General features: G+C 72.6%; 99 protein-coding genes and 4 tRNA genes (1 of these 103 cut by a window edge). 50 read left to right on the top strand and 53 right to left on the bottom strand.

From position 1 onward, the window contains the following. Positions 1-1,017, bottom strand: partial view of an MFS transporter gene (locus K7854_RS02785; protein ID WP_226024731.1) — the 5' portion only. It extends 426 nt beyond the left edge of the window; only the first 1,017 of its 1,443 coding nucleotides appear in the window; it begins with the start codon at positions 1,015-1,017; its stop codon lies off the left edge, out of view. 123 nt (positions 1,018-1,140) lie between these two features. Between K7854_RS02785 and K7854_RS02780 the strand changes: the two genes are divergently transcribed. The 5 genes from K7854_RS02780 to K7854_RS02760 all read left to right on the top strand — a co-directional run bounded on the left by K7854_RS02780 (position 1,141) and on the right by K7854_RS02760 (position 6,710). Further along, complete coding sequence (locus tag K7854_RS02780) at positions 1,141-1,692, top strand: winged helix-turn-helix transcriptional regulator (protein WP_226024730.1); 552 nt, start codon at positions 1,141-1,143, stop codon at positions 1,690-1,692. A 122-nt stretch (positions 1,693-1,814) separates the two neighbouring features. After that, positions 1,815-2,126, top strand: a complete 312-nt coding sequence (locus K7854_RS02775) for a DUF6412 domain-containing protein (RefSeq protein WP_226024729.1) — start codon at positions 1,815-1,817, stop codon at positions 2,124-2,126. A gap of 98 nt (positions 2,127-2,224) precedes the next feature. Continuing rightward, positions 2,225-2,938: a YidC/Oxa1 family membrane protein insertase gene (locus K7854_RS02770; RefSeq protein ID WP_226024728.1), complete on the top strand. Its 714-nt coding sequence runs from the start codon at positions 2,225-2,227 to the stop codon at positions 2,936-2,938. A gap of 179 nt (positions 2,939-3,117) precedes the next feature. Next, complete coding sequence (locus K7854_RS02765; RefSeq protein WP_226024727.1) at positions 3,118-3,975, top strand: fumarylacetoacetate hydrolase family protein; 858 nt, start codon at positions 3,118-3,120, stop codon at positions 3,973-3,975. A 134-nt stretch (positions 3,976-4,109) separates the two neighbouring features. Further along, positions 4,110-6,710, top strand: a complete 2,601-nt coding sequence (locus K7854_RS02760; protein WP_226024726.1) for a SpaA isopeptide-forming pilin-related protein — start codon at positions 4,110-4,112, stop codon at positions 6,708-6,710. A gap of 79 nt (positions 6,711-6,789) precedes the next feature. Here the strand turns inward: K7854_RS02760 and K7854_RS02755 are convergent, their stop codons facing one another. From K7854_RS02755 to K7854_RS02745, 3 genes are all read right to left on the bottom strand, one after another. After that, positions 6,790-7,662: an LLM class F420-dependent oxidoreductase gene (locus K7854_RS02755; RefSeq protein ID WP_226024725.1), complete on the bottom strand. Its 873-nt coding sequence runs from the start codon at positions 7,660-7,662 to the stop codon at positions 6,790-6,792. Between the two features lie 105 nt (positions 7,663-7,767). After that, positions 7,768-8,244: a heme-degrading domain-containing protein gene (locus K7854_RS02750; RefSeq protein WP_226024724.1), complete on the bottom strand. Its 477-nt coding sequence runs from the start codon at positions 8,242-8,244 to the stop codon at positions 7,768-7,770. Beyond that, positions 8,241-9,323 carry a Gfo/Idh/MocA family oxidoreductase gene (locus K7854_RS02745; protein ID WP_226024723.1) on the bottom strand — a complete coding sequence of 361 codons (1,083 nt, stop codon included), beginning with the start codon at positions 9,321-9,323 and terminating at the stop codon, positions 8,241-8,243. Before K7854_RS02745 ends, K7854_RS02750 begins: the two co-directional genes overlap by 4 nt. Before the next feature lie 56 nt (positions 9,324-9,379). On the opposite strand from K7854_RS02745, the gene K7854_RS02740 reads away from it, so the two are divergent. From K7854_RS02740 to K7854_RS02685, 12 genes are all read left to right on the top strand, one after another. Beyond that, on the top strand, positions 9,380-10,582 hold the full coding sequence (locus K7854_RS02740) for an ROK family transcriptional regulator (RefSeq protein WP_372480986.1): 1,203 nt from the start codon (positions 9,380-9,382) through the stop codon (positions 10,580-10,582). Between the two features lie 52 nt (positions 10,583-10,634). After that, the gene (locus tag K7854_RS02735; protein ID WP_226024722.1) at positions 10,635-11,390 is read left to right on the top strand and encodes a GntR family transcriptional regulator; all 756 of its coding nucleotides are present in this window, start codon (positions 10,635-10,637) and stop codon (positions 11,388-11,390) included. A gap of 111 nt (positions 11,391-11,501) precedes the next feature. Next, a complete protein-coding gene (locus K7854_RS02730) occupies positions 11,502-12,647 on the top strand; it encodes a TIGR03364 family FAD-dependent oxidoreductase (RefSeq protein ID WP_226024721.1) in 1,146 nt (381 codons plus the stop codon). An 8-nt stretch (positions 12,648-12,655) separates the two neighbouring features. Further along, positions 12,656-13,354 carry an HAD family hydrolase gene (locus K7854_RS02725; RefSeq protein ID WP_226024720.1) on the top strand — a complete coding sequence of 233 codons (699 nt, stop codon included), beginning with the start codon at positions 12,656-12,658 and terminating at the stop codon, positions 13,352-13,354. Then, positions 13,354-14,424 carry an ABC transporter ATP-binding protein gene (locus K7854_RS02720; RefSeq protein WP_226024719.1) on the top strand — a complete coding sequence of 357 codons (1,071 nt, stop codon included), beginning with the start codon at positions 13,354-13,356 and terminating at the stop codon, positions 14,422-14,424. The genes K7854_RS02725 and K7854_RS02720 overlap by 1 nt, the downstream gene beginning before the upstream one ends. Then, complete coding sequence (locus K7854_RS02715) at positions 14,414-15,238, top strand: 2-aminoethylphosphonate ABC transporter permease subunit (RefSeq protein ID WP_226024718.1); 825 nt, start codon at positions 14,414-14,416, stop codon at positions 15,236-15,238. The genes K7854_RS02720 and K7854_RS02715 overlap by 11 nt, the downstream gene beginning before the upstream one ends. Beyond that, the gene (locus tag K7854_RS02710) at positions 15,225-16,022 is read left to right on the top strand and encodes an ABC transporter permease (protein WP_226024717.1); all 798 of its coding nucleotides are present in this window, start codon (positions 15,225-15,227) and stop codon (positions 16,020-16,022) included. Before K7854_RS02715 ends, K7854_RS02710 begins: the two co-directional genes overlap by 14 nt. 45 nt (positions 16,023-16,067) lie before the next feature. After that, the gene (locus tag K7854_RS02705; protein ID WP_226024716.1) at positions 16,068-17,120 is read left to right on the top strand and encodes a 2-aminoethylphosphonate ABC transporter substrate-binding protein; all 1,053 of its coding nucleotides are present in this window, start codon (positions 16,068-16,070) and stop codon (positions 17,118-17,120) included. Between the two features lie 94 nt (positions 17,121-17,214). Then, positions 17,215-17,994 carry an HAD-IIA family hydrolase gene (locus K7854_RS02700; protein ID WP_226024715.1) on the top strand — a complete coding sequence of 260 codons (780 nt, stop codon included), beginning with the start codon at positions 17,215-17,217 and terminating at the stop codon, positions 17,992-17,994. Positions 17,995-18,097: 103 nt separating this feature from the next. Further along, entirely contained in the window at positions 18,098-18,664 is a 567-nt protein-coding gene (locus K7854_RS02695; RefSeq protein ID WP_226024714.1) for a hypothetical protein, read from the top strand. Positions 18,665-18,666: 2 nt separating this feature from the next. Beyond that, a complete protein-coding gene (locus K7854_RS02690) occupies positions 18,667-19,362 on the top strand; it encodes a class F sortase (protein WP_226024713.1) in 696 nt (231 codons plus the stop codon). A gap of 92 nt (positions 19,363-19,454) precedes the next feature. Further along, positions 19,455-20,483 carry a glycoside hydrolase family 6 protein gene (locus K7854_RS02685; RefSeq protein ID WP_226024712.1) on the top strand — a complete coding sequence of 343 codons (1,029 nt, stop codon included), beginning with the start codon at positions 19,455-19,457 and terminating at the stop codon, positions 20,481-20,483. A 99-nt stretch (positions 20,484-20,582) separates the two neighbouring features. Here K7854_RS02685 and glxA read toward each other — a convergent pair whose 3' ends face one another. From glxA to K7854_RS02670, 3 genes are all read right to left on the bottom strand, one after another. Continuing rightward, entirely contained in the window at positions 20,583-22,520 is a 1,938-nt protein-coding gene (gene glxA, locus K7854_RS02680; RefSeq protein WP_226024711.1) for a radical copper oxidase GlxA, read from the bottom strand. Then, positions 22,517-24,520: a glycosyltransferase family 2 protein gene (locus K7854_RS02675; RefSeq protein WP_226024710.1), complete on the bottom strand. Its 2,004-nt coding sequence runs from the start codon at positions 24,518-24,520 to the stop codon at positions 22,517-22,519. Before K7854_RS02675 ends, glxA begins: the two co-directional genes overlap by 4 nt. Before the next feature lie 292 nt (positions 24,521-24,812). Beyond that, positions 24,813-24,886 (bottom strand) — tRNA-Lys (locus K7854_RS02670). A 220-nt stretch (positions 24,887-25,106) separates the two neighbouring features. Between K7854_RS02670 and K7854_RS02665 the strand changes: the two genes are divergently transcribed. From K7854_RS02665 to K7854_RS02655, 3 genes are all read left to right on the top strand, one after another. Then, complete coding sequence (locus K7854_RS02665; protein ID WP_226024709.1) at positions 25,107-26,159, top strand: peptidoglycan-binding protein; 1,053 nt, start codon at positions 25,107-25,109, stop codon at positions 26,157-26,159. Positions 26,160-26,215: 56 nt separating this feature from the next. Next, positions 26,216-27,367 (top strand): SPFH domain-containing protein, encoded by a 1,152-nt coding sequence (locus K7854_RS02660; protein ID WP_226024708.1) that lies wholly within the window; start codon positions 26,216-26,218, stop codon positions 27,365-27,367. Positions 27,368-27,515: 148 nt separating this feature from the next. Continuing rightward, positions 27,516-28,121, top strand: a complete 606-nt coding sequence (locus tag K7854_RS02655; RefSeq protein WP_226024707.1) for a lytic polysaccharide monooxygenase auxiliary activity family 9 protein — start codon at positions 27,516-27,518, stop codon at positions 28,119-28,121. Positions 28,122-28,166: 45 nt separating this feature from the next. On the opposite strand, the gene K7854_RS02650 is transcribed toward K7854_RS02655, so the two are convergent. From K7854_RS02650 to ehuB, 6 genes are all read right to left on the bottom strand, one after another. After that, positions 28,167-28,240, bottom strand: a tRNA-Lys gene (locus K7854_RS02650). A 101-nt stretch (positions 28,241-28,341) separates the two neighbouring features. Further along, positions 28,342-29,100 (bottom strand): IclR family transcriptional regulator, encoded by a 759-nt coding sequence (locus K7854_RS02645; RefSeq protein WP_226024706.1) that lies wholly within the window; start codon positions 29,098-29,100, stop codon positions 28,342-28,344. A 181-nt stretch (positions 29,101-29,281) separates the two neighbouring features. Beyond that, the gene (gene ehuA, locus K7854_RS02640; protein WP_226024705.1) at positions 29,282-30,067 is read right to left on the bottom strand and encodes an ectoine/hydroxyectoine ABC transporter ATP-binding protein EhuA; all 786 of its coding nucleotides are present in this window, start codon (positions 30,065-30,067) and stop codon (positions 29,282-29,284) included. Further along, positions 30,057-30,707, bottom strand: a complete 651-nt coding sequence (ehuD, locus tag K7854_RS02635; RefSeq protein WP_226024704.1) for an ectoine/hydroxyectoine ABC transporter permease subunit EhuD — start codon at positions 30,705-30,707, stop codon at positions 30,057-30,059. The genes ehuA and ehuD overlap by 11 nt, the downstream gene beginning before the upstream one ends. Beyond that, complete coding sequence (gene ehuC, locus K7854_RS02630; RefSeq protein ID WP_226024703.1) at positions 30,704-31,405, bottom strand: ectoine/hydroxyectoine ABC transporter permease subunit EhuC; 702 nt, start codon at positions 31,403-31,405, stop codon at positions 30,704-30,706. The genes ehuD and ehuC overlap by 4 nt, the downstream gene beginning before the upstream one ends. Further along, complete coding sequence (gene ehuB / locus K7854_RS02625; protein WP_226024702.1) at positions 31,402-32,331, bottom strand: ectoine/hydroxyectoine ABC transporter substrate-binding protein EhuB; 930 nt, start codon at positions 32,329-32,331, stop codon at positions 31,402-31,404. The genes ehuC and ehuB overlap by 4 nt, the downstream gene beginning before the upstream one ends. Before the next feature lie 106 nt (positions 32,332-32,437). On the opposite strand from ehuB, the gene K7854_RS02620 reads away from it, so the two are divergent. Next, a complete protein-coding gene (locus K7854_RS02620; RefSeq protein ID WP_226024701.1) occupies positions 32,438-32,932 on the top strand; it encodes a DUF3830 family protein in 495 nt (164 codons plus the stop codon). Positions 32,933-33,053: 121 nt separating this feature from the next. Here the strand turns inward: K7854_RS02620 and K7854_RS02615 are convergent, their stop codons facing one another. Together K7854_RS02615 and K7854_RS02610 are read right to left on the bottom strand one after the other, a co-directional pair. Beyond that, positions 33,054-34,433: an amidase gene (locus K7854_RS02615; RefSeq protein WP_226024700.1), complete on the bottom strand. Its 1,380-nt coding sequence runs from the start codon at positions 34,431-34,433 to the stop codon at positions 33,054-33,056. Positions 34,434-34,469: 36 nt separating this feature from the next. Next, positions 34,470-35,465, bottom strand: a complete 996-nt coding sequence (locus K7854_RS02610; RefSeq protein ID WP_226024699.1) for a D-2-hydroxyacid dehydrogenase — start codon at positions 35,463-35,465, stop codon at positions 34,470-34,472. A 187-nt stretch (positions 35,466-35,652) separates the two neighbouring features. Between K7854_RS02610 and K7854_RS02605 the strand changes: the two genes are divergently transcribed. The 6 genes from K7854_RS02605 (at position 35,653) to K7854_RS02580 (ending at position 40,564) form a co-directional block, all read left to right on the top strand. Beyond that, positions 35,653-36,555 carry a maleate cis-trans isomerase family protein gene (locus tag K7854_RS02605; RefSeq protein ID WP_226024698.1) on the top strand — a complete coding sequence of 301 codons (903 nt, stop codon included), beginning with the start codon at positions 35,653-35,655 and terminating at the stop codon, positions 36,553-36,555. Beyond that, positions 36,552-37,283: a maleate cis-trans isomerase family protein gene (locus K7854_RS02600; RefSeq protein WP_226024697.1), complete on the top strand. Its 732-nt coding sequence runs from the start codon at positions 36,552-36,554 to the stop codon at positions 37,281-37,283. Before K7854_RS02605 ends, K7854_RS02600 begins: the two co-directional genes overlap by 4 nt. A 392-nt stretch (positions 37,284-37,675) precedes the next feature. Then, positions 37,676-39,241 carry a pectate lyase family protein gene (locus K7854_RS02595; protein WP_226024696.1) on the top strand — a complete coding sequence of 522 codons (1,566 nt, stop codon included), beginning with the start codon at positions 37,676-37,678 and terminating at the stop codon, positions 39,239-39,241. Between the two features lie 150 nt (positions 39,242-39,391). Then, positions 39,392-39,739: a DUF8844 domain-containing protein gene (locus tag K7854_RS02590; RefSeq protein WP_226024695.1), complete on the top strand. Its 348-nt coding sequence runs from the start codon at positions 39,392-39,394 to the stop codon at positions 39,737-39,739. A 164-nt stretch (positions 39,740-39,903) separates the two neighbouring features. After that, entirely contained in the window at positions 39,904-40,500 is a 597-nt protein-coding gene (locus K7854_RS02585) for a bifunctional DNA primase/polymerase (protein ID WP_226024694.1), read from the top strand. Further along, positions 40,491-40,564: transfer RNA gene (locus K7854_RS02580), tRNA-Lys, on the top strand. The genes K7854_RS02585 and K7854_RS02580 overlap by 10 nt, the downstream gene beginning before the upstream one ends. Positions 40,565-40,763: 199 nt before the next feature. On the opposite strand, the gene K7854_RS02575 is transcribed toward K7854_RS02580, so the two are convergent. After that, on the bottom strand, positions 40,764-42,074 hold the full coding sequence (locus K7854_RS02575; RefSeq protein WP_226024693.1) for a M6 family metalloprotease domain-containing protein: 1,311 nt from the start codon (positions 42,072-42,074) through the stop codon (positions 40,764-40,766). 284 nt (positions 42,075-42,358) lie between these two features. Between K7854_RS02575 and K7854_RS02570 the strand changes: the two genes are divergently transcribed. After that, complete coding sequence (locus K7854_RS02570; protein WP_226024692.1) at positions 42,359-44,260, top strand: putative bifunctional diguanylate cyclase/phosphodiesterase; 1,902 nt, start codon at positions 42,359-42,361, stop codon at positions 44,258-44,260. Here the strand turns inward: K7854_RS02570 and K7854_RS02565 are convergent. From K7854_RS02565 to K7854_RS02550, 4 genes are all read right to left on the bottom strand, one after another. Further along, positions 44,236-45,336, bottom strand: coding sequence for an LLM class flavin-dependent oxidoreductase (locus K7854_RS02565; RefSeq protein ID WP_226024691.1), 1,101 nt, complete (start codon positions 45,334-45,336; stop codon positions 44,236-44,238). The two genes, K7854_RS02570 and K7854_RS02565, sit on opposite strands and share 25 nt — an antisense overlap. 72 nt (positions 45,337-45,408) lie before the next feature. Continuing rightward, positions 45,409-45,981 carry a dihydrofolate reductase family protein gene (locus K7854_RS02560; RefSeq protein ID WP_226024690.1) on the bottom strand — a complete coding sequence of 191 codons (573 nt, stop codon included), beginning with the start codon at positions 45,979-45,981 and terminating at the stop codon, positions 45,409-45,411. A 61-nt stretch (positions 45,982-46,042) separates the two neighbouring features. Then, on the bottom strand, positions 46,043-46,576 hold the full coding sequence (locus tag K7854_RS02555; protein WP_226024689.1) for a hypothetical protein: 534 nt from the start codon (positions 46,574-46,576) through the stop codon (positions 46,043-46,045). A gap of 157 nt (positions 46,577-46,733) precedes the next feature. Then, positions 46,734-47,588: an NAD(P)H-binding protein gene (locus K7854_RS02550; RefSeq protein ID WP_226024863.1), complete on the bottom strand. Its 855-nt coding sequence runs from the start codon at positions 47,586-47,588 to the stop codon at positions 46,734-46,736. Positions 47,589-47,711: 123 nt separating this feature from the next. Between K7854_RS02550 and K7854_RS02545 the strand changes: the two genes are divergently transcribed. Further along, positions 47,712-48,305: a TetR/AcrR family transcriptional regulator gene (locus tag K7854_RS02545; protein WP_264086839.1), complete on the top strand. Its 594-nt coding sequence runs from the start codon at positions 47,712-47,714 to the stop codon at positions 48,303-48,305. Between the two features lie 21 nt (positions 48,306-48,326). Here the strand turns inward: K7854_RS02545 and K7854_RS02540 are convergent, their stop codons facing one another. Then, positions 48,327-48,692: a VOC family protein gene (locus K7854_RS02540; protein WP_226024687.1), complete on the bottom strand. Its 366-nt coding sequence runs from the start codon at positions 48,690-48,692 to the stop codon at positions 48,327-48,329. Between the two features lie 98 nt (positions 48,693-48,790). Between K7854_RS02540 and K7854_RS02535 the strand changes: the two genes are divergently transcribed. Then, on the top strand, positions 48,791-49,756 hold the full coding sequence (locus K7854_RS02535; RefSeq protein ID WP_226024686.1) for a helix-turn-helix transcriptional regulator: 966 nt from the start codon (positions 48,791-48,793) through the stop codon (positions 49,754-49,756). A 70-nt stretch (positions 49,757-49,826) separates the two neighbouring features. On the opposite strand, the gene K7854_RS02530 is transcribed toward K7854_RS02535, so the two are convergent. The 4 genes from K7854_RS02530 to K7854_RS02515 are packed head-to-tail and all read right to left on the bottom strand — an operon-like array spanning position 49,827 to position 55,024. After that, a complete protein-coding gene (locus tag K7854_RS02530; RefSeq protein ID WP_226024685.1) occupies positions 49,827-51,182 on the bottom strand; it encodes an AAA domain-containing protein in 1,356 nt (451 codons plus the stop codon). Then, positions 51,179-52,864, bottom strand: a complete 1,686-nt coding sequence (locus tag K7854_RS02525; protein ID WP_226024684.1) for an amino acid adenylation domain-containing protein — start codon at positions 52,862-52,864, stop codon at positions 51,179-51,181. The genes K7854_RS02530 and K7854_RS02525 overlap by 4 nt, the downstream gene beginning before the upstream one ends. Further along, positions 52,855-54,117 carry a hypothetical protein gene (locus tag K7854_RS02520; protein WP_372480985.1) on the bottom strand — a complete coding sequence of 421 codons (1,263 nt, stop codon included), beginning with the start codon at positions 54,115-54,117 and terminating at the stop codon, positions 52,855-52,857. Before K7854_RS02520 ends, K7854_RS02525 begins: the two co-directional genes overlap by 10 nt. Continuing rightward, positions 54,014-55,024, bottom strand: coding sequence for a phosphatase PAP2 family protein (locus K7854_RS02515; RefSeq protein WP_226024683.1), 1,011 nt, complete (start codon positions 55,022-55,024; stop codon positions 54,014-54,016). Before K7854_RS02515 ends, K7854_RS02520 begins: the two co-directional genes overlap by 104 nt. A gap of 213 nt (positions 55,025-55,237) precedes the next feature. Between K7854_RS02515 and K7854_RS02510 the strand changes: the two genes are divergently transcribed. Further along, the gene (locus tag K7854_RS02510) at positions 55,238-55,834 is read left to right on the top strand and encodes a histidine phosphatase family protein (RefSeq protein ID WP_226024682.1); all 597 of its coding nucleotides are present in this window, start codon (positions 55,238-55,240) and stop codon (positions 55,832-55,834) included. A gap of 75 nt (positions 55,835-55,909) precedes the next feature. Here K7854_RS02510 and K7854_RS02505 read toward each other — a convergent pair whose 3' ends face one another. After that, entirely contained in the window at positions 55,910-57,376 is a 1,467-nt protein-coding gene (locus K7854_RS02505; protein ID WP_226024681.1) for an NsdA family TPR-like regulatory protein, read from the bottom strand. Positions 57,377-57,660: 284 nt separating this feature from the next. Between K7854_RS02505 and K7854_RS02500 the strand changes: the two genes are divergently transcribed. Then, positions 57,661-58,041, top strand: coding sequence for a hypothetical protein (locus K7854_RS02500; RefSeq protein ID WP_226024680.1), 381 nt, complete (start codon positions 57,661-57,663; stop codon positions 58,039-58,041). Positions 58,042-58,083: 42 nt separating this feature from the next. Continuing rightward, positions 58,084-58,953 (top strand): spermidine synthase, encoded by an 870-nt coding sequence (locus K7854_RS02495; protein WP_226024679.1) that lies wholly within the window; start codon positions 58,084-58,086, stop codon positions 58,951-58,953. A 40-nt stretch (positions 58,954-58,993) separates the two neighbouring features. On the opposite strand, the gene K7854_RS02490 is transcribed toward K7854_RS02495, so the two are convergent. Beyond that, positions 58,994-59,557 (bottom strand): hypothetical protein, encoded by a 564-nt coding sequence (locus K7854_RS02490; RefSeq protein ID WP_226024678.1) that lies wholly within the window; start codon positions 59,555-59,557, stop codon positions 58,994-58,996. 119 nt (positions 59,558-59,676) lie between these two features. Between K7854_RS02490 and K7854_RS02485 the strand changes: the two genes are divergently transcribed. From K7854_RS02485 to K7854_RS02475, 3 genes are all read left to right on the top strand, one after another. After that, a complete protein-coding gene (locus tag K7854_RS02485) occupies positions 59,677-60,381 on the top strand; it encodes a response regulator transcription factor (RefSeq protein ID WP_226024677.1) in 705 nt (234 codons plus the stop codon). Further along, on the top strand, positions 60,378-61,817 hold the full coding sequence (locus tag K7854_RS02480) for a sensor histidine kinase (RefSeq protein ID WP_226024676.1): 1,440 nt from the start codon (positions 60,378-60,380) through the stop codon (positions 61,815-61,817). The genes K7854_RS02485 and K7854_RS02480 overlap by 4 nt, the downstream gene beginning before the upstream one ends. A gap of 192 nt (positions 61,818-62,009) precedes the next feature. After that, entirely contained in the window at positions 62,010-63,476 is a 1,467-nt protein-coding gene (locus tag K7854_RS02475; RefSeq protein ID WP_226024675.1) for a glycoside hydrolase family 18 protein, read from the top strand. A gap of 137 nt (positions 63,477-63,613) precedes the next feature. Here the strand turns inward: K7854_RS02475 and K7854_RS02470 are convergent, their stop codons facing one another. From K7854_RS02470 to K7854_RS02455, 4 genes are all read right to left on the bottom strand, one after another. Further along, on the bottom strand, positions 63,614-65,053 hold the full coding sequence (locus tag K7854_RS02470) for a GH1 family beta-glucosidase (protein WP_226024674.1): 1,440 nt from the start codon (positions 65,051-65,053) through the stop codon (positions 63,614-63,616). 114 nt (positions 65,054-65,167) lie between these two features. Beyond that, positions 65,168-66,079: a carbohydrate ABC transporter permease gene (locus K7854_RS02465; protein WP_226024673.1), complete on the bottom strand. Its 912-nt coding sequence runs from the start codon at positions 66,077-66,079 to the stop codon at positions 65,168-65,170. A gap of 12 nt (positions 66,080-66,091) precedes the next feature. Further along, positions 66,092-67,105 carry a carbohydrate ABC transporter permease gene (locus K7854_RS02460; protein WP_226024861.1) on the bottom strand — a complete coding sequence of 338 codons (1,014 nt, stop codon included), beginning with the start codon at positions 67,103-67,105 and terminating at the stop codon, positions 66,092-66,094. Positions 67,106-67,110: 5 nt separating this feature from the next. Further along, complete coding sequence (locus K7854_RS02455; protein WP_226024672.1) at positions 67,111-68,436, bottom strand: ABC transporter substrate-binding protein; 1,326 nt, start codon at positions 68,434-68,436, stop codon at positions 67,111-67,113. A 364-nt stretch (positions 68,437-68,800) separates the two neighbouring features. On the opposite strand from K7854_RS02455, the gene K7854_RS02450 reads away from it, so the two are divergent. After that, entirely contained in the window at positions 68,801-69,856 is a 1,056-nt protein-coding gene (locus K7854_RS02450; RefSeq protein ID WP_226024671.1) for a LacI family DNA-binding transcriptional regulator, read from the top strand. Between the two features lie 142 nt (positions 69,857-69,998). On the opposite strand, the gene K7854_RS02445 is transcribed toward K7854_RS02450, so the two are convergent. The 4 genes from K7854_RS02445 to K7854_RS02430 all read right to left on the bottom strand — a co-directional run bounded on the left by K7854_RS02445 (position 69,999) and on the right by K7854_RS02430 (position 72,917). Next, positions 69,999-70,071: transfer RNA gene (locus K7854_RS02445), tRNA-His, on the bottom strand. A gap of 122 nt (positions 70,072-70,193) precedes the next feature. Beyond that, positions 70,194-70,796 carry an oligoribonuclease gene (gene orn / locus K7854_RS02440; protein ID WP_059300531.1) on the bottom strand — a complete coding sequence of 201 codons (603 nt, stop codon included), beginning with the start codon at positions 70,794-70,796 and terminating at the stop codon, positions 70,194-70,196. 244 nt (positions 70,797-71,040) lie between these two features. Beyond that, on the bottom strand, positions 71,041-72,231 hold the full coding sequence (locus K7854_RS02435) for a helix-turn-helix domain-containing protein (protein ID WP_104632157.1): 1,191 nt from the start codon (positions 72,229-72,231) through the stop codon (positions 71,041-71,043). A 386-nt stretch (positions 72,232-72,617) separates the two neighbouring features. After that, positions 72,618-72,917 (bottom strand): hypothetical protein, encoded by a 300-nt coding sequence (locus K7854_RS02430; protein ID WP_226024670.1) that lies wholly within the window; start codon positions 72,915-72,917, stop codon positions 72,618-72,620. 305 nt (positions 72,918-73,222) lie between these two features. Here K7854_RS02430 and K7854_RS02425 point away from each other — a divergent pair, with 305 nt between their 5' ends. After that, entirely contained in the window at positions 73,223-73,750 is a 528-nt protein-coding gene (locus K7854_RS02425; RefSeq protein ID WP_052838015.1) for a universal stress protein, read from the top strand. Positions 73,751-73,795: 45 nt separating this feature from the next. Here the strand turns inward: K7854_RS02425 and glmS are convergent, their stop codons facing one another. After that, on the bottom strand, positions 73,796-75,613 hold the full coding sequence (gene glmS / locus K7854_RS02420) for a glutamine--fructose-6-phosphate transaminase (isomerizing) (protein ID WP_226024669.1): 1,818 nt from the start codon (positions 75,611-75,613) through the stop codon (positions 73,796-73,798). Positions 75,614-75,664: 51 nt separating this feature from the next. Further along, on the bottom strand, positions 75,665-75,922 hold the full coding sequence (locus K7854_RS02415) for a hypothetical protein (protein ID WP_003976012.1): 258 nt from the start codon (positions 75,920-75,922) through the stop codon (positions 75,665-75,667). A gap of 165 nt (positions 75,923-76,087) precedes the next feature. On the opposite strand from K7854_RS02415, the gene K7854_RS02410 reads away from it, so the two are divergent. After that, a complete protein-coding gene (locus tag K7854_RS02410; protein WP_226024668.1) occupies positions 76,088-77,650 on the top strand; it encodes a purple acid phosphatase family protein in 1,563 nt (520 codons plus the stop codon). A 92-nt stretch (positions 77,651-77,742) separates the two neighbouring features. Here K7854_RS02410 and K7854_RS02405 read toward each other — a convergent pair whose 3' ends face one another. Continuing rightward, the gene (locus K7854_RS02405) at positions 77,743-78,636 is read right to left on the bottom strand and encodes a DUF4429 domain-containing protein (RefSeq protein WP_226024667.1); all 894 of its coding nucleotides are present in this window, start codon (positions 78,634-78,636) and stop codon (positions 77,743-77,745) included. Between the two features lie 114 nt (positions 78,637-78,750). Between K7854_RS02405 and K7854_RS02400 the strand changes: the two genes are divergently transcribed. Further along, on the top strand, positions 78,751-80,358 hold the full coding sequence (locus K7854_RS02400) for a beta-N-acetylhexosaminidase (protein WP_226024666.1): 1,608 nt from the start codon (positions 78,751-78,753) through the stop codon (positions 80,356-80,358). 66 nt (positions 80,359-80,424) lie between these two features. On the opposite strand, the gene desD is transcribed toward K7854_RS02400, so the two are convergent. The 10 genes from desD to K7854_RS02350 all read right to left on the bottom strand — a co-directional run bounded on the left by desD (position 80,425) and on the right by K7854_RS02350 (position 93,361). Further along, positions 80,425-82,197: an IucA/IucC family protein gene (gene desD / locus K7854_RS02395; protein WP_226024665.1), complete on the bottom strand. Its 1,773-nt coding sequence runs from the start codon at positions 82,195-82,197 to the stop codon at positions 80,425-80,427. Further along, positions 82,194-82,724: a GNAT family N-acetyltransferase gene (locus tag K7854_RS02390; protein ID WP_226024664.1), complete on the bottom strand. Its 531-nt coding sequence runs from the start codon at positions 82,722-82,724 to the stop codon at positions 82,194-82,196. The genes desD and K7854_RS02390 overlap by 4 nt, the downstream gene beginning before the upstream one ends. Then, entirely contained in the window at positions 82,721-84,001 is a 1,281-nt protein-coding gene (locus tag K7854_RS02385) for a lysine N(6)-hydroxylase/L-ornithine N(5)-oxygenase family protein (protein WP_226024663.1), read from the bottom strand. Before K7854_RS02385 ends, K7854_RS02390 begins: the two co-directional genes overlap by 4 nt. Next, the gene (gene desA / locus K7854_RS02380; protein ID WP_226024662.1) at positions 83,985-85,427 is read right to left on the bottom strand and encodes a lysine decarboxylase DesA; all 1,443 of its coding nucleotides are present in this window, start codon (positions 85,425-85,427) and stop codon (positions 83,985-83,987) included. Before desA ends, K7854_RS02385 begins: the two co-directional genes overlap by 17 nt. Before the next feature lie 145 nt (positions 85,428-85,572). Further along, positions 85,573-86,424: a siderophore-interacting protein gene (locus K7854_RS02375; RefSeq protein WP_226024661.1), complete on the bottom strand. Its 852-nt coding sequence runs from the start codon at positions 86,422-86,424 to the stop codon at positions 85,573-85,575. Positions 86,425-86,462: 38 nt separating this feature from the next. Beyond that, positions 86,463-87,512 carry a siderophore-binding protein DesE gene (desE, locus tag K7854_RS02370; RefSeq protein ID WP_226024660.1) on the bottom strand — a complete coding sequence of 350 codons (1,050 nt, stop codon included), beginning with the start codon at positions 87,510-87,512 and terminating at the stop codon, positions 86,463-86,465. Positions 87,513-87,640: 128 nt separating this feature from the next. Further along, entirely contained in the window at positions 87,641-88,801 is a 1,161-nt protein-coding gene (locus K7854_RS02365; RefSeq protein WP_226024860.1) for an acyl-CoA dehydrogenase family protein, read from the bottom strand. Between the two features lie 5 nt (positions 88,802-88,806). Then, positions 88,807-89,754: a hydroxymethylglutaryl-CoA lyase gene (locus K7854_RS02360; protein ID WP_226024659.1), complete on the bottom strand. Its 948-nt coding sequence runs from the start codon at positions 89,752-89,754 to the stop codon at positions 88,807-88,809. Continuing rightward, complete coding sequence (locus tag K7854_RS02355) at positions 89,751-91,706, bottom strand: acetyl-CoA carboxylase biotin carboxylase subunit (RefSeq protein ID WP_226024859.1); 1,956 nt, start codon at positions 91,704-91,706, stop codon at positions 89,751-89,753. The genes K7854_RS02360 and K7854_RS02355 overlap by 4 nt, the downstream gene beginning before the upstream one ends. A 38-nt stretch (positions 91,707-91,744) precedes the next feature. Next, a complete protein-coding gene (locus K7854_RS02350) occupies positions 91,745-93,361 on the bottom strand; it encodes a carboxyl transferase domain-containing protein (RefSeq protein WP_226024658.1) in 1,617 nt (538 codons plus the stop codon). Between the two features lie 97 nt (positions 93,362-93,458). Between K7854_RS02350 and K7854_RS02345 the strand changes: the two genes are divergently transcribed. The 4 genes from K7854_RS02345 (at position 93,459) to K7854_RS02330 (ending at position 97,239) form a co-directional block, all read left to right on the top strand. Beyond that, complete coding sequence (locus K7854_RS02345) at positions 93,459-94,073, top strand: SACE_7040 family transcriptional regulator (protein ID WP_226024657.1); 615 nt, start codon at positions 93,459-93,461, stop codon at positions 94,071-94,073. Positions 94,074-94,218: 145 nt separating this feature from the next. Next, positions 94,219-95,376, top strand: coding sequence for an acyl-CoA dehydrogenase family protein (locus tag K7854_RS02340; RefSeq protein WP_226024656.1), 1,158 nt, complete (start codon positions 94,219-94,221; stop codon positions 95,374-95,376). Between the two features lie 10 nt (positions 95,377-95,386). Continuing rightward, a complete protein-coding gene (locus K7854_RS02335; RefSeq protein ID WP_226024655.1) occupies positions 95,387-96,259 on the top strand; it encodes an acyl-CoA thioesterase in 873 nt (290 codons plus the stop codon). A 5-nt stretch (positions 96,260-96,264) separates the two neighbouring features. Further along, positions 96,265-97,239, top strand: coding sequence for a cation diffusion facilitator family transporter (locus tag K7854_RS02330; RefSeq protein WP_226024654.1), 975 nt, complete (start codon positions 96,265-96,267; stop codon positions 97,237-97,239). Positions 97,240-97,259: 20 nt separating this feature from the next. Here K7854_RS02330 and K7854_RS02325 read toward each other — a convergent pair whose 3' ends face one another. Next, positions 97,260-98,048, bottom strand: a complete 789-nt coding sequence (locus K7854_RS02325; protein ID WP_226024653.1) for a phosphatase — start codon at positions 98,046-98,048, stop codon at positions 97,260-97,262. Positions 98,049-98,257: 209 nt separating this feature from the next. Here K7854_RS02325 and speB point away from each other — a divergent pair, with 209 nt between their 5' ends. Together speB and K7854_RS02315 are read left to right on the top strand one after the other, a co-directional pair. Further along, on the top strand, positions 98,258-99,226 hold the full coding sequence (gene speB, locus K7854_RS02320; RefSeq protein ID WP_076974450.1) for an agmatinase: 969 nt from the start codon (positions 98,258-98,260) through the stop codon (positions 99,224-99,226). Next, positions 99,223-100,911, top strand: coding sequence for a thiamine pyrophosphate-binding protein (locus K7854_RS02315; RefSeq protein ID WP_226024652.1), 1,689 nt, complete (start codon positions 99,223-99,225; stop codon positions 100,909-100,911). The genes speB and K7854_RS02315 overlap by 4 nt, the downstream gene beginning before the upstream one ends. Positions 100,912-100,927: 16 nt before the next feature. Here K7854_RS02315 and K7854_RS02310 read toward each other — a convergent pair whose 3' ends face one another. Together K7854_RS02310 and K7854_RS02305 are read right to left on the bottom strand one after the other, a co-directional pair. Continuing rightward, positions 100,928-101,749: an endonuclease I family protein gene (locus K7854_RS02310; RefSeq protein WP_226024651.1), complete on the bottom strand. Its 822-nt coding sequence runs from the start codon at positions 101,747-101,749 to the stop codon at positions 100,928-100,930. A 115-nt stretch (positions 101,750-101,864) separates the two neighbouring features. Then, a complete protein-coding gene (locus K7854_RS02305) occupies positions 101,865-104,045 on the bottom strand; it encodes an ArnT family glycosyltransferase (RefSeq protein WP_372480984.1) in 2,181 nt (726 codons plus the stop codon). A gap of 135 nt (positions 104,046-104,180) precedes the next feature. On the opposite strand from K7854_RS02305, the gene K7854_RS02300 reads away from it, so the two are divergent. From K7854_RS02300 to K7854_RS02285, 4 genes are all read left to right on the top strand, one after another. After that, positions 104,181-105,179: an esterase-like activity of phytase family protein gene (locus K7854_RS02300; protein ID WP_226024650.1), complete on the top strand. Its 999-nt coding sequence runs from the start codon at positions 104,181-104,183 to the stop codon at positions 105,177-105,179. Between the two features lie 100 nt (positions 105,180-105,279). Beyond that, the gene (locus K7854_RS02295; protein ID WP_226024649.1) at positions 105,280-109,017 is read left to right on the top strand and encodes an ABC transporter ATP-binding protein; all 3,738 of its coding nucleotides are present in this window, start codon (positions 105,280-105,282) and stop codon (positions 109,015-109,017) included. A gap of 82 nt (positions 109,018-109,099) precedes the next feature. Further along, positions 109,100-109,492, top strand: a complete 393-nt coding sequence (locus K7854_RS02290) for a hypothetical protein (protein ID WP_226024857.1) — start codon at positions 109,100-109,102, stop codon at positions 109,490-109,492. Between the two features lie 63 nt (positions 109,493-109,555). Continuing rightward, positions 109,556-110,980 carry a S28 family serine protease gene (locus K7854_RS02285; protein ID WP_226024648.1) on the top strand — a complete coding sequence of 475 codons (1,425 nt, stop codon included), beginning with the start codon at positions 109,556-109,558 and terminating at the stop codon, positions 110,978-110,980. A 40-nt stretch (positions 110,981-111,020) separates the two neighbouring features. On the opposite strand, the gene K7854_RS02280 is transcribed toward K7854_RS02285, so the two are convergent. Then, a complete protein-coding gene (locus K7854_RS02280; protein WP_226024647.1) occupies positions 111,021-111,671 on the bottom strand; it encodes a hypothetical protein in 651 nt (216 codons plus the stop codon). Positions 111,672-111,821: 150 nt separating this feature from the next. Then, positions 111,822-113,173 (bottom strand): glycoside hydrolase family 3 protein (locus tag K7854_RS02275; protein WP_226024646.1); only part of this gene is annotated, 1,352 nt, incomplete at its 5' end.

Here is a 113,173-nt window from a genome sequence, read left to right as displayed (position 1 = left end):
GGCCCAGAGCAGGGAGAGCAGGGCCGTGTCCATGGGGGACAGGCCGAGCGCCCGCTGCAGCACCGTCGGCAGGAAGCTGAACAGGCCGATCACCGACAGGCCGGTGAACAGCCCGCCCGCCGAGGAGGCCAGGAAGAGCGGGCGGCGCAGCAGCGCCAGGTCGATCATCGGGGTGGCCGCGCGGCGCTCCAGTACGACGAACAGGGCGCCGAGGAGCACGGCCGCCGCCAGCAGCAGGCCCACCGGTGCGCGCAGCCACCCGTCCCGGCCCAGCGTCAGCGCCGCCACCAGCGCGACCAGCGCCGGTCCGAACGTCAACGCCCCGGCGAGGTCCGGCCGGCCCGCTCGCGGTGAGCGCGACTCCGACAGGGACCGCGCGCCCAGCCCCGCCACCACCAGCGCGGCGGCGCCCAGGACGGCGTGCGCCAGCCGCCAGTCGGGGAACGCCCCGACGAGCACCGGGCCGACGGCTATCCCGCCGCTCACGAAGGCGCCCCACACGCCGGTCGCGCGCAGCCGCCCGGCCGGGGTCGGGAAGGCGTGCACGAGCAGGCCGAGACTGCTGGCCAGCAGCGCCGCGCTGGCCCCGCCCTGCGCGATCCGGGCCAGCGTGAACAGCCAGGTCGTGGCCGCGAAGGCACCCAGGACGGTGGTGACGCCGAGGGCCAGCGTGCCGGAGACGAACAGCCGGCGGCGCCCGTAGTCGTCGGCCAGGCTGCCGGCCACCAGCAGCAGCGCGGCCAGGCCCAGCGGGGTGCCGTTCAGCAGCCAGGCCTGGGCGGACAGCGAGGTGTGCAGGTCGGCGGCCGTCTCGGGGAGCGTGACCATCGGCGCGGTGAACGCCATCAGGGCCACGGCGGTCGCGGCGCTGGTCAGCGCGAGGGTGCGGCCGGGGTGCGGGGGCGGCGAGGCCCGTTCCGCGGGGGCGGGCGGGGATGCCGGTGTCGTGGCGGTTGCCGGTGTGGCGGTGGTTGCCAGTGCGTCGGTGGTCGGGGAGTCCGTGCCGGGGTCGGTCATGGCTGGCGGTCCGTCCGTTCTCGTCTATCGGTTCGGTCAATGAACTGACTCGGCGCGGGACCAACCTAACATCATCGGTTCGGTGAATGAACCGAGAAGCGGAAAGTGGCTACAGTGGAGCCCATGGCACTGGGCAAGGACTACGCGACGCAGGAGTGCTCGATCGCCCGCGCGCTGGAGGTCGTCGGCGAGCGCTGGACGCTGCTGGTGATCCGCGACGCGCTCTACGGCGTCCGGCGGTACAACGACTTCCTCGTCCACCTCGGCATCCCGCGCGCCGTCCTGGCCAACCGCCTCCAGGCGCTCACCGCCGAGGGGATCCTGGAGAAGCGCCGGTACCAGGAGTCGCCGCCCCGGGACGAGTACGTCCTCACCGAGCGCGGCATCGCCCTGTGGCCCGCGCTGCGGGCACTCGGCATCTGGGGACGCGAGCAGCTCGGCGGCGAGCCGATGCGCACCTTCTGGCACGCCGACTGCGGCACCGAACTCAGCCCCTACGGTGCCTGCCCCGCCTGCGGGACCCTCGTCGCCGTCCGCGACGTCGACATGCGGCCGGGCCCCGGACTCGACCCCGACCCGGCGGACCCGGTCAGCCGGGCGCTGCTCGGTCCCCGGCGGCTGCTCCAGCCGATCGAGACCGAGCAGCAGGGCCCCGCACGACGTCGTCCCGCATGAGCGGTCGTCCTGGGTAAGTCGTCCCGTACCAGCCGTCCGTACCAGCCGCCCCGTACCAGCCGTCCCGCACAAGTCGTCCTGTATAACTGGGGCAAACGCGCGTACGAGAGGGGGAGCAGCCGATGATCCGGGAACGGGCCGTCCCGCGCCCCCTCCTCGTCCTGCTGCTGGTCCTCCTGCCCGTCGCGCTCGTCGACGTCGGCAGCCTCTCCGCCACCGTCGCGTTCGCCGCGACCGCCGCGGTCGGTTCCGCGCTCGCTGTGTGCGCCGTCATCGCCGCACGCTGCGTGCCCGCCGTGCCGCCCACCCGGGTGCGCACGGCCATCAGGGACCGGGACCTGCGTACGGCCTTCCTGCCGCAACGCGACCCGGACGCCCCCGGCCGCCGCCGGCCCCGAGCACCCGGACACGCCCTCCCGGCGACCACCGCGTAGGGCACCCGCTTCCACCGCACCTGGCCCCGCGCCGGTCGTGTCGTCATGCCGCCTCACCTCATCCGGCACGACGAGACCCCCGGAGGGCTCACCCGCTCATGTCCGTTTTCGCCAGCCTGGTCGGGCACCTCGCCGACCTGCTCCAGCCGCTGTTCGGCGCCTCGGCCGCGGCCGCCGCCATCGTCCTGTTCACCGCCCTCGTACGGCTCCTCGTGCACCCGCTCTCCCGGGCCGCCGCCCGCGGGCAGAAGGCGCGCACCGAACTCCAGCCGCGGATCGCCGAACTGCGCCGCAAGCACGCCAAGAACCCCGAGAAGCTCCAGCGGGCCGTGCTCGAACTGCACGCCGAGGAGAAGGTGTCCCCGCTGTCGGGCTGCCTGCCCAGCCTGTGCCAGCTCCCCGCGTTCTTCCTGCTCTACCACCTCTTCTCCAGCTCGGAGATCGGCGGCGAGGCCAACGAACTCCTTTCCCACCGGCTGCTGTCCGCCCCGCTCGGCGGGCGGTGGGCCGACGCCCTCGGGGACGGCGGGGCCCTCGGCGGGGCCGGGCTGGTGTACGTGGCGCTGTTCGCGGTCGTCGCCGGGGTCGCCACCTTCAGCTACCGGCTGACCCGGCGGACCATGGCCGACCGGCCGGTGCTGCCCGCCGGGGACGGGGAGGCCGTGCCGGGGGTCGGCGCGCTCACCAGGGTCATGCCGTTCATGTCCTTCTTCACCCTCGTCACCGTGGCCGTGGTGCCGCTGGCCGCCGCGCTGTACGTCGTCACCAGCACGGCGTGGAGCGCCGTCGAGCGGGCCGTGCTCTACCGCTGAACACGCGTGGACGGGCGCGGGGGGCGGGCGCGTGGCTACGGTCCAGTACGTGAACGGGGTATTGCGGAGTGGAACCGGGCCTTGGAGGATCGACCAGCCCTCCGACGGCTGTCGCGTCCCTGCCGCACCCAGGTCGCGCAGCGTCGGGCGGGCTGCCCGCGATCGAGGAGTTGGGGATCATGAAGCTGTTGCGAGTCGGTACGGCGGGGTCCGAGCGGCCCGCGCTGCTCGACGCCGACGGAACCCTGCGAGACCTGTCGGGCGTCGTGGCGGACATCGACGGCGACCTGCTCGCCGACGAGGGCGCGCTCGACCGGGTACGGTCCGCCGCCGCGGCCGGTGGGCTGCCCGCCCTGGACGGCACCGGCCTGCGGGTCGGACCGCCGGTGGGACGCATCGGCAAGATCGTGTGCATCGGGCTGAACTACCACGACCACGCCCGCGAGACCGGCGCCGAGCCGCCCGCCGAGCCCGTCGTCTTCCTCAAGGCGCCGGACACGGTCGTCGGACCGCACGACACGGTGCTCGTGCCGCGCGGTTCCGCCAGGACCGACTGGGAGGTGGAGCTGGCGGTCGTCATCGGGCGCACGGCCCGCTACCTGGAGTCGGCCGAGGAGGGGCTCGCGTGTGTCGCCGGGTACACGGTCGCGCACGACGTGTCCGAGCGGGAGTTCCAGATCGAGCGCGGCGGGACCTGGGACAAGGGCAAGAACTGCGAGACCTTCAACCCGCTCGGCCCGTGGCTGGTGACCGCCGACGAGGTGCCCGACCCGCAGCGGCTGTCCCTGCGGCTGTGGGTCAACGGGGAGCTGAAGCAGGACGGGACGACGGCCGACCAGATCTTCCCGGTGGGCGAGGTCGTGCGGTACATCAGCCGGTTCATGGTGCTGCACCCCGGTGACGTCATCAACACCGGGACGCCGGCGGGCGTGGCGATGGGGCAGCCCGAGCCGAAGCCCTACCTGCGGGCGGGGGACGTCGTCGAGCTGGAGGTCGAGGGGCTGGGGCGGCAGCGGCAGGAACTCAAGGACGCCTGAGCGCGGGCCCGTCGGCACGGCCGGCGCCCGCGCGAGCCAGGTGGGTGCCCCTGCCGGGTCCGATCGTGTGACGGTCGTCCGGCACCGGAATGTTGTCCGGGGGGCGCGGGCAGCCCGCGTGAAGCCTGTGGACCATGCACTCCATCAGACAACGCATGGCCGCCCTCCGGCCCCGGCTGGGCCGGACCGGGCTGGCCTGCGCCCTCGTGGCGGGCCTCGCGCCCGCCCTCGTCGTCGGGGCCGGGGCCTCGCAGGCGCAGGCCGCCCCGCTGCCGGGCGGACTCGGGCCGTGTGCCGGGCCGCAGTGCCCGGACGAGTTCCCCGAGATCAACAACGGCCCGTTCGCCGGGCGCGACAACGCCATCAACGTCTTCGCGGGCGACGACTTCCGCGTCCGGGGGCGGGCCGCCGAGGCCGAGGGCCGGGTCGTCGTCCTCGACGACTTCGACATGAACAAGAGCGAGGGCGGCAGCGCCGTCTACGACATCGGCATCGCGGGCGTCGGCTCGCGCGTGCCGCCGCCGGCCGGGGCGGACTTCCTGACCACCGGGAACGACATCACGGTCGCCCCGGGGCAGCGGCTGCTCGCCGACGGCGGGGTCGTCCGCTACGGCGGGACGCTGACCGGCACCGTGACCGGCGACCTCGAACACGACCCGGACGCCGCCGATCCCTACCTCGGTCTGCGCGACCAGCTCACCGTGGCCAGCCAGTGCTACGCCCGGGTGGACGGCGAGCTGCGGACCGCTACGGGAACGGCCGTCAACCAGGGCTACCAGACGGTGTTCACGGGTGACGGCACCTCCGCGATCCAGGTGTTCAACGTGGACTTCGACCTCGCCAGTGCCTCCGGCGGGCAGCAGGGGATCGTCTTCCAGAACATCCCCGACGACGCGACCGTCCTGGTGAACATGCTCGGCACCGAGCGCACCATCAACACCTACAGCGGCGGCATCACCGACGACACCGACCCGCTCAACGCCTACCGCGAGCGTCTGCTGTGGAACTTCCCCGACGCCACCACGGCGAACTTCGTCGGCACGGGCCAGTTCCAGGGCAGCGTGCTGGTCGGACCGCAGAACTCCATGTCCACGGTGTCGCTGCCCGGCATCAACGGGCGCTTCTTCAGCGGCGGTTCCATCACCCACACCAGCGAGCAGGCGGGCGTCGAGTTCCACGCCTACCCGTTCGACGGTGACCTCCCGGACTGCGGTGACACTCCGCCCGGACCCGGTCCCAACCCGGTGACGGGCGAGGTGCGGGTCGAGAAGACGGACGCGGAGACCGGGGACGCGCTGGCCGGGGCCGAGTTCGAGCTGTGGCAGGAGACCAACGGCGTCGACGGCCTGCAGACCGACGGGGCCAACCCGGACACGCAGGTGGGCGACGTCTGCACGACGGACGCCGACGGCGTGTGCGCGCAGACCGTGACGACCGGCACGTACTACTGGCGGGAGACGGCCGCGCCCGACGGCTACGAGCTGCCCGACCCCAACGTCTTCGGCCCGCTGGAGCTGACGGACGAGAACGTCGCGGACGGGGTGCAGATCGAGGCGGAGAACGCCGCCGAGGACGAGCCCGGCCCGGTGACGGGCGAGGTGCGGGTCGAGAAGACCGACGCGGAGACCGGCGAGGCGCTGGCCGGGGCCGAGTTCGAGCTGTGGCAGGAGACCAACGGGGTCGACGGCCTGCAGACGGCCGGGGCCGATCCGGACACGCAGGTCGGTGACGTCTGCACGACGGACGCCGACGGTCTGTGCGCGCGGACGGTGGAGACCGGCACGTACTACTGGCGGGAGACGGCCGCGCCCGACGGCTACGAGCTGCCCGACCCGAACGTCTTCGGCCCGGTGGTGCTGACGGAGGACAACGCCGGGGCCGGGGTGCAGGTCGAGGCCGGCAACACCGTCGGTGGGGAGACCGGCCCCAAGACCGGGCAGGTGGTGGTCAGGAAGACCGACGCCGAGACCGGCGAGGTGCTGCGGGGTGCGGTCTTCGAGCTGTGGGAGGAGACCAACGGCGTCGAGGGCCTGCAGACCGAGGGTGCCGACCCCGACACCCAGATCGGCGGCGACTGCGTGACCGGCGCCCCCGGGCGGTGCGCGCGGTCGGTCGAGGCCGGCACGTACTACTGGCGGGAGACGGCCGCGCCCGACGGCTACGAGCTGCCCGACCCCAACGTCTTCGGCCCGCTGGTGCTGACCGAGGGGAACCTCGAGGACGGCGTGCAGATCGAGGCGGAGAACACCGCCGACGACGAGCCCGGTCCGCCCGGACCCGACGACGAGGGCTCCATCGAGGTGGAGAAGACCGACGCCGGCAACGGTGAGCCGCTCCCCGGCGCGGAGTTCGAGCTGTGGGAGGAGACCAACGGGCTGGCCGGTCTCCAGACCTCCGGCGACAACGCCGACACCCTGACCGGGGACTGCACCACCGACGCCGCCGGCGGCTGCGTCTTCGAGGACCTGGAGCCGGGGTCGTACTACCTGCGGGAGACCGCCGTGCCCGAGGGCTACGAGCTGCCCGCGGACCCGGTGACCGGCCCGATCAGGGTGACCGAGGCGAACGCCGAGGACGGCGTCACCGTGCGGATCGACAACGAGCGCGAGGACGGCGACGGCGGCGGCGACGACGGCCACGGCGGCTACGGCGACGGCGGCTACGGCGACGACGGCGGCCACAAGGGTGACGACGGGCACGACGGCGGCTACGGCTCCGACTACGGAACCGAGTAGCGGCGGCGCCACCCGGACGCACAGCGCGCCGGCCGCGGGGTGAGGTCCCCGCGGCCGGCGTTCGTGCGTCCGCCCGAGGTCAGTCCAGGAGCCCGGCGAGCCGGCGCCAGCCCTCCCGCGGGAGACGGGTCATGTCGTCCTCCACCAGCTGGAGGGCGACGTGGTCGGCGCCCGCGTCGAGGAACGCGTCGATGCGGGCGCGGACCGCGGACTCGTCGCCCCAGGCGAAGACCGCGTCGATGAGGCGGTCGCTGCCGCCGCCGCTGACGTCCGCGTCGGTGAAGCCGAGGCTGAGGAAGTTCTTCGTGTAGTTCGGCAGCTTCAGGTACATGGCGAGATAGGCACGGGCCGTCGCACGGGCGCGGGACGGGTCCGGGTCGAGGACGACCTTGAACTCCGGGGCCAGCAGCGGGCCCTCGCCGAGCCGCTCGCGGGCCTGCGCGGTGTGCTCGGGCGTGACCAGGTACGGGATGGCACCCGCCGCCCGGTCCCGGGCCAGGTCCAGCATCTTCGGGCCGAGCGCGGCCAGCACCCGGTGACCGGAGCGCATCCCGGCCCGGTCCAGCTCGTCCAGGTAGCCGACCATCGTCGAGTACGGGCGGCGGTACCCCTGCGCGATCGGGGCGTGGCTCACGCCGAGGCCGAGCACGAAGCGGCCCGGGTGGGACACCTCCAGCTCGGCGAAGCCCGCCGCCGCCTCGGGCGCCTTGTGCTCCCAGATGCTCTGGATGCTGGTGCCGACCACGATCCGCTCGGTCGCCCCGATCAGCGGCGCGGCATCCCGGGCGGCGGTGTTGCCGCCGAGCCACAGGGCGCCGTACCCGAGCCGCTCCAACTCGGCGGCGGCTTCGGCGCGTTCCGCCGCGCCCGCCGGGTCGTCGGAGCGGAGCTGCCCGCTCCAGACGCCGTACCGTCCGACCGATTCCTTCAGGGAAGCCGTCGCCTCGTTCATCGCTTGCGATCCCTCCGGTGGCACCGTGATCGTCGTGGGTGTCTGCCTGACAACCACGGGTACCCACCGCTGATTCCCGGACCACATCCGCCGGGGCCGGTCGGGCTACTCGCCCAGGAACCGCTCCAGGGCCTCGACGACCAGCCGGTGGTCCTCCAGCTGCGGCAGCCCGGAGACCGTCACCGCGCCGACGACGCCGACACCGGCGACGGTGACGGGGAAGGAGCCGCCGTGCGCCGCATAGGTGTCGGGGTCGAGCCGCGAGGACTCCTCGAAGGTCGTGCCCTTGGCCCGGAACCGGGAGCCGACCAGGTACGACGCCGAGCCGTACCGCTCCACGACACGGCGCTTGCGGGCGATCCAGGCGTCGTTGTCCGGCGTCGAGCCGGGCAGCGCGGCGTGGAAGAGCTGCTGTCCCGCGCGGTGGATGTCGACGGCGACCGGCGCCTCGCGCTCGCGGGCCAGCTCGACGAGCAGGGAGCCCAGCGCCCAGGCGTCGTCGTGGGTGAACCGGCGGAAGACCAGCCGGCGTTCCTGCTCCTCCAGCTCCGCCACGGTGGGGGTCGTCGGTGCCGTGCTCACTGGGACACCACCACTCCGTCGCGGGCGGACCGGCGGGCCGCCTCCAGCACGTCCAGGGCGGCGGCCGCCTCCAGCGCGTCCACCGGGTTCGGGCCGCCCTCGCGCAGGGCCCTGGCCACCGCCGCGTAGTACGCGGGGTAGTCGCCCGCGACGGTCGGCGCCACCTGGCCGCCGCCGGTCAGCGGTGACTCCCCGGAGCCGACCCGGCCCCACAGCGACTCGTCCTCCTCGCCCCAGCCGGGGCCCGGCCGCTTGCCCTCGCGCAGCGCCGCCTCCTGCGGGTCGAGGCCGTGCTTGACGTAGCCGGCCGTCGAGCCGAGCACCCGGAAGCGGGGGCCGAGCTGGGCGGCGGTGGAGGAGACGTAGAGGTGGGAGCGGACGCCGTTCGCGTGGGTGAGCGCGAGGAACGTGTCGTCGTCCGCCTCCGCGCCCGCGCGCCGGACCACGGACTCCGCGTACACCTGCGTGACCGGGCCGAACAGGACCAGGGCCTGGTCGACGACGTGGCTGCCGAGGTCGTACAGGAGCCCGCCGATCTCCGCCGGGTCGCCGGACTCGCGCCAGCCGCCCTTCGGCTTCGGCCGCCAGCGCTCGAAGCGGGACTCGAAGCGCCACACCTCGCCCAGCGCGTCCTCGGCGAGGAGCCGGCGCAGGGTGAGGAAGTCGTTGTCCCAGCGGCGGTTCTGGAAGACGGAGAGCAGCAGGCCGCGCTCCTCGGCCAGCGCCGCCAGCGTGCGGGCCTCGGCCGCCGTGCCCGCCACCGGCTTGTCCACCACGACCGGCAGACCGGCCTCCAGGGCCCGCGTCGCGAGCGGTACGTGCGTCTTGTTGGGGGACGCGACGACGACCAGGTCCAGCTCGCCGGCCCGGTCGAACAGCTCGTCGGGCGTGGCGACGGTGCGCACGTCCGGGAACTCGGTGCGGGCCTGCTGCTGCCGCTCCGGGTTCGAGGTGACGACCGTGTCCAGGGCCAGGCCCTCGGTGGCGGCGATCAGCGGGGCGTGGAAGACGGAACCCGCGAGGCCGTAGCCGACGAGACCGACGCGCAGCGGGGGATTGCCGGGAGGAGTACCAGTCATGGTTCCTACTTTCGCAACGCTGTTGCCAAAGTGCAAGCGCCGGGGACAATGGGGGAGTGAACAGGAGCAACGGCCAAGGCGCGCGGATCGGCGGCGGGGGCGCGGGCACGGGGACGGGTGGCGCGAACCTGCTCGCCCTGCGCAGTCACAACACCGCCCTGGTGCTCGACCTGCTGCGCACCGCCGGTGCCGAGGGCATCAGCCGGCTGGAACTGGCCGAGCGCACCGGGCTCACCCCGCAGGCGGTCAGCAAGATCACCGCCCGGCTCCGGGACGAGGGCCTGGCCGCCGAGGCCGGACGCCGCGCGTCCACCGGCGGCAAGCCGCGCACGGTACTGCGTCTGGTGCCCGGGGCGGGCCACGCCCTCGGCGTCCACCTGGACCGCGACGAGCTGCGGGCGGTGCTGGTCGACCTCGACGGCACGGTGGTGGCGGAGCGGTGCGCTCCGCTGGACCTCGGCGCGGGGGCGGAGACCGTGCTGGAGGGGGTGGCGCGGGCCGCGGCGGAACTCGCGGCGGAGGGGCTGGGGCATCTCGTCGCGGAGGCCGCCCGGGTGCCGGGCGCCGCACTCGCCGCCGCTCCCACCCTGCTCGGGCTCGGCGTCGCCCTGCCGGGGCCGCTGGACCACGTCCGCGGGGTGCTGCACCGGATCACCGGCTTCCCGGGGTGGGACGGCTACCCGCTGCGGGAGGCGCTGGAGCGGCGGCTGGGCGTGCCGGTCGTCGTCGACAAGGACACCAACGCGGCGGCGCTCGGCCTCGCGGTCGGCGGCGCGGGCGCCGGGGACGGCACCTTCGCGTATCTGCACCTCGGCACCGGACTCGGCGCCGGTCTCGTCTTCGGCGGCGGCGTGCACCGGGGCGCCCGGACCGGCGCCGGGGAGTTCGGGCACCAGGTCGTCCAGCTCGACGGGCCGCCCTGCACCTGCGGCGCCCGGGGCTGCATAGAGGCCCTGTGCCTCGCCGCCGTCGCCCGCGGGGACCTGGCGGAGGCGGCGAGGGTGCTCGGCACGGGCGCCGCGAACCTCGCCGGGCTGCTCGACATCGACCTGGTGCTGCTGGGCGGCCGTACCGTCGCCGCCGCGCCCGGGGCCTTCGTGCACGGCGTCGGCGCGGTCCTCGACGCCCGCGCCCGCCGCGAGGGCGGCCACGACGGCGCCGTACCGGTACGGCTCGCCCCGGGCGGCCCCCGCGCGGTCGCGGAGGGCGCCGCCCAACTCCTCCTCGCCCCGCTCTTCGGCCGGGGCGAGACCGGCTGAGGAGGCGCCGGTGGGTACTCGGCTCGTCACCCGCGTCTGCGAACATCCCTGCGTGGACTATCCGAACGACCAGGCCCCGGGTGCCCCCGTTCGCTCCGGGATTCCCGAGCACGGGCGGGTGCCGAAGTACTACGCCGTCAAGGCGCGGATCGACCGGCTCGTCGGCGAGCTGGGGGAGGGCAGCGCCATCCCCACCGAGCGGGACCTGTCCGAGCGCTACGAGGTCGCCCGCGAGACCGTGCGGCAGGCCCTGCGCGAACTCGTGCTGGAGGGCAAGCTGCGCCGGCAGGGGCGCGGCACCGTGGTCGCGGGGCCGAAGCTGGCGCAGCCGCTGTCCCTGGCCAGCTACACCGAGGGCGTCCGGCGCCAGGGCCGTACCCCCGGCCGTGCGCTCGTCACCCTCGACCGCTTCCCGTGCCCCGACGCGCTCGCCGCCGAGACCGGTCTCACGCGCGGGGAGCCCGTCTGGCACCTGGAACGCGTGCTGCTCGCCGACGACGAGCGGGTCGGCCTGGAGAGCACCTACGTCGCCGTGGCCCGAGTCCCCGACCTGGACACCGCCTTCGACCCGGACTCGTCCTTCTACGCCCACCTCGCCGAGCAGGGCATCGCCTTCGGGGACGCCGACGAACGCATCGAGACCGTGCTCGCCACCCCGCGCGAGGCCCTGCTCATCGGCACCCCGCCGGCCCTGCCGATGCTGCTCATCCACCGCGTGTCGCGGGACACCCAGGGGCGCCCGCTGGAGCGGGTGCGCACCCTCTACCGGGGTGACCGCTTCTCCTTCACCACCCATCTGCGCGGCTGAAAAGCACCGCCTCCCCCGAGCCCACAGGAGTAACGAAAAGATAACGGGTCTAGCCCAAACGTGATGACCAGTTCACGCTCTCGTTGTCAGCCGGATTCCTCCGGTTCCCCGATGCCAAGGAGCGTGGCGGTCGTGAGAGTGATAGTCGTCGGAGCCGGCGTGGTGGGAACCATGCACGCCTGGCACGCAGTGAACCGCGGCCACGAGGTCGTACAGATCGAGCGCGAGACCGAGGCCCGCGGCGCCTCCCTGCGCAATTTCGGCCAGATCTGGGTCAGTGGCCGCGCGGGCGGCGAGGAGCTGGAGACCGCGCTGCGGGCCCGGGAGCTGTGGGAGGAGATCGGCGCCCGGATCCCGGCGCTGGGCTTCCGCCCGAACGGCTCCCTGACCCCCCTGCGCGGCGGCCTGGAGCTGGCCGTCGCCGAGGCGGCCGTGGCCCGCCCGGACGCCGCCGCCCGCGGCCACAAGCTGCTCACCGCCGGCGAGGCCCGCGCCCTGAACCCCGCCCTGCGCGGTGACTTCGACGCGGCCCTGCACTGCGAGCGCGACGCCGCCGTCGAACCGCGCACCGCACAGCTCGCCCTGCGCGCCGAACTGCTGAAGTCCCCGCGCTACACCTTCCTGCCCGGCCGCGAGGTCCGCGACGTCGTCGGCGAACACGCCGTCCGCGACGACCACGGCGACACGCACACCGGCGACGCCGTCGTCCTCGCCACCGGCGCCTGGCTCGGCGGCCTGGTGCGCGAACTGGCAGGCCCCGACCTGCCGGTGCGCCGGGTGCGGCTCCAGATGATGCAGACCGACCCCCTCGGCGAACCGCTCACCACCTCGGTCGCCGACGCCGACAGCTTCCGCTACTACCCCGCGTACGGCTCGCCCGCCCTGGACGAGCTGAACGCCCGGCAGCCGCAGCCCGCCACCGCCGCCGAGCACCGGATGCAGCTGCTGATGGTCCAGCGCGCCGACGGCGGCCTGACCATCGGCGACACCCACGAGTACGAGCACCCCTTCGCCTTCGACACCGTCGAGGACCCCTACGAGCACCTCACCGGTGTCGTCGAGTCCCTCCTCGGCCGCCCGCTGCCCAGGGTCCGCCGCCGCTGGGCCGGGGTGTACGCGCAGTGCACCGACCCGGGCCGCGTCGTGCACCGGCAGCGGGTGCGCGACGGCGTGTGGCTGGTCACCGGGCCCGGCGGGCGCGGCATGACCTGCTCACCCGCGATAGCCGAGACCACCGCGAACGAACTGGGCTGGTGAACCCCCTGATGACCACGACCACCCCCGACATCCGCCTCGTCGTCCTCGACATGGCCGGCACCACCGTCGCCGACGGCGGCCTCGTCGAGCGTGCCTTCGACGCCGCCGCCCGTGAGCTGGGCGTCGAACCCGGCACCCCGGACCACGCCGAGAAGCTCGCCTACGTGCGCGCCACCATGGGCGAGTCCAAGATCTCCGTCTTCCGCCACCTGTTCGGCGACGAGGACCGCGCCCAGCACGCCAACACCGCCTTCGAGAAGGCGTACGGCGAACTCGTCGACGGCGGCCTCGTCGCCCCGGTCCCCGGCGCCCGCGAGGCCGTCGAGGAGCTGGCCGCCGACGGCCGCACCGTCGTCCTCACCACCGGCTTCGCCCGCGTCACCCAGGACGCCGTCCTCGCCGCCCTCGGCTGGCAGGACCTGGTGCCACTCACCCTGTGCCCCGCCGACGCGGGCGGCCGCGGACGGCCGTACCCGGACATGGTGCTGGAGGCGTTCCTGCGCACCAAGGCGGCCGACGGCGTCCACCAGGTCGCCGTCGTCGGCGACACCTCCTACGACGTGCTCAGCGGTGTCCGGGCCGGCGCCGGCCTGGTCGCCGGGGTGCGCACCGGGGCGCACGGCGACGACGCCTTCCGCGAGGCGGGCGCCACCCACGTGCTCGACTCCGTCGCCGGTCTGCCCGCCCTCCTGCGCGGAGCCGGCTGATGGCCCCGCGTCCGGCCGGCGGCATCCGCTTCGACCACGTCACCGTCGCCTACGACGGCAACGTCGTCCTGGACGCCCTGGACCTCACCGTCGAACCCGGCGAGGTCATGGCGCTGCTCGGGCCGTCCGGATCCGGCAAGACCACCGCGCTGCGGGCGGTCGCCGGGTTCGTACGGCCCGCCTCCGGGCGGGTGTTCCTCGGCGACCGCGACGTCACCGCCCTGCCCCCGCACCGGCGCGGCATCGGCATGGTCGTCCAGCAGTACGCCCTGTTCCCGCACATGCGGGTGGCGGACAACGTCGCCTTCGGACTGAAGGCCCGCAAGGTCGCCAGGGCCGAGATCCGGACCCGGGTGGCCGAGGCGCTGGAGATGACCGGCATGGGCGCCTACGCCCGCCGCCACCCCCGCGAGCTGTCCGGCGGCCAGCAGCAGCGCGTCGCCATCGCCCGCGCGCTCGCCGTCCGGCCGGACGTCCTGCTCCTCGACGAGCCGCTGTCCGCCCTCGACGCCCAGCTGCGCTCCGGCATGCTCGCCGAACTGGCCCGGCTGCACCGCGAGCTGCCCGACGTGACGATCCTCTACGTCACCCACGACCAGGTCGAGGCGCTCACCCTCGCCGACCGGATCGCGGTGATGGACCAGGCGAGACTGCGCGCGTGCGGGACGCCGAGGGAGCTGTACCGGGCGCCGGCCGACGCGTTCACGGCGTCCTTCGTGGGCGGCGCGAACCTGCTGCCGGTGACGGTCGGGTCCGGGGGAGTGTCCCTCGGGGACGCGGAGATCGAGGTCGACACGACGGGGGCCGCCCGGGGCGCGTCGGCGACCCTGTGCGTACGGCCGCACCTGGTCGGGCTCGGCGACGGGCCCAACCGGCTCACCGGGACGGTGGGGGAGATCCAGTGGCGGGGGGCCACGCACCGGCTGTACGTCGACGTGGCCGGGCACCGGGTCATGGCCGACGTGCGCGAGCTGAAGGCGCCGCCGGTGCACGGGGAGCCGGTGACCCTGCACTTCGCGCCCGAGGACGCGGTGCTGCTGCCCGCGGGGGTGAGCACCGGTGAGGAGTAGAACGGCGCCCCTGTGGGCCCTTCCCCCGGTGGCTGTGCTCGCCCTCGTCTTCCTCTACCCGCTCGCCCTCGTCGTCCGGCAGTCGTTCCAGCCCGACACCGGCGGGACCTCACTGGAGCCGTACACCGACGTCTTCGCCTCGTCGGCGTTCCGCGAGGCGCTGTGGACCACCGTGTGGCTCGCGGTGGCGGCCACCGCCGGCTGCCTGGTGCTCGGGTTCGTGCTCGCCCTGGTCATCGCCTTCGTGCCGTTCCCCGGGGCCCGCGCCGTCTCCCGTTTCATCGACGTCTTCCTCTCCTTCCCGTCCTTCCTGATCACGCTCGCCCTGCTGTTCATCTACGGCACGGTCGGCATGGCCAACGGCGCGTGGACCGACCTGACCGGGGCGGACCAGGGGCCGTTCCAGTTCCTCACCACGCCCTGGGGCGTGCTGCTCGCGGAGATCACGTACTTCACGCCCTTCGTGATGCGTCCGCTGCTCGCCGCCTTCTCGCAGCTCGACCCCGGGCAGCTGGAGGCCGCCAGTTCGCTGGGCGCCCGCGCGCCGCGCATCGTCCGGCGGATCATCCTGCCGGAGGCGCTGCCCGCCCTCGCGGCCGGCGGCAGCCTGGTCCTCGTCCTGTGCCTGAACGAGTTCGGCATCGTCCTGTTCACCGGCGCCAAGGGCGTCACGACCCTGCCGACCCTCGTCTACGGCAAGGCGATCCTGGAGTCCGACTACCCGGGCGCCTGCGTGGTCGCCGTCGTCAACGTCCTGATCTCCGTGGGCCTCTACGGCCTCTACCGGGTGGTGAGCCGCCGTGCTGGTGCATAGCCGTGGCGCCAGGTGGGCCGTGTGGGCGGTCTTCCTCGTCCTCTTCCTGCCCCTGTTCGCCCTCCCGCTCCTCGTGGTCCTGGGCGCCTCCTTCGCCACCCACTGGTCCAGCGTCCTGCCCTCCGGCCTCACCACCGCCCACTACGAGGCGGCCACCCGCGGCGAGGCCCTCCAGGCGCTCACCACCAGCCTGGTCACGGCCACCACCGCCAGCCTGCTCGCCCTCGCGACCGGCACCTGGGCGGCGCTCGCCGCGGCGGCGTTGAAGCGGCGGCACCGCAAGGCGCTCGACGCCCTGTTCGTGCTGCCCCTGGCCGTGCCCTCGGTCGTCGTGGGCCTCGCCACCCTGGTCGCCTTCTCCCAGCCGCCGATGCTGCTCAACGGCACCCGCTGGATCGTGATCATCGCCCACTCCGTGCTGGTCACCGCCTTCGCCCACCAGTCCGTGTCCGCCGCCCTCGCCCGCCTCGACCCGGCCTACGAGCAGGCCGCCGCGTCCCTGGGAGCCACACCGGCGTACGTCCTGTGGCGGGTGAAGCTGCCCCTGCTGCTGCCGTCCCTGACCGCCGCCGCCGGGCTCTGCTTCGCCCTGTCCATGGGCGAGCTGAGCGCCACGATGATGCTGTACCCGCCCGACTGGACCCCGCTGCCCGTCCTGATCTACGCGGCCACCGACCGCGGCGCCCTGTTCACCGGCTCCGCCGTCGCCGTGGTCCTCATGACCGCCACCCTGCTGGTGCTGCTCGCCGTCTCCCGGATCCGCACCAGAGCCTCGTACCGCTGAACGCCGAAGCACCACCGCCCCGACACGCAAGGAGTTCACCTCGCCATGCCCAGGAACGCCCTCAAGCCGCTCGCCGCCCTCGCCGTCCTGGCGATCCCGCTGACCGCCTGCTCCGGCACCTCCGCCGCCTCCGACGAGAACGTCGTCACCGTCTACAGCGCCGACGGCCTCAAGGGCGAGAACGGCGACGGCTGGTACGACCAGGTGTTCAAGGACTTCGAGAAGGAGACCGGCATCAAGGTCGAGTACGTCGAAGGCGGCTCCGGCGAGATGGTGCAGCGCACCGTCCGCGAGAAGCGCAACCCGCAGGCCGACGTCCTCGTCACCCTCCCGCCCTTCATCCAGCAGGCCGACACCAAGGGCCTGCTGCAGAAGTACGCCCCGAAGGGCGCCGACCAGGTCAGCGGCGCCGACAAGGCCGCGAACGGCACCTGGACCGCCGTCGTCAACAACTACTTCGGCTTCGTCCACAACACGAAGGAGCTGAAGCAGGCCCCGGCCACCTGGGAGGACCTGCTCGATGCGAAGTACAAGAACAAGCTCCAGTACTCCACCCCCGGCGTGGCCGGCGACGGCACCGCCGTCCTCATCAAGGCCATGCACGACTTCGGCGGCGAGCAGCCCGCCATGGAGTACCTGAAGAAGCTCCAGGCCAACAACGTCGGCCCGTCCGCCTCCACCGGCAAGCTCGCCGCCAAGGTCGACAAGGGCGAACTCCTCGTCGCCAACGGCGACGTCCAGATGAACTACGCCCAGTCCAAGTCCATGCCCAACCTCGGCATCTGGTTCCCGGCCCGGGAGGGCGGAAAGCCCACCACCTTCGCCCTGCCCTACGCGGCCGGGCTCGTGACCGACGCCCCGCACACCGAGAACGGCCGCAAGCTCCTCGACTACCTGCTCGGCCGGCAGGCACAGCGGCAGGTCAGCGAGATCGGCGGCGGCTTCGCGGCCCGCCAGGACGTCAAGGCCACCGACGCCAACGCCATCGCCCTGACCAAGCTGATGGACGGCGTGGAGGTCTTCGAACCGGACTGGAACGACATCGAGGAGAACCTCACCTCCTACATCGACGCCTGGAAGGAAGCCACCGGAAGCTGAGCGGCCTTCCGGAAGCCGAGACGGCCGTTCCCTCAAGATCCGGCACTGTCTAGGCTGGAGCGCACGCAGGACCGCGCAGGCAGGAGACCCGCACATGGCAGACCGCAAGCCCATCGAGTCGTGGCTCACCGACATGGACGGGGTCCTCATCCACGAAGGCGTGCCGATCCCCGGCGCCGACGCCTTCATCAAGAGGCTCCGCGAATCCGGCAAGCCCTTCCTGGTCCTCACCAACAACTCGATCTACACCCCGCGCGACCTGCACGCCCGGCTGCGCCGCATGGGCCTGGAGGTGCCGATCGAGTCCATCTGGACCTCGGCGCTGGCCACCGCCCAGTTCCTGGACGACCAGCGGCCCGGCGGCTCGGCGTACGTCATCGGCGAGGCCGGTCTGACCACCGCCCTGCACGACATCGGCTACATCCTCACCGACCACGACCCCGACTACGTGGTCCTCGGCGAGACCCGCACCTACTCCTTCGAGGCCATGACGAAGGCGGTGCGCCTGATCAACGCGGGCGCCCGCTTCATCTGCACCAACCCCGACGAGACCGGCCCCTCCACCGAGGGGCCGCTCCCGGCGACCGGCGCGGTGGCCGCGCTGATCACCAAGGCGACCGGCAAGCAGCCGTACTTCGCCGGCAAGCCCAACCCGCTGATGATGCGCACCGGGCTGAACGCGATCGGCGCCCACTCCGAGACCAGCGCGATGATCGGCGACCGCATGGACACCGACGTGCTGGCCGGCATGGAGGCCGGGATGCAGACCTTCCTCGTCCTCACCGGCCTCACCCAGCCCGAGCAGGTCGAGAACTTCCCGTACCGCCCCTCCCAGGTGGTCGACTCCATCGCGGACCTCGTCGAGCGGATCTGAAACGCCGGCCGTCCCCGGATGACCCGAACGGAGCAAACCGGCCCCCGCGCGGGATGCGGGGGCCGGTCACGCGGGGGAGCCTCCAGGTAACTGGAGGTACACGATGGGCTCACTGAAGGTCACACTCTGTGCCGGAGCCGCGCTGGCCTGCGCGCTGTGCGCACCGGCCGCCCAGGCCCAGGCGGCGGACGGCGGCGGTGTCTCGGTGACACCGTCCTCGCCCGCCCCCGGCACCGACGTCACGCTGCGCGTGCCCGACTGCACGGAGAAGACTGCCGTCGCCGTGTCGGCGGCCTTCGAGTCGGACGTACGGCTCGGCCTGGCCGCGGGCGACGGCGTCCTCGTCGGCTCCAGCCGGGTCCGCACCAGCGTGCAGGCCGGTGCCTACGCCGTACAGGTCACCTGCGGCGACCAGGCCCGCAAGGGCACCATCACCGTCGCCGGGGACCGGCGCCCGGACACCCGGCCGACCGCGCCCGCCTCACCCGTCGCCCCCGTCGACGCGGGCGGCGGCGGCACCGCCCGGCTGGCCGCCGCCGACAGCGGGGAGCAGGCCCGCTCCGAGCCGCCCGGCACGGCGCACACCGTGACCGGCCTGGTGCTCGCCGGCATCGCCGCCGTCGCCGTCGCGCTGCGCAGCGTCCGCAGCCGGAGCCGCGGGACGGACTGACCATGTCCGGACAGGACGAGCAGGACACCGCACCGAAGACCGCCGCCCCCGGCGGCCGCCTGGTGACCGGCATCGCCTGGGCGGTGCTGCTCCTCGGGCTGTGGCTGTGGGGCCGCGAGGCCACCGATGTGCGCGAGGGCATATCCCGGCCCGCCACCGGCGACATGGCGGCGGCCGGCCGGCCCCCCGACGTCCCCCTGCCGCCGGCCCACGCACCGCTCGACGAGGCCCGCCCGCAGCGGCTCGACGTCCCCGGACTCGGCATCGACGCCCCCGTCGTGGCCCGCGGCCTCGACGGCAAGGGCGCCATCGAACCCCCGCCCTTCGACCGGCCCGGCTCCGTCGGCTGGTACGCGGCCGGCGTCACCCCCGGAGCGGCCGGCACCGCCCTGATGGTCGGCCACGTCGACACCGAGACCCGGCCCGCCGTCTTCTACGAGCTGAGCACCCTGGAACCCGGCGAGACGATCCGGGTGGTCCGCGAGGACACCGAGGTCGCCGAGTTCACCGTCGACGACGTCCAGGTCCTCACCCGCGACGGCTTCGACGCCCAGCAGGCCTACGGGCCGCGGGACACGGAGCGCTCCGAACTGCGCCTCATCACCTGCGGCGGCACCTTCGACCGGACGACCGACACCTACACGGCCAACGTCGTCGTCTCCGCCTACCTGACCGGAACCGCTTCCGGCACGCCCTAGCACAGGACCCGGGGACCGCACCCGGGAACCGCGTGGGCGCAGGCGGCGTATGTCAGGATTGAGCCTCGTAACAGTGCACCCAGGGGGGTTGGATGTACGGCAGCAAGCCGGCCGGAAACATGTCCAGGAGGCGGGCTGCGTCGGCCGCGGCACTGGGGGCGGCGGCCCTGCTGCTCGCGGGCTGCTCCTCGTCCGGTGACGGCGGGGACGACAAGGGCGCGGGCGCCGGGATCACGCAACAGCCCAAGGAGACCGACCCGTTCTGGGTCAACCCCGACGGCACCGCGGCACGGCAGGTCGCGTCGCTCACCGAGGCGGGCAAGAAGGACCAGGCCGAACAGATCCGCAAGATCGCCCAGCAGCCGACCGGCGAGTGGATCAGCCCGGAGAACCCCGAGGAGCAGGCCCGCGGCTTCACCGAGGCCGCCGACGAGGCCGGCCGCACCGCACTGCTCGTCCTCTACAACATCCCGCACCGCGACTGCGGCCAGTACTCGGGCGGCGGCGCCGCCGACGGCGACGCCTACCGCGCCTTCGTCGACGGGGTGGCCAAGGGCATCGGCGACCGCGCCGCCACCGTCGTCCTGGAACCGGACGCGGTGCTGCACCTGGTCGACGGCTGCACCCCGCAGGAGTTCCACGAGGAGCGCTACGACCTCCTCAAGGGCGCGGTCGCCAAGCTCGGCGCCCTGAAGAACACCAAGGTCTACCTGGACGCGGGCAACGCCGGCTGGGGCCACCCCGACCAGATCTTCGACCCCCTGAAGCGGGCCGGCATCGACCAGGCCGACGGCTTCGCGGTCAACGTGTCGAACTTCTACACCACCGAGGACTCCCTCGCCTACGGCAAGCAGCTCTCCGCCAAGGTGGGCGGCAAGCACTTCGTCATCGACACCAGCCGCAACGGCAACGGCCCCTACACCGAGGGCGCCCCGGACGAACGCTGGTGCAACCCCCCGGGCCGGGCCCTGGGCGAAACCCCGACGACCAAGACGGCCGACCCCCTGGTCGACGCCTACCTGTGGGTCAAGCGCCCCGGCGAGTCCGACGGCGAGTGCAAGGGCGGCCCGAAGGCGGGTCAGTGGTACCCCGAGTACGCCCTGAAACTGGCGCAAGGATAAACGCCCCAGGGACGCGGGGCCGTGACATGTGCGGCTACCGCCGCGTGCGCGCGACAAGCCACGACGCTCCCGCACCCCTGGTCACAACCCGCGGGAGCGCTACGGCACCCGCACCCACTCCGCCTTGCTCGGCGTCCCCTCCCCGTCCGTCACGAACATCATGTACCACCCCGACTGCACCAGGTTCTTGTTGCCCGGCACCGTCACCGTCAGCTTGTCCCCGTCCGCCTTGAAGTCCAGCGCGATGGACCGCTGATCCACGTCCGTGACGTGCGTGGACGCGCTCGGCCGGATCAACCGCACCTTCTTGACGGTCGACGCCGCCCGCGAGGTGAACGTGCCCGACTCGCCGCGCGCGATGGTCTGCGGGCCGCCGGACAGGTCCGGCCGCGAGTCCCGGTACAGGTACGGCGGCGTGTAGATCTCGATCCGCTGCTCGAACTTGCCCGGCTTGGTGTTGGCCTTGTCGGCGTAGAGCGAGTCCGAGCCGAAGAACATCAGCCGCCCGTCGGGCAGCAGGATCGAGCCGGAGTGGTAGTTGCGGCCCACCAGCGGGTCGGCGACCTGCTCGAACTCGTTCGTCTCCGGGTGGTACAGCCGGGCCTGGAGGATGTTGGAGTCGCTGCGGCCCCGGTAGTCCTCGGAGCCGCCGGAGACCAGCACGCTGTCGTCGGGCAGGATCGAGGCCTGCGGATAGCGCGTGCCCTTCTCCAGTGACGGCCCGTCCACGAACTTGGGGTCGGCCGCCTTGAGGTCGGCGATCCGGGTCTTCTCGCTGGACAGCTTGGACTCGCCGACCCCGCCGCCGCCGATCACCATGTACTTCTCGTCCTGCGCCGGCGGCAGCAGCACCGTGTTCGCCGTCTCCAGCATGTTCGCGTCGCTCATGCCGGGGACCTCGGTGAACTTGTTGGTCTCCACGTCCCAGATGCCCGGGGTGCGGCCCACGTCGTCGGGGCCGTACCCGGCGTTCGCGCCCGAGTAGAAGACCTTGCCGTTCTGCATCAGGAACAGCGCCGGGTAGGTCGGGAACTGGCGGACCTTGTCGGTGTAGGTCCACTCCTTGGTCTTCGGGTCGTAGATCTCGTTCTTGCCCGGGACCAGCTGGCCGATGTCGTCGAGGCCGGAGACGCTGAGGATCTTGCCGTCGCCGAGCGTGGTGAGCGTCGGGTACCAGCGGGCCTCGTGCATCGGGTCGACCTTGATGTACTTCTCGGCGACCGGGTCGAACTCGAAGGCGTCCCGGATGCCCTGGAAGTCCTTCTTGTCGAGGGCGAGCTTCTGCGCGATGCCGTACGTGTTGCGGGCGTCGGCGCCGGACAGGCCCTGGACGCGGTAGTTGTCCTCGGTGCCCGTCTCGTACTCGCTGCCGGTCTTCTCCGCCTCGACGTAGATGCGGCCCAGCCCCGGGTCGTTGCGCAGGAACTTCCCGGTCGCCTCGTCGAAGACCTTCTCGGCCCGGGGCACCAGCACCGGGTCCTTGGAGACGAAGGTCTTGCCGTTCTCCTTGCCGGTGAACCTGGTGCCCGCCGGCAGGGTGATCGGCTTGTCCGGGTTCTCGTTGTGGACGACCATCAGGCCGCCGGCCTTGGTGACGTCGCCCTTGAGCTTCTCGTACCGCTTGGTGCCGCCCGCGATCAGCAGATTGCCGTTGGCGAGCTGCGTGTGCCCGGTGCAGAACAGGTCGGTGGGCGTCGGCACCTTCTTGATGGTGCCCTTGACGGGGTCCCAGATCCGGGTGTCGTACTGCTTGTCGTCGGAGTTGTCCTGGTTGTTGCCGGACCCGGCGACCATCAGCACCTTGCCGGTGCGCAGCAGTGCCGCGTGGATGGTGTTCTGCCGGTACTTCTCGGGAAACTCGATGATCTCCCACTTGCCGTTGGCGGCCTTGTACTCCGGCTGGTTGATCTTGTACTGGTGGTATTTCTCGGTTCCGAAGCGGTAGAGCCACGGTCCGTTCATCCCGGCCAGCGCGACTACCACCGCCGTACCTATCGCGAAGCGACGGGCGCGGCGGCGGCCGGCACGGTCTTTCATTCCTTACGTCCCCCAAGTCCACCAAGGGCGATCTGCATGGTCTGGTCGTCGCCCCCGTCGGCGGAGGCGGCCCAGCTGGGCTTCGGCTGCGGCGCGTGCGGTCCGTACGGCGCCTGCTGCTGTCCGTAGGGCGGGTACGCCTGTCCGGGCACGGGCTGCTGCGGCGGGACCCGTGGCGCGGGCTCCGCCGCCGCGACCGGCGGTTGCTTCTTCGCCTTCCGCAGCTCGTGTCGCCAGGCGAACATCGGCGACGCGGTGATCAGCAGCGCGAAGGTCGCCCAGATGATCATCGCGGGGTGCGAGTGGCCGTACACGAAGCCGGCGGCGATCGAGCCGCCGAAGACGACGATGAAGTACCAGTGGTAGCGGAAGGTGCCGAACAGGGTGTCCGGGCTGGCCGAGTCGCCCTTCGGGGTCACCACGAACTTGCTCTTGCGGCGCAGCACGGAGTCGATGAGCGCCTTCGCGTACAGCGGCGCCGACAGCGCGGACATGATCATGCCGGCCACACCGCCGGAGCCCTCCGGCTCGTGCGGCGAGACGTTGTGCCGGCGGTTCCAGACGTACAGGCCGATCTGGAGCGCGGAGGCGTTGCCGTAGAGCATCAGCCAGACCGCCGGGTCGATGTTGACGCCGGAGGCGCCCAGGCCCAGGAACAGGCAGCAGCTCAGCGCCGCCAGGATCCAGTTCAGGGCCGACATCGGATAGAAGATGATCATCATCGTGTAGTTGAAGAGCTTGCTCGGCGGCAGCGAGTACCAGCCCTTCCAGTACTGCTTGAGGATCGTCTCGTACGTCCCCCGCGACCAGCGCATCTGCTGGGTGAAGAAGTCCGTCCAGGCGTTCGGGCCCTCGCCGACCGCGAGCACGTCCGGGGTGTAGACCGAGCGCCACTTGCGGCCCGTGGCCGGGTTCTTGTGGCGGTGCATCTCGAACCCGGTCGCCATGTCCTCGGTGATCGAGTCGTACAGGCCGCCGATCTGCTTGAGCGCCCTGATGCGCACCGCGTTGGAGGTGCCCACGAACATCGGCCCGCCGTAGCGGTTGCCGGCGCGCTGGATCAGCGCGTGGAAGAGGAACTGCTGCGACTCGGCGGCCTTGGTGATCGGGTTGTCGTAGTTGCCGTAGACCTGCGGGCCGATGACGAAGCCGACGTCGGGGTCGCGGAAGAAGCCGAGCATCCGCTCCAGGTAGTTGGGCAGCGGCACGTGGTCGGTGTCGACGGAGGCGAAGAAGTCGTAGTCGTCGCCGTGCGCGTCCAGCCAGGCGTTGTAGTTGCCGTGCTTGGTCTTGGCGCGGTGCGGGCCCTTCTTCCGGTTCCACTTGGCGACGCCCTTGCGGGAGAAGTGGTGCACGCCCAGGCGCGCGCAGACCTCCTTCACCTCCGGGTCGTCGCCCTCGTCGAGGAGCCAGACGTGCAGCAGACCGCGGTGGCGGATCTTGACGGCCGCCTCCAGGGTCTTCGTCACCATCTCCAGCGGCTCCTTGCCGGGCACGAAGGAGGTGAGGAAGGCGACCTTGGTGCCGGTCTCGGGCACCACCGGGACCGGGTCGCGGGCGACCAGGGTGGCGTGCGCGTTCGACAGCACGTTCAGGCAGCGGAACAGCTCGATCAGACCGATCGCGACGAGCATCACGATGTCGAGCGCGGGCAGCCACGAGAAGGCGGGGTAGTCGCGCTCCGTCCAGTGCTCGGGCTGGAGCAGCCAGACCAGCAGCACCACCGACAGCAGCGGGGCCGCGGCCAGCATCAGGGCGACCCGGATGCGGTGCGGCTCCTGCGAGATCAGCGAGCGGTACTGCACCCGGTACGGCTTGTTCGGGTCGGGCTGGGTGAGGGGGCCCGCGAGGCGGCTGTAGTGCTCGTAGTCGTACTTCGGCAGCGTCTTCTTTATCCGGCGGAACGAACCGGTGTTCCAGTTCCGGTGCCCGGGCACCCTGAGCTGGGTGGTCTGGGACGGGTCGTGGTCCTGCCCGGCGCCCGTCGGCGTCGACGTCATGAATCATCCCCCCACACGCGGGTCATGCGTGTTTCGTCGCTTCCTTCGCCTGCTCCGGTCCCCCTCGACCGTCACGGACGTGTCAGTGGTGGGTCATGGTCACCACGGCATGCACACCTTATATAGACATGGAATGGCGACCCCCGGTTGCATGATGCCCCCCTCGGCATCCCCTCGGCACCCGGCCCCCAACCGGACCAGGGTTCTACGGCGTTCGTCATGATCGCAAGACGTCCCGGAACCGGGTACGCCGAAGGCCCCCCGTGTGATACGGAGGGCCTTCGACTGTCGGTGCGCCGCCAGGGACTCGAACCCCGGACCCGCTGATTAAGAGTCAGCTGCTCTAACCAACTGAGCTAGCGGCGCCTGCTGACCTGCACAACTCTACCCGATGCGGAACGGTGCCCCGGACCACCGCCGACGGCCGGTGGCCCGGGCGGCCCGCGGCCCCGGCCACCGGCCGCCCGGGCCGCGTACATCATTCGGACCGTCAACATGCGCGTCCTGAAGACAGTTGCGAAACTGACCGACATGTACCGAAGTGCACCGCCGCGGACCCGTCCAGCGGGAGTGTGAGGGGAATCGCATGGAGACTCCCGTATTCGAGGAGATCGAGCCCGCGAGCGACTGCGACTGCGCCGGCTGCCGGCACTGGCGGCGGGTGCTGCCGCACGCGCCTTCGGGCCGGGCGCTCGCCCATCCGGCGGCGTACCGCACGCTGGTCGTGGCCACCGCCGCCGCTTCCGCCACCGCCGTGTCCGCCCTCGCCGCGGGACCGGCGGCGGCCCCCCCGGCGGCCGCCCACGCACCCCCCCGGCCGGGCGTCGGCGCCGCTGACGAGCCCGGCACCCCCCAGGGGGCGCGGGCCCCGCTGCACGGTGCGACCGGCCGGCCCGCCGCGCCCCCGGCCGGTGCGGAGCTGGCCGGCATCACCCGAGCGGAGATCATCGACCGGGCCGGCACCTGGGTGGCCGCGAAGGTCCCGTACAGCACGACCGCCTACTGGTCCGACGGCTACCGGCAGGACTGCTCGGGCTTCGTGTCGATGGCCTGGAAGCTGCCCGCCAACGAGTGGACCGGAAGCCTCGGCACCGTCGCCGACCGCATCACCAAGGAGGAGCTCCAGCCCGGCGACATCCTGCTCTTCCACAACGCCTCCGACCCCCAGTCGGGCTCCCACGTGGTGATCTTCGGCGGCTGGACGGACGGCACGCACACCGCCTACACGGCGTACGAGCAGACCCCGCCGCACACCCGCAAGCTGGACACGCCCTACGCCTACTGGAGCAACTCCGCCAAGTACCTGCCGTACCGCTACAAGGGGGTCACGGCGGGCAAGGCGAGCACGGCGGACGCCGGACAGGCGCCGCCCGGGGCCGCGGGCCCGGCCTCCCACGGGGTGGCCGGATACCCCGGACGGGCGATGTTCGGGCCGGGCGCGGACAACCCTTACGTCACCCGGCTCGGCAGGCAGCTGGTGCGCAAGGGGTTCGGCACGCACTACACGAAGGGGCCGGGTCCGCGCTGGGGCGAGGCGGACCGGCGGGGCGTCCAGGCCTTCCAGCGCGCCCAGGGCTGGCGCGGCGGGGCGGCGGACGGCCACCCGGGCCCGGAGACCTGGCGGCGGCTCTTCTCCTGAGCACGCCGGGGTGATCATCCGTTCATGACGCGTCTGGCGCGGAGGCTGGAGCACGCATGAGTACGACATCGTCAACGAACCCGGAGGCCGCGGCGACGGCACCGGAGGAGCCCGCGGCGGCGACCGGTCAGCGGACCGCCCGGCTCATCCACAACGAGGCCACCACCGAGATCCCGGTCCACCTGCTCTTCCGCGACGACCCCGACCCGGCGCCGGTGCCGCTGCGGCCCGCGGTCGTCGCGCGGCGGCAGGGGCCGGGGGAGCGGTCGGCCGGGCGACCCGGCGCCCGGCGCCCGGTCGCCGCGCGACCGCGGCCCGCGCCCCGGATCGACCCGGAGCTGACGGAGCGTCCGGCCCGGGTGCTGCCCGGCGCCGCGGGCGTGGCCGCCGGTCTGTGCGGGGCGGCCGGGTGCGCGGCCACCTCCTGGTGGGCCGGTCTCGTACCGCCGCTCGCGGCCCAGGCGCTGGGGCTGCCGGTGTCCCCGGGGGCCGGGCTCGGACCCGCGCAGTGGGCGGCGTACGCGGCGGCCGGGGCGCTGGGGATGTTCGGGTTCGGCGGGCTCGCCCGGGGCCGGACCGGACGGGCCTGGGTGCTCGGCCTGTTCGGCCGCTACCGGGGGACGGTGCGGCGCACCGGCCTGATGTGGGTGAACCCGCTGCTGCTGCGCCGCCGGGTGGACGTGCGGCTGCGGCACTGGCGCAGCGAGCCGATGCCCGCCGCGGACGGCAACGGGGTCGCGCTCAGGGCGGTGACGCTGGTGGTGTGGCGGGTGCGCGACACCGCCAAGGCCACGCTGGGCGTCGAGGACCACGAGACGTATCTGCGCGAGTGCGTCGAGGCGGCGCTGGCCCGGGTCCCGGTGGAGCCGCTCGGCACGGTGCGCAGCTCGGCGGACGTGGCCGGCGACACGCTGACCCGGCTGGTGGCGGCGGACGCGGCGCCGGTCGGCCTGGAGGTGTTCTCGGTGCGGCCGGTCCGGGTGGAGTACGCCCCGGAGGTCGCCGCCGCGATGCACCGGCGCCGGCTCGCCGCACTGGACGCCGCGCAGCGGGCGAGCGTGCTCACCTCGGTCGTGGACTCGGTGGAGGACACGGTGACCCGGCTGACCATGCGCGGGCTGGTCGAGCTGGACGACTACGAGCGCAAGGTGCTGGTGAAGGACCTCACGGTGGCCTTCTGCGCGGGGCGCGGGGACCCGGGGGCGTGACCCGTCCGGCGGTCCGGCGCGGGCGGGCAGCGCCTTCCGTCTTTGGTATGGACATGTTCAACTAACGGCAATAATCTGAACTTGGTCTAGACCTGCACGGCTCACTGAAATCCCCTGAACTTCCCCACACGTCACAGGGAGCAGCAGTATGCGCACAAGGACCAAGTTGTACGCGGCCGCGCTGGGCATGGCGACCACCGGAGCCCTCGTGCTCTCGTCCGGCGGCGCCAGCGGTCACGGCTACACCGACCTGCCCGTCAGCCGGCAGAAGGTGTGCCAGAACGGCACGGTCAGCGGGTGCGGCGCCATCCAGTGGGAGCCGCAGAGCGTCGAGGGACCCAAGGGCTTCCCGGCCTCCGGGCCGGCCGACGGAAAGATCTGCTCCGCCGGCCACGGGTCGTTCGCCGCGCTCGACAGCCCCAAGCAGCCGAACGGCCAGGCGTGGCCGACCACCAAGGTGAACGGCGGGCAGAGCTACACCTTCCGCTGGCAGTTCACCGCCCGGCACGCCACGACCGACTTCAAGTACTACGTCACCAAGCCGGGCTGGAACCAGAACCACAACCTGTCCCGGTCCGACCTCAACCTCACCCCGTTCTTCACGGTGCCCTACGGCGGCAAGCAGCCCCCGGCCACGCTCTCCCACAGCGGCACGCTGCCGTCCGGGCTGAGCGGGCACCACGTGATCCTCGCGGTGTGGACGGTCCACGACACGGGCAACGCCTTCTACGCGTGCTCGGACGTCACCTTCTGAAGCACGCGGAAGGGCCCCTCGCTCGGCGAGGGGCCCTTCCTTCTGTGCGCCGCCAGGGACTCGAACCCCGGACCCGCTGATTAAGAGTCAGCTGCTCTAACCAACTGAGCTAGCGGCGCATGACTCCCGCCGTCCGCTTCCCGCGGCCGGCGACGACGAAAATACTACCTGGTCCGGAGCAGTGCTCGTGACCAGCCCCGGAGCGGCCGCCGGACGGACCCTAGATCGCCAGGGACAGCAGCACCGGTGCCGCGCTCCGGTTCAGCTCGTCGGCGGCCCGGCGCAGCCGGTGCGCGTGCTCGACCGGGAGCGACAGGGCCAGACAGCCCACGGCGGAACCGGCGGTGATCGGGACGGCCGCGCAGACCGTGCCCACCGCGTACTCCTGGAGGTCGAGGACGGGCACGGTGGCCGGCTGCGACTCCAGCCGGGACAGCAGCACCCTGTCGCTGGTGATGGTGCGCGAGGTCAGGCGGGCCATCCGGTGCCGGGCCAGATGGTCTCGGCGGCCCGCGTGGTCCAGCTGGGTCAGCAGGGACTTGCCCACCGCGGTGGCGTGCGCCGAGACCCGGAAGTCCACCCACTCGTTCACCCTGGGCGTGGCCGGGCTGTCGGCGTACTGGGTGACGCTGACCTCGCCGTCGACGTACCGGCTGATGTAGACCGCGGCGCCCACCGAGTCGCGCAGCCGGTCCAGGGTGTGCTGGAGCTGCTCGCGCAGGGCCTGCTCGCGGCCGTGGGCCGAGCCGAGGCGGGCCAGTGCCTCCCCGGTGACGTACAGCCCGTCGGCGGTCTGCTCGACGTAGCCCTCGCGGCGCAGCATGCGCAGGAGCGGGGTCAGCCGCTCCGGGTCGAGGCCGCTCCCGCGGCCGATCTCGGCGTCGGTGACGCCGGAGGTGTGCCGCGCCACCGTCTCCAGGACGCGCAGGGCGTCCTGGGCCGAGTGGTGCGGCGCGGTCGGCCTGTGCTGCAGCGCCACGGTGGTCTCCCCCTGCGCTCGCTGGTGCATCCCTGCGTTCACGATAGCCGCCAAGAGGCCGCTCGTGAGGGGGTGTTGACCGGATTTCGGGGCTCTCATCTGCGGCGCTGGCCCACCGGCATATGCCGATGACCTGCCCCAACGTCCCGACCTCGGACGTTGGGGCAGGCGCCCCGCGCAATTACAGGACCGCGCTGAGAAACTCCCGCGTCCGGTCGTGCTCCGGCTCGCTGAAGATCTTCTCCGGCGGGCCGGCCTCGATGACCCGGCCCGAGTCGAACATCAGGACCTGGTCCGAGATGTCCCGGGCGAAGTTCATCTCGTGGGTCACGCAGAGCATGGTGATGTCCGTGGTGCGGGCGATGTCCCGCAGCAGGTCCAGGACGCCCGCGACCAGCTCGGGGTCGAGCGCGGAGGTCACCTCGTCCAGCAGCAGCACCTTCGGCCGCATCGCCAGCGCCCGGGCGATCGCCACCCGCTGCTGCTGGCCGCCGGAGAGCTGGGCCGGACGGGCGTCGCACTTGTCGGCCAGGCCCACCATGTCGAGCAGGCCCTTGGCCCGCTCCACGGCCTCGTCCTTGGACATCCCGAGCACCGTGACCGGCGCCTCGGTGATGTTGCGCAGCACGCTCATGTTCGGGAACAGGTTGAACTGCTGGAACACCATCCCGATCTGCTTGCGGACCTCGCGCCGCTCCTTCTCGGTCGCCGGGAAGAGCTTCTGCCCGTCCACGGTGATCGTGCCCTCGTCCGGCTTGAGCAGCGTCATCAGCAGCCGCAGGATCGTCGTCTTGCCCGACCCGGACGGGCCGATCAGGGTGACGTGCTTGCCGGCGTCGACGGAGAAGTCCAGGTGGTCGAGGACGGTGTTGTCGCCGAACCGCTTGGTGACCTGCTCCAGGCGTATCAGCTCGCCGGAGCTGCGCTCGGGGCTTTTCTCGGGGTTGGGAAGAGTGTCAGTGGGCAAGGCGTCGCTCCAGGGCTCGCAGGGCAAGGGAGGCCAGGTAGGAGATGACGATGAAGGCCACGCCGATCACCGTCAGGGGCTCGGTGAACTGGAAGTTCTGCTGCGAGAACAGCCGCGCCTCGCCCAGCATCTCCAGCACCGTGATCGCCATCAGCAGCGGCGTGTCCTTCAGCATGGAGATCACGTAGTTGCCGAGGGCGGGGGCCACGCGGCGGATCGCCTGCGGCAGGATGACCGCCGTCCAGGTCCGCCGCATCGGCAGGTTCAGCGCCGTCGCGGCCTCCCACTGGCCGACCGGCACCCCCTCGATGCCGGCCCGGTAGACCTGCATCGTGTACGTCGAGTAGTGCAGACCGATGGCGACCACACCGGTGGTGAGTGCCGAGAACGTGATGTTCCACTCGGGCAGCACGTAGAAGAGGAAGAACAGCTGCACCAGCAGCGGGGTGTTCCGGATGAACTCGGTGACCACACCGACCGGCCAGGTCACCCAGCGGGTGGGCACCCGCATCAGCAGCGCCCACACCAGACCCACGCCGAAGGAGACCAGCGAGCCGAGGACCAGGATCTGCAGCGTGACCAGCAGTCCGTCCCAGAAGTGCGGCATGAAGTCGGAGACCGCGCTCCAGTCCCATTTCACGACACACCACTTCCCTCGGGCACCCGCACGGCCGCCGTCTTCTTCTGCGGCGCCTTCCCGACGCCCGCCTTCAGCTTCTTCTCCAGGCCGCGCATCACCCGCGTGAGCAGGAACGCGATCACGAAGTAGATCAGCAGGATGTACGTGTAGATCTCCGCGCTCTCCTGCAGCGCCAGGCGCACCAGGTTGGCGCTGAAGGCCAGGTCGCCCATGCCCATGATCGACACCAGCGCGGTGCCCTTGAGCAGCTCGATCAGCAGGTTGGAGAAGGGCGGGATCATCTCAGGCACCGCCTGCGGCAGCAGGATCAGCTTCATCCGCTGCCAGGGCGTGAAGCTGAGCGCGATGCCGCCCTCCTTCTGCGCCGGGTCGACCGCGCCGAGCGCGCCGCGCACGATCTCGGAGCCGTACGCCCCGTAGGTCAGGCCCAGCGCCAGCGTGCCCGCCCACATCGGCACCAGCTGCCAGCCGAAGGCCGGGGGCAGCACGAAGAAGACCCAGAAGATCATCACCAGCGCGGAGGTCCCGCGGAACACCTCGGTGTAGAAGCCCGCCAGGAAGCGGACGATCCACAGCCGGTGGGTACGCGCGATGCCGACCACGAAGGAGACGCCCGTCGCGAGCAGGGCGCTGAAGAAGAGCAGCTGGACGGTGACCCAGACGCCCTGGAGTACGAGTTCCCACAGTCCCGAGGTCATCCGCCGCAGAGCTCCTTCGCGGTCAGATCCGTCATCTCTTCCTCGGTGAAGCCGAAGGGCTTGAGGATGCGCAGCAGTTCGCCGCTCTTCTTGAGCTTCTGCAGCTCGACGTTGAAGGCGTCCCGCAGGTTGGTCTCGTCCGGACGGAAGGCGAAGGCACCGCCGTCGACATGGGGCTTGCCGCCGACGAGCGGGGCGAAGGGCTCGGTCGCCTCCGCCTTGCTGGACTTCTTCACCACCTCGCGCACCGTCAGCGCGGTCCCCGCGAAGACGTCCACGCGCCCGGACTCGACGGCGTTGAGTCCGGCCACCTGGTCGGGGACGATCAGGATGTCGTCCTCCTTGTACCCGTGCTCCACCGCGTAGGCGATCTCGGCGTAGCCGGTGCCGGTCGCGAACTTGGCCTTCTTCTCGACGACGTCGCGGTAGTTGTGCAGCCCGAGCGGATTGCCCTTGCGCACGATGTACGCGTCGAGCATCTGGTAGTCGGGGTCGGAGAAGATGACCTGCTCGCAGCGGTCGGCGTTGATGTACATCCCGGCCGCCACGACGTCGAACTGCTGGGACGCCAGGCCCGGGATGAGGGAGCCGAACTCCGTCGGCACGGGCTGCACCCGGTCCACCCCGAGCCGCTTGAAGATGACCTTCGCCAGCTCCGGCGCCTCACCGGTCAGCTCGCCGTTCTTGTCGATGTACCCGAAGGGGATCTCGCCGGCGATGCCGAGCCGGGCGACGCCCTGTGCCCTCAGCCGCCCGAGCAGGTCTCCTCCCTCGACGTCGGACGCGGTGGCCACCCGCGAGCAGCCGGCCGCCCCCAGTGCGCCGAGCGCCGCGACCCCCGCGAGCAGCGACCGGCGGGAGGGCCCGGCTGTCCTGGACCTTTGGTCGGATATACCCCTTGGTGGGGTTCTGTGTGGTGGAGCCATGGGCGCGCAGCTACCCGAAGGCGGGCAGGTTATGCCGATCTTTTTCAGTCCGATACCTCGGCCCGGCGCCCTTGACCGCGGGGCCGCGGGGCACTGCCATGGAGGCATGGCTGATCGCTTCATCGAAGTCTCGCTGGTCAAGCGCGGAATCACCTGCACGGCCCAACTGCTGGACGAACGGGCCCCGATCACCTGCGCGGCCGTCTGGGACGCGCTCCCCCTCGGCGGCGACGTGTACCACGCCAAATATGCCCGCAACGAGATCTACGCCCTTTTCCCGCCCTTCGCGACAACCGAACCGCCGCTGGAGAACCCGACGGTAACGCCCATTCCGGGCGACCTGTGCTATTTCGCCTTCGCGGGTGCCGAGTTGGGCACGAAGGCGTACGGCTACGACCGCGAGGTCCGCCCCGGCACCACCCTCGTCGACCTCGCCCTCTTCTACGAACGCAACAACCTCCTCCTCAACGGCGACGTCGGCTGGGTGCCCGGCACCGTCTGGGGCCGCATCACCGAGGGCCTAAAGGCCATGGCGGAGGCCTGCAACGACCTGTGGCGCACGGGCGCGGCGGGCGAGACGCTGAGCTTCCGCCGGGCTTAGCCGCGGGCAGTCGTGCCGCCCCAGCCTGCGGGCAGTCGTGCCGCTGGGGCGGCACGGGTGGGCGCAGGCGGCACCCGGCAAGCGCCGGGCAGCGCACCCCACCCCCGCCCGCGCCGGGTCACTACTCGGCCGCCGCCCCGTACAGCGCATGCGCCGCTCGCAGCACCAGATCGTCCCGGTGCCGCGCCGCGACGATCTGCACCCCCACGGGCAACCCGTCCCCGTCCACCCCCACCGGCACGGTGGCGGCAGGCTGCTGCGTGAGATTGAACGGGTACGTGAACGGCGTCCACCCCGTCCACCGCCGGTGCCCCGACCCCTTCGGCACCTCCACCCCCGCCTCGAACGCCGTGATCGGCATCGTCGGCGTCACCAGCAGGTCGTACTCCTGGTGGAACACGCCCATCCGCCGCCCCAGCTCCATCCGGACGTCCACCGCCGCCAGATAGTCCAGCGCCGAGTACCGCGAGCCCGCTCCGACGATCTCCCGCAGCCCCGGGTCCAGCAGCTCCCGCCGGCCCGCCGGCAGATGCTGCACGACCCGTGCCGCCCCGCTGAACCACAGGGTGTGGAAGGCGTCCACCGGGTCCGTGAAGTCCGGGTCGGCCTCCGTCACGTACGCGCCCAGACCCGCCAGCCGCTCCACCGCCCGCCGCACCGCCCCGGCGACCGCCGGACGCACCGCGACCTGCCCGCCGAGCGAGGGCGAGTACGCCACCCGCAGCCCCCGCACCCCGCCCGGCAGGGCCTCGGTGTACGACCCGGGGGCCGGGCCCAGCGCCGACCAGTCCCGGGCGTCCGGGGTGCCGATGACGTCCAGCAGCAGCGCCGCGTCCGCCGCGTCCCGGGTGATCGGACCGACGTGCGCGAGCGTGCCGAACGCGCTCGCCGGGTACAGCGGCACCCGGCCGTACGTCGGTTTCAGGCCGAAGACGCCGCAGAAGGACGCCGGGATGCGCACACTGCCGCCGCCGTCCGTGCCCAGCGCCAGCGGCCCCGCCCCGAGCGCCACGGCCGCCGCCGCGCCCCCGCTGGAACCGCCCGCGGTACGGGACGGGTCGTGCGGGTTGCGGGTGACGCCGGACAGCGGCGAGTCCGTCACGCCCTTCCAGCCGTACTCCGGTGTCGTGGTCTTGCCGACGAACACCGCGCCGTGCTCGCGCAGCCGGGCCACGGACGGCGCGTCCTCGTCCCAGGGGCCGTCGGGGGAGACCGCCCGGGAGCCCCGCAGGGTCGGCTGACCCCGGGTCAGCAGGATGTCCTTCACCGTCACCGGCACCCCGTCCAGACGCCCGCACGGCTCCCCGCGGCGCCACCGCTCCTCGGCCCGGCGGGCCCGGTCCAGCGCATCCTCACCGGTCAGCCGGACGAAGGCGTTCACCTCCGGCTGGATCCGTTCGGCCCGCTCCAGGACCGCCCGGGTCGCCTCCACGGGGCTGAACTCACCCTTGCGGTAGCCGTCGACGAGCTGTACGGCGGTCAGCTCGGTGAGGTCGGTCATGCGGCACCCTCCCGCGGGTCGGTGACGTCGGCGACGTCAGTGTCCGGGCACGTATCCACGCTTCTTGTCGACCACGTTGGCCAGCGGTCCGCCCGCCGCCCAGCTCTCGAACAACTCCACGAACTGCGCCCCCAGTTCGTCCCGCCAGCCGATCGTGTCCCCGCTCATGTGCGGCGAGACGATCAGCTCCGGCACCTCCCACAGGGGGCTGTCCGGCGCCAGGGGTTCGTGGTTCAGCACGTCCAGGGCGGCGCCCGCGATCCGGCGCGCGGTCAGCGCCTCGACCAGGGCGTCCTCGACGACCAGCGGCCCCCGCCCCACGTTCACGAACCGGGCGGAGGGCCGCATCAGCGCGAACCGCCGGGCGTCGAACATGCCGCGTGTGTCGTCGGTGAGCGGCGCCGCCGCCACCACCCAGTCGGCCCCGGCCAGCAGCCGGTCCAGGTCCTCCGGGCCGTGCACACCCGGGCGCGCGGTACGGCCGACCAGCGCGGTGGTGATGCCGAGCGCCTCCAGCGTGCCCACGACCGCCCGGCCGATCGGGCCGGAGCCCACCACGCAGGCGCGGGTTCCGGCCACCCGCATCGACTCGCGGTGCCGCCAGGTCCGCTCGCCCTGGAGGCGCAGGGTGGCCGGCAGGTCCTTGGCCATCGCCAGCACGAGCGCGGCGACGTACTCGGCGATCGGCCGGTCGAAGACCCCGCGCGCGTTGGTCACCACCGTGTCCGACTCGGCCAGCTCCGGGCACATCAGATGGTCCACACCGGCGCTCGCCGTGTGCACCCAGCGCGGGCGCGGGCCGCCGCCCGGCCACGCCTCGCGCACCGCGTGCGAGGTGAAGTCCCACACCAGCAGGACGTCGGCGTGCGGCAGCCGCCCGGCCAGCGCCGCCGCGTCGGCGTGCTCGATCCGGGCCCGGCCGGTCAGCCGGCCCAGCCGGGGGAGCGGCTCGGCGTCCAGGACGAGAAGGGTCGGCAGGGAGGTCGGCGCGGGCGCGGACGCGGGCGCGGACGGGGGCGGGGACGTGGTCATCGGCGGCCTGTCTCCGGTCGGTGGAAGCGGGGGCGGTTCAGGTGTTGACGCGGAAGTTAACCGGCTGTTGACCTGGGAGTGATGCGGGCGGATTGACCACGCTCGCACCGGAACCTACCTTCGTCAACACGGCCGTTCATAACGGTGCGTTGCCCTCCCCTTTCTCAGTGTGAGGCCGGTGCGTGCCATGGACATCTCCTTTCTCGGCGGACCAGCTCCGCAACGCGGGGTCGGCGTGGTCGCCCCGTTCGACTTCGCACTCGATCGCGAGCTGTGGCGATGGGTGCCCGACGACGTGTCACTGCACATGACACGCACCCCCTTCGTGCCCGTGGAGGTCAGTCTGGACCTCGCCCGGATGGTCAGCGAGCACGAGACCCTGGGCGAGGCGGTCCGCACCCTCAACGCCATCGCGCCCGAGGTCGTCGCCTACGCCTGCACCTCGGGCAGCTTCGTCGGGGGCATCGCCGGGGAGCGCGCCATGTGCGAGGCGATGACCTGGGCGGGCGCGGTCCCGTCCGTCACCACCTCCGGCGCACTGCTCGACGCGCTGACCGAGCTGGGCGTGCGCCGGGTCGCGCTGGTGACGCCGTACACCGTGTCCGTGACCCGGGCGCTGGAGGCGTACGTCGCCGAGGCCGGCGTCACCATCACCGGCTGCGCCTTCATGGGGCTGACCCGGCACATCTGGAAGGTCCCCTACCGCGACGTGGCCGACATGGCGCGCCAGGCCGTGCCCGCGTCAGGAGCGGCGGACGCCCTGTTCATCTCCTGCACCAACCTCCCCACCTACGACGTCATCCCGCAGCTGGAGGCCGAGCTGCGGATCCCGGTGATCTCGGCCAACCAAGTGACGATGTGGGCGGCGCTGCGCCGACTGGGTACCCCTGCGGTGGGGCCGTACCAGGCGCTGACCGATCCGGCCGCGCGCCTGGGCCCCGCGGCGGCGGGTGCCGCGGGCCCCGCGGTGGTGGGACCGGCGGGTCCCGTCGACCCCGCGGTGGCGGGCCCGGTCGGACCCGCGGCCGCGGACCTGCCGGGCGTCGCTGACGGCCCGGAGACGGAACAGCAGCAGGAAGGGTGGACATGACAGCACTGGGATTCCTGTACCCGGGCCACTCCGGCGAGGACGACTACCCACGCATCGAGCAGCTCCTGGGCAGCGACATCCGGGTGGACCTGGTGCACACGGACATCGGCGAGGACGCCCACCGGGTGGACGCGCTCCTCGAGATGGGCTCGCCCCGGCGGCTGGAGGCGGGCGTGGCCGAGCTGCGGCTGGCCGGCGCCGACGCCGTGGTGTGGGCCTGCACCAGCGGCAGCTTCGTGCACGGCTGGGACGGCGCCCACGAGCAGGTGCGCGCCCTCGCGCAGGCGGCGGGCCTGCCGGCCTCGTCCACCTCCTTCGCCTTCGTGCACGCGGCGAAGGAGATCGGGGTGCGGCGGGTCTCGATCGGCGCGACCTACCCGGACGACGTGGCGCGGCTCTTCGCGGACTTCCTCGGCGCCGCCGGCATCGAGGTGGCCGACGTCGTCAGCTCGGGCATCATCACGGCGGCGGAGGTCGGCACCTGGACCGAGGAGGAGGTGCTGGCGCTGGCCCGCGCCGCCGACCGCCCGGACGCCGAGGCGGTGCTCCTGCCGGACACGGCGCTGCACACGGCGGCCCACATCCCGGCCCTGGAGAAGGAGCTGGGCAAGCCGGTCCTCACCGCCAACCAGGTCACCATCTGGGAGGGCCTGCGGCTGGCCGACCGCCGGGTCAACGCGCCGGAGCTGGGGGCGCTGTTCACCCGGGAGCCGGTGGTGCAGGTCTGAGAAGGGCGTGACACGGAAGAACCCCGGTCCCGCGTGAGCGGAACCGGGGTTCTCGTCGAGCGCTGGGCAGGCCTTGCACCTGCATTTCCCCACGGGAAGTGGGGCGTCTTTCCTTGGACCACCAACGCAGTGCCCGCTGCGGGGAGTTGGCCCCCGTGATCAGGCAAGATGATCGTACCGCAGCTCCGGTCGGGGTGCACATCGAGCACCGTCCGTTCATGTAGAGGGACGTCGGTCGCAGTTCTGAATCGATCGCGCCGCGCCTGAACCCTTGTCAGCCCTGCACTCTGCTCCTATTCTCACGCCGAGAAAGCGCTTTCCGCCAGGGTGAGATTGACATGATCACGCCATGGCGTCCGTTCCGGCATGTGAAGGCGAAGGGGAGACCGAGGATGAGACGACCAGTCGCGCTGCGACTCCAAGCGGCGCTGGGCACGCTGGCCCTCGCGGCCGCGGCCGGTGTGGTGCTGACGATGCCCGAGACGGCGTCGGCGGCGGCCGGCGGCGCCACCGGCTACGCCACCCAGAACGGCGGCACGACCGGCGGTGCGGGCGGGCAGACCGTGCGGGCCACCACCGGCACCGAGATCCACCAGGCCCTGTGCGGCCGGGCCAGCAGCAGCACCCCGATCATCATCGAGGTCGAGGGCACCATCAACCACGGCAACACCAGCAAGGTGTCGGGCGACAGCTGCAACACCGCGGCCGACAAGATCGAGCTGAAGCAGGTCAGCAACATCACGATCGTCGGGGTCGGCAGCGGCGCCGTCTTCGACCAGCTCGGCATCCACATCCGGGAGGCCGGCAACATCATCATCCAGAACGTGACCGTACGGAACGTCAAGAAGTCCGGCTCACCCACCTCCAACGGCGGCGACGCCATCGGCATGGAGAGCGACGTCCGCAACGTCTGGGTCGACCACACCACCCTGGAGGCGTCCGGCGGGGAGTCAGAAGGCTACGACGGCCTCTTTGACATGAAGGACAACACCCAGTACGTGACCCTGTCCTACAGCACCCTGCGCAACTCCGGCCGCGGCGGCCTGATCGGCTCCAGCGAGAGCGACCGCTCCAACGGCTACGTCACCTTCCACCACAACCTGTACGAGAACATCGACTCCCGGGCGCCCCTGCTGCGCGGCGGGATCGCCCACATGTACAACAACCACTACAAGAGCCTGAACGAGTCCGGCATCAACTCCCGGGCGGGCGCCAAGGCCAAGGTGGACAACAACTACTTCGAGGACTCCAAGGACGTCCTCGGCACCTTCTACACCGACCAGGCCGGCACCTGGCAGGTCAGCGGCAACATCTACGACAACGTCACCTGGTCCGAGCCCGGCGAGGACAACAACCCGGCCGGCCCGGACCCGCAGTCCAACACCACGGTGTCCATCCCGTACTCCTTCACCCTCGACGACGCCTCCTGCGTGCCGTCCGTCGTGAGCGCCACGGCGGGTGCGAACAAGGGGCTGAAGGTGTCGGACGGCAGCTGCACGCCGCAGAGCCCGGACCCGACCGACCCGGGCCCCACCGATCCCGGCCCGACGGACCCGGACCCGACGGACCCGGAACCGACCGATCCGCCGAGCGGGACCAACCTCAGCCTCGGGGCGGGCTCCGACGGCTCGTCCAAGGCGAGCGGCACCAGCTACGGCAACGTGCGCGACGGTGACCTCGGCACGTACTGGTCCCCGGCCGGCACGACCGGCTCCATCTCCGTCAAGTGGTCCTCCGCCACCACCGTCGCCAAGATCAACATCCGGGAGGCGGCCGGGTCCGAGGGCACCGTCGGCTCCTACCGCGTCGTCGACCACGGCACCGGCGCGGTCCTGGCCTCCGGCAGCGGAGCGGGCGTGATCGGCTTCTCCCCGGTCTCGCTGGAGAAGATCACCTTCGAGATCACCGGCGCCTCGGGCACCCCGAGGATCGCCGAGTTCGAGACGTACGCGGGCTGACCCGGCCCGGCGCGCGGGGTGTGACCGGATCGCGGCTCCGGGCACGCCCCGCCCTCTTGCGCGGGCGCGGGACAATGGACGGTGGCCCACTCCACCGGAGTGCCCCCGCACCCGGGGACGGGCCGTCGTCCCGTACGAGGAGGAGAAGACATGGCGGAGCCCACGCCGCGTCGGCACGAACCGCGGCTACGCCCCGCGCCCCTGCTCTTCGAGCCGGCGGAGGCGGCCGCCGATCCCGAGCACTTCTTCGACCTCGAGTCGATCGACGACCCCCGCGCCCTGCTGGAGCGGGCCACCGAGCTGACCCACGCCTTCCGCGCCGCCGCCGACCGGGCGATGGAGTTCCAGGCGGTCGCCGCGGCGCAGCTGGCCGATCCGCGGCGGTTCGACCGGCTGACGGCGGCCGACATCGCCGAGCGTGCCGAGTGGACCGAGGACTACGCCAAGAAGATGGTCGAGTTCGGGCGGGACCTGATGCGCGGCGACCCGGCCGAGTGATCCGGCGGTCGGCCGGCTGATCCGGCTGTTCCGGCGGATCGGAGTCGGCAGCGGGGCGCGCATATGCCAGGGGGGTGGGCAAGATACCCCCCTCACGGTCGTCGTGTCCCGGTTTCCGGTAACCCGGCGGAGCGGGTTCCTCACGCCGGGTAGACATGGGCGGCATGAGCAGCACACGCAACGCCACGCCCCATGTCACGGACGTCACCTCGGACGGCGCCGCCTGGCTGGCCTCGGCGGGCGCGTACCCGCGCAGCACGCTCTCGCTCTGGGAGGAGCGGCCCGACGCCCCGGTCGTGCTGCCCTGCGGTTCCGCCTTCGACGTGGTGAGCGCCCCCGCGATCTTCGGCCGCCGGATGCTGGACCGGCTGTGGGGCGACGGTCCGGGCTCGGGCCCGGTCGCGGAGTTCCGCGGCCGCATGCTGCTGTTCGCCGCGCCGGGCACCGCCCAGCGGCTGCCGTCGCTGCTGGACTGGGAGGAATGGGGTGCCCGCGGCCGGGAGGGCGGCCGTACGGGCGAGGTGCCGCCGCTGCTGTGCCACGGCGCCGGGGACGCGGTGACCGTACCGGCCCCCGCGGGTGCGGCGCCGCGCTCCGGGTCCCGCTGGCTGGTGGCGCCGGACACCCGCCAGCCGTGGCTTCCGGGCCCGGAGATCCTGCTCTGGGCGGTCGTGCGGGCGGCCCGGGCGGCGGTGCGGATTTCGATTTTTCCTCCCGCCGACCAGGATGCTAAGGTCTACGACGTCAGCAGGCGCCGCTAGCTCAGTTGGTTAGAGCAGCTGACTCTTAATCAGCGGGTCCGGGGTTCGAGTCCCTGGCGGCGCACGTTGGCGATGGCGAGGCGTGTTCGCGGAAAGCGCGAACCACCTCGCCATCGTTGTTTTTGCGCGGCTTTGCCGCGCGTTGTGGGGGCTTCGCCACCCACACCCCCCCCCACGTGCGGTGGGCCTGCGATGCCGGGGCCCGATGCCGGTCTGAGCCGGGGACGGGTGAGGCAGGTGGGCGTGGGCCGGGGACGGGTGGGTCAGGTGGGGGTGATCTGTACGGTCCAGGTGCCGGAGGGGGTGCGGTCCTCGACCTTGACCCGTACTCCTTCGCCCGGCACCGTGAAGCTCTCGCCGAGGGCCACCGGGGCGTCGGCGAGCGGCGGGTAGACCGAGTCGGCCCAGCAGGCCTCGGTGTCCGGGTGGGCGTCGACCACCTCGATCGGTCCGCCTCCCGACTCCGCCCCGCTGTGCACCCGGTACACCAGCACCCCCGCCCGGCAGGCGGCCGCGTCGTTGCCGACCGGCGTGCGCACCTCGAAGGCGAGCGCGCTGCCCGCCCCCGTGCGCACCACCGCCAGCTTCGTGCCCCGCCCGAGGCCGAAGGCCGGTGCGCCGGCGGCGCCGGTCACCACCACCCCGGGCCCCGCCCCCAGCGGCTCCAGCGTCAGCCGGGTCGGCCCGTCGCCCCGTACGCAGGCCACCTGCCGGGGCTGCAGCCAGCCCAGCTTCCACTTGTGCCAGCCGAGCAGGTCGGGGGCGAGTCCGAACTGGCTGCCCATCAGGTCCCAGTCGCCGACGTGCGTGTCCCAGTCGCCCTTGCCGTCCACCGGCCGGTGGTACAGGTCGGGCAGGTCGAAGACGTGCCCCGTCTCGTGGGCCAGGACCAGCCGGTCCGGCGGATGGTTCTCGAACACCGTGACGACCCGCCGGATGTCGGTGCCGTCGGCCCGCATCGGCCGGTCCAGGTTGACGACCTTCGTGGCGTCGGAGTCCACCCCGGGCGCGTCCGGATCCGCGACGAAGTACACGACGTCGTACCGGGAGAAGTCGACGTGGCGGTCGGCCGCGGCCAGCGCGTCGCGCAGATAGGCGGCCCGGTGCTCCGGGCTCCAGTCGCGCCGTATCGCGTACGACGTCGACGGGCTCGGCATCCGGATCCAGTCCCGCAGCGGGTGCGGGCGGAGCGTGAAGGCGCCGTAGGAGGCGCGCCGGAAGAAGTCGCCGGTGGCGGGGAAGTGGTCGGCGGCGAGTTCCGCCGGCGCGGTCAGCGGCTGGGAGTCGGGGAAGGACAGGAACACCATCACCGCGTCCAGGGCGCGGGCGGGCCGCGGATAGGCGGCGTTCCAGGTGTCCAGGCCCTCGGAGTGGTGCACGTCGGTGCGCTGGAGGGCGCAGGGCTCGGGGGAGAAGGGCTCGGCGACCGAGGGCGCGGTGATCAGGGAGGTCGCGGCGAGCGCCGACATCGTGGTGCACACCGCGGCGGTGCTGCGCAGTCGCCTCAGGGGGAACTGGCGCGGCACATGGACCTCCGGACGCGGTAGACGGGACACCGCACCCAGCTTGTGCATGATTGTCGTATTGCGCCCTGTTCGCCTGCACCGGATGGGTGAGCCGTCCGGGATTCCGGTGGAGTTCTCCTGGCCGACACCTCGAAGCCACTCACGCAACGTCACAACTGGTCGGAGGGGTGACGGACCCGGCCAGGTGTGAGCAGAAACGATCTGGCAGGGGGCTCGCTCGGTCCGGAAGGCGGGGCGGCGGCTGGAAGGGCCCGGTGTCAGCCTCTATGATCGGCACACTTTCCTGCACGAACAGAGCACGAACAGAGATCGAGGCACTGCGGGAGCGAGCGGTGAACGGAACCTCCGAAGGGCCGGCGCCCGCCGTAGACCTCGGCCCGGCGGTCACAGAGAGTGATGAAGGTCTGGCTCCTCGTACCGGGCGTACGGGGCCGCCGACCTACCGATCCGTGTTCACCGCGGCCCCGCTCGCCATGGCCGTCGTCGACGCCGAGGGCCTGGTGGTCAGCGCCAACGACACCCTGGGCACCCTGCTGGGCACCGACCCGGCCGCGCTGGCCGGCTGCGTCGCGGCCGACCTCGTCGACCTCGCCTCCGATGCCGGCACCTGGCACGCCTATCGCGAGGTGCTGCGCGGCCGGCGGCCCCGGCTGCGCTGCACCCGGCGGCTGAAGCGGGCCGACGGGCACTCCCTGTGGGCACAGGTGACGGTCGAGCCGCTGGCCGACGCCGGGGACGCCGGGGGCGGGGACGCCCCGGGCCTGCTGCTCTCCGTCGCCGACGTCAGCGCCCGGCGCGAACTCCAGGCCCGGCTGCGCCACCTCCAGATGCACGACCCGGTGACCCGGCTGCCCAACCGCGCGCTGTTCTTCGAACGCCTGACGGCCGCGCTGGAGGCGGAGTCGTACGAGCACGGCGGCACCGGCCGGATCGGCGTGTGCTACCTGGACCTGGACGGCTTCAAGGCCGTCAACGACACCCACGGCCACCGCGTCGGCGACCGGCTGCTCGCCGCCGTGGCCGAACGGCTGACCAGGTGCGCGGAGGAGGCCGCCCACGCCCGGTCCGGCGCCCCGCTGGTGGCCCGGCTGGGCGGTGACGAGTTCGCCCTGCTGGTGGAGGACTCCACCGGCACCGACCAGCTCGCCGACCTGGCCGCCGCGGTCCTGGCCGCCCTCCAGCCGCCCTTCGAGCTGGCCGACCGCCGGCTGTCGGTCACCGCCTCGGTCGGCGTCGTCGAACGCCACACCGCGGGCACCACCCCGACCGCCCTGATGCAGGCCGCCGACACCACCCTGTACTGGGCCAAGGCCGACGGCCGCGCGCGCTGGACCCTCTTCGACCCCGAGCGCAACGCCAACCGCATGACCCGCCAGGCGCTGGCCGCCACCCTCCGCCCCGCCATCGAGCGCGGCGAGTTCGCCCTTGAGTACCAGCCGCTGGTCGGCATGGAGGACGGCCGGGTGCGGGGCGTCGAGGCGCTCATCCGCTGGAATCATCCTCAGTTCGGCGTACTTGCGCCGAATCGGTTCATCGCACTGGCGGAGGAGGATGGCTCGATCGTTCCCCTCGGCCGCTGGATCCTGCGCACCGCCTGCCACCAGGCGCGCCGCTGGCAGCTGGCCCACCCCGACGAGCCGCCGATCTTCGTCAGCGTCAACGTGGCGGTCCGCCAGGTCTGGGACTCCGACCTGGTCGCGGACGTCGCCCGCACCCTGGAGGAGACGGGCCTGCCGCCCCACCTCCTCCAGCTGGAGCTGACCGAGTCGGCGGTGATGGGCTCGGCCGGGCGCCCGCTCCAGGTCCTCAAGGCGCTCAGCGAGATGGGCGTGCACATCGCCATCGACGACTTCGGCACCGGCTACTCGAACCTGGCCTACCTCAGCCGGCTGCCGGTCTCGGTGCTGAAGCTGGACGGCGCGTTCGTGCGGGGCTTCCAGTACGACGCCGTGCCCGAGGCGGCCGGCGCCGGTTCTCCGGAGGCCGTCGGCACCGGGGTGGCCAACCCGGCCGACGAGGTCATCGTCGAGGCGATGGTCCAGCTCGCCCATCGGCTCGGTCTGACCGTCACCGCCGAGTGCGTGGAGACCTCGGACCAGGCGACCCGGCTGCGCCGCATCGGCTGCGACACCGGCCAGGGCTGGCTCTACTCCCGGCCGGTGGCACCGGACCGCATCTCCGCGCTGCTGGGCTCGGGACCGGCGGGGGTTCAGGCCGGCGTCGGCAACCCGTAGGCGTCGGCGATCAGCTCGTAGGAGCGCAGCCGCACGTCGCCGCCGTGGGCGTTGGCGGTGAGCATCAGCTCGTCGGCGCCGGTGCGCTTCTGGAGGTCGTCGAGGCCGGACCGCACCTCGTCGGCGGTGCCGTGGATGACGTTGGCGTTCCAGGACCGCACGAACTCCTCCTCCATCGGGCTGAAGTCGTACGCCTCGGCCTCCTCCGGCGTCGGTACGAGTCCCGGGCGGCCGGTGCGCAGCCGGACCATGTTCAGCGCGGCCGCCAGCACCTGCCGCCGCGCCTCCTTCTCGTCGTCGGTCGCGAGCGCGGCGACGCCGATGAGCGCGTACGGCGCGTCCAGGACGGCCGACGGCCGGAAGGCCTCGCGGTACAGGTCGAGTGCGGGGATCGTGTTCTGCGCCGAGAAGTGGTGCGCGAAGGCGAACGGCAGCCCGAGGGTGCCGGCCAGCCGCGCGCTGAACCCGGAGGAGCCGAGCAGCCACACCGGCGGCCGGTGCGCCGACTGCACGCCCCCCGGCGAGGTGGCCTGCACGGGGCCCGGCACGGCGTGGATGCGGGCGTACGGGTGGCCGTCCGGGAAGTCGTCGTCCAGGAACCGGATCAGCTCCGCGAGCTGCTGCGGGAAGTCGTCGGCGCCCTCGTTCAGCCGGTCGGTGCGGCGCAGGGCGGCGGCGGTGGCCCCGTCCGTGCCGGGCGCCCGGCCGAGACCGAGGTCGACGCGCCCGGGCGCCATGGCCTCCAGCGTCCCGAACTGCTCCGCGATGACGAGCGGTGCGTGGTTGGGCAGCATGACGCCGCCGGACCCGAGCCGGATGCGGTCGGTGTGGGCCGCGAGGTGGGCGAGGATCACCGCGGGGGAGGACGAGGCGACGCCGGGCATGGAGTGGTGCTCGGCGACCCAGTACCGCTGGAACCCGCGCGCCTCGGCGAGCCGCACGATGTCCACGCTGGTCCGCAGCGCGTCGGTGGCGGTCCGGCCGGCCCCGACGGTCACCAGGTCCAGTACGGAGAGCGGGACGGGAGCGGTGCCGTGGGCGGTGCCCCGGATCTCCTCTGCGGCGTCTGCGGCCATGGCGGGGTGCCTCCTGTGGTTGACGTGTTCGTACGCGAGTCGCTTCGCGACGTAACAGGAGGGGGTCTCCGGTTATTCCCCGCGCGTCACGCGGTGGCGGAGGAGGACGACGTTCCGGCCGAAGGTGCGGGACTCGACGAGTTCGAGGTTCACCCGGCGCTCCTGGCGGGGGAAGTACGGGGTGCCGCCGCCGAGCAGTACCGGGTGGACCATGGGCCGGTACTCGTCGATCAGGTCGTGGGCGGCCGCCTCGGCGGCGAGGGTCGCGCCGCCGATCGCGATGTCGCCGTCGCCTGGCTCGGCCCGCAGGCGCTCGATCTCCTCCGCCAGGGTGCCGGAGGCCAGGCGGGTGTTGGTGCCCTGGACCGTCGACAGCGTCCTGGAGAACACCACCTTGGGCAGCGCCTTCCACAGCGCGGCCCACTCCAGCTCCGCGGCGCCGAGCGACTCGTCCTGCTCGGCGGTCTCCCAGTACAGCATCGTCTCGTACAGTGGCCGCCCCAGCAGGTGGACGCCGGTCTGCCGCAACTCGTCGGTGAAGTGCGCGAAGACCTCTTCGTCCGGGTCGCTCCAGTCGATGTCGCCGCTCGCGTCGGCGATGTAGCCGTCGAGGGACACGTTCATCGAATAGGTCACCTTGCGCATCGGAGGCCTCCTGGGTAGCCGGTCGGGTCCGACAGTACGGCCGCCGGGGGTGCGGCGCCCGTCAGTCGGCGACGTTCACCTCACGCACTGCCGCGCTCGGCGCCGGAACGGCCTCGGGGCGCCGGCGCCGGCGTTCCAGTACCCGCTCGACGGCCACGGCGGAGAAGCAGAGCAGCGCCGTGAGTACGGAGAAGACGAAGAAGACCGTGGTGTCGGCCCAGACGGTCGCGCCGACGCCGACGAGGAGGGTGGGCGTGACGAGTGCGCCGTACGCGAGCAGGTAGAACATCGACATGACGGCCCCGCGCCGTTCGGCGGGGATGCCGGCGGTGAGGTGGCGCAGGGAGCCGCCGAAGGCGAGCCCGTAGGCGCCGCCCTGGAGGGCGACGGTGACGACGATGACGACGGCGTTGCCGGTGGCGAAGGCGCCCACTCCGGCCAGCATGAGCACGGCGAGTGCGGTGTCGCCGACGAGTGCGACCGTGCGTGCCGGACGGCGTGCGCTGAGGATCTGGGTGCAGGCGGCGGCGAGGGTCACGGCCGCGATGACGACGCCGCCGAAGATGGTGGAGGCGGGCGCCTTCCGGCCGGTCATGGTCGGCCCCGCCCGGGGCCATCGCTTGCGGCGTGATGCCTTGCAGGAGGCGGCACCCGGACTGCTGGACGCGCTGCTGGGGGCGCTGGCCCGGCAGGACTGACGGCGGCGCGGAGCCCTCGCCGCCGGCCTCCCCGCGGCTCGGGCGGGGCGGGACTCAGGCGGCGAGGTCGGCTGCGAGCCGGTCCGCGACGGTGTGGGGCTCGCGGCCGAGGAGTTCGGCCAGCAGGGGGTCGGCCTCGGCGAAGTAGCCCGCGCGGGCTGCCTGGTAGTAGGTGAGCATCAGCCGGGCCATCTGCTCCGGCACGCCGGTCGCGATCTGGTCGGCGATCCACTGGTCGTCGTCCAGGACGACGCGCGCGATGGTGCGACCGGTGAGGTCGGAGGCGATCCCGGCGAGATCGTCGAAGGTGACGGCGGCCGGCGCGGTGAGGTTCACCGGGCCGTCGAAGCGCCGGTCGCCGGCGAGGACGGCCGCGGTGGCCTCGGCGGTGTCGGCGCGGTCGGTGTACGGGACGGGGCCGTCCTCCGGCTTGGCGATCACGCCGGTCCGCTGCCACGGGCCGAGGACCTGGTCGAGCGGGCCGTAGGCGCCGTTGCGCAGTGCGGTCCAGGCCGCTCCGGAGGCGCCGAGGATCGCCTCGGTGGCGAGGTGCACGTCCGACGGCCGGTACGGGTTGCCGGGGACGGCGCCGTGCTGGCTCGTGTAGAGGATCCGGTGGGCGCCGGCCTCGACCGCGGCTTCGACGGCGCGGCGATGCAGGCCGACCATGTCGGCGGCCGGGTCGTTGCCGGAGACCAGGAGGACCTGCTCGGCACCGGCGAACGAGTCGCGCAGCGCGGCCGGGTCCTCGTAGGAGCCCTGCCGCACGCGCACGCCGCGGTCGGCGAGGTGCCGCGCCCTGCCGGGGTCGCGGACGCTGACGCCGATCCGGTCGGCGGGTACGCGCCTGAGGAGGTGCTCGACGGTGGCGCCGCCCAGCCCGCCGGTGGCGCCGGTGACAACGATCATGTTCTTGGCCTTCCCGCATAAGTTGACCAGGGTGGTCACTTTCTCTTCTGCGGGTGACCGTAGGTAAGCTGACTCGACGAGTCAAGTTGCGCTGGTGAGTGACAGGAAGAGACGGTGAGGGCCATGGCCGGTGCGGTGCCTTCGCAACCCCGGCTGCGCGCCGACGCGCGGCGCAATTCCGAGCAGATCCGCTCCGCCGCGATCGGTGCCTTCCAGGGGCAGGGCCTGACGGTGCCGCTGGAGGAGGTCGCCAAGGCGGCGGGGGTGAGCAAGGCGACGATCTTCAACCGGTTCGGCGGGCGGATCGGCCTCATCGAGGCCGTCATCGAAGAGGTCGTCGCGCGTCAGCTGTTCGCCGTCATCGACCACACGCGGACCGTCGACGACGGCGGCGAGCGGATCGCGTACTACCTCACCGCGATCCGCGACCTCCAGTACCGCCAGCCCGCCTTCAACGACGTGCTGTTGCAGACCTATCCGCACTCGCGGCAGCTCATGGAGATCTGCCGGGTCGGCAGCGAGGCCAACGAGGAGTTCGTCGCGGCGGCGCGGGCCTCGGGCGCGCTGCGGCCGGAGTTCACGGCGGGCGACCTGCACGCACTCGTCGTCGACAACGCCCTCGCCCTCAAGCACGGCGAGCGGCCTGCCCGGGAGGACTACGACCGCCGCACCGTGTACCTCCTGGACGGCATCCGCGGGCCTTCGCCCCGGTCCTAGGGGCTGTCCGGTGCCCCGGACCTAGTCGACCGGCGAGACCCGGATCAGGTTGCCGTCCGGGTCCGTCGCCACGAACGTGCGGCCGAAGGGCTCGTCGTGGGGTTCCTCCACCACCGTGACGCCCTTGGCGGCCCACTCGGCGTGGAGCGCGTCGATGGCGGCCGAGGAGCCCGGGATCATCAGGCCGACCTCCGAGGTGCGCGGGGTCGCGGCCGTGATCCGGTCCGCGTGGCCGCTCCAGAGGGCGAACAGGACGCCGGGCGCGACCTCGAAGGGGACGTAGCGCGGGGCGGTCATCACCGGCTTGATGCCGAACAGGTCGGAGTAGAAGGCGGTCGCACGCTCGACGTCGGTGACGTAGACGAGGAAGAGGTTGGGTGCGGACATGGGTGATGGGCTCCTTTCGAGCGGTCCGTTCGGCCGCTGGTACCAGCCTCGGCTGAGAACATGACAGAAGTTGTCGGGTTCGAAGGGGGAGCCGCCGGATGAGTCGGCCGCAGCGTTTGATCGAGCTTCTCGCGGCCCTGCAGACGCGTCGGCGGACCACCGCCGAGGCGCTGGCCGAGGAGCTGGGGGTGTCGACGAGGACGGTCCTGCGCGATGTGCGGGCGCTGGTCGACGCCGGGATTCCCGTCTTCACCGAGCGGGGCAAGTACGGCGGCATCAGCCTGCTGCCCGGCGACCAGGCCGACCTGTCGAAGCTGACGACCGGCGAGGCGGACCTGCTGCGGGCCGTCGGGCTCGACCTCGACCGGGCCCGTCAGCTCGGCGGCGAGGCGGCCGCCCGGTCCGCGCTGCGCAAGCTCACCTCCCGCAGGCAGCCGCCGCCGGCCCGGGACGAGCTGCCGCTCGCGCTGACCGACGTGATCGCCATCGACAACCGGCCCTGGTTCGAGGACGACGCGCCGCTGCCCGACGTGGCGGCGCTGGTGCGGGACGTGCGGACGGCGCGGCGGCTGCGGATCGTCTACCGCAGGAGCGGGGAGGCGTCCGCGCGGGAGCTGGTGGTCGACCCCTACGGACTCCTCCAGCGGGGCGGGCGCTGGTACCTGGTGGCCGACCGGGACGGGCGGCCCCGGATGTTCGCGCTCTCCCGCCTGCTGCGCTGGGCCGTGCTCGACCACGCGCGCCGACTGCGTGCCGGGGCCGACCTCGCCGGTACGGCACGGGAGTTGGGCGAGGCGTTGGAGCGCAGGGAGCACGTCGTGGTCACGGCGCGCGTCGACGTGGCGAGCCTCGACCTCGCCCGGCGGATCCTGGGTGCCCGGCTCAGGACGGTGGGTGAGCCCGGGGAGGACGGGCGGGCCGAGGTGACCGTGGCGTACGGGCATACCGACGCGGTGCGGCAGTTGCTCCAGTTCGGCGAGCACATCGAGGTCGTCGCCCCGAAGGCCGCACGGCGGCTGGTCGAGCGGCTCGCGACCGGGCTCGCCCGCACGCACACCGGTTAGCGCCGGGCCGGGGCGCGCGCCCGTGCCCCACCGGCGCGCTGCTTCGGCCGCCCACCGCCGCCCCGCCGCCTCAGGCGGAGACCCGGTGCTCCGCGAGGTGGGCCAGCACCGCGTGGTTCGCCTCCCAGCCGTCAGGGAACTTCACCAGCGTGCCCAGCTGGACCGGTTCCGTGGACGGGTAGTCGTCCAGCAGGCCGGCCACTCCCTCGCGGCAGACCACGATGCACGCGTGCCGGTGCCGGGAGGCCAGCACGCACAGGCGGCCGGTCTCCAGGTGGAAGGCGGTGGCGTCGGGGCGGCCGGAGAGCGGGTGCAGGACGACCGTGACGTCGTACTCGCGGCCCTGGAGGCGGTTGGCCGTGTCGACGGTCACCTCGCCCGCCCCGAGGTCGGCCAGCGCCGAGCGGACGGCCGCCGCCTGGTCCCGGTGCGCGGTGCCGACGGCGATCCGGGCCGCGGTCAGCGGGGCGGGGTCCGGGGAGCGCTCGGAGGTCGCCCGGCCCTCCCGGTCGAGCAGGCGCCGGACCACCGCCGCCACCGCCCGCACCGCCTCCGGGTCGGTGCGCGGGGTGTGCCGGGCGGGCAGCTCCAGCAGCCCCCAGCCGGAGACGGCGGCCTCGTCGATCACCCGGTCCGGGCCCGAGCCGTCCGACGGCACCCCGAAGGCCAGGCTCCGGTCGCCGTGGTCCGTGCCGCTGCGGAAGGGCGTGTACGGGTAGAAGGCGTCGGAGACCAGACGGGCCGCCGACGCCGGGAGCCGCCAGGAGACCGGGAGCCGGTGCTGGGGCAGGCCCGGATTGTGGGCGAGCAGTGTCGTCACGGCCGAGGACGACGGGTCGTAGGCCAGGCCCGCCCACTGCTCGCTGCCCACCGTCGCGAACGGGTCCAGCTGGCCCGGGTCCCCCACGAACAGCGCCCGCTCGAAGAGCCCGGCGACCGCGAGCAGGGAGTCCGAGCGCATCTGGTACGCCTCGTCGACGATCGCGTGCCGCCAGGGCTCGTCCACCGTGACGTGCGCCCACTTCGCCGCCGTGGACAGGACGACGGCCTGCCCGGCGAGGTCGGCCGCCTTCGCCGACTTCCGTACGCTCTCCAGCGCGTCGAGCGCCTTGTCGTACGGGTCGGCGTCGCTGCTGTGCAGGCGGCCCACCGGAAGGTCCGGGTTCTTCTCCGCCAGGCGCAGCACCAGGTCGTCGACCTGGGCGTTGGTCTGCGCCACCACCATCAGGGGGCGGCCCGCCTCGGCCAGCTCCAGCGCCGCCCGCACCACGAGCGTGGACTTCCCGGCGCCGGGCGGGGAGTCGACGACGACACCGCGCTCCGTGCCGTGCAGGGTGTCGTGCAGGATCGCCGCGGTGGCGCGGGCGGCCTCCGCACCCGGGTCGAAGTCCGCGGGGGCGGGGGCGGCGAGGGCCTCGGCGGTCACAGCACGTCCTCCTCGGTCTGGGCGTCGGCGGCCTCCGGCACCGCGGCCGCCGCACCCGGCGGGCCGCCGTGCGTCCACGGCGTCTGCTCGGGGTCGGGGAGCTTCGCACCGCCCCGCTGCTCGTGCTCGAAGAGCGTGAAGCAGACCAGGTCGCCCTTCTCCGGCACCGACCCCGCCTCGGGCTCCTTGCCCCGCCCCATCTTGTCCATGATCCGCAGGACCAGCACGCCGTCGCCGTCGCGGGTCCCGTCACCGGTCCCGGTCCCGTCCCCGTCACCGGTCCCGGTCCCGTCGCCGAAGCCGTCGTCCGAGGCGGCCGGTCCCACGTACTCGGCCGTCTGCGGCTTGCCGCCCAGCGAGCGGTAGACCTTCGCCCGCTCGCCCAGGTGCGGACGGTCGTCCGTGCGGACCGTGACCAGCGGGCGCGGACTGGGCCGCTTGCTCTCGCTGTACGCCATCACCACGTCGACGACCTCGCCCGCGAACGCCTCCCCGGACAGCCGCCGCCCGGCCATCACCAGCGGGTCGTCCAGCGCCTCCTGCGCCTCCAGGCGGGCCTGCTCGCGCTCGCGCGTGGCCAGCTTGTTCGCCGCCGTCACGGCGTCGTCGCGGCGCGGCTGCGGGGGCTCCCCGGCCAGGATGCGGTCGCGGTGGGAGGTGAACGACCAGCGGTCGCGGGTCCACCGCTCCTCGGCGTGCGCCCCCTCCGGCAGCTCCCGCAGCAGGTCCAGGCCCCGCCACACCGCGTCCCAGGTGGGCCGGGTGCGGCTGTCGACCAGGGCGCGGATCTCCCGCTCGGCGGCGGTGAGCGCGCCGAGCCGCTCGTCGGCCTCCAGACCGTCCTCGGCGGCGGCCAGCGCGGTGCGGGCACGGTCGTAGCGCTCGATGGCGGGGGCGAGCAGCCTGTTGTCGAAGGCCGGGTCGGTCGCCGGGCCCGCGGGCGGGCACAGCAACTGGCCGTCGGCGTCGCGGGCCAGCTCGGCGCGGCGGGCGGCCTCCGCGCCGGTCAGGCCGGGCTCCGGCGAGAACTCCGGCGCGATCCACGCGAGCAGGGCGCCCAGGTGCTGGTCCTCCAGCGTGGACTGCCCGGTCGCCCAGTGCCGCCCCAGCAGGTCGGTCATGGCGAGCAGGAGAGAGGAGCCGGGCACCCGGGCCCGCTCGCCGTAGTGGGTCAGCCACCGGCCGAGCAGCGGCACCCGGGGCGGCGCGGGGTGCGGGGTCTCCGGGTCCTGCTCCGCCGTACGCCGAAAGCGCATGGACCGGCCCAGCAGCCGTACGAAGTCGATGCCCGCGCGGCTCGGCACGACCAGCTGCGCGGCGTCCGCGCACAGGTCGACCTCGACCTTGACCCGCTTGCCCGTCTCCGGGTCGGTCTCGGTGCGCTCGGCGGCCTCGACGCTCTCCGCGTACGCCTCGACGTGCGGCAGCACGATGTCGGCCAGGTCGGCCAGGAACGCGAAGCGCAGGTCGCGGTCGCGGGGCTGCGGCACCACCAGCAGGTGCGGCGCGTCCCGGTCGGTGCCGACCAGCGCGCCGAGCGGGGCGCCGGCCTCGCCGGCGGTGGTCAGCGGGACGAAGACCAGTGGACGGTCGGACAGGTGCCGGTGCCGGACGGTGGCGGCGGGCTGGGCCCGGCCGGTGCGCACCGCCTCCAGCCGGGCGAGCGTGGTGATCAGCGACACGCGGACACCCCGCCGGCCCCGACCGCGAACTCGCTGCCGCCGCCCGCCGCCGCACCGGTCCCCGCATCGGCCGTCGGACCGGCCGCCGCGAGCGCCTCCGCACGCAGCCGGGCCGCCCTGCGCAGCGCGGCCACCGCCGGATCGTCCGGATCACCGGCCTCCCCGCGGGCCGCGGCCAGCACGTCCTCGACGGTGGAAAGCCCGCCCAGCTCGGCCCGCACCGGGCGGCCCAGGCAGGTGACCGCACCCGCCTCGCGGGACCGGGCACGGCAGTGGAAGGCCAGCTCGCACGCGGACAGGCACTCCGGCGCGTACGCCGCCGGGACCGCCTCGACCGCCGCCGCCAGCTCCTCGGCCGGCAGCCCGGGGGAGAAGCAGACGCCCTCCGGCAGCGCGTCGGCGATGTCCTCGATGCGGGTCAGCCGGGCCAGCTGGCGGTCGGTGACGGCCCGCTGCTTGCGCACGTCGACCGCGGAAGCGGTGGGCAGGTTGGAGAAGTCCTTGGGGCAGACCAGCAGGACCCGGTGGCGCACGCGCGGGGCGGGGTCGAGCCGGGCCGCGACCCGCTCCAGCGCCAGCACGTACACCGCGGCCTGCCGTGCGGCGGCGCCCACCTTCGCCGGGTCGGCGGAGCCGTCCAGCATGGGGAAGGACTTGATCTCGACGACCGTCCAGCTGCCGTCCGGATGCACCACCACGGCGTCCGGCTCCAGGAAGGCGGGCGAACCGGCGACGTCGAGGGCGAGCATCGGATGGTCGAGCAGCGTCCAGGCCCCGGGTGCGCCGGTGGCCTCGCGCAGGGCCAGCGCCGTGCGCGCCGTGCGCCCCTCGGGGCCGGCCGCGGTCAGGTCGGGCACTGCCGCCCCGGCCTCGGCGGGCGGCTCGGCACCCCGGTCCAGCTTCTCGTGCACGAGCCGCAGCAGCTCGGCGCCGCCGTCGGCCTTGACCTTCGCCTCGAAGGCATTGCCCCGCGTGAGGGCGAACTGCGACTGTCCGAAGGCGGACGGCGAGCCCAGCGCACTGGCCAGGGCGGCCTTGTCCACCCCCGCGCCGTCGAGGAGCGCGCGCCGACGGCATCCCGGGTTGGCGGCGAGGGCGGCCAGCGCCCGGGCGTCCAGTGCCCTGGCCGGTACGTCGGGACCGCGCAGCTCAGCGAGCCGGTGCCGGAGTCCCGTCCTCCGCGCCCGAGGGGGCGGGGTCCGGCTCGCCCCCCGGTCCGAACCGCTGCTCGCGCTGCCGTGGAAATCGCTCACCCGCGGAAGTCTGGCATCCGCCACTGACAATCGCGGAACCCGCGCCGTCCCGGGCGGTCGCGGAGGTGGCCGCGGAGCCGTTCGCGGAGTCGTTCGCGGGGCCGGCCGAGCCGGCCGCCGCCGGTGCGAAACGGGCCGTGAGCCGGGTCCGTGCCCGCTCCGCGGTCCGCCGCACCAACGGCGTCAGCAACAGCCCCGCCCCCATCACGGCGGCACCGGCGACCGCGTCCAGGAAGTAGTGGTTCGCGGTGCCCATCACCACGATCGTGGTCACCAGCGGGTAGACGACACCGGCCACCTTGGCCGTGCGCGTGCCGCCGTGGCGCCACAACATCACCCCGCACCACAGCGCCCAGCCCACGTGCAGGCTCGGCATCGCCGCGTACTGGTTGGTCATCCCGCCCAGGCCGCGCGGGGCGCTCGCCTCGCCGCCCCACCAGCCGTACGAGCTGTACTGGGCCATCGTGTCGACGAAACCGTGGCCGGCGTCCAGCAGCCGGGGCGGGCAGGTCGGCAGCAGGGTGAAGCCGATGAGACCGATGAAGGTGGACGTCATCAGCCAGGTGCGGGCGGCCCGGTAGCGCACCGCGCGGGACCGGAACAGCCAGATGAGGATCGCCGGGGTGACCACGTAGTGCAGCGAGGCGTACCAGAAGTCCGCCGGTACGCCGATCCACGGCTCGCGCGTGAAGAGGCGGTTGAGGGGGTGCTCGGCGTTGAGGTGGAGCGCCTTCTCGATGTCCAGGATGGCCAGGCCGTGGTCGACGGCGTCGGAGACGTCGCCGCGCACGATCAGGCGTCCCGCGCTGTAGCAGGCGTACACGAGGACGATGAGCGGCAGCTCGGTCCACCAGCGCAGCCGAGGGTGCGGGGCCGCCTCGGTGCCCGGTGTCTCGGTGTGCGGCAATCCGATCGCCCTCCCCCTTCTCACGCTTCTCACTACTCGCTCGCTCACGCGTCCGGACGGACACGGGCGAGCCACTCTACGGCCTCGCTCCGCCCGCTCCGCGAAGCGCCCTCGGACCGGATAGACGCGGGCACCGCCCCTCGGGTTGCCCGCACGGACAGTACGGGATGATGGAGGGGTCCCCGCAGACATTTCTCCCGGAAAGGCCCCTTCATGGCACCGCGCATTCTGCTGGCCCGGCACGGACAGACGGAGTGGTCGCTGTCCGGCAGACACACCGGCAGGACCGACGTGCCGCTCCTGGAGGAGGGCCGGCGCGGCGCGAAGCTGCTCGGCGAGCGGCTGCACCGGGCGCCGCTGGACGGGCTGCCCGGCGTGGAGGTGCGGACCAGTCCGCTGCGGCGCGCGAGCGAGACCTGCGAGCTGGCCGGGTTCGGCGAGCGCACGCGCGCGTGGGACGCGCTGCTGGAGTGGGACTACGGGGCCTACGAGGGCATGACGCCGGAGCAGATCCAGGCCGTGCGGCCCGGCTGGCTGATCTGGCGGGACGGGGTCCCGGAGGGTGAGGGTGTGGCGGATGTCACCGCGCGCGCGGACGAGGTGGTGGCGTGGGCGCGGGAGGCGGACCGGGACGTGCTCGTCTTCGCCCACGGGCACATCCTGCGGGCCATCGGGGCGAGGTGGCTGGGTCTGCCGCTGTCCTTCGGCGCGCGGATACGGCTGAACCCGACATCGCTGTCGGTGCTGGGGTGGGCGTACGGGGAGGCGGCGATGGAGAGCTGGAACGACTCGGGGCACCTGGTCGGCTGACGGGCCGGTACCGGCTGCGGGCAGTCGTGCCTCCCAAGGCGCCTGAACGGCCCGGGGGCACCCCCGCGATCGATGTCACGCCGGGCGCGGCAGCGCCCCGTGGCGGTCCAGGAAGGCGGAGACGCCCGAGGCGCGGCGGTGGGGGAGGAGCACCCGGGCCGTGCCCGCCAGCATCGTGTGCACGCGGGAGGACTGGACCTCGCCCAGCAGGTCCAGGCACCGCATGCCCGCCCCCGCCGCCTCGTCGGGGCGGCCGCCGCGGGCCAGGTCGTCCGCCAGTTCCGCCGAGTACAGCGCGAGGTTCCGGGTGAAGTGCGGGTCCTGGAGATCCGCCGCCCGCCGCGCGTGCCGGGCGGCCCGGGGCCAGTCGCCCAGGGTGGACCAGCACTGCGCCTCCAGCCCCTCCAGCTCGGCCTCGCCGTAGAAACTCATCCACTCGGGGTCGGTGTCCGAGGGGCCCCGTGCGAAGAGGGTCTGCGCCCGCACCAGCGCCTGCTCGCAGCCGACGCGGTCGGCGAGCCCCGCCCAGCCGCCCGCCTCGCGCAGCGCCAGCAGGGACGTCAGCCGGGCCGAGCCCAGCGGACGGGCGGCGCGCTGCGCGGCCTGGGCCGCCCGTACCGCCTCGCGCGGGCGGCCGGCGTCGCGGGCCAGGAACGCCATGTTGCAGAAGGCGTGCGCCTCCAGGCCCGCGTCGCCGCTCATCCGGGCGGTGGCCAGGGCCTCGGCGTAGTGGGAGCGCGCGTCGTCGAAGCGCCCCGAGTCGTGCGCCAGCCAGCCCACGGAGATCGCCAGCTCACCGGCGCCGGTGTAGAGCCGGTCCGCCGTCGCCTGCCGGGACGCGCCCGCGTCCAGGAGTGCGTAGGCGGTGCGCAGCGGGGCCGCCGCGCGCCGGTAGAGGCCGTCCGCGCCGTGCCGGTCGTCGAGCACCCGGATCCGGCGGACGGCCTCCTCGAGGGCGCCGGCCTCGCCCGTCCCGGCCCGGCGCACCGGGCGCCCGGCCGCCGCGGCGTCGAAGGCGAGGCCCAGGGGGCCCAGCGAGGCGGCGGCCACGGTGGCTCCGCTCGTCATGAATGCGCGACGCAGCACGTCGCTCTCCTCGGTGTTGTCGTGCGTTTCGTACAGGTCTTGCGGGTGGTGCCGGTCGTGCGTGTGGTGCCTGTCGTGCCTGTTGTGCGTGTCGTGCGTGTCTGGCGTGTCGTAGGTCTCATACGGCTCACCCGCCCCTCGCGACTCACCCGGGGTGCGCGCCTGGCGCCCGCGCACCGACGAGCGGGGCGCGAACCCCAGGTCGGTGAGCGTGCGGCCGGGGAACATGTGCAGGAACACCCGCTCGTACGCGTAGTTGGGGCAGCGGATCTCGCCCGCCTCGACCCGGCCGACGTAGCGCGCGTCACAGCTGACCCGCTCGCCGATCTCGCGCGCGGCCCGGCGGACCGCCGCCGCGAACTCCGCCGGGGAGCGCTTGCCGCGCAACCGCCTGAAGGCGAGGTTCGGCCGCGGGGGCCGTTCGGACTGGGCGGAGGTCACCGTTGACGACGCCATGGCCGGGTCCTCTCGTGCGAACCGTCGAACCATGCCGGGACAGGGGCGGGTGGGACTCGCGCCCCTGTTTCCGGCGAGCAAGAACGTACCGGCTGTGACGGAGCGGCCACGCACTGTTTGGCTACAAACCGGATATCTCATCCACGATCTGCCATGAAGTGCCATCCTTTGCGGCGGGCCCCGGCCGTAGCCGTTGACGGACCGCCGCGTTGAACCGGGTGGACCGGGAGGCCCCCGACTCCCGAGCCGCTCGTCCGAGGAGGAGTTCCGTGGTGGAGGCCGGGATGGACACCAGCGTCAGCGTTCCCCCCTGCGAAGCCTGCGAGGTCGTCACCGTGCCGACCCGGCAGGGTCTGGAGGCGGTCGACATCCTCAGGCGGGGAGCCGGTGAGGGGGTGGGCTCGGTGCTCCACGACGACGGCTGCGACACCCTGGGCTTCCTGGTGCCGCCGGGCACCGCCGCCGCCTGGGACGTGCCCGGCAGCACCTGCACGGAGACGGACGGCCGCGGACTGCGCGTCGTCCCGGAGCCCCAGCCGCCCGTGGAGGGCTCCGACTGGCTGCTGCCGCCCGGCGAGGCGGACCTGGCGACCGACCCCGCCGTGCTGCGGGCCGCGCTGGGCGAGGCGGCCCGGCTGATCAGGGCCGCGGACAGCTGCCGCTGAGCACCGCCGGTCCCGGTCCGGCCCGACCCGGATAATGGACCGATGGGAAAGTCCAGGAACGCCCGGCGCGGGCGCGCAGCCGCCGAGGCCGTCGTCGAGGACGTCGACGGGGGACGCGCCGAGCTGGTGCCCGACCGGGACCGGCCGCGGGCCCGGACGCTGCTGATCGACGGCGCCCCGCAGTCGCACGTCGACCTCGACGACCCGGCGTACCTGTCCTTCGAGTACCAGCGCCGCATCGGCCACGTCATCGACCTGGCCGCCCCGCCCGGCAGACCGGTCCGGGCCGTGCACCTCGGCGGCGGCGCCCTCACCCTTCCCCGCTACCTCGCCGCCACCCGCCCCCGCTCCACCCAGCAGGTCGTCGAACGGGACGCCGCCCTCGTCCAGTTGGTCCGCCGGGAGCTTCCCCTCGACCCCGGCGCGCGGATCCGGGTGCGCTCCACCGACGCCCGCGCCGGTCTGGCCAAGGTGCCCGACGGCTGGGCGGACCTCGTCGTCGCGGACGTCTTCGGCGGGGCCCGCACCCCGGCCCACCTGACCTCCACCGAGTTCCTCGACGAGGTGCGGCGCGCGCTCGCGCCCGGCGGGGTCTACGCCGCCAACCTCGCCGACGGCCCGCCGCTCGCCCACCTGCGCGGCCAGATCGCCACCGCCGCCGCCCGGTTCGCCGAACTCGCCCTCGTCGCCGACCCGGCCGTACTGCGCGGCAAACGCTTCGGCAACGCGATCCTGGTGGCCGCCGACCACCCGCTGCCGATCGCCGAACTCACCCGCCGGGCCGCCTCCGACCCGCACCCCGCGCGCGTGGAACACGGCCGCGCGCTCACCGACTTCACCGGCGGCGCCCCGCCCGTGACGGACGCGGCTGCGGTGGACTCGCCCGCACCGCCGGAGTCCGTCTTCCGGTGAGCCCGCGACGGCAAGGGGGCCGCCGACCGGACGCGTTGGTTCAGTAGCTGCCGATCTCCACCCGCGGCGGCCCGTCGTGCCAGGTGCAGAACACCGACACCCGGTCGGCGCCCGAGGTGAACTCCACCCGGATCCACGACTCCGTCTTCCACACCTGCATCGACCAGCCCGCGCCCGGCGTCGCCGACACCAGGGACGCGGACGCCGTACCGAGGTCGAAGACCGCGCGGCCCCCGTCGGTGTCGTAGCTCTTGACCTGGCCGGACGTGTCGGGTGCCGGGCTCGCCGGGTCGGCCGGCGGCGGGCCGGCCGGCTCGGTGCGCGACGGGGCGGGGCCGGGCTCGCGGGAGGTGCGGCTCGGCGTCGGCGAGGCGCTGTCCGACGGCGAAGGCGAGGGCGCCGGCCGGCTGGTGGACGACGCCAGGGACTCCCCGTCGTCGCTCTCCCCGTCCCGCACGCTCGCGTCGGCCGCCGTGATCGGCAGCGCCCGGGGGGCGTCGTAGGCCGTGCCCGCCATCACCGTGTGCACGCCCCACCACGACAGCGTGACCGCCGCGCCGGTGGCGAGCAGCCAGGCGATCACGTGGACGAGTCCTCTGCGCATCGCGGCCATACTGCCCCACCCGCCCCACCCGTGTCGCCCGAAAGCGGTGTGACGCGGGTCCGGGCGGAGTTGTCCACAGGCCCGGACCGGGCCGGTCCGCATGGCGTACGGTGCCGCCCATGGCAAGTGTGCTCGTGGTCGAGGACGACCAGTTCGTACGCTCGGCGCTGATCCGGCAGCTGACCGACGCCTCGCACACCGTGCGCAGCGTGGGCACGGCACTGGAGGCGCTGCGCGAGGTCGCCCATCTCCGGTTCGACGTGGTGATCCTGGACCTCGGACTGCCCGACCTGGACGGCTCCGAGGCGCTGAAGATGCTGCGTGGCATCACCGACGTACCGGTGATCGTCGCCACCGCCCGGGACGACGAGGCCGAGATCGTACGGCTGTTGAACGCGGGCGCGGACGACTACCTCACCAAACCCTTCTCCGTGGAGCACCTGTCGGCCCGGATGGCGGCCGTCCTGCGCCGCGCCCGCGGCGGAGCCGCGGAGGCACCGGCGCCCACGGTCCTGCGGGTCGGCGGCCTCACCGTCGACCCGCTGCGCCGCCAGGCCGAACTGGACGGCGTGGTCCTCGACCTGACCCGCCGCGAGTTCGACCTGCTCGCCTTCCTGGCCGGCCGCCCCGGGGTCGTCGTCCCGCGCAGGGAACTGCTCGCCGAGGTCTGGCAGCAGTCCTACGGCGACGACCAGACCATCGACGTCCACCTGTCCTGGCTGCGGCGGAAACTGGGCGAGACCGCGGCCCGGCCGCGCTATCTGCACACCCTGCGCGGCGTCGGCGTGAAGCTGGAGCCGCCACGACTGGAGCCGCCACGATGAGATGGGCCCTGGTCAAGGTCTCGCTGGCGGTCACCGCGATGGTCGTGGTCGCCTTCGCCGTGCCCCTCGGACTCGTCGTCCGGGAGATGGCCCGCGACCGCGCCTTCTCCAACGCCGAACGGGAGGCCGCCGCCGTCGCCCCGGCCCTGTCCATCACCACCGACCGCGAGCAGCTGGAACGCGTCGTCGCCTCCGCCGCCTCGGACGCCGGGATGGCCGTGCACATACCGGCTCCCGGGGGCGGGGGCGGGGGCGCCACCGACATCGGGCGGCAGCGCGCCACCGACGAGGACATCGCCGCCGTACGGGAGATGGGGCGGGCCTCCACCACCGAGGTGGGCGGCGGTTCCACCCTGCTCCAGCCGGTCGCGCTCAGCTCGGGCCAGATCGCCGTCGTCGAGGTGTACGTCCCCGAGTCCGAGGTGACCAACGGCGTGGGCACGGCCTGGGCGGTGCTGGCCGCGGTCGGCGCCGCCCTGATCGTCGGCTCGGTCGCGGTCGCCGACCGGCTGGGCGTACGGATGGTGCAGCCCGCCCGGCGCCTGGTCGAGGGCGCGCACGAGCTGGGGGAGGGCAAGCTGGGCGCGCGGGTGCCCGTGGAGGGCCCGGACGAACTGCGGCGCGCTGCGGTCGCGTTCAACTCCATGGCCGACCAGGTCGTCCAGCTCCTGGCCAACGAACGGGAGCTGGCCGCCGACCTGTCCCACCGCCTGCGCACTCCGCTGACGGTGCTGCGTCTCAACGCGGCCTCGCTCGGCGACGGACCGGCCGCCGAGCAGACCAGGACCGCCGTCGAGCAGTTGGAGCGCGAGGTCGACACCATCATCCGCACCGCACGGGACGCCAAGCCGCAGACGGCCGCCGCCGGACCCGGCGCCGGGTGCGACGCGGCCGAGGTGGTCCGGGAACGGATGGCGTTCTGGTCGGCGCTCGCCGAGGACGAGGGCCGCAAGTGGCGGGTGGCCGGCGCCGACCGGCCGGTGCGCATACCGGTGGCCCGCACCGACCTGGCCGCCTCCCTCGACGCACTGCTGGGCAATGTCTTCCGGCACACCGCCGAGGGCACCGCCTTCGCCGTCGACCTGCACAACGGCGAGGACGCGGTGATCGTGCTGGTCTCCGACGCGGGCGGCGGGATATCCGACCCCGAGGCGGCCATGGCCCGGGGCCGGGGGTCGGGCACCGACGGGTCGACCGGGCTCGGCCTGGACATCGTGCGCCGGATGGCCGAGTCGACCGGCGGCGACGTACGCATCGGCTCCTCGGTGCTGGGCGGCACCGAGGTGCGGATCTGGATCCAGCTGGACGGGCGCACGGCACCGCTGCGGCGCGGACACCGGGGTGCGGTGCGCCGGCGCCGGCAGAGCCGCGCTCCCGTGTCCACGACCACGCCGGCTCCGCCGACGCCGGCGGCCAGGGCCGGTCACGAGCACTGACCGGTCACGAGCACTGACCGGGCACGACCATTAATCGCTCCCGATCCCTTCCTTAAGCCCACCCTAAGATCGTCAACCCCCGCCCGGATCAGGCTCTTTGCCCGTTTCCTGGTCGCTAGCGTGCTGCCGCACCCCCACCCCGCCCCCGCACTCCCTCGCGGGGGCACCGTGAACAGCGAAGGCAGGCACGTGATGCGCACGCACCGACGCAAGGTCAGTGGCAGGAACAAGGCGATCGGCGCCCTCGTCGCGGCGGCCGTGGCCGGTGGCGGGGCGCTGCTGTTCACCAGCACCGCCCAGGCCGCCCCGGTCGGCGCCGCGTACACGAAGACCAGCCAGTGGTCGACGGGCTACACCGCCCAGTACGTCGTCACCAACAACAGCGGGCAGGCGAAGGCGGACTGGACCCTGGAGTTCGACCTCCCCTCCGGCACGAAACTCGGCTCCCTGTGGAACGCCGAGTCGAAGGCCGACGGGCAGCACGTCACCGTGACCCCGCCCAAGTGGGACACGGACGGGCTGAGGGCCGGCGAGTCCGTCACGGTCGGCTTCGTCGTCAACGGCACCGGCGACCCGACCGGCTGCCTCGTCGACGACGCCGCCTGCTCGGCCGACGACGGCGCCACCCCCGAGCCCAGCGGCCGCCCCACCGAGCCCCCGGTCACACCGGCCCCCACCCCCACGGCGACCGGCACCGCCGAGCCGACCCCGACCGGCACCGCCACCACCCCGGCCCCCACCGAGACCCCCGGCAACGGCACCGCCGCGGGCGCCGGCTTCGCGCCGTACGTCGACACCTCCCTCTACCCGGCCTTCGACCTGCTCGCCCACTCCACGGCGACCGGCGTGAAGGAGTACAACCTCGCCTTCGTCACCGACGGCGGCGGCTGCACCCCGAAGTGGGGCGGCGTCACCGACCTCGGCAGCGACGCGGTCGCCGGCCAGATAGGCGACCTGCGCGCCAAGGGCGGCGACGTCCGGGTCTCCTTCGGCGGCGCCTCCGGCTCCGAACTGGGCACCACCTGCACATCGGCCGACGCGCTGGCGGCGGCGTACGGCAAGGTCGTCGACGCCTACCGGCTCACCAAGGTCGACTTCGACGTCGAGGGCGGCGCGCTGCCCGACACGGCAGCCAACACCCGCCGCGCCCAGGCGATCGCCGCGCTGCAGAAGGAGCACCCCGGCCTGGACGTCTCCTTCACCCTCCCGGTGATGCCCGAGGGCCTCACCCAGGCGGGCGTCGACCTGCTCGCCGACGCGAAGCAGAACGGCGTGGACATCGGCGCCGTCAACATCATGGCGATGGACTACGGCCCCGCGTACAGCGGCGACATGGGCACCTATGCCGAGCAGGCCGCCACCGCCACCCAGGCCCAGGTCAAGGGCGTCCTCGGCCGGTCCGACGCGGAGGCCTGGAAGACCGTCGCCGTCACCCCGATGATCGGCGTCAACGACGTCGCCAGTGAGGTCTTCAAGGTCGACGACGCCGCCCAGCTCGTCGACTTCGCGAAGTCCAAGGGCCTGGGCGGGCTGTCCATGTGGTCCGCGACCCGCGACAAGGCCTGCCCCGGCGGCCCGAAGCCCTCGGCCGACGCCACCTGCAGTTCCGTGGACCAGGAGCCGAACGCCTTCGCCAAGGCGCTCGCCGCCTACAAGTAGGCCCGGGCTCCTGCCTCGTGGGGGCGGGCCCCACACCGGCCCCACGAGCGGGGCGCGGCATCCCCCCGCCGTCGGATGCCGCGCCCCGCTTCGGTCCCCGTGCCTACCGGCACCCCGTAGCGACTCCCCCGTACCGGCTACTCGACCGCGTCCAGCGGCGGCAGGGCCCCCGTGCGGGCCGCCCGGCCGTACCACAGGGCGCTCGACTTCGGGGTGCGCTGCTGGGTGGCGTAGTCGACGTACACCGCGCCGAAGCGCTTCTCGTAGCCGTACGCCCACTCGAAGTTGTCCAGCAGGGACCACAGGTAGTAGCCGCGGACGTCGGCGCCGTCGGCGATGGCCTGCCGGACCGCGGTGAGGTGGCCGTTGAGGTAGGCGACCCGGTCGGGGTCGTGCACCGAGCCGTCCGCGCCGGGCTTGTCGTCGTAGGCCGCGCCGTTCTCGCTGATGTACAGCGGCAGGCCGGGGGCCTCGCGGTTGTACCGCATGATCAGCTCGTGCAGGCCGGTCGGGTCGACGCTCCAGCCCATCTCCGTGCGCTCGCCGGGCGGCTGGTGGAACGCCACGTCGTCGGCGGCGGGCCACGGCGAGTGGTCGCTGGCGCCGTGGCCGTCGGCGCGCGGCGCACGCGAGTCGGCGTCGGCCGCCGACACCACCGTGGGCGTGTAGTAGTTGAGGCAGATCGCGTCGATCGGCTGGCGGATCTGCCCCAGGTCGCCGTCCTGGACGTACGACCAGTCCGTCACCGAAGCGGTGGCCTCCAGCAGCGACTGGGGGTAGGCGCCGTGCAGGATCGGGCCGTGGAAGATCCCGCCGGACAGGTCGTCGATCTTCTGCGCCGCCGCCAGGTCCGCCGGGTTCTGCGACAGCGGGCGCACGACGGACGTGTTGAGGCTGATCGCCACCGAGTTGCGGGCCGGCATCACCGAACGCAGCGCGGCCGTGCCCAGGCCGTGCGCCAGGTTCAGATGGTGAGCGGCGCGCAGCGCGGCCGCCGGGTCGGTGCGGCCGGGGGCGTGCACGCCGGAGGCGTAGCCCAGGAAGGCGGCGCACCACGGCTCGTTGAGCGTGATCCACTGCTCCACCCGGTCGCCGAGCGCCTCGCCGACGATCTGCGCGTACTCGGCGAAACGGTGCGCCGTGTCCCGCTCGGGCCAGCCGCCCGCGTCCTCCAGCTCCTGCGGCAGGTCCCAGTGGTAGAGGGTGAGGGCCGGCTTGATCCCGGCGGCCAGCAGCTCGTCCACCAGGCGGCGGTAGAAGTCCAGGCCGCGCTGGACGGCGGGGCCGCGGCCGGTCGGCTGCACCCGGGTCCAGGAGACCGAGAAGCGGTAGGCGCCGAGGCCCAGGTCCTTCATCAGCGCCACGTCGTCGCGGTAGCGGTGGTAGTGGTCGACAGCGATGTCACCGTTGTCGCCACCGGCCGTCTTCCCCGGGGTGTGGCTGAAGGTGTCCCAGATCGAGGGGGTACGGCCGTCCTCCCGCACCGCGCCCTCGATCTGGTACGCCGAGGTGGCGGCGCCCCAGAGGAAGGCGGGGGGGAAGGTCACCGGGGTCACCGGCGTTGCGGACTCAGGCATGGAAGCGCTCCCATTGCGGGTCATGGCGGGTCGGGCCGTGGCCGACCGACACGTGGAGGTACGAGGGGGGAAGGCGGGGCCGGGACGGCGGTGGCCCGGCCCCCGGGACGGGCGTCATCCCTTGACGGCGCCCTGCATGATGCCGCCCACGATCTGCTTGCCGAAGATCGCGAACACCAGCAGCAGCGGCAGCGTGCCGAGCAGCGCGCCGGCCATGATCAGGGACTGGTCCGGGGTGTAGCCGCGGCCCAGTCCGGCGAGGGCGACCTGCACGGTCGGACTGCCGTTCTGCGTGAGCACCAGGAACGGCCACAGGAAGTCGTTCCAGGACTGCACGAACATCAGCATGCCGAGCACGGCCATCGCGGGCCGCGCCGCCGGGAACACCACGTGCCAGACCACGCGCCAGCTGCTGGCGCCGTCCACGCGCGCGGCCTCGATGATCTCGTCGGGCAGCGCCTGGAGCAGGTACTGCCGCATGAAGAACACGCCGAACGCGTTCACCAGGGAGGGCAGGATCACCGCCTGGAGCTGGTCGGACCAGTCCAGCTTCGCGACCATCATGTACAGCGGGATGATGCTCAGCTGGGGCGGCACCATCATCGTGCCGATGACGATCAGCATCAGCGCGTTGCGGCCGCGGAAGCGCAGCTTGGCGAAGGCGAACCCGGCGATCGTCGACAGGAAGACGATGGTGAACGCCGAGATCCCCGCCACGATGGTGGTGTTGAGGAACGCCTCGCCGAGGTTGGCGTCGTTCCAGGCGATCTCCAGCTTGTCGAACAGGTTGCCGCCGAACCAGAAGGGCGGCGGCGTCTGGGCGAGCCGCTGGTTGTCCCGCGAGGCGGCGATCGCCGTCCACACCAGGGGGAACAGCGAACCGATGGTGAACAGGGCGAGGATGATGTAAGCGATCGGCCCGGCGTGCAGGGTGCCGCCCGCCCGCGCCGCCTTGGAACGTCGTCGGCCCCGCCGGGGCGGCTCGGGTGCCGCGTCGGCCGGGGGTTTCGTCATGGTCGTCGTCACGGCCGGTTCTCCTTAACTACTGGCGCGCAGCCGGCGCGAGATGACGGCGTTGAGGATCCCGATGACGATCAGGATCAGGAACATCGCCCAGGCGATCGCGGAGGCGCGGCCCAGGTGCTGGTTGACCCAGCCCTGCTCGTACAGGTACAGGCCGAGCGTCTGGAACTGGTGCTGGGAGCCGCCCGAGGCGCCCTTGTTGGCGTCGAAGAGCAGCGGCTCGCCGAAGACCTGCGAGGCGCCGATGGTCGACACGACGACCGTGAACAGGATCGTCGGGCGCAGCGAGGGCAGGGTGACGTGGATGAACTGCCGCCAGCGGCTGGCGCCGTCCAGTGCCGCCGACTCGTACAGGTCCTGCGGGATCGCCTGCATCGCGGCCAGGTAGATCAGCGCGTTGTAGCCGGTCCAGCGCCAGATGACGATCGTGGACACGGCGAACTTGGACGCCCACGAGCCGTTCTGCCAGTCGATCTTGTCCAGGCCCACCAGGTCGAGGACCCAGTTGATCATGCCGTAGTCACGGCCGAAGAGCAGCACGAAGACCAGCGAGGCCGCGGCGATCGACGTCGCGTACGGGGCCAGCATCACGACCCGGTAGAAGGTCGAGGCACGCAGCTTGTAGTTGAGGATGTGCGCCAGGCCCATCGCCATCAGCAGCTGCGGCACCGTGGAGATGATGCCGATCCACAGCGTGTTCTTCGCGGCGTTCCAGAAGAACTCGTCGTCGAAGATCCGGGTGTAGTTGTCCAGGCCCGTCCACTTCATGTCGGTGGGCGCGGTCAGCTCCACCGTGTGCAGCGAGGCCCAGCCGGTGTAGATCAGCGGGAACAGGCCGAAGGCGAGGAAGAGCAGGAAGAACGGCGAGACGAACGCGTACGGACTCCAGCGCATGTCCCGCTGCCAGCGGCGGGAGAGTTTCGCCCGCCTCTTGCGGTCCGCCTCGGCGGACGCCCTGTCGCCGGGCGGGCGGCCCGGGGCCGCGCCCCCCTTGACGGGGGACGCGGCGGTGTCGTGCCGGGTGGTCATTCCGGTCACTTCTCCAGGTTGTTGTCGATGGTCTTCACGGCGTTCTCCCAGGCGTCCTTGGCGGACTTGCCCTGGGTGACGAGGATGACGCCGTTGTCCGTCAGGCCCTGCTGGACGATCTGGTCCTTCGGGCCGATCACCTGGGTCGGGATCTGCTCGGCGGCCTTGGCGAACAGCTCGCCGATCGGCGCGTCACCGGTCATGTCGTTCTTGCCGCCGGTCACCTGGGGGAGCTTGTACGCGGCGGGCGCGCTCGGGAAGCTGCCCATCTTGGAGAAGAGCTTGGCCTGCTGCTCGGGCGCGGTCAGCCAGGTCACGAGCTTCTGCGCCTCCTTCACGTGCTTGCCGCCCTTGGGCACGCCCAGGAAGGTGCCGCCCCAGTTGCCGGCCTTCGGGGCCTGGGCGACGTCCCACTTGCCGGCGGAGTCCGGCTGCGACTTGGCCTTGATGGTGCCGAGCATCCACGGCGGGCAGGCGACGGTGGCGAACAGGCTGTTGGAAATGGTCTGGTCCCAGGCCGGCTGGAACTGGGTCTGCGACTGGACCAGCCCCTTCTCGGCCGCCTCGGCGGTCAGGTCGAAGGCGTCCTTGACGGCCGGGTTGGTCTTGTAGATGACCTTGCCGGAGGAGTCGTAGAACTTCTCGTCCTCACTGCTGAGGATGGCGTTGATCAGGCCGCCGGGGGAGTCCATGAAGTAGGTGTCCTTGCCGGCACCCTTCTTGTACTTCTCGCCGGTCTCGATGAACTTGTTCCAGTCACCGGCCCACAGCTTGGAGACCTCTTCGCGGTCGGTCGGCAGGCCGGCCTTCTCGAACAGGTCCTTGCGGTAGCAGATGGCCATCGGGCCGATGTCCGTGCCGAGGCCTATCGTGGCGCCGTCCTTGGTGGTGGCCTGCTGCCACTTCCAGTCCAGCCAGTTGTCCTTCTTGACGCCCTCGGCCTTGGACATGTCCTCGAACTTGTCCGCCTGGGTGGCGACGACCTCGGCGATGTTGCCGACCTCGATCGCCTGCACGTCCTGGAGACCGCTGTTGGTGGTGAGGTGGTTGACCAGAGCGGGGTAGTAGTTCTCGTTCCGCTCGGTGACGTTCTCCTCAATGTTGATGTCCGGGTTGAGCTTCTCGTACTCGTCGTAGAGACCGGCTTCCTTGAAGCCCATCGTCCCGAACAGACCGAGGGTGATCGTGGTCTTGCCGCTGCTGTCGCCCGACGACGAGCTGTCCTCGTCGTTCCCGTCGTCGGCACAGCCGGCCAGCAGCCCGGCGCCCAGCGACGCGATGGCCGCCATGACCACCACCTTGCGGGCCGATCCTCTGCGTGCTGCTCGCATTGCGTCCTCCTGTTGCCCTGACGTGCCGACCCCCCGGCCAACTACATGGTTGGACCCGCTGCTTCATGTGTTTCGTTCGTCGCTGCGGCTCGGGCGGGGAACGTGCGGGATGTGTAAGTGCCAGGTAGTGTGGGAGCGCTCCCACAAGTGATGTGTTGAAGAGTCGTCGGTCCGGGCGGGGGTGTCAAGGGAACGGACGCGACGAATTGCGTTCAGTTATCGGCCTGTTAACTGGACGTTGCGAGCGACGCGGAGACACTCCCGTACCGCGAGGGAGGGGCCGGAGTCGGTCATTACACCCGACCGGCCTGTTAAATTCCAGGCCAGCCGCAGAGTGCGGGGGTGACGACGGGAGGCGGAGCCGATGGCAAGCCACGGAGTGCGTGGTCGGAGCGGTGGCCGGCCCACCCTCGAAGAGGTGGCGGCCCGCGCGGGCGTCGGCCGCGGCACGGTCTCCCGCGTGATCAACGGCTCCCCGCGGGTCAGCGACGCGACCCGGGCGGCCGTCGAGGCGGCGGTCGCGGAACTCGGTTACGTCCCGAACACGGCGGCCCGCGCGCTGGCGGCCAACCGCACCGACGCGATCGCCCTCGTGGTGCCGGAGCCGGAGACCCGGTTCTTCGCGGAGCCATACTTCTCGGACATGCTCAAGGGCGTCGGCTCGGAGCTGTCCGACACCGAGATGCAGCTCCTGCTGATATTCGCGGGCAGCGACCGGGAGCGGGAGCGGCTCGCCCAGTACCTCGCGGCGCACCGGGTGGACGGCGTCCTGCTGGTCTCGGTGCACGCCGACGACCCGCTGCCGGACCTGCTGACCCAGCTGGAGATCCCCGCGGTGATCAGCGGCCCGCGCTCGGCCGCGGAACCGCTGGCGTCCGTGGACTCGGACAACTACGGCGGCGCCCGGTCGGCCGTCGAGCACCTGCTGGCCCGGGGCCGCCGCCGCATCGCCCACATCACCGGTCACCTCGCCGTCTACGGCGCCCAGCGACGCGTCGACGGCTACCGCGACGCCCTGCGGGAGGCGGGCCACGAGGTGGACGAGGGCCTGATCGAGCCGGGCGACTTCACCGAGGACGGCGGCCGCCGCGCGATGGCGGAACTGCTGCGCCGCCACCCCGGCATCGACGCGGTCTTCGCCGCCTCCGACGTCACGGCGGCGGGCGCCGGCCAGGTCCTGCGCGAGGCCGGCCGGCGCATCCCGGACGACGTGGCGCTGGTCGGCTACGACGACTCGGCCATCGCCCGCCACATGGAGCCGCCGCTCACCAGCGTGCGCCAGCCCATCGAGGAGATGGGCCGCGCGATGATCGACCTCCTGCTGACCGAGATCGCCGACCGCCGCCCGGCCGTCTCACGGGGCCTGGAACGGCACCAGGTGGTTCTGGCGACGGAGCTGGTGGAGCGCCGGTCGTCCTGAGACCGTACGCGGGGCCGCGCGCCGGGGGTGCGCGGCCCCGGTCGGGCTCCCCTGTGCAGTCGGGCTCCCCCGCGCACGCGTGGAGGGTGCTCTCACGCAATCAGCCGGTGGCTCTCGCGAGAGCCACCGGCTGATTACTCAGGGTGAGTGACGGGACTTGAACCCGCGGCATCCTGGACCACAACCAGGTGCTCTACCAGCTGAGCTACACCCACCAAGGCCGGTGCTCGAATCCCGCGTGGCGGGGTTTCCCGACCGGCTGAGAAAAAGTGTACAGGGTCCGAAGGGGTGCTCGCGCCCGGCTTTCCGGACGCCGCCGCCCGACGGGCCCGCGCCCCTAACCGGCGGACACGACGTGCTTCGCGGCGATCGCCCGGGCCGTGTCGGAGTCGGGGCCGGGCTGCGGGACGAAGACCGCCTCCCGGTAGTAGCGCAGTTCGGCGATGGACTCGCGGATGTCGGCGAGCGCCCGGTGGTTGCCGTTCTTCTCCGGGCTGTTGAAGTACGCCCGCGGGTACCAGCGGCGGGCCAGCTCCTTGATCGAGGAGACGTCGACGATCCGGTAGTGGAGGTAGCCCTCCAGCGTCGCCATGTCCCGCAGCAGGAAGCCGCGGTCGGTGCCGACGGAGTTGCCGCACAGCGGGGCCTTGCCGGGCTCCTTCACGTGCTCCCGCACATAGGCCAGGACCTGGGCCTCGGCGTCCGCCAGGGTCGTGCCGCCGTCCAGCTCCGCGAGCAGGCCCGACGCGGTGTGCATCTCGCGCACCACCTCCGGCATCGTCTCCAGGGCCCGGTCCGGCGGGCGGATGACGATGTCGACGCCCTCGCCGAGAATGTTCAGCTCGGAGTCGGTGACGAGGGCGGCAACCTCGATGAGCGCGTCGTCGGACAGCGAGAGGCCGGTCATCTCGCAGTCGATCCACACCATGCGATCGTTCATGCGGGCCACTTTACGGTGGGCGCCTGTTTATTTGGCCCCCGGCGTCGGTGCGGGCGTCACGGGGGCTGCCGCCCCCGAACCCCCGCTTCGGCCCTGAACGGGCCTCGTCCTCAAACGCCGGACGGGCTGGATTGCCCCGCCCGGCGTCGGAGGGGAGCGCCGGACGGGCTGGGTTGTCCCGCCCGGCGTCGGAGGGGGACGCCGGGCGGGCTGGTCGGCCCGTCCGGCGCCTGTGAGTCTCACCTCACGGTGCGCTGCGCTGCCCCGGTACGCTCGCCGCGCCCGCCGGCATGGGGGTCGCCGTGCGGCGGGTCTGGAACGGGACCGCGTTCTCCGGGGGGAGGGCGGCCGGTGGGTCGGACGGGGGCAGGGGCCGGGAGGCGCCCGCGGTGTCCGGGTCCGGCTGGCGGTCGCCCTGGGGACGGCGGGCCCGGTAGGCCGCCCGGTAGGCGGCCGGGGACGAGCCCAGCTGGCGGCGGAAGTGGCCGCGCAGTGCCACCGGCGAGCGGAAGCCGCAGCGGCCGGCGACCTCGTCCACCGAGTAGTCCGACGTCTCCAGCAGGCGCTGCGCCTGGAGCACCCGCTGGGTGATCAGCCACTGGAGCGGGGCGCTGCCGGTCAGCGAGCGGAACCTGCGGTCGAAGGTGCGGCGGCTCATGTAGGCGCGCGCGGCCAGCGTCTCCACGTCGAACTGCTCGTGGAGGTGCTCCAGCGCCCAGGCGACGACCTCGGCGAGCGGGTCGGCGCCGATCTCCTCCGGTAAAGACCTGTCGAGGTAGCGCTCCTGGCCGCCGCTGCGGCGCGGCGGGACCACCAGCCGGCGGGCCAGCGCACCGGCCGCCTCGTTGCCGTGGTCCGTGCGCACGATGTGCAGGCACAGGTCGATCCCGGCGGCGGTGCCCGCGGACGTCAGCACGTCGCCGTCGTCCACGAAGAGTTCGCGCGGATCGACGTGCACCGACGGGTAGCGCTTGGCCAGCGTCGGCGCGTACATCCAGTGCGTGGTGGCGGGGCGGCCGTCCAGCAGGCCGGCCGCCGCGAGGACGAAGGCGCCCGTGCACAGACCGACTATGCGGGCACCCTCCTCGTGCGCCCGGCGCAGTGCGTCGAGCGCCTCCTCCGGCGGCGGCGAGGTGATCGACCGCCAGGCCGGTACGACGACGGTGCCCGCGCGCGAGATCGCCTCCAGCCCCTGCGGCGCGGTGAGTTCCAGGCCCCCCGTGGTCCGCAGCGGGCCCTCCTCGCCGGCGCACACCAGCAGCCGGTAGCGCGGCACGCCGGCGTCCTGGCGGTCGATCCCGAACACCGACAGCGGTATGGAACTCTCGAAGATGGGGCCGCCGCTGAACAGTAGCACCGCGACGATCTCCTTGCGGCGTCGCCCGGAAAGCTTCCGGGCCGCGGCTTCCGGCGCGGCAGCGGAGTCGTGGCTCATACTGCTAAGCCCCCCTCGGTGGTCGCGGCGCCCTTCACCCTTCGGGTCTGTCGCTCCAACACGTTTCCCCTCGGTCCTGCACGAGTCCCCCGCCGTAGACGGTCAAGATCGAATCTACTGTGTCCCGCCGCGCCGAGGTGGCTGGTTCGGCACTTGGGACATTGTCGACATGGCAACTTGGCGTGAAGCAGTCGATCACGAAGCGTTGCACTCCGGGGCGCCCCTGGGAAGTGCGCCTTGTGTCAGTGGCCAATCCACGTAGGGTGCGGAGGGGGCCCGAGACCCTTTCCGTGCAGGTGGAACGGGGGTTCGGGGGTGGTGGGGGGTGCAGATGCGCCACCCGCGGAAGTTGGCTGAAAAGAAGCGGAACTGTGCGCGGAAACCGGTCAGTCGACCGGTGTGTTTTCCCCGGCGTGGCGCCCGCTCCTGCGAGCCTGCCGCCCGCCCCTGCGGGCCCGCGTCCGGGCCGCGACGCGCTCGGATCGTCGCAGCAGCAGACGGCACGCGCCGGTGACGGCGGCCAGGCCGAGGGCCGTGCCGGCCGCGCCCGCGAACGAGGCGCCGTACCAGAGGAGCGCGACGGGGACGAGGAAGCAACTGAAGGCCGCCCAGCGGACGAGATCGGTGACCCCGTCCCGGTCGGGTGGGCCGGACGTCGGTTCGGCGCGGTGGTGCGGTCCTGGCACGGGTGCTCCCTGGGGTGGCGGCAAGGAGATCAACGCCCGCGCGGCGCGTCGGTCACGACCGGTCACGGACAGTTGAATCCTGTGCAAACCGCCTGTACAGAGCAGCAACCATTGCGTTACGGGCGCCCTCTCGGGCATGCTCCGGTGAATCCCGCGGGGGCCCTCCGCGGGATCTGGGCGAAGGAGGCGTGCCGCCGTACCCTTGGGGGTATGGGGTTGGGAAGACCATTCCCGGACACACACACCGGACACAGCTCCGCCGCACACTGTCGTCCCCCATAGAGGATAAAAACGCCGAGACAGCCATGGCCGGTCACGAATTCTTCGAACCCGCGGACCGCAAGCGGCCCGTCGCCGAACCTACGGCGGCCGAGCCCCTGGCGGCCGACGAGCCACGCCAGTCGTGCGACCCAGCCTTCAAGCACGGCGTCGTCGTCGGCTTCGACGGCTCCACCTCCAGCGAGCGCGCCCTCGCCTACGCCATCGGCATGGCCTCCAGGCTGGGCTCCGGCCTGGTCATCGTGCATGTCGCCAACCGGCTGCCCACCACGGTGTGGGCCGGCTGCGAACCCCCGGTCTTCGTCGACGTGCCCGACCACCGCACCGAGGTGCTCGGTCTGGAGCTGGCGTGCGCGGACTACCTGGCCGAGGTGCCCTGGATCCTGGTCGAGCGCGGCGGCGACATCTGCCACGAACTGGAGGAGGTGGGGCGGGAGTACGAGGCGGACGCCATCGTCGTCGGCTCCAGCCACGGCCTGGTCGGCCGCCTCTTCGGCTCCGTCGCGGGCCGGCTCGCCAAACGGGCGAAGCGGCCCGTGGTGGTCATTCCCTGACGATCCACCGACGGGCCGCGAACGACCGGGCCGCGAAGGGCTGGGCTACTCCACCGTCACCGACTTGGCGAGGTTGCGGGGCTTGTCGATGTCCCGGCCCAGCGCCAGGGCCGTGTGGTAGGCGAGGAGCTGGAGCGGGATGCCCATCAGGATCGGGTCCAGCTCGTCCTCGTTCTTCGGGACGACGATCGTGTGGTCGGCCTTCTCCTGCTCCTGGTGGGCGACGGCGAGGATCTGGCCGCTGCGGGCCTTGATCTCCTCCATGGCCGCGCGGTTCTTCTCCAGCAGATCGTCGTCCGGCACGATCGCGACCGTCGGCAGGGCGGGCTCGATCAGGGCGAGCGGGCCGTGCTTCAGCTCGGAGGCCGGGTAGGCCTCGGCGTGGATGTAGGAGACCTCCTTGAGCTTCAGCGAGGCCTCGCGGGCGACCGGGTAGCCGCGGACCCGGCCGATGAAGAGCATCGAGCGGGCCTCGGCGTACTGCGCCGAGAGCTTCTTGATCTCCTCCTCCTGCTTCAGCATCTCCTCGATCTGCGCCGGCAGCTTGCGCAGGCCCTCGATGATCCGCTTGCCGTCGCGCACCGAGAGGTCGCGGGTGCGGCCCAGGTGCAGGGCGAGCAGCGCGAAGGCGACGCAGGTGTTGGTGAAGCACTTGGTGGACACGACGCAGACCTCGGGGCCGGCGTGCACGTACATGCCGCCGTCGGCCTCGCGGGCGATCGCCGAGCCGACCACGTTGACGATGCCGAGGACGCGGGCGCCCTTGCGCTTCAGCTCCTGCACGGCCGCCAGCACGTCGTACGTCTCGCCGGACTGGGAGACGGCGATGTACAGGGTGTCGGGGTCGACGACCGCGTTGCGGTAGCGGAACTCGGAGGCGGGCTCGGCGTCCGCGGGGATGCGGGCCAGCTCCTCGATCATCTGGGCGCCGATCTGGCCCGCGTGGTACGAGGTGCCGCAGCCCAGGATCTTCACCCGGCGCACGGCGCGGGCGTCGCGGGCGTCCAGGTTGAGGCCGCCGAGGTGCACGGTGGAGAAGCGGTCGTCGATCCGGCCGCGCAGCACGCGGTCCACGGCCTCGGCCTGCTCGTGGATCTCCTTGTGCATGTAGGTGTCGTGGCCGCCCATGTCGTAGGAGGCGGCCTCCCACTCCACGGTGGTGGGCTCGGACGTGGTGCGGGTGCCCTCGGTGGTGTAGGTGCGGAAGTCGTCGGCCTTGAGGGTGGCCATCTCGCCGTCGTCGAGCGTGACTATCTGCCGGGTGTGGGCGACCAGCGCCGCGATGTCCGAGGCGACGAACATCTCCTTCTCGCCGATGCCGAGGACGACCGGCGAGCCGTTGCGGGCGACGACGATGCGCTCGGGGAAGTCGGCGTGCATCACGGCGATGCCGTAGGTGCCCTCGATGACGCGGAGGGTCTCGCGGACCTTGTCCTCCAGCTTCTCCGCCTCGGAGCGGGCGATGAGGTGGACCAGGACCTCGGTGTCGGTCTCGGAGAGGAACTCGACGCCGTCCGCCTCCAGCTTGCGGCGCAGGTCGGCGGCGTTGTCGATGATGCCGTTGTGGACGACGGCGACCTTGTTGTCGGCCGACATGTGCGGGTGGGCGTTCACGTCGGAGGGGGCGCCGTGGGTGGCCCAGCGGGTGTGGGCGATACCGGTGGTGCCCTTGAAGCGCGCCGGGACCCTGGCCTCCAGGTCGCGCACCCGGCCCTTGGCCTTGACCATCCTGAGGCCGGCCGCCTTCGGGGAGGTGACGACGATGCCCGCCGAGTCGTAGCCGCGGTACTCCAGGCGCTGCAGGCCCTCCAGGAGCAGGGGTGCGACGTCACGCTTGCCGATGTATCCGACGATTCCGCACATGTATCCGTAAACCTCGTGTCTCTCTTCGGCCTCTCGGCCGTGGCCGGCCTCTCAGCCGTAGACGATGCGGCGCAGCTGACGGAGCGACAGCTCCGGGGGTGCGACCGCCCGGTATTTCAGTTCCGCCTCGATCCGCTCGAAGATCGTCGCGTTCACCAGGCCCTGGGCCTGCAGCTCGCGGTGGCGGCGACGGACGTACTCCTCGGTCGTCTCGTCGAAGTAGGCGAGCACGTCCTGGACCACGCGCAGCGCCTCGCCCCGGCTCAGCGGGGTGGACCGCGTCAGATGATCAACGAGTTCGTCGTGCACCCGGTAGATCCTGGGGTAAGGGAGGTCGCTACGCAAGAATCCTGCCCGATCTCGGGCAGATGACTGTTGAAACTCTCATGAGGGGCTGTTCGCGGCCTGTCCATCTGGCGTCCGGAATCTCGTTGCCTGAGGAGACGAGTTTCAGACGCCATGGACATTCCTCGCATGGGCGTTCCCGAAGCGCTGGCCGACCGCATGAGCATGGCCGAGCAGCACGAGTACCTGCGCGCCAGATTCTCCCGGCGCACGATGATCAGGGGCGGCGCGGTCACGCTCGGCGCCGTCGCGGGTGGCGTGTTCGTGCCGGGCGCCACCGCCCGGGCCGCCACCCCGAACCGGCGGCCCGGCGGGACCGACACGGTCGACGGCGCCCTGGTCGCCCCCTTCGGCCGCCACCTCGCCTACGGCAACGACCCGCGGACCGAGATGACCGTCTCCTGGCAGGTCCCGGTCGCGGTGACCAAGCCCTTCATCCGCATCGGCACCCACCCCTGGGACCTCTCCCACAAGATCGACGCCGAGCCGCGCCCGCTGCACACCCCGGCCGGCGTCGGCGCGAGCGGCGACCACACGCAGTACTACCTGCACGCCAGGCTGACCCGGCTCAAGCCCGGCCGCACCTACTACTACGGGGTCGGCCACGCCGGCTTCGACCCGGCCGAGCCCCACCTCGCGGGCACCCTCGGCACCTTCACCACCGCGCCCGCGCGCTCCGAGCCGTTCACCTTCACCGCCTTCGGTGACCAGGGCGTCAGCTACCACGGCCTCGCCAACGACGCCCTGATCCTGGCCCAGAACCCGGCCTTCCACCTGCACGCCGGCGACATCGCCTACGGCGACCCGGCCGGACAGGGCAAGACCTCCGACACCGGCTTCGACTCACGGGTGTGGGACCAGTTCCTGTACCAGACCGAGTCGGTCGCCAAGCAGGTCCCGTGGATGGTGGCGTACGGCAACCACGACATGGAAGCCTGGTACTCGCCCAACGGCTACGGCGGCGAGCAGGCCCGCTGGCAACTGCCCGACAACGGCCCCGACGCCGACCACCTCCCCGGGGTCTACTCCTTCGTGCACGGCAACACCGCCGTCATCTCCCTCGACGCCAACGACATCTCCTTCGAGATCCCCGCGAACCTGGGCATCTCCGGCGGCACCCAGACCCGTTGGCTGGAGCGGCAGCTCAAGAAGTACCGGGCCGACCGGGACATCGACTTCGTCGTCGTCTTCTTCCACCACTGCGCCTACTGCACCTCCACCGCGCACGCCTCCGAGGGCGGCGTCCGCGACGAGTGGGTGCCGCTGTTCGAGAAGTACACCGTCGACCTGGTGATCAACGGGCACAACCACGTCTACGAGCGCACCGACGTCATCAAGGGCGGCGAGGTCGCCAAGGAGCTGCCGATCGGCGGCACCGCCCACCCCGAGTCCGACGGCGTCGTCTACGTCACGGCGGGCGCGGCCGGCAAGAGCCTGTACGCGTTCAGCGCCGAGCAGAGCTACCAGGGCCACGAGAAGGACGTCGAGTCGGTGTCCTCCTTCGTGTGCGTCGACGGCGGGCGGCAGAGCGAGGACGTCGCCTGGTCCCGGGTCCGCTACCTCGACTACTCCTTCCTGCGCGTGGACGTGACGCCCGCCTCCCGGGGCCGGCTGGCGACCCTGAAGGTGCGGGGCATCGCGGAGACCGGGGAGACGGTCGACCACTTCACGGTGGCACGCCGGGCCCGGTAGGCGGCGCCGGGTTGGCGGGAAGCGCGGCGCCGGGCCGACGGGGAGCGCGGCGCCGGGCCGGCGGGACGTGCGGCGCCGGCTCGGACGGCCGGTCACATCCGCTTCAGCACCGCCTGCTTCGCCAGGGCGAACTCCTCGTCCGTCAGCACCCCGGAACGGTGCAGTTCGCCCAGCTCGCGCAGCCGGCGCAGCAGCGCGTCGTGGTCGTCCTCGGCGGCCGGCGCGGGGGCCGGAGCCGGGGCCGGCGAGTCCTCCGCCGCGCGGGCGTCCTCCGGGGCCGGGCGGGCGGCCGGGTGCGGCAGGCGGGCCTGGACGGCCGCGGCCACCAGGGCCATCAGCGGGTCCTTCTTGAAGCCCCACAGCTCCACGGCGTTGGGGTCGTACTTCGGCGGCACCTTGCTCGGCGCCGCCCGCACGGTGAACCGGAGGTGGCCGTTCTCCAGGCCGACCGACGGCTGCCACTGAACGGCGGTGATGTCGGCGAGGGGGAGGGTGCGCGGTCCCGCGGCCGACTTGGCGTCCTCCGCCTGCCACTTCCACTCCAGCCGCACCCGCTCCCCGTCGAAGCTCGCGATCCCGTCCCCCGCCGACACCGACAGCGGTACCGAGGGGCCGGGCAGCAGATAGGCGTCCACCGGTCCGGACGGCACCTGGTCGAGGAGCAGCGCGTTGCGCACCTCCTCCACGAAGTACTCGGCCACCCCGTACCGGTCGGACTCCACCAGGAGCTGGTACGGGTCGTGCGGCTCGGTCAGCCGGCCGCCCGTCGCGTGCAGCAACGGGTCGGCACCGTCCCGCAGCCGCAGCTTGAGCCGCCCCGACTTCTTCCCCTGCTCGAACGATATGCCCGCCAACGCCGCAAGCGGCACGAGCAGTTCACCCAGTTCCCTGCGGAGCAGACTGACGTTCTTGTCCCGCCCGGGTGTCAGCCGCAGGGCGTCGCCGTCGAAGACCCACGTTCCGTCCTTCTGGATGATTTCCGCCATGCGGGGATTGTTTCATCGCCGCCCGCGGCGGTGATGGTGCGGGAGAGTGGGTCGTACCCGTCCCCAACCCCCGTACCCGAACCCCTGATTGCACGCCTCGCGAAGGGAGCGCACGTGAGACCTCGTCGACGGCACCACAGAACGACTCCCCGCATCACCCGGCTGCTGGGATCGCTGCTGCTGGTGGCGGGGGTCGGCGCCATGACCACCGGCGCCGCCCCGGTCCGCAAGACGGCCGCCGAACCGACCCCCCTGGACCGGGTGATCCCGGCCCCGGCCTCGGTCGAACCCGGCGGCGCCCCGTACCGCATCACCCGCGGCACCCACATCCGCGTGGACGACTCGCGCGAGGCCCGCCGCGTCGGCGACTACCTCGCGGACCTCCTGCGGCCCGCCACCGGCTACCGGCTCCCCGTCACCTCCCACGGCCACGGCGGCATACGACTGCGCCTGGCCGAGGGCCCGTACGGCGACGAGGGCTACCGCCTCGACAGCGGGCCCTCGGGCGTCACCATCACCGCCCGCGGGGCCGCCGGGCTCTTCCACGGCGTCCAGACCCTGCGTCAGCTGCTGCCCGCCGCCGTCGAGAAGGACTCCGTCCAGCCCGGCCCCTGGCTGGTCGCGGGCGGCACCATCGAGGACACCCCGCGCTACGCCTGGCGCGGCGTCATGCTCGACGTCTCCCGGCACTTCTTCAGCGTCGACGAGGTCAAGCGCTACATCGACCGCGTCGCCCTCTACAAGTACAACAAGCTCCACCTGCACATCAGCGACGACCAGGGCTGGCGCCTCGCCATCGACTCCTGGCCGCGCCTGGCCACCTACGGCGGCTCCACCGAGGTCGGCGGCGGCCCCGGCGGCTACTACACCAAGGCGGACTACCAGGAGATCGTCCGCTACGCGGCCTCCCGCCACCTGGAGGTCGTGCCCGAGATCGACATGCCCGGCCACACCAACGCCGCCCTCGCCTCCTACGCCGAGCTGAACTGCGACGGCGTGGCACCCCCGCTCTACACCGGCACCAAGGTCGGATTCAGCTCGCTGTGCGTGGACAAGGACGTCACCTACGACTTCGTGGACGACGTCCTCGGCGAACTCGCCGCGCTCACCCCCGGCCGCTACCTGCACATCGGCGGCGACGAGGCGCACTCCACGCCGAAGGCCGACTTCGTGACGTTCATGAAGCGGGTGCAGCCGGTCGTCGGCAAGTACGGCAAGACAGTGATCGGCTGGCACCAGCTGGCCGGCGCCGAGCCGGTCGAGGGCGCGCTCGTCCAGTACTGGGGCCTGGACCGCACCAGCGAGGCGGAGAAGGCCGAGGTCGCCGAGGCCGCCAGGAACGGCACCGGGCTGATCCTCTCCCCGGCCGACCGGACGTACCTGGACATGAAGTACACCAAGGACACCCCGCTCGGCCTGTCCTGGGCGGGCTACGTCGAGGTGCAGCGGTCCTACGACTGGGACCCGGCGGCCTATCTGCCGGGCGTCCCGGCCGAGGCGGTGCGCGGGGTCGAGGCCCCGCTGTGGACGGAGACCCTGTCCGACCCGGACCAGCTGGACTTCATGGCCTTCCCGAGGCTGCCGGGCGTCGCCGAGCTGGGCTGGTCCCCGGCGTCGACGCACGACTGGGACACCTACAAGGTGCGGCTCGCCGAACAGGCACCGCGCTGGGAGGCGATGGGGATCGACTACTACCGCTCGCCGCAGGTGCCCTGGACCTGACCGACGGCACGGCGGGCACCCCAAAGGACCGTCTCCGGGGTGCCCGCCCGTCCGCGGGGCCGGTGGCTACCGGCCTGCCAGGGGGTTCTTCAGGTTCCCGACGAGCTGGAGCGCGCCGGACGGGTCGGCGAGGTCCACCATCTGCCGGTTGTCGCGCAGCTGGAGCCGGTTGAGGCAGGACAGCGCGAACTCGGGCGCGAACATGTCGTACCGCTCGAACTTCTCGGCCAGCTCCGGCACCGATCCCTGGTACTCCCGGGTGACCTCGGCGACCGTCCGCCAGAAGGAGTCCTCCTCCAGGATCCCCTCGTCCGCGAGGTTCGCGGCGAGGAAGCGGAAGAAGCAGTCGAAGACGTCCGTGAAGATCGACAGCAGCTTCTTGTCGTCCGGCACGTCCACCGCGATGCGGGCGACCTCCGGCGGCAGCACCGCGTCCGGGTCCATCACCGCGATCTCCTCGGCGATGTCCTTGTAGACCGCGCGCCGCACCACCCCGTCCGCCAGGACCAGGATCACGTTCTCGCCGTGCGGCATGTACACCAGGTCGTAGGCGTAGAAGCTGTGCAGCAGCGGGACGTAGTAGGCCCGCAGGTAGTGCCGCAGCCACTCGGTGGGCGTGAGCCCCGAACGCTCGATCAGCGCGCCCGCGAAGGAGGCGCCCTCGTGGTCGACGTGGACCAGGGAGGCCATGGTGGCGAGCGTCTCGCCCTCCTGGAGGGACGGCACCGGGCTCTCCCGCCACAGCGCCGCCAGCATCTTGCGGTACGGCGAGTAGCGGTCGGTGGCCTGCTCGTACTCCAGGTGCCGGTAGCCGACGGCCGCCCGCTCCCGGATGATGCTCAGGCCCGTCGCCTTCAGCACCGGGTCGCCCTCGATCAGCCGGGCGAGCCAGTCGTTGATGGCCGGGGTGGCCTCCATGTACGCCGCCGACAGCCCGCGCATGAAGCCCATGTTGAGGACGGACAGGGCCGTCTTCACATAGTGCTTCTCCGGGTGCGAGGCGTTGAAGAAGGTGCGGATGGACTGCTGGGCCAGGTACTCGTCGTCGCCCTCGCCCAGGCACACCAGGTGCCCGCGGGCGACCTCGGCGGCGAAGGTGACGGTGAGCTTGTTCCACCACTGCCAGGGGTGCACCGGGATGAGCAGGTAGTCGGCCGGGTCCAGGCCGCGCTGGCGCAGCACGCCGTGGAACCGGTCGACGGTGGCCGCGCCCAGCTCGTCCCGGACGAAGGACTCGTACTCGATGCCCACGCCCGCGGTGAACGCGGCCCGCGAGCGGTGCGCGGCCAGCCACACCAGCCGGACCGGGCTCGCGGTCTCGGGCGCGTACGACAGGTACTCGTGGATGCCGAAGCCGAGCCGCCCGTTGTTGGCGACGAAGCACGGGTGGCCCTCGGTCATGCCGGTCTCGACGGCCTGGAAGTCGCCGCGGGCCAGCTCGGCGGAGGTGAGCTGCGGCTTGGTCAGCTTGTAGCAGGTGCCGGAGAGGGTGGAGGAGATCTCCTCCAGGTAGACCGGGAGGATCTCGTCGCTCAGGCCGAGCGACTCCTTCAGCTCGATGAAGAAGTCCAGCGCGGCGAGCGGGAGCTGCGCGCCGTCTCGGTGGCGGGTGATCGAGGCGGCGTCCACCTGCCAGTGGTCCAGGGCGCGGACGGTGGCGGTGAAGCGGTACTCGGTCTTGCCGTCGTCGGAGCGGACGGCGTACGTGTCCCCGGTGGTCGCATCCGGCGTGATCAGCCGCTCGTGGGCGAACTCGGCCAGCGCCTTGCGGACCAGGAGGCGGTTGGCCCGCTCCCAGCGCTCCGGGCTCAGGTGGGCGACGGCGTCGGCGAGGCTCATGCCGGCACCCCCGTCGCGGCGAGGAACTGTGCCCGGGTGCAGAAGCTCAGCAGCGCCCTCTTCTCCGGCTTCTGGATCTCGCGCTCCGCCACGAAGCCGACGGCCTCGTTCAGCGCGTGGACGGCCTTGTTGTGGACGTCGGGTTCGACGACCACCCGCCGGGTCGCCGGGTCCTCGAAGAGGTGCGCCATGACGGCGGTGATGACGGAGCGGGTGAAGCCGTGCACCGGCTTGTCCGTCGGCGGCGTGAGGAAGTGCATGCCGACGTCCCCGGGCTGCGGCTCGTACAAGCCCGCCAGTTCACGGTGGGCGGGGTCGTACTTCTCCATCAGGAAGGCGGGCTCGCCGTCCTTCAGGCCGAGCAGGGCGTGGTGGTGCTCGTCGGCGGCCACCTCCATGTACGCGCGCTCGACCTCCTCCAGTTTCGCGTCCTGCATCATCCAGAAGGCGGCCTTGGGGTGGGTGACCCAGGTGTGCAGGAGCTCGGCGTCCTTCAGCGGGTCGAGGGGGCGGAACGTGAAGGTCATACGGAGAACTCCTGGAACGCGATGGTCTTCTCGACCGGGTAGTACTCGGTGCCGAGCAGCTCCCGGATGATGCAGCTGTTGCGGTAGGCGCCCATACCCAGGTCGGGGCTGGTGATGCTGTGCGTGTGGACGCCGGCGTTCTGCAGGAAGACGCCTCGTCCGGTGACGTCGACGGCGTAGTTGCGGCCGACGTCGAAGCTGCCGTGGGAGTCGTACACCAGCCGGTCGCGGACGGGCTTCAGGAACTCCGGCTCGGCGTACTTGTAGCCGGTGGCGAGGACCAGGCCCTCGGTCTCGATCTCGAAGTCCTTGCCCTGCTCCTCCTGGCGGAAGCCGAGCGTGTAGGTGCCGTCCGCGTACCGTGCCCCGGTCAGCGCCGAGTTGGTGAGCAGGCGGGTGGGGACCGGGCCGGCGAGCCTCTTTCGGTAGAGGAGGTCGAAGATGTCGTTGATCAGGTCGCCGTCGATGCCCTTGAAGAGGCCCTTCTGCTCGGCCGTGAGGCGGTAGCGGGTGTCCTCGGGCAGCGCGTGGTAGTAGTCCACGTACTCCGGGGACGTCATCTCCAGGGTGAGCTTGGTGTATTCGAGGGGGAAGAAGCGCGGGGAGCGGGTGACCCAGTTGAGCTGGTAGCCGTGGACGTCGATCTCGCTCAGCAGGTCCTGGTAGATCTCGGCGGCGGACTGGCCGCTGCCGACCAGCGTGATCGACTTCTTCTTCACCAGCTCCGCCCGCTGCTGCACGTACCGGGAGTTGTGCAGGAAGTCGCCGGCCAGGCCCCGGCAGGCGTCCGGGATGTGCGGCGGGGTGCCGGTGCCGAGGACGAGGCGGCGGGCGCGGTAGGTGTCGCCGGAGGTGGTGGCGACGGCGTACAGCTCCTCCCGCTCGTCGTAGGTGACCTCGGTGACCGTGGTGGAGAAGCGGACGCTGCTCAGCTGGTGCGCGGCCCAGCGGCAGTAGTGGTCGTACTCGACGCGCAGGGGGTAGAAGTTCTCCCGGATGTAGAAGGAGTACAGCCGCCCCTGCTCCTTGAGGTAGTTGAGGAAGGAGTACGGCGAGGTCGGGTCGGCGAGCGTGACCAGGTCCGACATGAACGGGGTCTGGAGGTGGGCGCCGTCCAGGAACATCCCGGCGTGCCACTCGAAGTCCGGCTTGGACTCCAGGAAGACGCCGTTCAGCTCGGCGATGGGCTCGGTGAGGCAGGCCAGGCCGAGGTTGAAGGGGCCGAGGCCGATCCCCACGAAGTCGTACGGGGCGCTGGCTTCAGGAAGCGCGGTCAAGGGAGTCTCCCAGGTACTGCTCGGCGTGGCCGGCGATCAGGTCGAGGACGGCGGCCATGTCGGCCGTGGTCGTCTCGGGGTTGAGCAGGGTGAACTTCAGGTAGTGGCGTCCGGCCACCTTGGTGCCCGCGACCACGGCGTCCCCGGAGGCGAACAGGGCCTTGCGGGCGTAGAGGTTGGCGCGGTCGATCTCGGCGGGGTCGGTGACGGCCGCCGGGATGTAGCGGAATACCAGGGTGGAGAGGCTGGGCCGGACGACCACGTCGAAGCGGGGGTCGGCGGCGAGCAGTTTCCAGCCCTCGGCGGCCAGGTCGCACACCTCGTCGAAGAGCTGTCCGATGCCGTCGGCGCCCATCACGCGCAGCGTCATCCACAGCTTGAGCGCGTCGAAGCGGCGGGTGGTCTGGAGGGACTTGTCCACCTGGTTGGGGATACGTTCCTGCACCATGCGCCGCGGGTTGAGGTAGTCCGCGTGGTAGGTGGCGTGGCGCAGGGTGGCCGCGTCCCGGACCAGCACGGCGGAGGAGCTCACCGGCTGGAAGAAGGACTTGTGGTAGTCCACGGTGACCGAGTCGGCCCGTTCGATGCCGTCGATGCGGTCCCGGTACTTCAGGGAGGCGAGCAGTCCGCAGCCGTAGGCCGCGTCCACGTGCAGCCACACGCCGTACTGCTCGCACAGTCCGGCGATCTCGGGCAGCGGATCGATGGAGCCGAAGTCGGTGGTGCCGCCGGTGGCGACGACGGCCATGGGGACCAGGCCGCCCTTCGCGCAGCGCTCCAGCTCGCGGGCGAGGGCGACGGTCTGCATGCGCTTGTCGTGGTCGACGGGGACCGACACGACGGCGTCGGGGCCGAGGCCGAGCAGTTTCGCGGACTTCTTGACGCTGAAGTGGCTGACCTCGGAGGCGAAGATCCGCAAGGAGGCGAAGTCCTCGGCCTTCGCCTCCTCGCGGGCAAGCAGCAGCGCCTGGAGGTTGGACTGGGTGCCGCCGGAGGTGAACACGCCGTCGGCCGCCGGGCCGAGGCCGATCCGGGCGCAGGTCCAGTCGATGAGCTTGCGCTCGATCAGGGTGCCGCCGGCCGACTGGTCCCAGGTGTCCAGCGAGGAGTTGACGGCGGACAGGACCGCCTCGCCGAGCAGCGCCGGTATGACGACCGGGCAGTTGAGGTGGGCGAGGTAGCGGGGGTGGTGGAAGTAGACGGCGTCGCGGAGGTAGACGTCCTCCAGCTCGTCGAGGACCGCGGCCGTGTCGTGCAGCGGCTCGTCGAGGTCGATCTCGTCGATGCGGGGGGAGAGGGCGTCGACCGTGACGCCGGTGAACGGGCGGTCGGTGGTGGCGATTTTGGCGGCCACCCGCTCGACTCCTTCGGTCACCGAGCGGCGGTACTCCTCCGCGGTGGCGTCGTTGAGCAGGTGCGAGCGCATGTGGGGGTCCTCCGGTGGGGACGGTCCGAGAGGGGCGGGGAGGGCGGAGCCCTCGGTTCAACTTAGGTGAGCCTAACCTAAGTCGAGCCGATCAAACGCGTGCCTGTGGGTGACCGCTGTCACTGTGGCCCCACGGGGCCGGACGTCAGCCCTGCTCGCGGAGTTGTTCCTCCGTCAGGCCGCGACGCCAGTAGCCGACGAAGGTGACGCGGCGCCGGTCGATGCCGCGCTCGCCCACGAAGTGCCGCCGCAGCCGCTTGACGCACCCGGACTCGCCCGCGATCCAGACGTAGGGGTGCTCGGCGGTGGGGAGCCGGGCCTCTCGGACGGCGTCGAGGGCCGCCTCGGGGCCGTCCCCGACCAGCCAGGTGACCTCGGCGTCCGCGGCCGTGCCGAGGTCCTGCACGTCGTCGGTGTGCGGCACCTTCAGCCAGACCCGGGCGCGGGTGCCGGCCGGCAGCGACTCCACGATCGCGCAGGCGGCCGGTACGGCGGTCTCGTCGCCCCAGATCACCACCAGGTCGGTGTCCTTGGGCGGCCGGAAGCGGATCGCCCGGTTGTCGGCGACCGCGGGGCCGAGCAGCAGCACGCGGTCGCCGGGGGCGGCGTCGGCGGCCCAGCGGGCGGCGGGGCCCGCCTGGACCGGTGAGCCGGGGCCGACGCCGTGCAGCACGAAGTCGACGTCGATCTCGGCGGTGTGCCCGTCGGTGTCGCGGCGCAGCGCCCGCAGCGTGTACGAGCGCATCACCGCCCGCACGTCGTCCGGGAGTTCACGCCACCCCTGCCACCAGCCGTCGCCCAGCTCGACGGGGACCGCGGGCTCCGCCTGCCCCGGGTGCGGCAGGAACAGCGACAGCGACTGGTCGAGGCCGTCGGAGTGGAAGGCGGCCAGGTCGGGCCCGGCGAAGGTGACCCGGGCCAGGGACGGGCCGAGCCGCCTCGTCCGTACGACCTGGAGGGCGAAGAAACGGAACGGGGCGGCCACGGCCGTCGTCATGGAGTGCTCCGGAGTCAGAGGGGGCACCGGCGGGAAGGTCAGCCGACCTTCTTGGCGTTCTCGATCGCCTCGGCCAGGTTGTCCAGCAGGGGCGTGCACTTGTCGTAGGACAGGATCGGCTCGGGGGAGCGAGCGATGACCTGGCCGGCCTTGACCGCGGGGAGCTGCTTCCAGGTGCCCTCGGTGATGTCCGCGGGCTGGATGGTCGAGGCGCGGTCGTCCATGATGATGACGTCGGCCGGGTACTTGTCGACGTTCTCCCAGCTCAGGGACTCGAACCAGCCACCGGTCGCCTTCTTGGCCGCCTCGGAGGGCTCGACGAAGTTCACGCCGAGGGCCTTGAAGTACTCCAGGTCCACCGAGAGGTTGGTGCCGGAGACGTAGAACAGGTCGGGGCTCGCGGAGCCGGCCAGCACCCGGATCTCCGGCTTCGCCTTGGCGGCGGCGCGCAGCCGGGCGGCGGCCTTGTCGAAGGCCGCCTTGGCGTCGGTGACCTTCTTGGCCTTCATGTCCGCGCCGAGCGACTCGGCCAGCTCCCACATCCGCTGCAGCGGCTGGGTGAGCTGGCGGTCGAAGACCGAGATCGCGACGCTCGGGGCGAGCTTGGCGATCTTGTCCTTCGACTCCTCCGGGACGGACCAGAGGGTGCCCGCGGTGTCGAACGTCGTGGTGATGAGCACCTGCGGGGCGAGGGAGGCGTACTTCTCGACGTTGAGCTTGCCCCACTCGTTGCCGAGGACGGTGACCTTGTCCACGTCCAGGTCGCCGGCCTGCACGTCGGGCTTGCCGTCCTTGGTGGTGGTGGGCCCGAAGACGCCCTTGACCTGGACGCCGTAGTCGAAGAGGGCGGCGGCGACGCCGGTGAAGGCGACGATGTTCGTCGGCACCTCGTCCAGCTTCACGGTCGTGCCGCGGTCGTCCTTGAAGGACCAGGGGCCGGACTTGGCGGCGCCGCCCGACCCGTCGCCCGAGCCGCCGCTCTTGCCGTCGTCGTCGCCGCAGGCCGCGAGCACGGCGCCGAGGCCGAGGGCACCGCCGGCGGCGAGGATTCCGCGGCGGGTCGGGTGGGTGGCACTGGCGTTGGACATGGTGGTGGCTGCCTTCGAACGGTGCGGAGCGTCGTGCCCTGCGGAACAATTCGAAGGTAGGTTAGCCTAACCTCAGGTTCTGTCCAGGGGCGGGGGCGTGCGCACCCCGCCCCCGCGGCGTCCGAGCCTCAGCTCACCAGCCCCAACTCCCGTGCGATCAGCATCCGCTGGACCTCGCTGGTGCCCTCGCCGATCTCCAGGATCTTCGCGTCCCGCCACATGCGGGCCACCGGGTACTCGTTCATGAAACCGTAGCCGCCGTGGATCTGGGTGGCGTCCCGGGCGTTGTCCACCGCGACCGTCGAGGAGTACAGCTTCGCCAGCGCCGCCTCCTTCTTGAACGGCTCGCCCGCCACCAGGCGCGAGGCCGCGTCCCGCCAGGCCAGGCGGGACGTGTGGGCCTTCATCTCCATGTCGGCGATCTTGAACTGGATGGCCTGGTTGGCGCCGATCGGCTTGCCGAAGGCGTGACGTTCCTTCGCGTAGGCGACCGACTCGTCCACACAGCCCTGCGCGAGCCCGGTGCCCAGCGCGGCGATGGCGACCCGGCCCTCGTCCAGGATGCGCAGGAACTGCGCGTAGCCGCGTCCCAGCTCGCCCAGCAGGTTCGCGGCCGGGACCCGGACGTCGGAGAAGGACAGCTCACGGGTGTCCGAGGCGTTCCAGCCGACCTTCGAGTACGGGGCGGCCACCGTGAAGCCCGGGGTGCCCGACGGGACGATGATCGAGGAGATCAGGGGTTTGCCGTCGGGCTTGCGGCCGGTGACCGCGGTGACCGTGACGAGGCCGGTGACGTCCGTGCCGGAGTTGGTGATGAAGCACTTGGTGCCGTTGATCACCCACTCGTTCGTCGCCTCGTCCAGGCGTGCCGTGGTGCGGGTCGCGCCCGCGTCGCTGCCGCCGTCCGGCTCGGTGAGGCCGAACGCGCCCAGGATCTCGCCCGAGCAGAGGCGGGGCAGCCACTCGCGCTTCTGCTCCTCGGTGCCGAACAGGTGGATCGGCATCGCGCCCAGCGAGACGCCCGCCTCCAGCGTGATCGCCACCGAGGAGTCGACCCGGGCCAGCTCCTCCAGGGCCACGCCGAGCGCGAAGTAGTCACCGCCCATGCCGCCGTACTCCTCGGGGAACGGCAGCCCGAACAGGCCCATGCGGCCCATCTCGCGGACGATCTCGTACGGGAACTCGTGCCGCTCGTAGAAGTCGCCGATCTTCGGCGCCACCACGTCGTGCGCGAACTGTTCGACCGTGCGGCGCAGTTCTTCCAGTTCGGCAGAGAGCTTGTGGTCCATGGTGTTCACGACTCCTGGTGGGAGAGGGCTCGAACGGTGCGGGACGGGCTGGGTCGGCCCAGGTGTGCGGCCATCCAGACGCTTGTGGCGACGAGACGGTCCAGATCGACCCCGGTGTCGATGCCGAGGCCCCGCAGCATCCACACGAGGTCTTCGGTGGCGAGATTGCCGGTGGCGGACTTGGCGAAGGGGCAGCCGCCGAGACCGCCGGCGGAGGCGTCGACCGTGGTGACGCCCCGCTGGAGCGCGGCCAGCGTGTTGGCCAGGGCCTGGCCGTAGGTGTCGTGGAAGTGCACGCCCAGCGCGGACACCGGCACGCCCGCCTCGGCCAGCGCGGCGAGCAGCGCCGTCACCTGGCCCGGGGTCGCCACCCCGATGGTGTCGCCCAGGCTCAGCTCGTCGCAGCCCAGGTCCAGCAGGGCCCGGCAGACCCGCACCACCTGGGCGACCGGGACCGGGCCCTCCCAGGGGTCGCCGAAGCACATGGAGAGGTAGCCGCGGACATGGACGTCGCTCGCCTTCGCCCGGGACACCACCGGCTCGAACATGGCCAGCGACTCGTCCACCGTGCGGTTGAGGTTGGCCTTGGCGAAGGACTCCGTGGCGCTGGCGAAGACCGCGACGCGGCGCGCGCCGAGCGCCAGGGCCCGGTCCAGGCCGCGTTCGTTCGGCACCAGCACCGGCAGCGACACCGGCAGGCCGGAGATCTGCGGGTACAGCTCCTCGGCGTCCGCCAGTTGGGGGACCCACTTGGGGTGGACGAAGCTCGTGGCCTCGACGGTGGCCAGACCCGTGCCGGCCAGCCGGCGGATGAACTCAGCCTTGACGGCCGTGGGAACGGTCGCCTTCTCGTTCTGCAGCCCGTCGCGCGCGCCGACCTCGTGGATGCGGACGCCGGCGGGCAGGCCCTCGGCCGGTACGGGCATCGGGAGGCCCAGTTCCGGGGCGTTCATGCCGTCTCCTCCTTCGCGTCCGTCGCGTCGTCGGCGGGCGTGATGACCGCGAGCACCTGGTCCATGGCGACCGTGGTGCCCGGCGCCACGTCCAGCTCGGCGACGGTGCCCGCGTGCGGGGCGGAGACGACGTGCTCCATCTTCATCGCCTCCACCACCAGCAGGCTCTGGCCCGCGCTCACCGCGTCGCCGACGGCGACCTTCACCACCGTCACCGTGCCCGGCATCGGCGCGGTCAGCGAGTCGGCGCCCGCGTGGGCGGCCCGGTCGAGGGAGGCGGCGACCGGGTCGTGGTCGCGCACCTGCCAGGCGTCGCCGTCGCGGCCGAGCCAGTCGGCGGCGCGGTGGAAGGTGTGCCGGACGCCGTCCAGGGTGACGCAGACGCGGTCGTCGGTGACGGTATGGGTGCCGCGCGGGGTGCGCGTGACGGGTTCGAGTCCCGGCGCACGCAGCGGGAAGGCGACCGGTTTGGGCTCGCCCCCGGTGCGCCAGCCGCTGGGCACCGAGAACGGGTCCGTCCAGCCGTCGCCGCGCGGACGCAGCGCCTCCAGCCGTACGGCCGCCGCCGCCTCGTAGACCTCCTCCGGTACGTCCGTGGCGACCAGGCCGTCGACCTCCCGCTCCACCAGCCCCGTGTCCAGCTCGCCCGCCACCACCGCCGGGTGCGCGAGGAGCCGCCGCAGGAACCCGGCGTTGGTCTGCACGCCCAGGGTGACCGTCCCGGCCAGCGCCGCCCGGAGCCTGCGCAGCGCGGTCTCCCGGTCGGGGCCGTACGCGATCACCTTGGACAGCATCGGGTCGTACAGGCTGCCCACCTCGGTGCCCTCGCTGAGCCCCGAGTCGGTGCGCACACCGTCGCCCTCGGGTTCACGCAGCCGCAGCACCGTGCCGCCGGACGGGAGGAAGCCGCGCGCGGGGTCCTCCGCGCACAGCCGGGCCTCGATCGCGTGCCCGGTCAGCCGTACGTCCTCCTGAGCGAACCCGAGCGGCTCACCGGCCGCCACCCGCAGCTGCCACTCCACCAGGTCCAGGCCGGTCACCAGCTCGGTCACCGGGTGCTCGACCTGGAGCCGGGTGTTCATCTCCATGAAGTAGTACTGGGAGGGGTCGCTCCCGGGCACGATGAACTCCACCGTGCCCGCGCCCCGGTAGCCGCAGGAGCGGGCCGCCTGCACGGCCGCCTCGCCCATCGCCGCCCGGGTCGCCTCGTCGAGCAGGACGCTCGGCGCCTCCTCGATCACCTTCTGGTGCCGGCGCTGGAGCGAGCACTCGCGCTCGCCCAGGTGCACCACGTTCCCGTGGCCGTCGGCCAGCACCTGGATCTCGATGTGCCGGGGACGGTCGATCCACCGCTCCACCAGCAGCGTGTCGTCGCCGAAGGAGGCGCGGGCCTCACGGCGCGCGGCGGCGATCTCGTCGGCCAGCACGGCCTCGTCCCGCACCAGCCGCATGCCCTTGCCGCCGCCGCCCGCCGAGGGCTTGAGCAGCACCGGGGTGCCGATCTCGCGGGCGGCGTCGGCGAGCTGCTCGTCGGTCAGCCCGCTGCCGCTGGAGCCGGGGACGACCGGGACCCCGGCCGCCCGCACCGTCTCCTTGGCCCGGATCTTGTCGCCCATCAGGGCGATCGCGTCGGCGGACGGCCCGACGAAGACCAGCCCCGCCTCCTCGCAGGCCCGCGCGAAACCCGCGTTCTCGGCGAGGAAGCCGTACCCCGGGTGGACGGCCTGCGCGCCGGTGCGGGCGGCGGCCTCCAGCAGCCGCTCGACGGACAGGTAGCTCTCCGTCGCCGGTGCCGGGCCGATCCGTACCGCCTCGTCGGCCTCCCGCACGTGCCGCGCGTCCGCGTCGGCGTCGGAGAAGACCGCCACCGAGCGCACGCCCATCGCGCGCAGCGTCCGGATGACGCGGACGGCGATCTCGCCGCGGTTGGCGACGAGCACGGTGTCGAACATGCGTGGTGTTCCGTTCGTGTTCTCCATGGGTCCCCTCCTCACATCCGGAAGACGCCGAACCGGGGCTCGCCCAGCGGCGCGTTGGCACACGCGGTCAGGGCCAGGCCCAGCACCTGCCGGGTGTCGGCGGGCTCGATGACGCCGTCGTCCCACAGGCGGGCGGTCGCGTAGTAGGCGTTGCCCTGCCGCTCGTACTGGGCGCGGACCGGCGCCTTGAAGGACTCCTCCTCCTCGGCCGGCCACTCCTCCCCGCGCGCCTCCAGCTGGTCCCGCTTGACCGTGGCCAGCACGGAGGCGGCCTGCTCGCCGCCCATCACGGAGATCTTGGCGTTGGGCCACATCCACAGGAAGCGCGGCGAATACGCCCGCCCGCACATCGAGTAGTTCCCCGCGCCGTACGAACCGCCGACGACCACCGTCAGCTTCGGCACCCGGGTGCAGGCCACCGCCGTCACCATCTTGGCGCCGTGCTTGGCGATGCCACCGGCCTCGTAGTCCCGGCCCACCATGAACCCGGAGATGTTCTGCAGGAACACCAGCGGGATGCCGCGCTGGTCGCACAGCTCGATGAAGTGGGCGCCCTTCTGGGCCGACTCGGAGAACAGGATGCCGTTGTTGGCGACGATCCCGACCGGGTGGCCGTGGATCCGGGCGAAGCCGGTGACCAGGGTCTGGCCGTACTCGGACTTGAACTCGGCGAAGCGGGAGCCGTCCACCACGCGCGCGATGACCTCGCGCACGTCGTAGGGGGTGCGGGAGTCGACCGGCACCGCGCCGTACAGCCCCTGCGGGTCCACCTTCGGCTCGACGGCCGCCTCCACGCCCCAGGGGAGCGCGCCGCGCCCGGGAAGGGTGGAGACGATCTGCCGGACGATGCGCAGGGCGTGCGGGTCGTCCTCCGCGAGGTGGTCGGTCACGCCGGACACCCGGGAGTGGACCTCGCCGCCGCCCAGCTCCTCCGCCGTGACCACCTCGCCGGTGGCCGCCTTCACCAGCGGCGGGCCGCCCAGGAAGATCGTGCCCTGGCCCCGGACGATCACGGCCTCGTCGCTCATCGCCGGGACGTACGCGCCGCCCGCCGTGCAGGAGCCGAGGACGGCGGCGATCTGCGGGATGCCCGCGCCGGACATCCGGGCCTGGTTGTAGAAGATCCGCCCGAAGTGCTCGCGGTCGGGGAAGACCTCGTCCTGCATCGGCAGGAAGGCGCCCCCCGAGTCCACCAGGTACAGGCACGGCAGCCGGTTCTCCAGCGCCACCTCCTGGGCCCGCAGGTGCTTCTTCACGGTCATCGGGTAGTACGTGCCGCCCTTGACGGTGGCGTCGTTGGCGACGATCACGCACTCCCGGCCGCTGACCCGGCCGATCCCGGCGATGACGCCGGCCGCGGGGGCGGCGCCGTCGTAGAGCCCGTCGGCCGCGAGCGGCGCCAGCTCCAGGAACGGCGAGCCCGGATCGAGCAGCGTGTCCACGCGGTCGCGCGGCAGCAGCTTGCCGCGCGCGGTGTGCCGGGCCCGCGCCCGCTCGCCGCCGCCCAGCCGGGCCGCCGCCAGCTTGGCGCGCAGTTCCTGAACGAGGGCGGCGTGCGCCTCCTCGTTGGCCCGAAAGGCCTCCGAGGCGGGGTCTGCCGCCGTCGTCAGCTCCGGTGCCTCGTGCATCCTGCGGTCCCCTCACCCAGTGATCGACCAGTTAATGAGCGTTAACGCATGTCCTTCAGGTTAACGACCGCTAACCTCCCTGTCTAGAATCGACTTCATGGCCACCAGAACCGACGCCCCCACCCGCCGCGAGCAGATCCTCAAGGAGGCCGCCCGGCTCTTCGCCGAGCGCGGCTTCCACGGGGTCGGCGTCGACGAGATAGGCGCCGCGGTCGGTATCAGCGGCCCCGGCCTGTACCGGCACTTCCCCGGCAAGGACGCGATGCTCGCCGAGCTGCTGGTCGGGATCAGCGACTCGCTGCTGACCGGGGCGAAGCGGCGGCTGGCGGAGGCGGACGGGGCGGCCGGTTCCGGGGCGGGTGCCGGTGCGGCCGGCGCCGAGGCGGTCCTCGACTCGCTCATCGAGGGGCACATCGACTTCGCGCTCGACGACCGCCCGCTCATCACCCTGCACGACCGCGAGCTGGACCGCCTGCGGGACGCCGACCGCAAGATGGTGCGGCAGCTGCAGCGGCAGTACGTCGAGCTGTGGGTCGGGGTGCTCCGGGAGGTCTACCCGGCGCTCGCCGAGCCCGCCGCCCGCTCCGCGGTCCACTCGGTCTTCGGCCTGCTGAACTCCACCCCGCACCTGGGCCGCCCGGGACGCGCGGTGACGGCGGAACTGCTGCACCGGATGGCGCGGGGGGCGTTCGCGGCGGTGGGGGAGGCGTAGGGGGCGCTTCAGGCGCGGGGAGCTGCTTCCCTGCCCGGGGGAGTGACGAGGGTTACCCGCGTCCCGGTCTGGACGCCTGTCCCTACCCGCCGGTACGGTTGACTCTGAGCAAGCGCTTAGATATTCGTACCCTGGAGGTGGCGCGGTGCGCCGTACGGTGTTCAACGAGGACCACGAGGCGTTCCGGGAGACCCTGCGCGCCTTCATCGAGGCCGAGGTCGTCCCCGTCTACGACGACTGGTTCGCCGCGGGCCAGGCACCGCGCGAGTTCTACTACAAGCTCGGCGAGCTGGGCATCTTCGGCATCAACGTGCCCGAGGAGTTCGGCGGCGCCGGCATGGACAGCCACAAGTTCGAGGCCGTGCTCTACGAGGAGACGGCCCGCGCGGGCGTCCAGTTCGGCGGCTCCGGCGTGCACGTGCTGCTCGCCCTGCCCTACATCAACATGCTGGCCACCGACGAGCAGAAGAAGCGCTACCTGCCGAAGTTCGTCACCGGCGAGGAGATGTGGGCCATCGCGATGACGGAGCCCGGCACCGGCTCCGACCTCGCCGGCATGAAGTCCACCGCCAAGCTCTCCGAGGACGGCACCCACTACGTCCTCAACGGCGCCAAGACCTTCATCACCGGCGGCGTGCACGCCGACCGCGTCATCGTCTGCGCCCGCACCGCCGCGCCCACCGCCGAGGACCGCCGCCACGGCATCTCCCTGTTCGCCGTGGACACCAAGTCCGAGGGCTACTCGGTCGGCCGCAAGCTGGACAAGCTGGGCCTGCGCACCTCCGACACCGCCGAGCTGGCCTTCGTCGACGTCAAGGTCCCCGTCGAGGACCTGCTCGGCGAGGAGAACAAGGGCTTCTCCTACCTCGGCCACAACCTGGCCTCCGAGCGCTGGGGCATCGCCTTCGGCGCCTACGCCCAGGCCAAGGCCGCCGTGCGCTTCGCCAAGCAGTACGTGCAGGAGCGCACCGTCTTCGGCAAGCCGGTCGCGCACTTCCAGAACACCAAGTTCGAGCTGGCCGCCTGCCAGGCCGAGGTGGACGCCGCCGAGGCCGTCGCCGACCGCGCCACCGAGGCCCTGGACGCCGGCGAGCTGACCCCCGCCGAGGCCGCCTCCGCCAAGCTGTTCTGCACCGAGGTCGCGCACCGCGTCATCGACCGCTGCCTCCAGCTGCACGGCGGCTACGGCTACATGAACGAGTACCCGATCGCCCGCCTGTACGCGGACAACCGGGTCAACCGCATCTACGGCGGCACCAGCGAGATCATGAAGTCGATCATCGCGAAGAACATGGGCCTGTAGACCACAGGTCATGAGCGAAGCACTCCAGTCCCTCCTCGATCTGCTCGACCTGGAGCGGATCGAGGAGGACATCTACCGCGGCCGCTCCCGGTCCGCCGTCGTCCCCCGGGTCTTCGGCGGGCAGGTGGCGGCCCAGGCCATGGTCGCCGCCGGCCGTACGGTCCCCGAGGACCGGCACGCGCACTCCCTGCACGCCTACTTCCTGCGCCCCGGCGACCCGGGCGCCCCCATCGTCTACAACGTCGACCGGCTGCGCGACGGCCGCTCCTTCACCACCCGCCGCGTCGTCGCCGTCCAGCACGGCAAGCCGATCTTCACCCTGTCGGCGTCCTTCCAGACGTACGAGGAGGGCCTGGACCACCAGGCCCCGATGCCGCCCGCACCGGACCCGGCGACCCTCCCCACCGGCGAGGAGCGGCTGCGGAGCTACCCGCACCTGCCCGCCGAGACGGTGGAACGGTTCCTGGAGGCGCGGGCCGCGGTCGACCTGCGCTACGTCGACGATCCGCCCTTCGGCGACTTCGGCAGCCCGCGCGAGCCGCACTCCCAGGTGTGGTTCCGCACCAACGGCAAACTCGCCGACGACCCCCTGCTGCACGTCGTCCTCGCCACCTACGTCTCCGACATGACCCTCCTCGACTCGGTGCTCCTCGCCCACGGGCGCGGCGGCTGGGCCGTCGGGGACGTCGTCGGCGCCTCGCTGGACCACGCCATGTGGTTCCACCGGCCCTTCCGCGCCGACGAATGGCTGCTGTACGACCAGCAGTCGCCGTCCGCGTCCGGCGGCCGGGGCCTGGGCCAGGCCCGCATCCACACCCAGGACGGGCGGCTCGCCGTATCGGTCGTCCAGGAAGGCGTGGTCCGCGTGCCTCGGGAACACTGAGGGGCATGGCGGACACAGCGGACGCGAAGAACGGCGGCGGCGACAGCACCTTCACGGTGCTCGTCGCCGCCTTCGCCAATCTGGGCATCGCCGTCGCCAAGGCGGTGGCCGGTGTGATCAGCGGCTCCAGCGCCATGCTGTCCGAGGCCGCGCACTCGGTCGCCGACACCGTCACCGAGGTGCTGCTGCTGACCTCGCTCAAACGCAGCGTCCGCCCCGCAGACGAGGACCACCCCCTCGGCCACGGCCCCGAGCGGTACGTCTGGGCGCTGCTCGCCGCCGTCGCCACCTTCGTCGGCGGCGCCGTCTTCTCCCTCTACGACGGCATCCACACCCTCACCCACGGCGAGGACCTCGGCGACCCGCTGGTCTCGTACATCGTCCTGGCCGTCGCCTTCGTCCTGGAGGGCTACTCGCTGCGCACCGGCCTCAGACAGGTCCGCGGCGAGGCCGCCCACCACCGGGTGTCCTTCGGCCGCTATCTGCGCCGCACCCCCGACACCGCCGTCAAGGCCGTCGTCATGGAGGACTCCGCCGCCCTGGCCGGCCTGCTGCTGGCCGCGGGCGGGCTGCTCGGCGGACAGCTCACCGGCTCCGGCGTCTGGGACGCCGCCGCCTCGCTGTGCATCGGCGCCCTGCTGCTGTACGTCGCCTGGGTGCTGGGCCGCTCCAACGCCGAGTTCCTGGTCGGCCGCCCGCTCCCGCGCACCGTCCGGGACCGGATCCGGGCGGAGCTGGTCGCCGACGAGCACATCGAGGCCGTACTGGAGCTGACCACCCTCGTGCAGGGGCCGAGCGAGGCGCTGGTCGCCGCGAAGGTCGACTTCCGGGACGTGTCGACGGCGGCGCAGATCGAGTGGGCCTGCGAGCGGGCCGAGCAGCGGCTGCGCGAGGAGTTCCCGATCGTGCGCCGGGTCTACCTGGACCCGACACCGGGCTTCGCGCAGCGCCGCTCGGAAGGGCTCAACCCCTGGCCCTAGGGTTCAGCGGGAAGCGGCGGCTACTCCAGCCCGGCCTCCGACAGCAGGTACGCCGTCATCGGGTCGTAGTAGCGCGGGCTGACCACGTGGTCGTCCAGCGGCACCGCCACCTGGAGGGTGCCCTCGGACTCGGCGAGGAAGAGGGCCGGGTCGTTGCAGTCCGCGTAGCCGACCGCGTCCACGCCGTGCTGGGCGGCGTAACCGGCCCAGCCGTGGTCGGCGACCACCAGGTCGGGCAGCGGGCGGCCCTCGCGCTCCAGACCGGTCAGGATCGCCTTCATCGGCTCGCCCGAGTGGGTGTGCCACAGCGAGGCGCCGTGCTCCAGCACCGAGACGTCCGCGAACTGCTGGACGTACCCCTCCTCCGTGGTCAGCCCCTCCGGGATCACCACGATCTCGCAGCGCGCGGTCCGCAGCGCGGCGGCCGTGGCGCGGTGCACGTCGAGCAGCCCGCCGGGGTGACCGGTGGCGAACAGCACCCGCTGCCCGCCGTCGGCCGCCTTGCGCAGCCGCCCCGCCATCCGCTCCAGCGCGGAAATGGTCAGCTCGGGGTCGATGGTGTCCTGGCCGTACCGGTGCTCGGGGTCGTCGTTGACGCCGACCCGCTCCGCCATCACCGCGAGTACGTCCTGCTCGTCGGTCCACCGGTCGCCCAGCTCCAGACCGAGCCAGAAGCCCCGGTCGCCGTTGGCCAGTTTCCGGTAGTGGGAGAGGTTGTTCTCGCGCGGAGTGGCGACGTCGCCCGCGATACGCGTCCTGACGAGGTGCTCGGCGAGTTCGGCGCGGCTGGGTGTCCCGGGTATCGGCATGGCTCCATTGTGAGGCAGCCCCGGCCCGGGCAGCAGCCGGTCCCGGCGGGATAGCCGATTCCTCCAGTCCCCGGCGCCGGTATGGACGGAATGTACATGTCGCCGCCGCAATTGGGCCATCTAGTCTGCGACGACCGGCTGGCTCGCTCACCAGTACAGTCGGACAGCAGCAGTACATACGCGACGAAGCGTAAGAAGGAAGGCAGTGCATGAGCAGCAACGAGACGCCCCGCGGTCCCGTCGACTCCTCCCGGATCCCGCGCTACGCCGGGCCCGCGACCTTCGCCCGGCTCCCGCGCCTGGACGAGGTCGGCGCCGCCGACGTCGCCGTCGTGGGTGTGCCGTTCGACTCGGGCGTCTCCTACCGGCCCGGCGCCCGCTTCGGCGGCAACGCCATCCGTGAGGCCTCCCGCCTGCTGCGCCCCTACAACCCGGCCCAGGACGCCGCCCCCTTCGCCCTCGCCCAGGTCGCGGACGGCGGGGACATCGCCGTGAACCCGTTCAACATCCACGAGGCCGTCGAGACGATCGAGGCCGCCGCCGACGACCTCCTCGGCACCGGCGCCCGCCTGATGACCCTGGGCGGCGACCACACCATCGCCCTGCCGCTGCTGCGCTCGGTCGCCAAGAAGCACGGCCCCGTCGCGCTGTTGCACTTCGACGCCCACCTGGACACCTGGGACACCTACTTCGGCGCCGAGTACACCCACGGCACGCCCTTCCGGCGCGCGGTGGAGGAGGGCGTGCTGGACACCTCCGCGCTCTCCCACGTCGGCACCCGGGGCCCCCTGTACGGCAAGAAGGACCTCACCGACGACGAGAAGATGGGCTTCGGCATCGTCACGTCGGCGGACGTCTACCGCCGCGGCGCCGACGAGGTCGCCGACCAGCTGCGCCAGCGCATCGGGGACCGCCCGCTGTACATCTCCATCGACATCGACTGCCTCGACCCCGCCCACGCCCCGGGCACCGGCACCCCCGAGGCCGGCGGGATGACCTCCCGCGAGCTGCTGGAGATCCTGCGCGGCCTGGCCTCCTGCAACCTGGTGTCGGCCGACGTCGTCGAGGTCGCCCCGGCCTACGACCACGCGGAGATCACCTCGGTGGCCGCGTCGCACACCGCGTACGAACTGACCACCATCATGTCCCGCCAGATCGCCGAGGCCCGTTCGCAGTGACCCACGACCACGACCTGGTGCTCCGTCCCACCGCCGCCCAGACGGAGGCCGCGCTGAACCCTCCCCCCGGGCGCACCGGCGGCGACCTGGTCGTGGAGTCCCTGGCCGGGCTCGGCGCGACCACCGTCTTCGGCCTGCCCGGCCAGCACGCCCTCGGCGTGTTCGACGCCCTGCGCCGCTCCGACCTGCGCTACATCGGCCTGCGGGTGGAGAACAACGCCGGGTTCGCCGCGGACGCCTACGGCCGGATCACCGGCGAGGCCGCCCCGCTGCTGCTGTCCACCGGCCCGGGGGCCCTCACCGCCCTCGCCGCGCTCCAGGAGGCGCGGGCCGCCTCCGCGCCCGTCCTGGCCGTCTGCAGCCAGGTCCCCACGGCGGGCCTCGGCGGCGGCCGCCACGGCCACCTGCACGAACTGCCCGACCAGGCCGCCTCCTTCCGCGGCGTGGTGAAGTCCGTGCACACGGTCCGCACCCAGTCCCAGATCCCGTCCGCGATCGCGGAGGCCTGGACGTCGGCGCTGACCGTCCCGCACGGCCCGGTGTGGGTGGAGATCCCGCAGGACGTCCTCCTGGCCGAGACCTCGATCCCGGTCGTGACCGGCGGCGACACCTTCCCCGAGGAACTGCCGCCGCGCCCCGAACTGACGGCGGTGGCGGCCGACCTGCTCACCCGCGCCGAGCGCCCGGCGATCATCGCGGGCGGGGGAGTGGTCCGCGCGGACGCCGCCAGGAAGCTGCGGCAGCTGGCGGAGCTGATCCAGGCCCCCGTCGTCACCACCTACGGCGGCAAGGGCGCCTTCCCCTGGACGCACCCGCTCTCCCTCCAGTCCTGGGTGGAGGACCGCCACACGACGGACTTCCTGGAGGACGCCGACGTCCTCCTCGTGATCGGCTCGGGCCTCGGCGAACTCTCCTCGAACTACCACACGTTCACCCCGCGCGGCCGGGTGATCCAGATCGAGGCCGACCTCGGCAAGCTGGAGTCCAACCACCCGGCTCTCGGCATCCACGCCGACGCCCGCCTCGCCCTCCAGGCGCTGCTCGAGACGGTGGGGGAGCGGCGTACGGACCCGGCCGCCGCGGAACGCGTACGTGAGGTCCTGGACAAGGTCCGCGCACGCATCACGGCCCAGGAGCTCACCCTGGAGCAGGACGTCCTGGCCGCCGTCCGCCAGGCCCTCCCGTCCCGCGCCCCCTCCTTCTGGGACATGACCATCCTGGCCTACTGGGCCTGGGCCGCCTTCGACGCGAAGGCCCCGAACACCATGCACTCCGCCCAGGGCGCCGGCGGCCTCGGCTACGCCTTCCCGGCGGCCCTGGGCGCCGCGGCCGCCGACCCCACCCACCCGGTGCTGGCCGTCTCCGGCGACGGCGGCGCCCTGTACTCCGTCGCCGAACTGGCCACCGCCCGCCAGTACGACCTGAACGTCACCTGGCTGATCGTCGACGACGGCGGCTACGGCATCCTGCGCGAGTACATGACCGACGCCTTCGGACAGCCCACCGGGACGGACCTGCCGGGACCCGACTTCGTCGCCCTGGCCGAGTCGTTCGGGGTGCCGGGGGTACGGACGTCGCCGCGGACGCTGGCGGCCGACCTCGCCGAGGCCCTGGCCGCACCGGGGCCCTCGGTGGTCGTCCTCCCGGCCGTCCTGCGCATGTTCGCGCCGACCCACCTGGGCTGACCGGGCGGGGCGGCGCCTACCAGATCGACTCCACCCACTCCGGGTGGTCGATGAACGGGTTGCGGTTGTGCTGGTAGTCGTCGTAGACGACCTGGTTGCGGCGCTCCTCGAAGGCGTCCGGCGGGTCCTCGTCGTTCCACGCCTTCAGCACCGAGAGCTTGCCGATGTACGGGTTGCTGCCGTTGCCGACCTGGCCGTTGACCTCCAGGTCGGCGAAGCCGTCGCCGCCCTCGTAGCGGACCGCCATGTAGAAGATCATGCGGGCCACATCGCCCTTGACCGCGTCGCGGGGCTCGAAGGAGTCGGAGTCGGTGAGGCTGCCGCCGCCCTCGCTGACCGCGCTGCCGCCGTTGTCGAAGTCCTTGTTGCCCCGCACGCTGTTGACCCGCACGTCCGAGGGGCGCAGGTGGTGCAGGTCGGTGCCGGGGCCGGTGGCGGTGCCGAAGTCGCCGTGGGACTTGGCCCACACGTGCTCGCGGTTCCAGTCGCCGGTGTCACCGCCGTTGAGCGACTTGCTGCGGGAGACGCCCGAGTAGAGCAGGATCACGTTGCCGCTGTTGTCCGGGTCCTCGTCGGTGGCTTTGAGCGCGTCCCAGACCGCCGAGTACGAGAGCTTCGTCTGGTCGCTGATGATCGTGTGGAGGGACGCCTTGAGGCTCGCGCCGGTCTTGCCGATCGCGGCCTTGTAGTACGTGTCGTCGTAGTCCGAGTTCGCCGTCGTCGCCGTCGTGGTCGCCGTGGCCGGACTCGCCGTCAGGGAGGGTGCGGCGAGTCCGGCCAGGACGGCGGCCGTGGCGAGGACGACCGCCTTCCGGCGCCGGGTGCGTATCGCGAGCATGTGGGGTGTCCGATCTACGCGTGTGGAATGGAGCGGTAGACCGAGAGTGACATGGACATGTTGGAGGTGGGGTGTACGGAGCGTGGCGATTGCGTGACGGAACCCGTACCGGGGGTCACTCCACGTCCGCGGGGTCCAGCCGGTAGACGGACGAAGCGCTGTCCGCGTCGCTGTCCGTGTCGCTGTCCGAAGAGCCCCCGTACGCACTCGCCTCGACGGCCGTGCCGTGCTCCTGGACCCACCGGGTCACCTCGGAGGCGACGCCCGAGCCGCCGCCCGGGCCGCCGCCCATGCCCGTGCCGCCCACCTGGACGTAGTGCAGCTCGCCCTTCCCCACCAGCTCCTTGAGCCGGGCCAGGGTCATCGCGTTGTCGCTGCCGGACCAGCCCCACATGGAGATGACCGGTTCACCGCTGCTGAGGACGAGTTGCGCGGCGCTCTGCGAACTCGACACCGCCAGCAGCCACGTTGCGCCGTCCTGGTGCTTCTTCAGGTACGCGATCAGCTCGCTGCTCGCGCCGCCCATGCCGCCGCCGCCCGGACCGCCGCCGAAGCCACCGGCGCCGCCCGGCCGTTCACCGGCACCGGCACCGGCACCGGCCTCCGCTCCGCTCTCCGTGCCGTCCTGCGGCGGGGTGCCGTTCGGCGGGGTGCCGCCCGCCTCACCGCCGCCCGGCAGCTCACCGCCGCCCGGGAAGGCGCCGGCGCCGTCCTGGCCGCCCTGCGGCTGCCCGCCGCCCGGGCCTTCCCCGCCGCCCCCGCCCGGGAACCCGCCCCGGCCGCCGCCGCCCGGGCCGCCCATGCCGCCGCCCGTAGAGGGGCCGGCCGTCGGGTTGGTACCGCCCATGCCGCCGCCCGAGCCGGACGGGACCGACCACGCGTACGCTGCCGGACCCGCGACCGCGGCGACGACGGCCGCCGCCACGGACACCGCCAGCAGCCGCATCCGGCGCCCGGAGCGGAAGACCAGCAGTCCCGCGACCGCCAGCGCCATGACCACCGCGACCGCCGGCCACAGCCAGGTGTTCCAGCCGGAGGCGCGGCGCAGCAGCACCACCGCCCACCCGCCCGTGACGCCGAGGGCGAGCGGCAGCACCCACACCCACCGCCGGTCGGCCCGGAACGCGCGCAGCAGCATGACGCCGCCGCCCCCGCACAGCGCCGCGATGCCGGGTGCGAGCGCGGTCGTGTAGTACGGGTGCATGGTGCCCTCGGCCAGGGCGAAGGTCAGGTAGTGCAGCACCGTCCAGCCGCCCCACAGGACCAGCGCGGCGCGGGTGAGGTCGGTGCGGGGCGCCCGGGCGCACAGCACCAGGCCGCCGACGAGCGCGATGCCCGCGAAGGGGAGCAGCCAGGAGATTTGGCCGCCGAGGACGTCGTTGAACATCCGGCCGATGCCCGCGGCGCCCGAGAAGCCGCCTCCGCCGCCACCACCGCCCCCGCCCATGTTGCCCTCGCCGCCGAAGATCCGGCCGAGCCCGTTGTAGCCCGTGATCAGGTCCCACGCGGTGCCGTCCGTCGAACCGCCGATGTAGGGCCGGTCGGAGGCCGGCACCAGGGACACCGCCGCCGCCCACCAGAAGCTGGAGACGGCCAGGGCGAGCGCGGCGAGCGCCAGGTTCCTGATCCGTTTCGTCCAGCCGAGGTCCGTCGCGCAGACGTACACCAGGAAGACGGCGGGCAGCGCGATGTACCCCTGGAGCATCTTGGTGTTGAAGGCCAGCCCGAAGCAGACCGCCGAGCCGAGCAGGGGCAGCAGCCGCCCGTCGCGGACGGCCCGCAGTCCGAGCGCCGCCCCGGCCACCATCAGGAACACCAGCAGCGTGTCGGGGTTGTTGTCCCGGTTGATGGCGACCGTGATCGGGGTCAGTGCCAGCACCAGCGCGGCGACCGCCGCCGCACCGTGGCCCCACACCCGGCGCACGGACGCGTGCAGGATCCAGATCGTCGCCAGCGCGGCGGCGATCAGCGGCAGCATCATCTGCCAGGTCCCGTATCCGAACAGGCGGCAGGACAGGCCCATGACCATGAGGGCGAGGGGCGGCTTGTCGACGGTCAGGAAGTTCCCCGCGTCCAGCGAGCCGAAGAACCACGCCTTCCAGCTCTCGGTGCCGCTGAGCACGGCGGCGCTGTAGAAGCTGTTCAGGCCGGATTCGGACAGGTTCCAGCAGTACAGCCCGGCCGCCAGGACGAGGATCGCCGCCAGTGCGGGCCGCGACCAGCGGGGCGCGGCGGCTGTCGGGGACGGTACGGGCTGCTCGGTGGCCGCGTGCGGTGCGGCGGTGGCGGATGTCACCACGCCACCGTGTCCGCGGCCGATGGGCACGGGCTGTGGTCCACCTTGGGAAGAGCTGTGCATCCCGCCTTTCGGCGTCCCAGCTTTCGCAAAGCGGCCAACTCCCGTCCATCCCGCCGCCCTAGGGTGACGCGCATGCGACCGAGAACCCTCCGTACCGCCCTCGCCACCCTCACCGCGGGCCTCGCCGCGGCCGGCTGTCTGACCGCCGCCGCACCGGCCGGCGCCGCGCAGGGGCGGCCCACGGCGAACGCCTGCGCGCCGTCCGTCTCCCTCACCGGCTTCTCCGACGCCCTCGACAAGACGACGTACGGCGGCACCTACGTCGGCAACCTCTCCGCCCTCGCGCCCGACCGGCGCGGCTCCCTGGCCGCCCTCTCCGACCGTTCGTCCCTCTTCCGGCTGGACGCGCGCACCCTGAAGCCGCGGGGCGTGGTCGCGCTCGCCGACGAGAAGGGCGCCGCGCTCGACTCCGAGGGCCTGGTCGCGGACCGGGACGGCAGCTACCTCGTCTCCTCCGAGACCGAGCCGTCCGTCCGCCGCTACTCCCGCACCGGCGAGCTGCTCGGCCGCCTGCCCGTGCCGGACGAGCTGCGTACCGCTCCCGAGGGCCGCGGCCGGGCCAACGGCAGCTTCGAGGGGCTGACGCTGCTGCCCGGCGGGCGGACCCTGCTCGCCTCCATGGAGTACCCGCTCGACGGCGACCCCGCCGACCTGGTCCGCTTCCAGACCTGGCAGCGGACGCGGCACGGGGACTTCCGGCCGGGCGCCCAGTACACCTACCGGACCGACCCCGGCCTCGGCGTCTCCGAGGTCACCGCGACTCCCGACGGGCGCCTCCTCGTCCTGGAGCGCGGCTTCACCGCCGGCGTCGGCAACACCGTCCGCCTCCAGCTGGCCGACCGGCCCGGCCGCGGCACCGCGCTGCACAAGAGGCTCCTCGCCGACCTCGCCGACTGCCCCTCCCTCGGCGCCACCGCCAAGCAGCCGCAGCCCAACCCGCTCCTCGACAACTTCGAGGGCATGGCCGTGACCGGCCGAGCCGGTGGCCGCCTGGAGGTCCTGGTCGTCAGCGACGACAACCAGAGCGACGCACAGACCACCCGCTTCCTCAGGCTCCGGGTACGCGTCTGATCACCCGGCCGATTGTTGCGGCGGGATGAAATCCCCGCTCGCACGCGTTGGTGCCTTCCGGTACATCAGGTGAGCAGGACGACCGACCGGAGGGCACGGCGTGGACGCGCAACGGGGCTGGGTACGACGACTGGCGGGGTACGCCTGGCGATATCCCAAGGACGTCGTCCTCGCCCTCGGGGCCTCGCTGGGCGGCATGGCCGTCATGGCCTTCGTCCCCCTGATCACCAAGGTGATCATCGACGACGTGATCGGCGCCAAGACCCGGGACATGGCCGTCTGGGCCGGTCTCCTCATCGGCGCCGCGCTCGTCGTCTACGCCCTGACCTACATCCGCCGCTACTACGGCGGCCGGCTCGCCCTCGACGTCCAGCACGACCTGCGCACCGACATGTACGGGACGATCACCCGGCTCGACGGCAGACGGCAGGACGAGCTGTCCACGGGGCAGGTGGTCGGCCGGGCGACCAGCGACCTCCAGCTGATCCAGGGCCTGCTCTTCATGCTCCCGATGACCATCGGGAACGTCCTGCTCTTCCTGATCTCCCTGGTGATCATGGCGTGGCTGTCCCTGCCGCTCACCCTGGTCGCACTGGCCGTCGCCCCCGCCCTGTGGTTCATCGCCCGCCGCAGCCGCACCCGGCTGCACCCCGCCACCTGGTACGCGCAGGCGCAGGCCGCCGCCGTCGCCGGGGTGGTGGACGGCTCGGTGAGCGGCGTCCGCGTGGTGAAGGGCTTCGGGCAGGAGGAGCAGGAGACCGGGAAGCTCAGGGAGGTCGGGCGCAAGCTCTTCGCCGGGCGGCTGCGCACCATCAAGCTGAACGCCACCTACACCCCGGCCCTCCAGGCCGTCCCCGCGCTCGGCCAGGTCGCCATGCTCGCCCTCGGCGGCTGGCTGGCCGTGCGCGGGCACATCACCCTCGGCACCTTCGTCGCCTTCTCCACCTACCTCGCCCAGCTGGTCGGCCCGGTCCGGATGCTCGCCATGGTGCTCACCGTCGGCCAGCAGGCCCGGGCCGGCACCGAGCGCGTCCTGGAGCTGATCGACACCGAGCCGGCCATCGCGGACGGCACGAAGACCCTGCCGGCCGACGCGCCCGCGACCGTCGAGTTCGACGACGTCGCCTTCGGCTACGACACGGGCGAGGGGGAGCGGCGGCCGGTCCTGGACGGCCTCTCCTTCGAGATCCGGGCCGGGGAGACCCTCGCCGTCGTCGGCTCCTCCGGCTCCGGCAAGTCCACCGTCTCGCTGCTCCTGCCGCGCTTCTACGACGTGACCCGCGGTGCCGTCCTCGTCGGCGGCCACGACGTGCGCGAACTGACCCTCGACTCGCTGCGGGCCGCCGTCGGCCTGGTGCCCGAGGACTCCTTCCTCTTCTCCGACACCGTCCGCGCCAACATCGCCTACGGCCGCCCCGACGCCACCGACGAGGAGGTCGAGGCCGCCGCGCGGGCCGCGCAGGCCCACGGCTTCATCACCGAGCTGCCCGACGGCTACGACACGACCGTCGGCGAGCACGGGCTGACCCTCTCCGGCGGCCAGCGCCAGCGCGTCGCGCTCGCCCGGGCGATCCTCACCGACCCCCGGCTGCTGGTCCTGGACGACGCCACGTCCGCCGTGGACGCCCGCGTGGAGCACGAGATCCACGAGGCGCTGAAGCAGGTGATGCGGGGCCGCACCACGCTCCTGATCGCGCACCGCCGCTCCACCCTGGGCCTCGCCGACCGCATCGCCGTCCTCGACCGGGGCCGCCTCGCCGACCTCGGCACCCACGAGGAACTCCAGGAGCGCTCGGCCCTCTACCGGCGCCTGCTCACCGACCCCGACGAGCTGGGCGGCGTCTCGCCGGGCCACGCGCGCCCCGCCGAGCAGACCGAGGACACCTCCGTACGGGACGAGCTGGACGCCGAGTTCGACGCCGAGCGCGGGGTCACGCCCCGGCTGTGGACCGGCGACCGGGCGCCCAAGGACACCGCGCTCGCCGGCACCCCGGCCACCCCGGAGCTGCTCGCCCAGGTCGACGCGCTGCCCCCGGCGAACGGCACCCCGGACATCGACGAGGCGCAGGCGGTCCGCTCCGAGTCGTCGTACGGCCTGCGGCGGCTGCTGCGCGGCTTCCGCACCCCGCTGCTGATCAGCCTCGCCCTGGTGGCCGTGGACGCGGGCATGGGCCTGCTGCTGCCGGTGCTGATCCGCAACGGCATCGACGACGGCGTCACCCGGGTCGCGCTCGGCGCGGTCTGGGCGTCCTCGCTGCTCGGGCTGCTCGCCGTACTCGCCCAGTGGGCGGCGCAGACCGGCGAGATCCGCATGACCGGCCGGACCGGCGAGCGGATCCTGTACTCGCTGCGCCTGAAGATCTTCGCCCAGCTCCAGCGGCTCGGCCTCGACTACTACGAGCGCGAGCTGACCGGGCGGATCATGACCCGGATGACGACGGACGTGGACGCGCTGTCGACGTTCCTGCAGACCGGGCTCGTCACCGCCTTCGTTTCGGTCGTCACCTTCTTCGGCATCATGGTCGCCCTGCTGGTGATCGACGTGCAGCTCGCGCTGATCGTCTTCGCGACGCTGCCGCCGCTGATCATCGCCACGTACTTCTTCCGCAGGGCCAGCGTGAAGGCGTACGAACTGGCCCGCGAGCGGGTGTCCACGGTCAACGCCGACCTCCAGGAGTCGGTGGCCGGCCTCAGGATCGTGCAGGCCTTCCGGCGCGAGCGGGACGGCGGGCGGCGGTTCGCCGAGCGCAGCGACAGCTACCGGCAGGCCCGCATCCGCGGACAGTGGCTGATCTCGGTCTACTTCCCGTTCGTGCAGCTGCTGTCGTCGGCCGCCGCCGCGGCCGTCCTGGTCGTGGGCGGCGGGCGGATCGACGACGCCACGCTGACGACCGGCGCGCTGGTGGCGTACCTGCTCTACATCGACCTGTTCTTCGCACCGGTCCAGCAGCTCTCCCAGGTCTTCGACGGCTACCAGCAGGCCGCCGTCTCGCTGGGCCGCATCCAGGAACTGCTGCGCGAGCCGACCTCGACGAAGGCCCCCGAGAAGCCGCTCGACGTGGCGTCCCTGCGCGGCGAGATCGCGTTCGAGGACGTGCACTTCAAGTACGGGGGTGCCGACGAGGAGGAGGCCCTGTCCGGCATCGACCTGCGCATCCCCGCCGGGCAGACCGTCGCCTTCGTCGGCGAGACCGGCGCGGGCAAGTCGACCCTGGTGAAGCTGGTGGCCCGGTTCTACGACCCGACCGGCGGCCGGGTCACCGTCGACGGGCAGGACCTGCGCACCCTCGACCTCACCTCCTACCGGCACCGGCTCGGAGTCGTCCCGCAGGAGGCGTACCTCTTCCCCGGCACCGTGCGCGACGCCATCGCCTACGGCCGCCCCGACGCCACCGACGCCGAGGTGGAGGCGGCGGCCCGGGCGGTCGGCGCGCACGAGATGATCGCCACGCTCACCGGCGGCTACCTGCACGAGGTCGCCGAGCGGGGCCGCAACCTCTCCGCCGGGCAGCGGCAGCTGATCGCGCTGGCCCGCGCCGAGCTGGTCGACCCGGACGTGCTGCTCCTCGACGAGGCGACGGCGGCCCTGGACCTGGCCACCGAGGCCCAGGTCAACCAGGCCACCGACCGCGTCGCGGGACGCCGTACGACGCTCGTCGTCGCCCACCGGCTCACCACGGCGGCCCGCGCGGACCGGGTCGTCGTCATGGACGGCGGCCGGGTCGCCGAGGACGGCACGCACGACGAACTGCTGGCCCTCGACGGGCGGTACGCGCGGCTGTGGCGGACCTTCGTCGGCGCGTCCGAACCCGAGGAGCCGGTCGGCGCCGTGCACTGACGCGCTCGCGCAACCGTGCGACACCCGTCCTGCGTCCGTACATCCGTACGTCGTCACAGATCGCCTCGTGGAGGGGGACCGCATGGGCCGGGCCGGTGCCGCAACCCGCCGCCGGCTGGCGCTCGGCACGGCCGTGCTGAGCGCCGCCGCGCTGCTCGCCGTGGCGGCGCCGCAGGACGCGCAGGCCGCCACCGGGTGCGCCGGCCGCAAGGTGCGCACCCTGCACTTCGCCACCGGCTCCGTGCTGGTCCACAAACGCGGCGGCTACGTCTGCGCCGTCACCGTCCCTAAGAAGACCGGGAAGAAGCAGCAGATGTCCGTCGGCGTGCGGGCCCGCGGCGGCCGCGCGGTCGTGGACTCGGGCCGTTTCGCCCACCACGCCGGCCCGGTGACCGTGCACGCCGGCAAGCGCTGCGTGTGGGTGACCGGCAAGGTGTCCAAGTCCTCGGTCAGCTCCGGCTGGATCCTCTGCTGACTCTGGTGCCGCGGGAGTTGCTCCGATAGCTTCCGGCGGACATCAGTTTCACAGGGAGGGTGCATGCGCAAGGCGCTCAGATGGCTGCTGGCGCTCGTGGTGCTCATAGGCACCGTCAGCACGGCGGGCGCGGCCACCGCCGCCGAGCCGAAGGCCGTCGACATCAAGGACCGGCTGCTGTCCATACCGGGCATGAGCCTGATCGAGGAGAAGCCGTACACCGGCTACCGCTTCTTCGTCCTCAACTACACCCAGCCGGTGGACCACCGGCACCCGTCCAAGGGGACGTTCCAGCAGCGGATCACCGTGCTGCACAAGGACGTGAACCGGCCGACGGTCTTCTACACCGGCGGCTACAACGTCTCCACGAACCCCAGCCGGCGCGAGCCGACCCAGATCGTGGACGGCAACCAGGTCTCCATGGAGTACCGCTACTTCACGCCGTCCCGGCCCGCCCCGGCCGACTGGTCCAAGCTGGACATCTGGCAGGCCGCCAGCGACCAGCACCGCATCTTCGAGGCGCTGAAGCCGGTCTACTCCAAGAACTGGATCTCCACCGGCGGCTCCAAGGGCGGCATGACCGCCACCTACTACGAGCGCTTCTACCCGCGCGACATGGACGGCGTCGTCGCCTACGTCGCCCCCAACGACGTGGTGAACAAGGAGGACTCGGCCTACGACCGCTTCTTCGCAAGCGTCGGCACCGAGGAGTGCCGCGACAAGCTCAACGGCGTGCAGCGCGAGGCCCTGGTGCGCCGGGCGCCGCTGGAGAAGAAGTACGCGGCCTACGCGGCCGACAACGGCTACACCTTCGACACCATCGGCAGCCTCGACCGTGCCTACGAGGCCGTCGTCCTCGACTACGTGTGGGGCTTCTGGCAGTACAGCACCCTGGCCGACTGCGCGGACATCCCGGCGGACGCGAAGAACGCCACCGACGAGGCGATCTGGGACTCCGTCGACACGATCTCCGGCTTCTCCGCCTACACCGACCAGGGCCTGGAGACGTACACGCCGTACTACTACCAGGCGGGCACCCAGCTGGGCGCGCCGACGATCCACTTCCCGCACATCGAGAAGAAGTACATCCGCTACGGCTACCAGCCGCCGCGCAACTTCGTGCCCCGCTCGATCCCGATGAAGTTCGAGCCGTGGGCGATGCGGGACGTCGACACCTGGGTGCGGCACAACGCCCGGCACATGCTGTTCGTGTACGGCGAGAACGACCCGTGGGGCGCCGAGCGCTTCCGGCCCGGCCACGGCGCGCGTGACTCCTACGTCATGACCGCGCCCGGCATGAACCACGGGGCGAACGTGGCCGGTCTGGTCCCCGACCAGAAGGCGTTCGCCACCGCCCGCATCCTGGACTGGGCGGGCGTCGCGCCCGCCAAGGTCCAGGAGAACCCGTCGGCGGCCAGGCCGCTGGCGGCGTTCGACGCCAAGCTGGACCGGCGGGACGTCGAGCGCGAGACGGCGCTGCGCCCGTAAGAGCGGGCCGCCTCCACGACGGTGGGCTGTGCCCGGCCGCTCACAGCGGCCGGGCACAGCCCACCGGGCGTTCGCCGCCGCCGAGCCGGACGTACAGACGGGTCGAGGCGGGGCAGCCCGCCCGGTCGGCGACCGCCTGGACCACCTTGAACCGAGGCCCGCGCCCGGGCTCGCCCCTGCCGTCGCAGGCGGTCTCGCGGACCCTGCCGTCGCCGATCTCACGGACGCAGTCGCCGACGATCGTGCGCGGGCCGCCCCCGCCGCCCGGGTCGCCGGGGTGCGGCGGCCGCAGCCTGCGCATGCAGGCGTATCCCCGGGGCACGGCCCCGTCGCCGTCCTCGTCGGCGGACGGCCGCCGCTCACTGATGTGCAGGACGAAGTCGGTGGTGGCCGGGCACGGCGGGCCGTGGCTCGCGCGGCCGTCCTCCCGCGCCACCACCCGGGCCGCGGCCCGCTCGCTGTCGCAGGGCACCTCGGTGGGGTCGGCCGTACCGAACGAGCTGCACTCGCCGACCGCCAGGAACACCTCCCCGTACCCGGGCGGCCGCACCCCGGCCGCCGGGGAGTCCGCCACCTCGCCCCGCCCCGACGGGCCCTGGCAGCCCGTCAGCAGCAAGACGCACAGCACCGCACCCAGTACGGCACCCAGCAGGGAGTACGCGTGCACCCCCGCGGCCCTTGGCTCACGCATCGCCGCCCCCCGGTTCCCCCGGTCCAGCGTGGCCCGCCGGAGCGGGCGCACGCCAGACGCGCGGGAGGCGTCGGGCCCGGGCGCCGGGGGCGCCCCCGGCGCGTGTCACAGGCCGCGCTACGACCGGCCGCGACCGGACCGCGACCCGGGCTACGACCGGTAGGTCAGCCCGTGCCCGAGCGGGAGGAGCACCGTGTCCGGATCGTCCGCCCGCACCACCGGCACCGGCAGCTTCCCGCGCGGCCGCGCCCGCCCGGCGATCACCCGGGCCGCCGCCCTGACCTCGACATCGGTCCAGGAGTAGGCGGCGAGGAAGGCGGGGACGCCGGGCAGCTGGGCGACGTCGTACGGATTGCGGACGGCGACCGCGACGACCGGCTTCCCGGTCTCCAGCAGCCGGTTGACCAGGGTGCGCTGGCTGCTGCCCGCGGTCACGTTGTACGTGGCGACGACCACCGCGTCCGCGTCCCCGGCCGCCGCGACGGCGCGGTCGATGAGGGCGGCCGACGGCGCGGTGCCGGTGGACAGGGCGGTGGCCGTGAAGCCCAGCTCCGTCAGCGCGCCCGCGAGGACGCCGGTGGGCGGCCCGGTGGTGCCCGACGGCGAGGCCGGGTCGGCGCCCACCACCAGCAGCCTGCGGTGCTCGCGGCGCGAGAGCGGCAGCAGACCGCCCTCGTTGACCAGCAGCGTGGTGCTCCGCTCGGCGATCCGGTCGGCCGCGGCCAGGTGCGCCCGGGTGCCGACGGTCCGGTCGACGTCCCGGCGGCTGGTGTACGCGTCCCGGAACAGCCCCAGCTTGGCCTTCAGCCGCAGCACGCGCAGGATCGATTCGTCGAGCCGCGCCTCGGTGAGTTCGCCGTCTCGTACGGCCGTCAGGACCGCGTTCCAGGCGAGCGGCAGGTCCGGCGGGTTGAGCAGCTGGTCGACGCCGGCCTTCAGGGCCAGCACCGGCACCCGCTCGTCGCCGTACTTGGTCCGGACGCCCTCCATGCCGAGGGAGTCGGTGACCACGACCCCGTCGTAGCCCAGCTCCTCGCGCAGGATGCCGGTGAGGATGGGGCGGGAGAGGGTGGCGGGGTCCCCGGAGTCGTCGAGCGCGGGGACCATCAGGTGCGCGGTCATGATCGCGTCGATGCCGGCCTCGATCGCCGCGCGGAAGGGCGGCGCGTCCAGCTCCTCCCACTGCTCGCGGCTGTGCGTGATGACCGGGAAACCGGTGTGGCTGTCGGTGGCGGTGTCGCCGTGCCCCGGGAAGTGCTTGGCACAGGCGGCGACGCCCGACCGCTGGTACCCCGTCACCTCGGCCGCCACCAGCCCCGCGACGGCCTCCGGGTCGGCGCCGAAGGACCGTACGCCGATCACGGGGTTGGCCGGGTTGACGTTCACGTCGGCGACCGGGGAGTAGTCCTGGCGGATGCCCATGGCGTGCAGCTCGGCGCCCGCGATCCGGCCGAGGGTACGGGCGTCGGACCGCGACCCGCCCGCCCCGACGGCCATCGCGC

The organism is Streptomyces hyderabadensis, assembly GCF_020404845.1.
Taxonomy (GTDB): Bacteria; Actinomycetota; Actinomycetes; order Streptomycetales; family Streptomycetaceae; genus Streptomyces; species Streptomyces hyderabadensis.
Note: the sequence above shows the minus strand (reverse complement) of the source record. Positions and strands in the feature narration are given on the sequence as shown.

Excerpts from the sequence above, each read along its gene's own strand:
- K7854_RS02330 (WP_226024654.1), top strand. The coding sequence starts at position 96,265 with ATGGCGGACACAGCGGACGCGAAGAACGGCGGCGGCGACAGCACCTTC.
- K7854_RS02770 (WP_226024728.1), top strand. The coding sequence starts at position 2,225 with ATGTCCGTTTTCGCCAGCCTGGTCGGGCACCTCGCCGACCTGCTCCAG.
- K7854_RS02665 (WP_226024709.1), top strand. The coding sequence starts at position 25,107 with ATGGAGACTCCCGTATTCGAGGAGATCGAGCCCGCGAGCGACTGCGAC.
- K7854_RS02495 (WP_226024679.1), top strand. The coding sequence starts at position 58,084 with ATGGGAAAGTCCAGGAACGCCCGGCGCGGGCGCGCAGCCGCCGAGGCC.
- K7854_RS02500 (WP_226024680.1), top strand. The coding sequence starts at position 57,661 with ATGGACACCAGCGTCAGCGTTCCCCCCTGCGAAGCCTGCGAGGTCGTC.
- K7854_RS02540 (WP_226024687.1), bottom strand. The coding sequence starts at position 48,692 with ATGTCCGCACCCAACCTCTTCCTCGTCTACGTCACCGACGTCGAGCGT.
- ehuC (WP_226024703.1), bottom strand. The coding sequence starts at position 31,405 with ATGACCTCGGGACTGTGGGAACTCGTACTCCAGGGCGTCTGGGTCACC.
- K7854_RS02615 (WP_226024700.1), bottom strand. The coding sequence starts at position 34,433 with ATGACCGACCTCACCGAGCTGACCGCCGTACAGCTCGTCGACGGCTAC.
- K7854_RS02610 (WP_226024699.1), bottom strand. The coding sequence starts at position 35,465 with ATGACCACGTCCCCGCCCCCGTCCGCGCCCGCGTCCGCGCCCGCGCCG.
- K7854_RS02345 (WP_226024657.1), top strand. The coding sequence starts at position 93,459 with ATGGCCACCAGAACCGACGCCCCCACCCGCCGCGAGCAGATCCTCAAG.
- K7854_RS02600 (WP_226024697.1), top strand. The coding sequence starts at position 36,552 with ATGACAGCACTGGGATTCCTGTACCCGGGCCACTCCGGCGAGGACGAC.
- K7854_RS02455 (WP_226024672.1), bottom strand. The coding sequence starts at position 68,436 with ATGCGAGCAGCACGCAGAGGATCGGCCCGCAAGGTGGTGGTCATGGCG.
- K7854_RS02290 (WP_226024857.1), top strand. The coding sequence starts at position 109,100 with ATGGGCCGGGCCGGTGCCGCAACCCGCCGCCGGCTGGCGCTCGGCACG.
- K7854_RS02285 (WP_226024648.1), top strand. The coding sequence starts at position 109,556 with ATGCGCAAGGCGCTCAGATGGCTGCTGGCGCTCGTGGTGCTCATAGGC.
- K7854_RS02755 (WP_226024725.1), bottom strand. The coding sequence starts at position 7,662 with ATGAACGAGGCGACGGCTTCCCTGAAGGAATCGGTCGGACGGTACGGC.
- K7854_RS02280 (WP_226024647.1), bottom strand. The coding sequence starts at position 111,671 with ATGCGTGAGCCAAGGGCCGCGGGGGTGCACGCGTACTCCCTGCTGGGT.
- K7854_RS02405 (WP_226024667.1), bottom strand. The coding sequence starts at position 78,636 with ATGGCGGAAATCATCCAGAAGGACGGAACGTGGGTCTTCGACGGCGAC.
- K7854_RS02510 (WP_226024682.1), top strand. The coding sequence starts at position 55,238 with ATGGCACCGCGCATTCTGCTGGCCCGGCACGGACAGACGGAGTGGTCG.
- K7854_RS02375 (WP_226024661.1), bottom strand. The coding sequence starts at position 86,424 with ATGACGACGGCCGTGGCCGCCCCGTTCCGTTTCTTCGCCCTCCAGGTC.
- K7854_RS02725 (WP_226024720.1), top strand. The coding sequence starts at position 12,656 with ATGACCACGACCACCCCCGACATCCGCCTCGTCGTCCTCGACATGGCC.
- K7854_RS02595 (WP_226024696.1), top strand. The coding sequence starts at position 37,676 with ATGAGACGACCAGTCGCGCTGCGACTCCAAGCGGCGCTGGGCACGCTG.
- K7854_RS02505 (WP_226024681.1), bottom strand. The coding sequence starts at position 57,376 with ATGGCGTCGTCAACGGTGACCTCCGCCCAGTCCGAACGGCCCCCGCGG.
- K7854_RS02390 (WP_226024664.1), bottom strand. The coding sequence starts at position 82,724 with ATGACCTTCACGTTCCGCCCCCTCGACCCGCTGAAGGACGCCGAGCTC.
- K7854_RS02355 (WP_226024859.1), bottom strand. The coding sequence starts at position 91,706 with ATGTTCGACACCGTGCTCGTCGCCAACCGCGGCGAGATCGCCGTCCGC.
- K7854_RS02780 (WP_226024730.1), top strand. The coding sequence starts at position 1,141 with ATGGCACTGGGCAAGGACTACGCGACGCAGGAGTGCTCGATCGCCCGC.
- K7854_RS02310 (WP_226024651.1), bottom strand. The coding sequence starts at position 101,749 with ATGCTCGCGATACGCACCCGGCGCCGGAAGGCGGTCGTCCTCGCCACG.
- K7854_RS02300 (WP_226024650.1), top strand. The coding sequence starts at position 104,181 with ATGCGACCGAGAACCCTCCGTACCGCCCTCGCCACCCTCACCGCGGGC.
- K7854_RS02410 (WP_226024668.1), top strand. The coding sequence starts at position 76,088 with ATGGGCGTTCCCGAAGCGCTGGCCGACCGCATGAGCATGGCCGAGCAG.
- desD (WP_226024665.1), bottom strand. The coding sequence starts at position 82,197 with ATGAGCCTCGCCGACGCCGTCGCCCACCTGAGCCCGGAGCGCTGGGAG.
- desA (WP_226024662.1), bottom strand. The coding sequence starts at position 85,427 with ATGCGCTCGCACCTGCTCAACGACGCCACCGCGGAGGAGTACCGCCGC.
- K7854_RS02470 (WP_226024674.1), bottom strand. The coding sequence starts at position 65,053 with ATGCCTGAGTCCGCAACGCCGGTGACCCCGGTGACCTTCCCCCCCGCC.
- K7854_RS02450 (WP_226024671.1), top strand. The coding sequence starts at position 68,801 with ATGGCAAGCCACGGAGTGCGTGGTCGGAGCGGTGGCCGGCCCACCCTC.
- desE (WP_226024660.1), bottom strand. The coding sequence starts at position 87,512 with ATGTCCAACGCCAGTGCCACCCACCCGACCCGCCGCGGAATCCTCGCC.
- K7854_RS02490 (WP_226024678.1), bottom strand. The coding sequence starts at position 59,557 with ATGCGCAGAGGACTCGTCCACGTGATCGCCTGGCTGCTCGCCACCGGC.
- K7854_RS02365 (WP_226024860.1), bottom strand. The coding sequence starts at position 88,801 with ATGGACCACAAGCTCTCTGCCGAACTGGAAGAACTGCGCCGCACGGTC.
- K7854_RS02690 (WP_226024713.1), top strand. The coding sequence starts at position 18,667 with ATGTCCGGACAGGACGAGCAGGACACCGCACCGAAGACCGCCGCCCCC.
- K7854_RS02730 (WP_226024721.1), top strand. The coding sequence starts at position 11,502 with ATGCCAAGGAGCGTGGCGGTCGTGAGAGTGATAGTCGTCGGAGCCGGC.
- K7854_RS02700 (WP_226024715.1), top strand. The coding sequence starts at position 17,215 with ATGGCAGACCGCAAGCCCATCGAGTCGTGGCTCACCGACATGGACGGG.
- K7854_RS02545 (WP_264086839.1), top strand. The coding sequence starts at position 47,712 with ATGGCCGGTGCGGTGCCTTCGCAACCCCGGCTGCGCGCCGACGCGCGG.
- K7854_RS02590 (WP_226024695.1), top strand. The coding sequence starts at position 39,392 with ATGGCGGAGCCCACGCCGCGTCGGCACGAACCGCGGCTACGCCCCGCG.
- K7854_RS02475 (WP_226024675.1), top strand. The coding sequence starts at position 62,010 with ATGCGCACGCACCGACGCAAGGTCAGTGGCAGGAACAAGGCGATCGGC.
- K7854_RS02775 (WP_226024729.1), top strand. The coding sequence starts at position 1,815 with ATGATCCGGGAACGGGCCGTCCCGCGCCCCCTCCTCGTCCTGCTGCTG.
- K7854_RS02675 (WP_226024710.1), bottom strand. The coding sequence starts at position 24,520 with ATGACGTCGACGCCGACGGGCGCCGGGCAGGACCACGACCCGTCCCAG.
- K7854_RS02760 (WP_226024726.1), top strand. The coding sequence starts at position 4,110 with ATGCACTCCATCAGACAACGCATGGCCGCCCTCCGGCCCCGGCTGGGC.
- K7854_RS02620 (WP_226024701.1), top strand. The coding sequence starts at position 32,438 with ATGGCTGATCGCTTCATCGAAGTCTCGCTGGTCAAGCGCGGAATCACC.
- glxA (WP_226024711.1), bottom strand. The coding sequence starts at position 22,520 with ATGAAAGACCGTGCCGGCCGCCGCCGCGCCCGTCGCTTCGCGATAGGT.
- K7854_RS02325 (WP_226024653.1), bottom strand. The coding sequence starts at position 98,048 with ATGCCGATACCCGGGACACCCAGCCGCGCCGAACTCGCCGAGCACCTC.
- K7854_RS02360 (WP_226024659.1), bottom strand. The coding sequence starts at position 89,754 with ATGAACGCCCCGGAACTGGGCCTCCCGATGCCCGTACCGGCCGAGGGC.
- K7854_RS02765 (WP_226024727.1), top strand. The coding sequence starts at position 3,118 with ATGAAGCTGTTGCGAGTCGGTACGGCGGGGTCCGAGCGGCCCGCGCTG.
- K7854_RS02550 (WP_226024863.1), bottom strand. The coding sequence starts at position 47,588 with ATGATCGTTGTCACCGGCGCCACCGGCGGGCTGGGCGGCGCCACCGTC.
- K7854_RS02660 (WP_226024708.1), top strand. The coding sequence starts at position 26,216 with ATGAGTACGACATCGTCAACGAACCCGGAGGCCGCGGCGACGGCACCG.
- K7854_RS02485 (WP_226024677.1), top strand. The coding sequence starts at position 59,677 with ATGGCAAGTGTGCTCGTGGTCGAGGACGACCAGTTCGTACGCTCGGCG.
- K7854_RS02560 (WP_226024690.1), bottom strand. The coding sequence starts at position 45,981 with ATGCGCAAGGTGACCTATTCGATGAACGTGTCCCTCGACGGCTACATC.
- K7854_RS02565 (WP_226024691.1), bottom strand. The coding sequence starts at position 45,336 with ATGGCCGCAGACGCCGCAGAGGAGATCCGGGGCACCGCCCACGGCACC.
- K7854_RS02585 (WP_226024694.1), top strand. The coding sequence starts at position 39,904 with ATGAGCAGCACACGCAACGCCACGCCCCATGTCACGGACGTCACCTCG.
- K7854_RS02605 (WP_226024698.1), top strand. The coding sequence starts at position 35,653 with ATGGACATCTCCTTTCTCGGCGGACCAGCTCCGCAACGCGGGGTCGGC.
- K7854_RS02555 (WP_226024689.1), bottom strand. The coding sequence starts at position 46,576 with ATGACCGGCCGGAAGGCGCCCGCCTCCACCATCTTCGGCGGCGTCGTC.
- K7854_RS02705 (WP_226024716.1), top strand. The coding sequence starts at position 16,068 with ATGCCCAGGAACGCCCTCAAGCCGCTCGCCGCCCTCGCCGTCCTGGCG.
- K7854_RS02720 (WP_226024719.1), top strand. The coding sequence starts at position 13,354 with ATGGCCCCGCGTCCGGCCGGCGGCATCCGCTTCGACCACGTCACCGTC.
- K7854_RS02655 (WP_226024707.1), top strand. The coding sequence starts at position 27,516 with ATGCGCACAAGGACCAAGTTGTACGCGGCCGCGCTGGGCATGGCGACC.
- K7854_RS02350 (WP_226024658.1), bottom strand. The coding sequence starts at position 93,361 with ATGCACGAGGCACCGGAGCTGACGACGGCGGCAGACCCCGCCTCGGAG.
- K7854_RS02745 (WP_226024723.1), bottom strand. The coding sequence starts at position 9,323 with ATGACTGGTACTCCTCCCGGCAATCCCCCGCTGCGCGTCGGTCTCGTC.
- K7854_RS02435 (WP_104632157.1), bottom strand. The coding sequence starts at position 72,231 with ATGAGCCACGACTCCGCTGCCGCGCCGGAAGCCGCGGCCCGGAAGCTT.
- K7854_RS02335 (WP_226024655.1), top strand. The coding sequence starts at position 95,387 with ATGAGCGAAGCACTCCAGTCCCTCCTCGATCTGCTCGACCTGGAGCGG.
- K7854_RS02685 (WP_226024712.1), top strand. The coding sequence starts at position 19,455 with ATGTACGGCAGCAAGCCGGCCGGAAACATGTCCAGGAGGCGGGCTGCG.
- glmS (WP_226024669.1), bottom strand. The coding sequence starts at position 75,613 with ATGTGCGGAATCGTCGGATACATCGGCAAGCGTGACGTCGCACCCCTG.
- K7854_RS02425 (WP_052838015.1), top strand. The coding sequence starts at position 73,223 with ATGGCCGGTCACGAATTCTTCGAACCCGCGGACCGCAAGCGGCCCGTC.
- K7854_RS02460 (WP_226024861.1), bottom strand. The coding sequence starts at position 67,105 with ATGACCACCCGGCACGACACCGCCGCGTCCCCCGTCAAGGGGGGCGCG.
- K7854_RS02695 (WP_226024714.1), top strand. The coding sequence starts at position 18,098 with ATGGGCTCACTGAAGGTCACACTCTGTGCCGGAGCCGCGCTGGCCTGC.
- K7854_RS02480 (WP_226024676.1), top strand. The coding sequence starts at position 60,378 with ATGAGATGGGCCCTGGTCAAGGTCTCGCTGGCGGTCACCGCGATGGTC.
- orn (WP_059300531.1), bottom strand. The coding sequence starts at position 70,796 with ATGAACGATCGCATGGTGTGGATCGACTGCGAGATGACCGGCCTCTCG.
- K7854_RS02575 (WP_226024693.1), bottom strand. The coding sequence starts at position 42,074 with ATGCACAAGCTGGGTGCGGTGTCCCGTCTACCGCGTCCGGAGGTCCAT.
- K7854_RS02535 (WP_226024686.1), top strand. The coding sequence starts at position 48,791 with ATGAGTCGGCCGCAGCGTTTGATCGAGCTTCTCGCGGCCCTGCAGACG.
- speB (WP_076974450.1), top strand. The coding sequence starts at position 98,258 with ATGAGCAGCAACGAGACGCCCCGCGGTCCCGTCGACTCCTCCCGGATC.
- ehuB (WP_226024702.1), bottom strand. The coding sequence starts at position 32,331 with ATGGCTCCACCACACAGAACCCCACCAAGGGGTATATCCGACCAAAGG.